The organism is Xanthomarina spongicola (assembly GCF_003148645.1).
Classification (GTDB): Bacteria; Bacteroidota; Bacteroidia; order Flavobacteriales; family Flavobacteriaceae; genus Xanthomarina; species Xanthomarina spongicola.
Map to the genome: position 1 here is coordinate 57,672 of NZ_QGGP01000005.1, position 115,343 is coordinate 173,014.

109 protein-coding genes, 2 tRNA genes and 1 other RNA gene (2 of these 112 cut by a window edge) are annotated in these 115,343 nt (G+C 31.2%); 55 read left to right on the forward strand and 57 right to left on the reverse strand.

Annotation, left to right across the window (positions count from 1 at the left end; genetic code table 11):
- The 6 genes from LX78_RS10510 to LX78_RS10535 form a co-directional block, all read right to left on the reverse strand.
- Window positions 1–663, reverse strand: the 5' portion of a protein-coding gene (locus LX78_RS10510; RefSeq protein WP_109682622.1) for an O-antigen translocase. Its footprint begins 654 nt before the window's first position; the window shows 663 of its 1,317 coding nt (coding positions 1–663); the start codon lies at window positions 661–663; its stop codon lies off the left edge, out of view.
- Window positions 664–1,764 (reverse strand): DegT/DnrJ/EryC1/StrS family aminotransferase, encoded by a 1,101-nt coding sequence (locus tag LX78_RS10515; protein ID WP_109682623.1) that lies wholly within the window; start codon window positions 1,762–1,764, stop codon window positions 664–666.
- Window positions 1,761–2,741: a GNAT family N-acetyltransferase gene (locus tag LX78_RS10520; protein WP_109682624.1), complete on the reverse strand. Its 981-nt coding sequence runs from the start codon at window positions 2,739–2,741 to the stop codon at window positions 1,761–1,763. Before LX78_RS10520 ends, LX78_RS10515 begins: the two co-directional genes overlap by 4 nt.
- A gap of 30 nt (window positions 2,742–2,771) precedes the next feature.
- A complete protein-coding gene (locus tag LX78_RS10525; RefSeq protein ID WP_109682625.1) occupies window positions 2,772–4,067 on the reverse strand; it encodes a hypothetical protein in 1,296 nt (431 codons plus the stop codon).
- Between the two features lie 184 nt (window positions 4,068–4,251).
- Window positions 4,252–5,646, reverse strand: a complete 1,395-nt coding sequence (locus tag LX78_RS10530) for a nodulation protein NoeA (RefSeq protein WP_109682626.1) — start codon at window positions 5,644–5,646, stop codon at window positions 4,252–4,254.
- Window positions 5,636–5,845, reverse strand: a complete 210-nt coding sequence (locus tag LX78_RS10535) for a hypothetical protein (RefSeq protein WP_109682627.1) — start codon at window positions 5,843–5,845, stop codon at window positions 5,636–5,638. The genes LX78_RS10530 and LX78_RS10535 overlap by 11 nt, the downstream gene beginning before the upstream one ends.
- Before the next feature lie 190 nt (window positions 5,846–6,035).
- Between LX78_RS10535 and LX78_RS10540 the strand changes: the two genes are divergently transcribed.
- Window positions 6,036–7,313: a hypothetical protein gene (locus tag LX78_RS10540; protein ID WP_109682628.1), complete on the forward strand. Its 1,278-nt coding sequence runs from the start codon at window positions 6,036–6,038 to the stop codon at window positions 7,311–7,313.
- Window positions 7,297–8,454 carry a glycosyltransferase family 2 protein gene (locus LX78_RS10545; protein ID WP_109682629.1) on the forward strand — a complete coding sequence of 386 codons (1,158 nt, stop codon included), beginning with the start codon at window positions 7,297–7,299 and terminating at the stop codon, window positions 8,452–8,454. The genes LX78_RS10540 and LX78_RS10545 overlap by 17 nt, the downstream gene beginning before the upstream one ends.
- On the opposite strand, the gene LX78_RS10550 is transcribed toward LX78_RS10545, so the two are convergent.
- Together LX78_RS10550 and typA are read right to left on the reverse strand one after the other, a co-directional pair.
- Entirely contained in the window at window positions 8,451–8,696 is a 246-nt protein-coding gene (locus LX78_RS10550; RefSeq protein WP_109682630.1) for a uroporphyrinogen decarboxylase, read from the reverse strand. The two genes, LX78_RS10545 and LX78_RS10550, sit on opposite strands and share 4 nt — an antisense overlap.
- 81 nt (window positions 8,697–8,777) lie before the next feature.
- Complete coding sequence (gene typA / locus LX78_RS10555; RefSeq protein ID WP_109682631.1) at window positions 8,778–10,577, reverse strand: translational GTPase TypA; 1,800 nt, start codon at window positions 10,575–10,577, stop codon at window positions 8,778–8,780.
- A 345-nt stretch (window positions 10,578–10,922) separates the two neighbouring features.
- On the opposite strand from typA, the gene LX78_RS10560 reads away from it, so the two are divergent.
- Both LX78_RS10560 and kdsA read left to right on the forward strand, forming a co-directional pair.
- Complete coding sequence (locus LX78_RS10560) at window positions 10,923–11,282, forward strand: hypothetical protein (protein ID WP_109682632.1); 360 nt, start codon at window positions 10,923–10,925, stop codon at window positions 11,280–11,282.
- A 34-nt stretch (window positions 11,283–11,316) separates the two neighbouring features.
- Window positions 11,317–12,135: a 3-deoxy-8-phosphooctulonate synthase gene (kdsA, locus tag LX78_RS10565; protein ID WP_109682633.1), complete on the forward strand. Its 819-nt coding sequence runs from the start codon at window positions 11,317–11,319 to the stop codon at window positions 12,133–12,135.
- A 6-nt stretch (window positions 12,136–12,141) separates the two neighbouring features.
- On the opposite strand, the gene LX78_RS10570 is transcribed toward kdsA, so the two are convergent.
- A complete protein-coding gene (locus LX78_RS10570) occupies window positions 12,142–12,504 on the reverse strand; it encodes a DUF1801 domain-containing protein (protein WP_109682634.1) in 363 nt (120 codons plus the stop codon).
- A gap of 90 nt (window positions 12,505–12,594) precedes the next feature.
- Here LX78_RS10570 and LX78_RS10575 point away from each other — a divergent pair, with 90 nt between their 5' ends.
- The 8 genes from LX78_RS10575 to LX78_RS10610 all read left to right on the forward strand — a co-directional run bounded on the left by LX78_RS10575 (window position 12,595) and on the right by LX78_RS10610 (window position 18,209).
- Window positions 12,595–13,203: a hypothetical protein gene (locus LX78_RS10575; protein ID WP_109682635.1), complete on the forward strand. Its 609-nt coding sequence runs from the start codon at window positions 12,595–12,597 to the stop codon at window positions 13,201–13,203.
- 8 nt (window positions 13,204–13,211) lie between these two features.
- A complete protein-coding gene (locus LX78_RS10580; protein ID WP_109682636.1) occupies window positions 13,212–13,502 on the forward strand; it encodes a hypothetical protein in 291 nt (96 codons plus the stop codon).
- 34 nt (window positions 13,503–13,536) lie between these two features.
- A complete protein-coding gene (locus tag LX78_RS10585; protein WP_109682637.1) occupies window positions 13,537–13,830 on the forward strand; it encodes a winged helix-turn-helix domain-containing protein in 294 nt (97 codons plus the stop codon).
- Between the two features lie 77 nt (window positions 13,831–13,907).
- Window positions 13,908–15,284, forward strand: coding sequence for a cell envelope integrity protein CreD (gene creD, locus LX78_RS10590; protein WP_109682638.1), 1,377 nt, complete (start codon window positions 13,908–13,910; stop codon window positions 15,282–15,284).
- Window positions 15,285–15,356: 72 nt separating this feature from the next.
- Window positions 15,357–15,731 carry a ribosomal maturation YjgA family protein gene (locus LX78_RS10595; protein ID WP_109682639.1) on the forward strand — a complete coding sequence of 125 codons (375 nt, stop codon included), beginning with the start codon at window positions 15,357–15,359 and terminating at the stop codon, window positions 15,729–15,731.
- 133 nt (window positions 15,732–15,864) lie between these two features.
- The gene (locus LX78_RS10600; RefSeq protein WP_109682640.1) at window positions 15,865–16,653 is read left to right on the forward strand and encodes a DUF6090 family protein; all 789 of its coding nucleotides are present in this window, start codon (window positions 15,865–15,867) and stop codon (window positions 16,651–16,653) included.
- A 48-nt stretch (window positions 16,654–16,701) separates the two neighbouring features.
- Window positions 16,702–17,439 (forward strand): DUF6090 family protein, encoded by a 738-nt coding sequence (locus LX78_RS10605; RefSeq protein ID WP_170109843.1) that lies wholly within the window; start codon window positions 16,702–16,704, stop codon window positions 17,437–17,439.
- Window positions 17,436–18,209, forward strand: a complete 774-nt coding sequence (locus LX78_RS10610; RefSeq protein WP_146192574.1) for a DUF6090 family protein — start codon at window positions 17,436–17,438, stop codon at window positions 18,207–18,209. The genes LX78_RS10605 and LX78_RS10610 overlap by 4 nt, the downstream gene beginning before the upstream one ends.
- Before the next feature lie 6 nt (window positions 18,210–18,215).
- Here LX78_RS10610 and LX78_RS10615 read toward each other — a convergent pair whose 3' ends face one another.
- Together LX78_RS10615 and LX78_RS10620 are read right to left on the reverse strand one after the other, a co-directional pair.
- Window positions 18,216–18,998, reverse strand: a complete 783-nt coding sequence (locus LX78_RS10615; RefSeq protein ID WP_109682643.1) for an SDR family NAD(P)-dependent oxidoreductase — start codon at window positions 18,996–18,998, stop codon at window positions 18,216–18,218.
- 16 nt (window positions 18,999–19,014) lie between these two features.
- Window positions 19,015–20,217, reverse strand: a complete 1,203-nt coding sequence (locus LX78_RS10620; protein WP_109682644.1) for an NAD(P)-dependent oxidoreductase — start codon at window positions 20,215–20,217, stop codon at window positions 19,015–19,017.
- Between the two features lie 94 nt (window positions 20,218–20,311).
- Between LX78_RS10620 and ssrA the strand changes: the two genes are divergently transcribed.
- Window positions 20,312–20,706: a transfer-messenger RNA gene (ssrA, locus tag LX78_RS10625) on the forward strand.
- 60 nt (window positions 20,707–20,766) lie between these two features.
- Here the strand turns inward: ssrA and LX78_RS10630 are convergent.
- The 4 genes from LX78_RS10630 to LX78_RS10645 all read right to left on the reverse strand — a co-directional run bounded on the left by LX78_RS10630 (window position 20,767) and on the right by LX78_RS10645 (window position 22,226).
- Complete coding sequence (locus LX78_RS10630; RefSeq protein ID WP_109682645.1) at window positions 20,767–21,033, reverse strand: hypothetical protein; 267 nt, start codon at window positions 21,031–21,033, stop codon at window positions 20,767–20,769.
- Window positions 21,034–21,193: 160 nt separating this feature from the next.
- Window positions 21,194–21,721, reverse strand: coding sequence for a hypothetical protein (locus tag LX78_RS10635; RefSeq protein WP_109682646.1), 528 nt, complete (start codon window positions 21,719–21,721; stop codon window positions 21,194–21,196).
- A 9-nt stretch (window positions 21,722–21,730) separates the two neighbouring features.
- A complete protein-coding gene (locus LX78_RS10640; RefSeq protein ID WP_109682647.1) occupies window positions 21,731–21,967 on the reverse strand; it encodes a hypothetical protein in 237 nt (78 codons plus the stop codon).
- Window positions 21,968–21,980: 13 nt separating this feature from the next.
- The gene (locus LX78_RS10645) at window positions 21,981–22,226 is read right to left on the reverse strand and encodes a hypothetical protein (RefSeq protein WP_109682648.1); all 246 of its coding nucleotides are present in this window, start codon (window positions 22,224–22,226) and stop codon (window positions 21,981–21,983) included.
- 104 nt (window positions 22,227–22,330) lie between these two features.
- On the opposite strand from LX78_RS10645, the gene LX78_RS10650 reads away from it, so the two are divergent.
- Complete coding sequence (locus LX78_RS10650) at window positions 22,331–23,215, forward strand: helix-turn-helix transcriptional regulator (RefSeq protein WP_146192575.1); 885 nt, start codon at window positions 22,331–22,333, stop codon at window positions 23,213–23,215.
- Here the strand turns inward: LX78_RS10650 and LX78_RS10655 are convergent.
- The 4 genes from LX78_RS10655 to LX78_RS10670 are packed head-to-tail and all read right to left on the reverse strand — an operon-like array spanning window position 23,207 to window position 25,130.
- Entirely contained in the window at window positions 23,207–23,605 is a 399-nt protein-coding gene (locus tag LX78_RS10655; protein ID WP_109682650.1) for a rhodanese-like domain-containing protein, read from the reverse strand. The genes LX78_RS10650 and LX78_RS10655 overlap by 9 nt on opposite strands.
- A 13-nt stretch (window positions 23,606–23,618) precedes the next feature.
- Window positions 23,619–23,930: a rhodanese-like domain-containing protein gene (locus LX78_RS10660; protein WP_109682651.1), complete on the reverse strand. Its 312-nt coding sequence runs from the start codon at window positions 23,928–23,930 to the stop codon at window positions 23,619–23,621.
- A 55-nt stretch (window positions 23,931–23,985) separates the two neighbouring features.
- A complete protein-coding gene (locus LX78_RS10665; protein WP_109682652.1) occupies window positions 23,986–24,594 on the reverse strand; it encodes a thioredoxin family protein in 609 nt (202 codons plus the stop codon).
- Window positions 24,595–24,599: 5 nt separating this feature from the next.
- The gene (locus LX78_RS10670; protein ID WP_109682653.1) at window positions 24,600–25,130 is read right to left on the reverse strand and encodes a TlpA disulfide reductase family protein; all 531 of its coding nucleotides are present in this window, start codon (window positions 25,128–25,130) and stop codon (window positions 24,600–24,602) included.
- Window positions 25,131–25,534: 404 nt separating this feature from the next.
- On the opposite strand from LX78_RS10670, the gene LX78_RS10675 reads away from it, so the two are divergent.
- The 11 genes from LX78_RS10675 (at window position 25,535) to LX78_RS10725 (ending at window position 33,885) form a co-directional block, all read left to right on the forward strand.
- Window positions 25,535–26,938, forward strand: a complete 1,404-nt coding sequence (locus tag LX78_RS10675) for an anthranilate synthase component I family protein (RefSeq protein WP_109682654.1) — start codon at window positions 25,535–25,537, stop codon at window positions 26,936–26,938.
- Between the two features lie 2 nt (window positions 26,939–26,940).
- A complete protein-coding gene (locus LX78_RS10680) occupies window positions 26,941–27,507 on the forward strand; it encodes an anthranilate synthase component II (RefSeq protein ID WP_109682655.1) in 567 nt (188 codons plus the stop codon).
- Between the two features lies 1 nt (window position 27,508).
- Window positions 27,509–28,504: an anthranilate phosphoribosyltransferase gene (trpD, locus tag LX78_RS10685; RefSeq protein ID WP_109682656.1), complete on the forward strand. Its 996-nt coding sequence runs from the start codon at window positions 27,509–27,511 to the stop codon at window positions 28,502–28,504.
- Window positions 28,504–29,289 carry an indole-3-glycerol phosphate synthase TrpC gene (gene trpC / locus LX78_RS10690; protein WP_109682657.1) on the forward strand — a complete coding sequence of 262 codons (786 nt, stop codon included), beginning with the start codon at window positions 28,504–28,506 and terminating at the stop codon, window positions 29,287–29,289. Before trpD ends, trpC begins: the two co-directional genes overlap by 1 nt.
- On the forward strand, window positions 29,286–29,906 hold the full coding sequence (locus tag LX78_RS10695) for a phosphoribosylanthranilate isomerase (RefSeq protein WP_109682658.1): 621 nt from the start codon (window positions 29,286–29,288) through the stop codon (window positions 29,904–29,906). Before trpC ends, LX78_RS10695 begins: the two co-directional genes overlap by 4 nt.
- 60 nt (window positions 29,907–29,966) lie before the next feature.
- Window positions 29,967–31,148 (forward strand): tryptophan synthase subunit beta, encoded by a 1,182-nt coding sequence (trpB, locus tag LX78_RS10700; RefSeq protein ID WP_109682659.1) that lies wholly within the window; start codon window positions 29,967–29,969, stop codon window positions 31,146–31,148.
- Entirely contained in the window at window positions 31,149–31,709 is a 561-nt protein-coding gene (locus LX78_RS10705; protein ID WP_109682660.1) for a hypothetical protein, read from the forward strand.
- Window positions 31,702–32,466 (forward strand): tryptophan synthase subunit alpha, encoded by a 765-nt coding sequence (gene trpA / locus LX78_RS10710; protein WP_109682661.1) that lies wholly within the window; start codon window positions 31,702–31,704, stop codon window positions 32,464–32,466. The genes LX78_RS10705 and trpA overlap by 8 nt, the downstream gene beginning before the upstream one ends.
- Before the next feature lie 3 nt (window positions 32,467–32,469).
- Window positions 32,470–32,694 (forward strand): hypothetical protein, encoded by a 225-nt coding sequence (locus LX78_RS10715; RefSeq protein ID WP_109682662.1) that lies wholly within the window; start codon window positions 32,470–32,472, stop codon window positions 32,692–32,694.
- The gene (locus LX78_RS10720) at window positions 32,684–33,139 is read left to right on the forward strand and encodes a tRNA (cytidine(34)-2'-O)-methyltransferase (protein ID WP_109682663.1); all 456 of its coding nucleotides are present in this window, start codon (window positions 32,684–32,686) and stop codon (window positions 33,137–33,139) included. Before LX78_RS10715 ends, LX78_RS10720 begins: the two co-directional genes overlap by 11 nt.
- 80 nt (window positions 33,140–33,219) lie before the next feature.
- On the forward strand, window positions 33,220–33,885 hold the full coding sequence (locus tag LX78_RS10725) for a hypothetical protein (protein ID WP_109682664.1): 666 nt from the start codon (window positions 33,220–33,222) through the stop codon (window positions 33,883–33,885).
- A gap of 30 nt (window positions 33,886–33,915) precedes the next feature.
- Here the strand turns inward: LX78_RS10725 and argS are convergent, their stop codons facing one another.
- Window positions 33,916–35,700 carry an arginine--tRNA ligase gene (gene argS, locus LX78_RS10730; protein WP_109682665.1) on the reverse strand — a complete coding sequence of 595 codons (1,785 nt, stop codon included), beginning with the start codon at window positions 35,698–35,700 and terminating at the stop codon, window positions 33,916–33,918.
- Between the two features lie 454 nt (window positions 35,701–36,154).
- Here argS and LX78_RS10735 point away from each other — a divergent pair, with 454 nt between their 5' ends.
- A complete protein-coding gene (locus LX78_RS10735; protein ID WP_109682666.1) occupies window positions 36,155–38,218 on the forward strand; it encodes an ATP-binding protein in 2,064 nt (687 codons plus the stop codon).
- Here LX78_RS10735 and ctlX read toward each other — a convergent pair whose 3' ends face one another.
- Window positions 38,219–39,151, reverse strand: coding sequence for a citrulline utilization hydrolase CtlX (gene ctlX / locus LX78_RS10740; RefSeq protein WP_109682667.1), 933 nt, complete (start codon window positions 39,149–39,151; stop codon window positions 38,219–38,221).
- Between the two features lie 112 nt (window positions 39,152–39,263).
- Between ctlX and LX78_RS10745 the strand changes: the two genes are divergently transcribed.
- The gene (locus tag LX78_RS10745; protein ID WP_109682668.1) at window positions 39,264–39,770 is read left to right on the forward strand and encodes a DUF3124 domain-containing protein; all 507 of its coding nucleotides are present in this window, start codon (window positions 39,264–39,266) and stop codon (window positions 39,768–39,770) included.
- Window positions 39,771–39,781: 11 nt separating this feature from the next.
- Here the strand turns inward: LX78_RS10745 and LX78_RS10750 are convergent, their stop codons facing one another.
- Both LX78_RS10750 and LX78_RS10755 read right to left on the reverse strand, forming a co-directional pair.
- Entirely contained in the window at window positions 39,782–40,468 is a 687-nt protein-coding gene (locus LX78_RS10750; protein ID WP_109682669.1) for an SDR family NAD(P)-dependent oxidoreductase, read from the reverse strand.
- Entirely contained in the window at window positions 40,458–41,489 is a 1,032-nt protein-coding gene (locus tag LX78_RS10755) for a M28 family peptidase (protein ID WP_245881517.1), read from the reverse strand. Before LX78_RS10755 ends, LX78_RS10750 begins: the two co-directional genes overlap by 11 nt.
- A gap of 148 nt (window positions 41,490–41,637) precedes the next feature.
- Between LX78_RS10755 and LX78_RS10760 the strand changes: the two genes are divergently transcribed.
- The gene (locus tag LX78_RS10760) at window positions 41,638–42,411 is read left to right on the forward strand and encodes a helix-turn-helix domain-containing protein (protein ID WP_109682670.1); all 774 of its coding nucleotides are present in this window, start codon (window positions 41,638–41,640) and stop codon (window positions 42,409–42,411) included.
- A 70-nt stretch (window positions 42,412–42,481) separates the two neighbouring features.
- On the opposite strand, the gene LX78_RS10765 is transcribed toward LX78_RS10760, so the two are convergent.
- From LX78_RS10765 to porU, 5 genes are all read right to left on the reverse strand, one after another.
- Window positions 42,482–44,116, reverse strand: coding sequence for a pyruvate dehydrogenase complex dihydrolipoamide acetyltransferase (locus LX78_RS10765; RefSeq protein ID WP_109682671.1), 1,635 nt, complete (start codon window positions 44,114–44,116; stop codon window positions 42,482–42,484).
- A 3-nt stretch (window positions 44,117–44,119) separates the two neighbouring features.
- The gene (pdhA, locus tag LX78_RS10770) at window positions 44,120–45,118 is read right to left on the reverse strand and encodes a pyruvate dehydrogenase (acetyl-transferring) E1 component subunit alpha (RefSeq protein ID WP_109682672.1); all 999 of its coding nucleotides are present in this window, start codon (window positions 45,116–45,118) and stop codon (window positions 44,120–44,122) included.
- Between the two features lie 169 nt (window positions 45,119–45,287).
- Complete coding sequence (cdd, locus tag LX78_RS10775; protein ID WP_109682673.1) at window positions 45,288–45,770, reverse strand: cytidine deaminase; 483 nt, start codon at window positions 45,768–45,770, stop codon at window positions 45,288–45,290.
- Between the two features lie 95 nt (window positions 45,771–45,865).
- Complete coding sequence (gene porV, locus LX78_RS10780; RefSeq protein WP_109682674.1) at window positions 45,866–47,113, reverse strand: type IX secretion system outer membrane channel protein PorV; 1,248 nt, start codon at window positions 47,111–47,113, stop codon at window positions 45,866–45,868.
- 33 nt (window positions 47,114–47,146) lie between these two features.
- Complete coding sequence (gene porU, locus LX78_RS10785) at window positions 47,147–51,025, reverse strand: type IX secretion system sortase PorU (RefSeq protein ID WP_109682675.1); 3,879 nt, start codon at window positions 51,023–51,025, stop codon at window positions 47,147–47,149.
- Between the two features lie 264 nt (window positions 51,026–51,289).
- On the opposite strand from porU, the gene gldJ reads away from it, so the two are divergent.
- The 6 genes from gldJ (at window position 51,290) to LX78_RS10815 (ending at window position 59,931) form a co-directional block, all read left to right on the forward strand.
- A complete protein-coding gene (gene gldJ, locus LX78_RS10790) occupies window positions 51,290–52,978 on the forward strand; it encodes a gliding motility lipoprotein GldJ (RefSeq protein WP_185117711.1) in 1,689 nt (562 codons plus the stop codon).
- Between the two features lie 64 nt (window positions 52,979–53,042).
- Window positions 53,043–54,317, forward strand: a complete 1,275-nt coding sequence (locus LX78_RS10795) for a UDP-N-acetylmuramoyl-tripeptide--D-alanyl-D-alanine ligase (RefSeq protein ID WP_109682676.1) — start codon at window positions 53,043–53,045, stop codon at window positions 54,315–54,317.
- 67 nt (window positions 54,318–54,384) lie between these two features.
- The gene (locus LX78_RS10800) at window positions 54,385–56,409 is read left to right on the forward strand and encodes an MGH1-like glycoside hydrolase domain-containing protein (protein ID WP_245881518.1); all 2,025 of its coding nucleotides are present in this window, start codon (window positions 54,385–54,387) and stop codon (window positions 56,407–56,409) included.
- Window positions 56,410–56,498: 89 nt separating this feature from the next.
- Window positions 56,499–57,812, forward strand: coding sequence for a S28 family serine protease (locus LX78_RS10805; RefSeq protein WP_109682677.1), 1,314 nt, complete (start codon window positions 56,499–56,501; stop codon window positions 57,810–57,812).
- Window positions 57,813–57,911: 99 nt separating this feature from the next.
- Entirely contained in the window at window positions 57,912–58,871 is a 960-nt protein-coding gene (gene lhpI, locus LX78_RS10810; protein ID WP_109682678.1) for a bifunctional Delta(1)-pyrroline-2-carboxylate/Delta(1)-piperideine-2-carboxylate reductase, read from the forward strand.
- The gene (locus LX78_RS10815) at window positions 58,864–59,931 is read left to right on the forward strand and encodes a proline racemase family protein (RefSeq protein WP_109682679.1); all 1,068 of its coding nucleotides are present in this window, start codon (window positions 58,864–58,866) and stop codon (window positions 59,929–59,931) included. Before lhpI ends, LX78_RS10815 begins: the two co-directional genes overlap by 8 nt.
- Here LX78_RS10815 and LX78_RS10820 read toward each other — a convergent pair.
- From LX78_RS10820 to LX78_RS10855, 8 genes are all read right to left on the reverse strand, one after another.
- Complete coding sequence (locus LX78_RS10820) at window positions 59,923–61,221, reverse strand: aminopeptidase P family protein (RefSeq protein WP_109682680.1); 1,299 nt, start codon at window positions 61,219–61,221, stop codon at window positions 59,923–59,925. The genes LX78_RS10815 and LX78_RS10820 overlap by 9 nt on opposite strands.
- Before the next feature lie 3 nt (window positions 61,222–61,224).
- Complete coding sequence (locus LX78_RS10825; protein WP_109682681.1) at window positions 61,225–62,472, reverse strand: NAD(P)/FAD-dependent oxidoreductase; 1,248 nt, start codon at window positions 62,470–62,472, stop codon at window positions 61,225–61,227.
- 68 nt (window positions 62,473–62,540) lie between these two features.
- Window positions 62,541–62,906, reverse strand: a complete 366-nt coding sequence (locus tag LX78_RS10830; RefSeq protein WP_109307710.1) for a four helix bundle protein — start codon at window positions 62,904–62,906, stop codon at window positions 62,541–62,543.
- Window positions 62,907–62,956: 50 nt separating this feature from the next.
- Complete coding sequence (locus LX78_RS10835; RefSeq protein WP_109682682.1) at window positions 62,957–63,967, reverse strand: 4-hydroxyproline epimerase; 1,011 nt, start codon at window positions 63,965–63,967, stop codon at window positions 62,957–62,959.
- The gene (locus LX78_RS10840; protein ID WP_109682683.1) at window positions 63,960–65,699 is read right to left on the reverse strand and encodes a DUF885 domain-containing protein; all 1,740 of its coding nucleotides are present in this window, start codon (window positions 65,697–65,699) and stop codon (window positions 63,960–63,962) included. Before LX78_RS10840 ends, LX78_RS10835 begins: the two co-directional genes overlap by 8 nt.
- A gap of 4 nt (window positions 65,700–65,703) precedes the next feature.
- On the reverse strand, window positions 65,704–67,287 hold the full coding sequence (locus LX78_RS10845) for an aldehyde dehydrogenase (NADP(+)) (RefSeq protein ID WP_109682684.1): 1,584 nt from the start codon (window positions 67,285–67,287) through the stop codon (window positions 65,704–65,706).
- Window positions 67,284–67,550 carry a DUF1272 domain-containing protein gene (locus LX78_RS10850; RefSeq protein WP_109682685.1) on the reverse strand — a complete coding sequence of 89 codons (267 nt, stop codon included), beginning with the start codon at window positions 67,548–67,550 and terminating at the stop codon, window positions 67,284–67,286. Before LX78_RS10850 ends, LX78_RS10845 begins: the two co-directional genes overlap by 4 nt.
- A 1-nt stretch (window position 67,551) precedes the next feature.
- Entirely contained in the window at window positions 67,552–68,466 is a 915-nt protein-coding gene (locus tag LX78_RS10855; protein ID WP_109682686.1) for a dihydrodipicolinate synthase family protein, read from the reverse strand.
- Between the two features lie 134 nt (window positions 68,467–68,600).
- On the opposite strand from LX78_RS10855, the gene LX78_RS10860 reads away from it, so the two are divergent.
- A complete protein-coding gene (locus LX78_RS10860) occupies window positions 68,601–69,455 on the forward strand; it encodes an AraC family transcriptional regulator (protein WP_109682687.1) in 855 nt (284 codons plus the stop codon).
- Window positions 69,456–69,500: 45 nt separating this feature from the next.
- Here the strand turns inward: LX78_RS10860 and LX78_RS10865 are convergent.
- The 8 genes from LX78_RS10865 to LX78_RS10900 form a co-directional block, all read right to left on the reverse strand.
- Window positions 69,501–69,575, reverse strand: a tRNA-Val gene (locus LX78_RS10865).
- Between the two features lie 63 nt (window positions 69,576–69,638).
- Complete coding sequence (locus LX78_RS10870) at window positions 69,639–70,856, reverse strand: bifunctional folylpolyglutamate synthase/dihydrofolate synthase (RefSeq protein WP_109682688.1); 1,218 nt, start codon at window positions 70,854–70,856, stop codon at window positions 69,639–69,641.
- A gap of 3 nt (window positions 70,857–70,859) precedes the next feature.
- Window positions 70,860–71,753, reverse strand: a complete 894-nt coding sequence (locus LX78_RS10875; RefSeq protein WP_109682689.1) for an energy transducer TonB — start codon at window positions 71,751–71,753, stop codon at window positions 70,860–70,862.
- Window positions 71,754–71,755: 2 nt separating this feature from the next.
- Window positions 71,756–72,148: an ExbD/TolR family protein gene (locus tag LX78_RS10880; RefSeq protein WP_109682690.1), complete on the reverse strand. Its 393-nt coding sequence runs from the start codon at window positions 72,146–72,148 to the stop codon at window positions 71,756–71,758.
- Window positions 72,148–72,849 carry a MotA/TolQ/ExbB proton channel family protein gene (locus tag LX78_RS10885; RefSeq protein WP_109682691.1) on the reverse strand — a complete coding sequence of 234 codons (702 nt, stop codon included), beginning with the start codon at window positions 72,847–72,849 and terminating at the stop codon, window positions 72,148–72,150. Before LX78_RS10885 ends, LX78_RS10880 begins: the two co-directional genes overlap by 1 nt.
- A gap of 52 nt (window positions 72,850–72,901) precedes the next feature.
- Window positions 72,902–74,299 (reverse strand): sodium:proton antiporter NhaD, encoded by a 1,398-nt coding sequence (gene nhaD / locus LX78_RS10890; protein WP_109682692.1) that lies wholly within the window; start codon window positions 74,297–74,299, stop codon window positions 72,902–72,904.
- Between the two features lie 9 nt (window positions 74,300–74,308).
- Window positions 74,309–75,535, reverse strand: a complete 1,227-nt coding sequence (locus tag LX78_RS10895; RefSeq protein WP_109682693.1) for a Glu/Leu/Phe/Val dehydrogenase dimerization domain-containing protein — start codon at window positions 75,533–75,535, stop codon at window positions 74,309–74,311.
- 72 nt (window positions 75,536–75,607) lie between these two features.
- Window positions 75,608–76,735, reverse strand: coding sequence for an anhydro-N-acetylmuramic acid kinase (locus LX78_RS10900; protein ID WP_342766617.1), 1,128 nt, complete (start codon window positions 76,733–76,735; stop codon window positions 75,608–75,610).
- Window positions 76,736–76,765: 30 nt separating this feature from the next.
- Here LX78_RS10900 and LX78_RS10905 point away from each other — a divergent pair, with 30 nt between their 5' ends.
- Window positions 76,766–77,908, forward strand: coding sequence for an acyl-CoA dehydrogenase (locus tag LX78_RS10905; RefSeq protein ID WP_109682695.1), 1,143 nt, complete (start codon window positions 76,766–76,768; stop codon window positions 77,906–77,908).
- Between the two features lie 183 nt (window positions 77,909–78,091).
- On the opposite strand, the gene LX78_RS10910 is transcribed toward LX78_RS10905, so the two are convergent.
- Window positions 78,092–81,508 (reverse strand): methylmalonyl-CoA mutase family protein, encoded by a 3,417-nt coding sequence (locus LX78_RS10910; RefSeq protein ID WP_109682696.1) that lies wholly within the window; start codon window positions 81,506–81,508, stop codon window positions 78,092–78,094.
- 233 nt (window positions 81,509–81,741) lie between these two features.
- Here LX78_RS10910 and LX78_RS10915 point away from each other — a divergent pair, with 233 nt between their 5' ends.
- Both LX78_RS10915 and LX78_RS10920 read left to right on the forward strand, forming a co-directional pair.
- Entirely contained in the window at window positions 81,742–82,449 is a 708-nt protein-coding gene (locus tag LX78_RS10915; RefSeq protein WP_109682697.1) for a DUF4197 domain-containing protein, read from the forward strand.
- A gap of 191 nt (window positions 82,450–82,640) precedes the next feature.
- Window positions 82,641–82,841 carry a Lacal_2735 family protein gene (locus tag LX78_RS10920; RefSeq protein ID WP_109682698.1) on the forward strand — a complete coding sequence of 67 codons (201 nt, stop codon included), beginning with the start codon at window positions 82,641–82,643 and terminating at the stop codon, window positions 82,839–82,841.
- 2 nt (window positions 82,842–82,843) lie between these two features.
- Here the strand turns inward: LX78_RS10920 and LX78_RS10925 are convergent, their stop codons facing one another.
- From LX78_RS10925 to LX78_RS10970, 10 genes are all read right to left on the reverse strand, one after another.
- Window positions 82,844–83,635 carry an ABC transporter substrate-binding protein gene (locus LX78_RS10925; RefSeq protein ID WP_109682699.1) on the reverse strand — a complete coding sequence of 264 codons (792 nt, stop codon included), beginning with the start codon at window positions 83,633–83,635 and terminating at the stop codon, window positions 82,844–82,846.
- 86 nt (window positions 83,636–83,721) lie between these two features.
- The gene (gene pyrF, locus LX78_RS10930; protein ID WP_109682700.1) at window positions 83,722–84,537 is read right to left on the reverse strand and encodes an orotidine-5'-phosphate decarboxylase; all 816 of its coding nucleotides are present in this window, start codon (window positions 84,535–84,537) and stop codon (window positions 83,722–83,724) included.
- A 95-nt stretch (window positions 84,538–84,632) separates the two neighbouring features.
- Window positions 84,633–85,709: a peptide chain release factor 1 gene (gene prfA / locus LX78_RS10935; protein ID WP_109682701.1), complete on the reverse strand. Its 1,077-nt coding sequence runs from the start codon at window positions 85,707–85,709 to the stop codon at window positions 84,633–84,635.
- Window positions 85,710–86,175: 466 nt separating this feature from the next.
- Window positions 86,176–88,734, reverse strand: a complete 2,559-nt coding sequence (locus LX78_RS10945; protein WP_109682703.1) for an adenosylcobalamin-dependent ribonucleoside-diphosphate reductase — start codon at window positions 88,732–88,734, stop codon at window positions 86,176–86,178.
- Between the two features lie 180 nt (window positions 88,735–88,914).
- Window positions 88,915–89,868, reverse strand: a complete 954-nt coding sequence (locus LX78_RS10950; RefSeq protein WP_109682704.1) for a DUF3078 domain-containing protein — start codon at window positions 89,866–89,868, stop codon at window positions 88,915–88,917.
- A gap of 22 nt (window positions 89,869–89,890) precedes the next feature.
- Window positions 89,891–91,069 carry an AIR synthase related protein gene (locus LX78_RS10955; RefSeq protein ID WP_109682705.1) on the reverse strand — a complete coding sequence of 393 codons (1,179 nt, stop codon included), beginning with the start codon at window positions 91,067–91,069 and terminating at the stop codon, window positions 89,891–89,893.
- Between the two features lie 40 nt (window positions 91,070–91,109).
- A complete protein-coding gene (locus tag LX78_RS10960; RefSeq protein ID WP_245881519.1) occupies window positions 91,110–91,763 on the reverse strand; it encodes a Curli production assembly/transport component CsgG in 654 nt (217 codons plus the stop codon).
- Between the two features lie 214 nt (window positions 91,764–91,977).
- Complete coding sequence (locus LX78_RS15000) at window positions 91,978–92,112, reverse strand: hypothetical protein (protein ID WP_281267910.1); 135 nt, start codon at window positions 92,110–92,112, stop codon at window positions 91,978–91,980.
- Between the two features lie 181 nt (window positions 92,113–92,293).
- Window positions 92,294–94,480 (reverse strand): glutamine synthetase III family protein, encoded by a 2,187-nt coding sequence (locus LX78_RS10965; RefSeq protein WP_109682706.1) that lies wholly within the window; start codon window positions 94,478–94,480, stop codon window positions 92,294–92,296.
- A 122-nt stretch (window positions 94,481–94,602) separates the two neighbouring features.
- The gene (locus tag LX78_RS10970) at window positions 94,603–95,556 is read right to left on the reverse strand and encodes a calcium/sodium antiporter (protein WP_109682707.1); all 954 of its coding nucleotides are present in this window, start codon (window positions 95,554–95,556) and stop codon (window positions 94,603–94,605) included.
- Between the two features lie 132 nt (window positions 95,557–95,688).
- On the opposite strand from LX78_RS10970, the gene LX78_RS10975 reads away from it, so the two are divergent.
- Window positions 95,689–96,048: a BlaI/MecI/CopY family transcriptional regulator gene (locus LX78_RS10975; RefSeq protein ID WP_109682708.1), complete on the forward strand. Its 360-nt coding sequence runs from the start codon at window positions 95,689–95,691 to the stop codon at window positions 96,046–96,048.
- Between the two features lie 2 nt (window positions 96,049–96,050).
- Window positions 96,051–97,862, forward strand: coding sequence for a M56 family metallopeptidase (locus tag LX78_RS10980; protein ID WP_109682709.1), 1,812 nt, complete (start codon window positions 96,051–96,053; stop codon window positions 97,860–97,862).
- Between the two features lie 167 nt (window positions 97,863–98,029).
- On the opposite strand, the gene LX78_RS10985 is transcribed toward LX78_RS10980, so the two are convergent.
- Window positions 98,030–99,979 carry an endonuclease gene (locus LX78_RS10985; protein WP_109682710.1) on the reverse strand — a complete coding sequence of 650 codons (1,950 nt, stop codon included), beginning with the start codon at window positions 99,977–99,979 and terminating at the stop codon, window positions 98,030–98,032.
- A gap of 102 nt (window positions 99,980–100,081) precedes the next feature.
- On the opposite strand from LX78_RS10985, the gene LX78_RS10990 reads away from it, so the two are divergent.
- Window positions 100,082–100,234, forward strand: a complete 153-nt coding sequence (locus LX78_RS10990; protein ID WP_109682711.1) for an SsrA-binding protein — start codon at window positions 100,082–100,084, stop codon at window positions 100,232–100,234.
- Between the two features lie 56 nt (window positions 100,235–100,290).
- Window positions 100,291–100,364, forward strand: a tRNA-Arg gene (locus tag LX78_RS10995).
- A 151-nt stretch (window positions 100,365–100,515) separates the two neighbouring features.
- Here the strand turns inward: LX78_RS10995 and LX78_RS11000 are convergent.
- The gene (locus LX78_RS11000; protein WP_245881520.1) at window positions 100,516–102,636 is read right to left on the reverse strand and encodes an FUSC family protein; all 2,121 of its coding nucleotides are present in this window, start codon (window positions 102,634–102,636) and stop codon (window positions 100,516–100,518) included.
- Between the two features lie 597 nt (window positions 102,637–103,233).
- Between LX78_RS11000 and LX78_RS11005 the strand changes: the two genes are divergently transcribed.
- From LX78_RS11005 to LX78_RS11065, 13 genes are all read left to right on the forward strand, one after another.
- Window positions 103,234–104,046, forward strand: a complete 813-nt coding sequence (locus tag LX78_RS11005) for an SDR family oxidoreductase (RefSeq protein WP_109682713.1) — start codon at window positions 103,234–103,236, stop codon at window positions 104,044–104,046.
- Window positions 104,047–104,108: 62 nt separating this feature from the next.
- The gene (locus LX78_RS11010) at window positions 104,109–105,170 is read left to right on the forward strand and encodes a 2,3-butanediol dehydrogenase (RefSeq protein WP_109682714.1); all 1,062 of its coding nucleotides are present in this window, start codon (window positions 104,109–104,111) and stop codon (window positions 105,168–105,170) included.
- A gap of 32 nt (window positions 105,171–105,202) precedes the next feature.
- Window positions 105,203–105,676, forward strand: a complete 474-nt coding sequence (locus LX78_RS11015) for a Dps family protein (protein ID WP_109682715.1) — start codon at window positions 105,203–105,205, stop codon at window positions 105,674–105,676.
- 23 nt (window positions 105,677–105,699) lie between these two features.
- A complete protein-coding gene (locus LX78_RS11020; RefSeq protein ID WP_109682716.1) occupies window positions 105,700–106,005 on the forward strand; it encodes an HPF/RaiA family ribosome-associated protein in 306 nt (101 codons plus the stop codon).
- Window positions 106,006–106,135: 130 nt separating this feature from the next.
- Window positions 106,136–106,954: a universal stress protein gene (locus LX78_RS11025; protein WP_109682717.1), complete on the forward strand. Its 819-nt coding sequence runs from the start codon at window positions 106,136–106,138 to the stop codon at window positions 106,952–106,954.
- Window positions 106,955–107,000: 46 nt separating this feature from the next.
- Complete coding sequence (locus LX78_RS11030; RefSeq protein ID WP_109682718.1) at window positions 107,001–107,642, forward strand: HdeD family acid-resistance protein; 642 nt, start codon at window positions 107,001–107,003, stop codon at window positions 107,640–107,642.
- A 141-nt stretch (window positions 107,643–107,783) separates the two neighbouring features.
- Window positions 107,784–109,295: a catalase gene (locus tag LX78_RS11035; RefSeq protein ID WP_109682719.1), complete on the forward strand. Its 1,512-nt coding sequence runs from the start codon at window positions 107,784–107,786 to the stop codon at window positions 109,293–109,295.
- 63 nt (window positions 109,296–109,358) lie between these two features.
- On the forward strand, window positions 109,359–109,742 hold the full coding sequence (locus LX78_RS11040; RefSeq protein WP_109682720.1) for a nuclear transport factor 2 family protein: 384 nt from the start codon (window positions 109,359–109,361) through the stop codon (window positions 109,740–109,742).
- A gap of 11 nt (window positions 109,743–109,753) precedes the next feature.
- Window positions 109,754–110,680 (forward strand): DsbA family protein, encoded by a 927-nt coding sequence (locus LX78_RS11045; RefSeq protein WP_109682721.1) that lies wholly within the window; start codon window positions 109,754–109,756, stop codon window positions 110,678–110,680.
- A 20-nt stretch (window positions 110,681–110,700) separates the two neighbouring features.
- Window positions 110,701–111,009, forward strand: coding sequence for a phosphoribosylpyrophosphate synthetase (locus LX78_RS11050; protein WP_109682722.1), 309 nt, complete (start codon window positions 110,701–110,703; stop codon window positions 111,007–111,009).
- Between the two features lie 7 nt (window positions 111,010–111,016).
- Complete coding sequence (locus LX78_RS11055; RefSeq protein ID WP_109682723.1) at window positions 111,017–111,901, forward strand: pirin family protein; 885 nt, start codon at window positions 111,017–111,019, stop codon at window positions 111,899–111,901.
- 211 nt (window positions 111,902–112,112) lie between these two features.
- Window positions 112,113–113,426 (forward strand): Na+/H+ antiporter NhaA, encoded by a 1,314-nt coding sequence (gene nhaA / locus LX78_RS11060; protein WP_109682724.1) that lies wholly within the window; start codon window positions 112,113–112,115, stop codon window positions 113,424–113,426.
- Between the two features lie 1,021 nt (window positions 113,427–114,447).
- A protein-coding gene (locus tag LX78_RS11065) for a mechanosensitive ion channel family protein (protein WP_109682725.1) crosses the window boundary here: on the forward strand, window positions 114,448–115,343 show its 5' portion. The gene runs 193 nt beyond the window's last position; only the first 896 of its 1,089 coding nucleotides appear in the window; its start codon is at window positions 114,448–114,450; the stop codon falls past the right edge of the window.

Below are 115,343 nucleotides of genomic sequence, written 5' to 3' on the forward strand. Positions count from 1 at the left end.
ACTAAAACTACTAACCTTTATTAAAGGCATTAAACTTCTTTGATTGACTATTCCAACAAGTGTAATTAAAAATATTAACGATTCTGAAATAACAACAGAAATCAAGGCTCCATCAATTCTGTTTTTATAAATTAAAATTAAAGTTACTCCTACTCCCAATATCTGGCCAATAATATTTATGATAATAAGAATTTTAAACTTCGAAAAACCATTCAATATTGAAAACGTAAATAAATTCAACGTGTAAAATGGTAGAGCAATTGCTAAAATTTCAATAACGTATGCATAGTCATTGTACTTTGGAAATATAATAGTATTAATGGATTCAGCATTAAAATAACACACAAAGGAAACTAAAACGGTAGAAATAAAACCAAGGTAAAAAGTGGTGGATATGGTTTTGCTTAGTTCAATTGTATTGGTTTTAAACTCAGCTATATATTTAACAACACCGTTATATAAACCAAGTGTTGCTAAAGATTGTATAGAACTAACAAAATTCCTTAAATTTCCAACAAGTGCCATCCCTTCTGCTCCAATAAAATGAGCAATAGCATTCGATGTTAAAAGCCCTCCAACAATTCTGGTAACCAGTGATGCTGAATTTAAAGAAGCTACTTTAATTAAAACATTATTATTAATATAGTTGATTAATCTTTTCAATTAGTAGGCGTTTATTGTATCTATTATCTGGGAAATCTCATTGCTAGTAATAACAGGACTAATTGGTATACTTACTACTGTATTATGGATTTCTTCTGTTATTGGTAAACTTAAGCCTTTAAAATTAATTAAAGCCTCTTGCTTATGTGGAGGGATTGGATAATGGATTAACGTTTCAATATTATGCTTTTTTAAATAAGACACAAAATTATTTCTATTTTTTACTCTAACTACAAACACATGAAATACATGATTTTTTGAATTATCATAAAAAGGCATTTGTATTTTAATATTTTTTACTTCAGAAACATACCTTTTGGCTATTTCCTGTCTTTTTAAATTATCTGTATCTAATAGTCTTAGTTTGATATTTAAAAACATGGCTTGAATTTCGTCTAAGCGATTATTACTACCAATCAGGCTATGCTCATATTTTTTTTCAGAACCATAATTATGTAATTTATTAATGGTTTCGGCTAAAACAGAATCGTTTGTAGTTACTGCTCCTCCATCACCTAAAGCACCTAAGTTTTTGCTTGGATAAAAACTAAAAGCAGCTGCATGGCTTAAATTGCCAGCTTTTTTACCAATATCATTTTCAGCTCCATGAGCTTGGGCAGCATCTTCAATAACCAATAAACTTTGTTTTTCTGCAAACCCATTTATAGCTTCCATGTTTGCTAATTGCCCATATAAATGAACTGCCATGATTGCTTTAACTTTTGGCGTATAATGCTTTTCAATTTCTTTTATAGAAATATTAAACGTATCTCTATCAGGCTCAACAAAAACAGGAGTTAATCCTGAATTTATAACAGATAATGCGCTTGCAAAAAAAGTGTTTGCTGGTATGATAACTTCGTCGCCTTCTTTTAATTTTCCTAGATGAATAAATGCTTTAAAAATTAGCGTTAATGCATCTAAACCATTACTAGTTCCAACACAATATTTTGTTCCACAATACGAAGCAAAATCTCTTTCGAAAGCAGTAACTTCTTGACCTAAAATATAATGTCCAGAATCTAAAAACTCCTGAAACTTCTTTTGAAATTCAGATTCAAATCTTTTATTAATTTTATGTAAGTCAAGAAACTTAATCATATTAAAACATCGTTTAAATAGATATGATTTTTGGTAAATATGCTATAAAAATCATGCGAAATACTTCTAGCTCCAAAAGATTCTTTCCAAGATTGTAACCCGGAATTTATATGCTTACCTTGATTTTCGTTACAAATACCAAAATCGAAATACGCTTTATCATTATAAACCTCATGTATTAAATGATGGAACACCAAATCTAAACTTCCTAATTCCTGTTTATCATTATTAGCTGAAATATATTGTGCATGAGCTACATTATCCGTCTCAAAAATTGTTGTTCCTGCAACAATTATATTTTCTTTATAAACGTTAAACTGTCTAATGTTATTAGGAAATTTCGATTTTAAATATGTTATTTCTTCTAAAGTATGAACAGGTTTAACACCATGTTGTTCATCTAAATTTGGAATTAATATCTGGTTCCAAAACAAATCAAAATTAGCTTCTTCTTTAACAACCAGATTGTTTTTTTGAGCTTTTTTTAAACCTCTCTTTCTGTTAGACGAACTTATTTCAATTGATTGCTTTGTATCTATTGCTAAGGTTAAGTCTCTTCTAATTAATTCGGCTTGTAGCTTAAATAATATATAATCTATTTCATCACTTGGATGTATATGATAAATTCTAGGAGTTGGTTTAAGTATCACTTCATGAATCCCAAGATTTTGACAGGTCTCAAGTAGGCATTTAACAGCTTTCAGAATAACTTTAAACGACGCTTCTTTACCAACTATCAAACCTCCATAAGTGAGGCCTTGATGCGAATAAATTAATTCGTTTTTTCTATTAGCTGGAAATATGGCTACCAGTTTTTCATCTTTAAAAATCAAGAATGATTCATCTTCAAATCTATCTTGATGGTATTCCATAAAATCACGATGACATAAAAACGTGCCATTTTTAGACTCTTTAAGAAAATTATTCCAAAGCGATTTGTGTTCTGGATGGTATTTTTTAACTGAGTAAACCTTCATTTAAATTTAATTCGTGCTGAAAATACTAATTTAATGTTTATTAAAAACAACTTCACCATTTTCATTTATAACTTCGTAGATTCCAGAAGGAGCGCCTTCTTTTATTACTATATAACTTTTATCTTCCTCTAAAGCATCTAAATAGCTTATATCTTTTGCTAAGTAAGAAAAAAGGGTTCTAAACAAATTTACATTTGTTTTTAACTTAACGTCAAAGTCTGGAGCTTTATTTTCTGGCCATTTAATAGCCAAAGCTGTTGAGAAAACAGATGTCACTAAGCCATCTTCAGTTTGTTTAATAGTACTTTCCTGTGTTGATTCCATTCCAACAAAACCACCATGATCTGCAGCAATTATTATAATACCATCTCTATCTTTCTCAGAAATAATTTGAATGGTTTTGGTTAACCATTCATTGGCTCTCTTAAGTTGTGCTAAATATATTTGTCTTTCGCCTTCAATTCCCTTAGAATCACTAAAATCGTTTGTTATATGCATAGGAAGCATACGCTCAATAAAGAAAAAATTGTTAGTTTCTTTATTACTCTCTAAAACGTGTTCCAAATCAATTAAAGGGTCTTTATTTATACTAAAACCTCTGTCTAAATAAGGGACTTCGCTGTAATCTATATTACAATAATCGTATAAAATTGGCGACCTATTAACTAGTAAATAAGATATGTCTAATAATAAAAATGTTTTATAGTTATTGTTCTTAAAAATGGAAACCACTGGATTATCTCCTAAAATAGTTTTCCTAGTATTATACAGTTCATTCGATTTACTTTTTTTGCTATTATAATAGTGATGTTTCATAGCAAACATAGAACTATTAGAGCTTAACGTCGTGGTATAATTACTTCTGAAATCGTTGTATAATTTAAACCCACTATCTACTAAAAACTGCTCGAAATTAGAATTATCAAAATTATACGAATTCTTTTTTAATTCTGAAAAACTAGCGTAACCATCTGGTTGAATAACATACACATTAGGCTTCTTTTTAAATTCTACATTTTCAATAGTATCACTTATAGCCATCCATTTTGATGAGTAAGTAACATGACTGTATAAATCTGGCACTAATTTAGAAGCCACAATCAATGTCATTAGTAACTGAAAAACAATCACTTTTTTAAAATGCTTTTGAAGTAGGATTGCTAAAAAAATGGCTATAATTATAGAAACTGCTAATACCTTCCATTTAAAGCCATACGTACTAATTATAATCAAAAAGACAAAAGCTATGAAGTTTAATACAGGAAGTACATATTTACTAAATTTATTTAATCCTGAAACTCGTTTAAAAATTACAGTAAGTAACAAAAAAACACTAGTTGGAATAAGCAAATAGGTGACAATAAAAAATAAGAGTTGACTCCATGAATTAACTAATGTAAAATTAGAATTATAATAATATAAGAGTGGATACAATCCAGCCGAAATAGCTGCTATAATTGGATACTCTTTATCATTACTAATAAATGAAAGGATATTTGCCCTAATCTTATTAATAGTTTTTATAATGTTTCGTTTTTAATAAATACATGACTCTTTCTGAGTTTTCAATAGGTTTTTTTTCAATAATTTCGAAGTAATTTGTATAGGCTTTTTCAAAATTTTCTATATTATAAAACCCGAAATAATCTTTAAAATCAGCTTTATTATTTAACAGTCTTTGTACCCAAGAGTCCTCTCTTTTAGGAAACTCAATAATAAGATGTTTAGAAAATTTAGCAAAAAATTGTGCAGACATCTCAAAGGTAACATTTTCAGATAATGACATATGATGTATTACTGCCAATGCCAAAGTAATATCTGGTTGATATTTTGTAATGCGTTCTATAAAGGAAGTTCTTTCCTCATTATTAAAACCAATGGATGCTGAAGGATTTAAAACATCTAAAACAAAAGGCAACATAAAACGCTCCTTATTTTCCTTAATAGTTTTATAATTATAATCGACTGCGTTATTATCAATATCGCAAACCAACGCTTGTTCTAAATTAGACGTTATTCTTCTAACAAAAGTACCATCGTTACCACCAACGTCAATAACTGTTTTGACATTTAATTTAGAGATCCAATTGTTAATGATATCAGATTTTAAATTAAATGCAGCATCAGAATAATTTGTCTTATTATAATAATTTCCCCATTCAGAATGTTCCTTTAAGGATAGTTTTTTAATAAAATCATACAGACTTTGGATGATATTTAATTGCGCTTTTTTAGATAAAGACTTGACTTTCGATTCGCCTTTATAATCTTCATGATACTTATCCTCAAATTTTGCTAACAGATGAATGTTTGAATATAAAAAAGGATTCAATTTAGATTTAAATGGCAACATAGATGCAATCATATTTAACGGAATACCATCTATATAATTACTCATTAACTTTAAAGATTGTGCACCATGATAATGAGCCATAAGCAATGGTCCTAAAAAATGAGACACAAACTGTTTATATGCTCTCCAAGGCGAATTTTCTATATAAAAATCGAAAGATAGTGTATCTATAAAAATTGCTTTTCCTTTATGAAATGTAACATTAAAAGCTGATGCATCTTTTAAGGAAAATCCTTTTTCTAAACTATACTTTTGCAGTTTAAGGGTTAATAAAGCAGCTTCTTTATATTGATTGAAACACCATTCGTATGGATAGGTTATAAACGGAATTTGTTCTGGCTGAATTATAATTTGTTCTGAAGAATGAGATAATTCTTCATGAGGAATAAGCAGATTACTCTTAAACAGTGTGTTAAAAAATTCTGAGTCTTTAAGTGCTTGATACTGTTTAAAATAAATAGGGTTTATTTGTCGTTTAACTATCCCTTCTTCAACAAACATAAAACCAGAAGGATCTCTAAACGAAGCTGGATGTGCTTTTTTATGAGTCACTAGAATCTTTCTTTTCTATTTCAGACTTTTCAATTTCTATATCGTCAAATAAGTCCTCTTCCTTAGACTTCGCTAATCCAAAAAACACCTTTACTTTTAAAAGTAAGTTTTTAGAAAACAACAAAACGCCTGCTATTGCAGCTACTATAGCTTGAACAATCATGGCTCCAATTGCAGGATCGAAATAAAGAAAAGTCATATTGAAATTTTTGTAAATATAGTAAACTTAATTTCTTTTTATAAGTAAAAAAAATAATAGGATTCTTACAATCAAACCTTAATTGAAATAAAACACAAAAGTCTACTTATCTGCTATTTTTTAAGAAATTTTAATAAATACCTTTTATTAATAATTATTCATTTATTTTGTGAAATAAATCTAACCAAAATTGAAAAACATTAAACTTAAGGACATTGTTATCTATGGAATGTATTTCTTTAGTTTCATTTTTTTAATTTTTCAAGATGCTATCTACACTCCAGACACAGCTAGTTATTTAAATGCTGCTATTTATAGATATCCTGTTTATCCTATTTTTACTAAATTCTTAAAATTTGTATTCCAAAATTATTTCGATTTGGTTACTGTTGGAATTCAATTATTATTTGGGCTAGTTGCTGTTCATTTTACTGCTAAAAAGCTGACAGAAGTCCTTCAACTAAATTATCTTACAAAATTCATATTGGTAGCAATTTTGCTATTTCCTTTTTTTGGACCATTATATGTTGCAAATAATATTTGCTCTGAAGGCTTAAGCTATCCATTATATCTGTTTTTTCTAACATTTTCTTTCGATTTCTTAAATAGATTCAATAGAAAAACTTTTATACTTCTACTTATAAGTTATATCCTATTAACATTAACTCGAGGGCAATTTATAATACTTCCTATTATTGTTTTAGTCATCTACATTTTAAAGGTTAAAGGTTCAGCATTAAAGGGAATACATCTTAAGAAAATATTTTTACTATTACTCATTCCATTTATAGCAACTGTAATGGATAAAAGCTATCATATATTAAAAGATGGCAGATTTGTATCAACGCCTTTTTCTTTTATTAGTGCCTCTGGTGCTTCTTTATACGTTAGTCAAGCTTCAGATATTCAATTTATTGAAACCGATGATGACAAAGAAATATTTAAAGATTGTCATGCATTTTTAACTGAAAACAATTGGTTATTATCTAGTAAAAATAGAGCAACACCAAAAGATGATTATAAACATTTTCATAATAATGTTTCAAAATTATGCAATTTTACATTGCATGATAGAGGCACTCAATATTATTTAGACAAAGGCTACAATATTGTAGATGCTAGGATTGCAATAGAAAAAACAAGTAAAAGCATGTATCCTATACTTGTAAAAAACAATTTTAATAACTGGTTAAGGCTGTATTACAATAATCTTGTCCATAGTTTTAAATCGGTATTCTTGTTGTTATTTATTGTTTTTGTTTTAATATTCAGTTTCATAAAAAGCATCATATCAGATAACAAAATATATCTTTTTATGTTCTTCATGGCTAGTTTAATCCTATCTAATGCATTAATTGTTGCTTTTGCCAGTCACTCTATAATAAGGTATCTTTTTTATAATTATTCCTTATTTTTCTTAATATTTGTTCTCTTAATTAAAATAATAAAACATGGAAAAAAAACTTGAATTATCTATTGTAATGCCATGTTTAAATGAGGCTGAAACCCTAGCGATATGTATTACAAAAGCGAAGCGTTTTTTAGATAATAATCAAGTTGAAGGCGAAATTATTATTGCAGATAATGGTAGTACAGATGGCTCGCAAGACATTGCAACAAGCTTAAATGCTAAAGTTATACCTGTAGAAGAGAAAGGTTATGGAAGCGCATTAAAAGGTGGTATTGAAGCTGCCTCAGGAACATATATTATCATGGCAGATGCTGATGATAGTTACGATTTTGAAGCGCTCTTACCTTTTTTAAAAGAACTAAGAGCTGGCAATGATTTAGTTATGGGTAACCGATTTAAAGGAGGTGTAGAAAAAGGTGCTATGCCATTTTTACACAAATATTTAGGAAATCCTGTACTATCCTTTTTAGGACGCTTATTTTATAAAATTAATATTGGCGATTTTCATTGTGGTTTAAGAGGGTTTAGCAAAGAAGCCTTCTATAAGATGGATTTAAAAACCACAGGAATGGAGTTTGCTTCAGAAATGATTGTAAAATCTAAACTTAATAATCTTTCTATAACAGAAGTTCCTACAACTCTAAAACCAGATGGAAGAACTAGAAAACCTCACTTAAACACATGGCGAGATGGCTGGAGACATTTAAGATTTTTACTTTTATACAGCCCACAATGGCTATTTTTAATTCCAGGAATTCTTTCAATATTAATTGGGTTTATAGCTTCAGCAATAATTATTAGCCAACCAATTGTTATTAATAATATTCAATTAGACATTCACACGTTGCTTTACACATCCAGTTTAGTGCTTGTAGGTTTTCAGTTTATTGTGTTTTATGCACTAACTAAAGTTTATGCCGTTGAAAACAAATTGCTTCCTAAAAGTAACCGTTATAATAAATTATTTAAATATTTAAATCTTGAAACGGGATTGATTATTGGAGTGTTATTTGTTTTAGTAGGAATCGCTTTGAGTTATTATGGGCTCAATATTTGGAAGCATTCAAATTTTGGAGAACTAAATCCTTCAGAAACTTTAAGAATTGTAATTCCAGCAGTATTTACTATCCTCTTAGGGATGCAAATAATTTTCTTTAGTTTATTTTTTAGTATACTAGGATTAAAAAATAAAGCTTAAACTGCTTTTTTTATTTTAAATAGATAGAATGCATTAACTAAAAATATAGCAGCATTAGCTATAATTATTGGTAACCCAATTCGTATTGTAGGCATTAAAAACCCGTAAATTATAAATAAGACACATCCTGTCATATTTATTAAGCGTAATCTTTTTACATCTTTCATAGTGAAAGATAAAAGCACCATTAAAGAAGCCATATAACCTACGTACTCTGTTCCTGTAATTCCAAATAATTCCATAATATAGTTCTTATTAAAGCTGAAAAAAGAGGAATCCTTTAGTAGAATTCCTCTTTTAATATTTTTATTTAAGTATAATAATTAGATACTTTTATTTCTTTTACGCTCTACTTCTGTTAAGTAAATTTTACGCAAACGTAAGAAATTTGGTGTTACCTCAACATACTCATCTTTTTGAATATATTCTAAAGCTTCTTCTAATGAAAACTTAATTGCAGGTACAATCTTCGCTTTATCATCTGCTCCAGAACTACGAACGTTACTTAATTTTTTAGTTTTAGTTACGTTAACAGCCATATCGTCTCCACGAGAGTTTTCACCAATTACTTGACCTTCGTAAATATCTTCACCTGGATCAACAAAAAACTTACCTCTATCTTGTAATTTATCAATAGAATAAGGAATTGCTTGACCTTTTTCCATAGACACTAAAGACCCATTCTGACGTTCTGGAATACCTCCTTTTAAAGGTTGATATTCTTTAAATCTATGTGCCATAATTGCTTCTCCAGCAGTAGCTGTTAATAATTGATTACGTAAACCTATGATACCTCTAGAAGGCACCATAAATTGACACACCATTCTATCTCCTTTTGCTTCCATGCTTAGCATTTCACCTTTACGCATCGTAACCATTTCAATAGCTTTACCAGAAACAGTTTCAGGTAAATCGATTGTCATTTCTTCAACAGGCTCACATTTAACACCATCAATTTCTTTAATGATTACTTGTGGTTGCCCAATTTGAAGCTCATAACCTTCGCGACGCATGGTTTCAATTAAAACCGATAAGTGTAAAACACCACGTCCAAAAACAATAAACTTATCTGCACTATCAGTCTCTTCAACTCTTAATGCTAAGTTTTTTTCTAATTCTTTAGTTAAACGATCTTTAATATGTCTAGATGTTACAAACTTTCCATCTTTTCCAAAGAAAGGAGAATCGTTAATTGTAAACAACATACTCATTGTTGGTTCATCAATAGCAATTGTTTTTAAACCTTCAGGTGTTTCAAAATCGGCAACAGTATCACCAATTTCAAATCCTTCTAGTCCAACAATAGCACAAATATCTCCAGTTTGAACTTCATCTACTTTTAAACGTCCTAAACCTTCAAAAACATGTAGTTCTTTAATTTTATTCTTTACAATTTTACCATCTCTTTTTACTAAAGAAATGTTTTGTCCAATTTTTAATTGACCACGAGTTAAACGTCCAATAGCTATACGACCTGTAAAAGATGAGAAGTCTAAAGACGTAATTAACATTTGCGTATTTCCTTCTGGAATTTTTGGAGCAGGAATATGTTCGATAACCATATCTAATAATGGCTCGATATTTTTAGTTTCGTTTTTCCAATCGTCACTCATCCAGTTGTTCTTAGCAGAACCATAAACTGTTGGAAAATCTAGTTGCCATTCTTCAGCACCTAATTCAAACATAAGATCGAAAACTTTTTCATGTACTTCATCAGGAGTACAGTTTTCTTTATCCACTTTATTTATAACCACACAAGGTTTTAAACCTAAATCAATTGCTTTTTGTAATACAAAACGCGTTTGAGGCATGGGACCTTCAAAAGCATCAACTAATAGTAAAACACCATCAGCCATATTAAGTACACGTTCTACTTCTCCACCAAAATCGGCGTGACCAGGAGTATCAATGATATTTATTTTTGTGTCTTTATAAACAACAGAAACGTTCTTAGAGGTAATTGTAATTCCTCTTTCACGTTCTAAATCGTTGTTATCTAGAATTAAATCACCAGTATTTTGGTTTTCTCTAAATAGTTGACAGTGATACATAATTTTATCTACCAAGGTTGTTTTACCATGATCGACGTGTGCAATAATTGCAATATTTTTAATATTAGCCATAATAGTGCCTTATTTTAAGCGTGCAAAGGTACATTAAATTCCAATGTAAAATGATATCTATACAATTTATTATTGATTGACAAAAAAATAAATAATTTAAGACTTTAAATCTAACACTCTTACTATAACCATCTGATAATTAATAGTTTTAATTTATTTTCTAAACTCACAAATGAAACATTGGTTTAGTTAATAAATTGTTATAGTTTAAAAAAAACATACTATCTATTAGTATCTTTCGTTTAATAATTGATTAATAGTAAATAGCCATACTAACCAGTAATTAACCACAAATAGGCAATTTACATCTTAATAAAAACAGGTATTAACCTTAAATTTTTAAAGATGAAACTGATTAGTAAATACTCGAAATTTGTACCCTACCTTTATTTTATTGCTGTAATTATTTACTTATTTACAAGTCTAAATAAGAGTGAAGGTCTAACTGCATACCCAATTTTATTACTTGGTATTCCATTTATATGGCAATTAGTAAAACCTAATAAGAATTTAAATTTTTCATTAGGAATTATTTTTGTTTGCATTTCGTCTTATCTCATACTAGCATACCTATCTGATATTCTTAATATTATTTCAATATCAGAAACTTTTAAAGGTTTTATTGTTTTAGGTGGTTTGTTTGTTTTAACCAACTTTACCATGTCTCTTTGGATGATAAGAAATAGTATGAAAAAAGCATTCTAAATTGATTATCTTTGTGGCTTAAAATTTTAAGCAGATGAATCTTAACGAGATCCCTAAAATAAAGCACTCCAATTCTAATAACTTTTTCCTTTTAGCTGGACCTTGTGCTATTGAAGGTGAAGACATGGCTTTGCGTATCGCTGAAAAAGTAATTACCATAACCAATAAGCTAGAAATTCCTTATATTTTTAAAGGAAGCTTTAAAAAAGCAAACAGAAGTCGCATTGATAGTTTTACAGGTATTGGAGATGAAAAAGCGCTTAAGATTCTACAGAAAGTATCAAACACCTTTGATGTTCCTACTGTTACAGATATTCATGAAATTTCTGATGCTGCTATGGCTGCCGAATATGTAGATGTATTACAAATTCCAGCTTTCTTGGTACGTCAAACAGATTTAGTAGTAGCTGCTGCTCAAACAGGAAAAGTAGTGAATCTTAAAAAAGGACAATTTATGAGTCCTGAAGCTATGAAACATGCGGTACAAAAAGTAAAAGATGCTGGAAACCAAAAGGTATGGATTACAGATAGAGGTACCATGTTTGGCTACCAAGATATGATTGTCGATTTTCGTGGCATTCCAACCATGCGTGAATATGCTCCTACTATTCTAGATGTTACGCATTCTTTACAGCAACCAAACCAAAGTATTGGTGTTACAGGTGGCAGACCAGATATGATTGAAACTATAGCTAGAGCAGGTATAGTGAACAATGTAGATGGTTTATTTATAGAAACTCATTTCGATCCAGCAAATGCAAAAAGTGATGGAGCCAACATGCTACATTTAGATAATTTGGAAGAATTATTAACCAATCTGGTTGCCATTAGAAAGGTTGTAAACACTTTATAAAACAACCTATTTCCAAAAAGATTTGTCTTTGTGCAATTCGACTTCTTTAAGAATTGCGATAAGGACATCATCATCAACTTCCTCTAAAGTTTTATAGCGAAGCGATTTAACTATTTTCCGGTTTTCACTTACCAAATAACTATCAAACTTTTTGGATAAATGGGCTGAATGCCAAAAGCCCACATCCACATAATCTTTACTTTGGTTGATATAGCAAATAGGTCTCTTTCCTATATAATAACATGGCAATTTCCATTTATATTCTAATTCGGCAACTGGTAAAGTATATTCAATTACAGCTTGTAAATGCATCATGATAGCTCGAAAAGGTTCCGATTGTTTTAATATGTACGCTTCTGCTGGTTTCAAATAATAAAAATTAATAATTTGAAAAATTACAAAAATATAAGCTGATAATTAAAAATAATTTTTTTACTTTGTAATTCAAAGTACTTTAATATGGAATCAAAAAATTATTTAAATGATATAAGCGAGATTAAACAGATAATGAATAAGTCGTCTCGTTTTATTTCCCTTAGTGGTTTATCAGGTGTTCTTGCAGGAATATATGCTATAATTGGTGCAGCAATTGCATATTGGTTAGTAATGACATATAGTAATGGAACATTAATGTTAGATGGATATATATATAGACTAATTTTGTTAGACTTAGCTTTAATAGCCATTTTTAGTATTATTACTGCTGTTATTTTAACCACAAGAAAAGCTAAAAAACAAGATGAAAAAATATGGGATGGAACTTCTAAACGCTTAGTCGCTAATTTTTTAATTCCCTTAATAGTTGGTGGTCTTTATATTTTAATAATATTAAATCAACAAAAATATGGACAAACAGGAGCCTTAATGCTTATTTTTTACGGATTGGCATTAATAAATGCATCTAAATATAGTATTGGAAATATTCGTTATCTAGGATTTATTGAAATAATATTAGGTTTAATATGTGCCTTATTTCCAGGTTATGGCTTTTGGCTGTGGATTTTAGGCTTTGGAATTATGCATATAGTTTATGGAACCTGGATGCATTTTAAATACGACAAGAACTAATAATTTAAATGATGACACAAAACAAAAGATTAAAAAGCATTTTGCTTTTTGCTACACTAATACTCTTGATTCCATTAATTGCTATGCAGTTCTCTACAGAAGTTAATTGGAGTGTATTCGATTTTATTATAGCTGGAGTACTTTTATTTGGAACTGGTTTCCTCTTAGAACTTGTTATAAGAAAAGTAAAAACAAGACAAAATAGAATCGTATTCTTCTTAATTATTATAGCTTTACTTGTATTAACATGGATAGAACTTGCTGTTGGACTGTTTGGAACGCCATTGGCTGGAAGTTAAATTTTAGATTAAATTCCTTCACAAGGAAATTATTATGAGCATTATAAATAATATTAATAAAGTTTTTGACCACAGAATTAGATTAGGCATTATGTCTGTTTTAATGGTTAATGAGTATGCCGATTTTAACACGCTTAAAGATTTGCTTGGTGCTACAGATGGTAATTTAGCAAGCCATACTAAGGCACTAGAAAAGGCTGATTATATTACAGTAGAAAAACAGTTTATAGGCAGAAAACCAAATACGCGTTATGCCACTACAAAACTTGGTAAAACTGCATTTAATAAACATATTGAAGCTCTCGAGAAACTAATAAATAAACAATAATATATCAATTAACAAACACTTGCTATTTTTTTATCAATTTACTTTGCATTTCAAAGTACTTTAAAAACAAAAACAACATGGAAAAATTAGAAAAACAAAACACAAACAAATTTGGACAATGGATTAAAACTTCAATTACTGCTAGGATGATTATAGTAGGTTTTTTAATAATTGTATTACTTATACCTCTCTCTTATATAAATAGTTTAATTACAGAAAGATCAATAAGACAGAAAGATGTTGTTACTGAAATAAATAATAAATGGGGAAACCATGTCATGGTTTATGGTCCAATTTTAAAGTTGCCATATAAAACCTATTTAGAAACTAAGACTTATAACGAAACCACAAAAACATATTTAACAGAAACTAAAACTCAAATAAAATACGCATACATTTTTCCTGAAAACCTTACTTCTATTGTAGATGCAAATTCTAAAACACTAAAAAGAGGTAATTTTGAGTCTGCTGTATTTACAACCAACATGAATTTTAGTGGTCAATTTATTAATCCAAATTTAGAAAAAAAAGGCATTAAAAATGAAGATGTTGTTTGGGACAGAGCAAAAATTATTATTAAAACAACTAATTTAAAAGGCATTAAAAATGAAATGCTCATCAAAGTAAATAACAAAAGTTATCCTTTTGAAACCACATTCAACGAGAACACTAATAATTATCTAAATTATTTAGATGAATTGGAGTCAGATTTTTTGGATGAATTAGACTTCACAAATTTAAAAAAAGCTGAATTTAATTTTAGTATGATTTTTAATGGTAGTGAAGACATTCAAATAATTCCAATTGGTAAAACCACCACTTTACAAATGACCTCCAATTGGGCAGACCCAAGCTTTATTGGGAATTTTTTACCTAACGACGAAACCAAGGAAATAACAAAAAATGGGTTTAAAGCAGATTGGAAAATAATTCATATAAACAGAGCCTTTTCTCAACAATATATCGATAGAATTCCAAATTTAAATGAGTTTGCATTTGGCACAAAATTTATGGTTATGGTAGATGAATATCAAAAAAGTGAACGATCAGCAAAATATGGTTTTCTAGTAATTGGGCTTACATTTTTAGTGTTTTTTTTAATCCAAACCATGAGCAAAATTAATATTCATTCGTTTCAATATTTAATGATTGGACTGGCACTTATCATGTTCTACACTTTATTAGTTTCAATATCTGAACATAGTAATTTTTTAAAAGCCTATTTAGTTGCTAGTATATCAGTTATTATACTAATTACATTATATGCTAAATCCATATTAAAAACATTTAAATTTCCATTATTTATTGGTATATCTTTAACGTCATTATATACTTTTATTTATGTAATAATTCAATTAGAAAATTATGCACTCTTAGTTGGAAGTATTGGTATATTTCTAATATTAGCAATCGTTATGTTTGTTTCAAGAAAAATTGACTGGAATAATGGATAAATAAAAAAGTAACTTCAATCTTCATAACATTGTATAGAATATTGAAGTTACTTTTAAATTAAATAACATTAAATGGAATCGAAATTTAATAAGACATACTTTCTAGTCTTTATAACACTTTTATTTACAGAGATACTCATTGTAAAATATTTTAAGACAGGCTTTATAAGGCACACTTTAGGAGATTTTCTAGTGGTCATTCTTTTATATTCTTTTATTAAAAGTTTTCTTATTATAAAACCAATTCAAGTAGCAATTTGTGTCTTATTAATTGCTTTTCTAGTCGAGTTTTTACAACTTTTAAACTTACTGGAAGCACTAAATCTTCAAAACAATACTATGGCTAAACTTGTTTTAGGCAACACATTTCAAATTACAGATCTTTTAGCTTATACTTTAGGAATTATTTCTATTCTAACTATAGAATACAAACTGAAACGATTCTAATTAAAAGTAACTATCTTCATCTTTACAATTTATAATACTTCAAATTTAAATTTAATTAGTAAATTACTATTCTTTTAGAATTATCAGCCTCAAATTACCATTAACAACCTAAATAATAAACCAACCATTATTTATGCTGAAATTCTTTCGTCGTATTAGACAAAATCTTCTTATACAGAATAAAACATCCAAATATTTTAAATACGCCATTGGCGAAATTATACTTGTCATGGTTGGTATTCTTCTTGCCCTCCAAGTAAATAACTGGAACGAACAACGAAAAGAACAAAAAAAAGAAGCCGTATATTTAGAACGGTTGCAAGAAAATATTGCGACAGACTTAATACAACTGGACCTAAATATTGAATTTTACACACAAGTTTTTGAATATGGAAGTTTGGCTCTTTCCTATGCAGAAGGAGATAATGTAAAACCTAAGAACAACTGGGAAGTCCTAGTTTCCTTTTTTCATGCCAGTCAAATTTGGCCTTTTATACCTATAACATCAACCTATGAAGAATTAAAAAGCTCCGGCGAACTCTCGCTTATTCAAAGCGTAAAATTAAGAAATAGTCTCTCCTATTATCATGGAGGTGGACTTCAAAGATACAGCCACACGGTTGGGATTCAACCTCCTTATCGTAAAATGGTACGCGGACTCATTCCTGCAAAAATTCAAAACTATATGTGGGATAATTGTCATGTTACTGATAAAGTTGTGCAAATTCTTAAAGATTGCGAGCCCTATATTGATGAATTAGAAAGTAAACTCATTCTAGACAATTTAACAAGCAACACTGTATTATTAGAAGAGCTTCGGTTTTATATGTCTGGAATTAAAGTGGGATTAAACACCATAGTAGAGCAACGTAAGTTGTGCCAGCTTATGCTTGATGAAATTAATAAAATTCAAAATAACTAATTCCTTTACATGATTAAATTCTTCAGAAAAATCCGTCAAAACCTTATTATGGAAAATAAAACATCCAAATACATTAAATATGCCATAGGTGAAATTGTTTTAGTAATGATTGGTATTTTACTAGCATTACAAGTAAATAACTGGAACGAGCAACGTAAATTAAATAACGAAGAACAACATCTTTTAGAGGATCTGCATTCTGAATTTAATGTAAACCTTGAAAACTTAAAAACTAATATGCTGATAAACCAAAATAATCAAAAAGCAACGATTGATTTACTGGATATGATTCAGCAAAAAGAGATGAAAGAAAACACAAATAAATTAGATAGTCTTTTTATGGTTATTTTTTCTTACGGTTCCTTTAACACAACATCTGGAGTTTTAAATGAAATTATTAACTCTGGAAAATTACGCGTTATTAAAGATGCTACACTTAGAAATAACCTTACGCAATGGGCTGGAAAAATCGATAACATAGAAGAAGATATCATAATAAGAAGAGATCAAATGAATTTTCAATTACAACCCTTTTTTTCAAAATATGCACCAATAAGAAATGGTAATAAATACATGTCGTTTGCTAGTTGGTCTGATAAGTATGAAGCTAAAAAAATGGAGGATTCAAATTTCGGATATGATATTGAAGCATTAGAAAGTCGTGAATTTGAAGGCCATCTTTATAAGTATTTATTAGATCAAGATTTTGTAATCATGAACGATATTGAATTACATGGTTTTATTGAACTCATACTTAAACAGATTAATCAAAATCTAGCAAAATGATAAAATTCTTCCGAAAAATTAGATACGATCTCATGAATCAAAATAAAACAACCAAGTACTTTAAATACGCCATTGGCGAAATTGTGCTTGTGGTTATTGGTATTTTAATTGCATTACAAATTAACAACTGGAATGAAAACCGGAAAGATATTGCAAAAGAGCAACAAATTTTATTAAGTCTTCAAGAAGAATTTAAACAAAACATTAAAGAACTAGAATTCGACCATCAAATAAATCTAGGCTCTATAAATGCCATAAAAACACTTTTAAATTTTGATGAAAATACAGACTTTGAAACGCGAACCATAGATAGCTTGATCGGTCAAGCTTATAATTTCGCTACGTTTGATGCTAGATTAGGTGTTATTAATGACCTTAGTTCTTCTGGAAATCTTGAGCTTATTAGGGATTCCAAATTACGATATGTATTGAATCAATGGACAGGTGAATTAAATGATTACAAAGAGGATATTATTATTAGAAGAGACTATTGGATTCATAATATGCCACATTTAGTAAATAAATTGTTACCTGCAAGAAATCAAGATGCTTTTATGAATCGGGAAGACTATGTAAGGGATATTCTAATTAAACCTATTCAGGTGCCAAAATCTAATTATATAAAGTTTTTGTCGAGTCTTGAAATCGATAGCTTTTTATTTGATTATTATATGAATCAATCTTACGTTACAACAAATGAAGAAACTATCATGAAATTTTTAAAAAGCACTTTAGAGTTAATTGAAAGTAATATTAATCAGAATAAATAAACCCTCTTATTCTTCCCTATTCTTTTCCTGAATTTTTCTAACAATATTTGCTGCAGAATTTCTAGGAATAAATCTTGGTAGTGTTGCTAAAATCTTATTAAAGCCTCCAGGAATAGCATAAACTTTTCCTTTATTCATAGCTTTATACCCATAAGCTGCCACATCTTTAGCACTTGCCATATTAAAGGAGATTTTATTTTCAGAAGAATCGTTAGCTACAACCTTTTGAAACGATGTTTTTGTAGGTCCTGGACACAATGCAGTAACTGTAACTCCTGTTCCTTTAAGTTCATTAGCAATGGCTTCAGAGAAAGACAAGATATAACCTTTTGTTGCATAATAAAGTGACATCATTGGTCCAGGTTGAAAAGCAGCTAAAGAAGATAAATTTAAAATTCTACCAGAACCTCTTTTTACCATTTCTTCAACAATTAGCTTTGTTAAATGTGTTGTGGTTATAATATGAAGGTTTAGCATTTGTGCTTGTCTGTTCCAATCAACCTCATGGAAAGCACCAAAAACACCAAAGCCAGCATTATTGACTAATACATCAATCTGTGTATTTCCTATTTCAGCCATAATATCTTCAGAAATATTAATCTGACTTAAATCTTTAGCTGAAATTTGAACATTCACTGAATAATTGGTTTCAATTTCTTGTTTTGCTTCCTTGAGTTTTTCGGCATCAATATCTATTAAAACCAGATTATATTCATCTTTAGCCAACAAAAGTGCTAACTCAAATCCCAATCCCGAAGCACCTCCTGTAACTAAAGCAGTTTTATTCATATTAATTTATTTGAAATTAATTTCCATCCACATAATCCTGTAAATACGAAAATCTTTCTGTAAGCTTTCCGTTTTCAGTAATTCTTGCTCGTTTTAGAATGCCACGTTCATCGTTATTGAAAAAAGCTGGAATCACGTTTTCTAAAAACATGACGCCAAAACCTTCACTTGCATCTTTAGGTAATTCGCAAGGTAAATTATCTACTGCCATTACTGCAATAGCTCCTTTTTGATTATAAGCAACTTCTTTTTCGGTTTTAGCATCATAGCCATAAAACGGATCTGCAATGGTTGAAGCTCTTATAGTTGAAGCCACAGGACCATCGACATCGCAAGAAATATCTGCTACCATATTGATGTTAAAATCTGGATGTTTGGCATCTTCTCTAGTAAATAAATAAGGTGCATTATTTCCATAAAAATGTCCTGCTATAAAAAAGTCGGTTTCTTTGGCATAAGGCATGAAATTACTTTCGTAACCTGTTGGATCTTTATAGAATTCCCATTTTTCTCCAACTTTACCATCTTTGCGCTTATTATATTCCATAACATCTGTCATACAATAAACAGGTTCAGTAAATTTTGAAGTAAGATATAATGCATCACTAACTTCTTTAATTTTAAGATGGTCTAATATTTCTTTGGCACCTTTTGCTACTTTACCAGTTCCTGACAATAATATTTTAATATTAGGAAGAGTAATTTTATCTAATTCTGCCTTAACTGCATCTAGATCTACTAACGTCTCTACTTTAGGTAGGTTAAATAATCCATCTCTTAATCCTAAAGCTCTAAATCCATTATAAGCTCCAACCAAACCAGCATATCGACCAAAGCCAATTAGTCTAGCTCCACTTTTTTTAACAATGGTTTCATGATCGTACATCTCGATGTTTTTTTCAAGCATGGCTTGAAGCAGTTTCCTATTGTAAGGCTGTTTTTTTATCGTGTGAGAAAAATAAAAATATTTTTTATTTGGTATTAAATGCTCCACAGGAACTTCTTTTACTCCCAACATGACATCGCAATCTGACACATCATCAGTAACTTTAAATCCTAATGCTTTATATGCTTCATCTGGAAACACACGTACATTACTAGACTCAACAATAAACTCTGCTTCTGGGAACATTGTTCTCGCTTCTGCAAGTTTTTCTGGTGAAAAAACCACTCGTCTGTCTGGTGGACTTTTTCGTTCTTTTATAATGGCAAATTTCATATTTAAGAAATTGGAATAATTTTTGCACGAAAATAAGTGGAATTGCAAGGTTTACCAAACTTTTTGATAACTTTGCATTCGTTAATTAAAACTTGGGGTCGACTGGTTTTGACAGCGAGATTAATTAAACAGTAAGCACGTCGTGTAATGACTTTGAAACACGTAAAAGGCTAGGTCAAACTTTTAAACGGCGAGAATAACTACGCTTTAGCTGCTTAATCCGAATTATAGTAGGATTGGCCAAGGTACACAAGGTGTACAAGCTAAATGTCTCCTGAAAGCCTTGATTAACGGCGTTCTATAAGAGGCATCGTAAATGTTAATATAGAAAGTAATACGCTTCGGGTTACTTTTGAAACTAAAGAAGATAAGTTGTAAGTAGGTTGTCTTTAACCAGCTTGCAAACGAAAAACCAAGAAAAGAATACACGTGTAGAAAGCTCTTTGGTTACTTGTTTGGACGAGAGTTCGATTCTCTCCGACTCCACAAAAAAGCCTCTAAAACATTAATGTTTTAGAGGCTTTTTCAAAGTAAGCTAACCACAACAAATTAATTATGTTGTATTCTTTTAGATTTTTGTAATCTCATAAGTTCTTGTTGAATCTCTTTACTACGATTCATGAATTTTTCGAATTTTTGACGCCTCATTTCAGCTCTTTCTTTCATTCTTTTATTAAATGCTTCTTCAAGTTGATGTCTTTTTTTCCATATTTCTGCACGTTTTTTATCTTCTGAAGCTACAGTAGAATAAGAATACCAATAAAAAAAGAGAAACATTAATGCAAGAATCGATATAATAACAAATCCGTCTATCATAATAATATATTTTAATTAATAAAAAATAATACTAGGTTATTGATTTCAAGATTTGGGGAAAACTCAAATAAATGAGCTGTTAATTAAATTTATATAAAATGTTTTAATTCTTTATAAAAGAACGGATTAAGACCCAATATATTAGTTTAACGTGTAGTTTTTACTCTTTTAGATACATATTGTATGCTTCTTCCATTGCATTTAGGTCTTTTTCAGATAAATCGAAAATAGCAGAAGCTGAAATATTCACTTCTTTTCTAATAAATATTCCTCTTTCAAAAGAGAGACTTTTTCTCATAGAAGTAGATTTTAAATCGTCTACATCTATAAAAACATCTTTTTCTCTACTTTCTATAATAAACCTAGCATTTTTTAAAAACAAATTAAAATCTTCAATAATAAATAAAGCAAAATCCTCTGCTCCTGTTTCTTTAACTACAACTATAACATAGTCTTCTCCTTTGGGTTGCTTAATTTCTATAAGACCATTATGAACAGTTGGAAGTTTTCTATAAAATATTCTATCTATTGATAAAATCTTATTCGTTTTAGATTCAAAGATGGTTTCTGTTTCATTAATATAACCACCAGGTTTAAACTTCTTTTGATTAGAATTACAATTTACAATTACCAGACTTGCCAGTAAAAATAATGTTATGTTTATAAATACAATTATTCTTTTTTTCATTGGTTTAGTTTAAAATTTAACGAGCTCTTTTACTATTAAAACTTCTTGTTTGGTTAATGAATCTTCTTTTAAAGACTCTAATAGATTTCGTACTTTTTTTACATTTTCTAATGGAACAACTTCGGCATTAAGATCTATTTGTTTTATTAAAGACTTAATGCTATTTACTGCTTCTAATTTCTCCCAATTATCCTTGGAATTATTAACAATTTCTTGTTCTATAAATAAGATTTTGGCTTGAATCATTTTTATAAATACTTTATATTTTAATATTCTTATTTTGCTCCATATATCGTCTCTTCCAGATAGAATTTCTAAGCAATAAATTATTTAACTCATGCAGGCATTCCATAACGGCATCTATAGTTTCAATACTATTATCGCAATCTTCTATTGTCTTACTAATTACTATTTGAGCTATTTTTTTTTGATTAATAGAAGTAACCGAGCCATTTCCTGATTCAATTGCTTCAATTTGAGGGCTCTTATGCTCCTGATTATTCATTTTCACAATGCAAAAGTAGATTCTGCCTTCGAGGTATTGTATGACGTTGTATGTCCTTAAAAAAAAATTCCTATTTTTACTTACAACCAACCATATTGCAAAACATGAAAAAATATACCTCTATAGGTGCTTTACTAATAGATTTTAGGAATTTCAATAATATGTCTCAAGCAGAATTAGCTGCAAAATTTGATGTAGATATTAGAACTATTATTAGATGGGAAAAAAATGAAACTTTATTAAAGTCTGATAAAGAAGAGGAAATGGTAGATATTACTTTTATACCATATCAAGTAATTAGAAATTTAAATGCGCCTGTATCCATACCTACGTACTACAATTTTAATGTAAGGAAATACTCATTAAGCAATATTTCTAAAGAATTGCCTGATCCAAATTGGATTATAGATTTACATGCAGAAACAAATAGAATGCGAATTATTAAATATGATTCAGATATTAACGAAATAATTAGATATTCAAAAACTCAACATCATGTTGTTAAGCCTATCTCTAAAGAAGTTATTTTAAGAGCCACAGACTTGCTTCCAGAATTAAACCAAATTATTTTTGATACGTCTGGTTATTATTCAGGACATATAGTGTTTTTACCAATTTCGAAAAGATTTTACAATAAAATTAGAAAAAGAACCTTAACAGAAAATGATATTACTGTAAACGATTTAATCGATTACAAAAAACAAAAAAATCCAGTTTTCTATTCATATAATATGAGCAGTGATTGTAATGAAAACTTCTTTTATTTAGCTGCTTGTGTAATCAATTTTCTAAAAAAAATTAATAGAGACTATATCTATGCTTCTTATGCTTCAAGAAACGATAGTTACCATATAAATGCACTAATGGGAGTTTATATTGTTTGGGAAGATAAAGAGTTGCAAAAAGAAATTAAAAGTTTAGCTCCTCCAAGGTTATATGAGAGTAATTATGTGATTTTTAAAAAGTTTCTAGATAAACATTTAATTTAAAATTTCCACACCCAAACCATTATGCATCCATTGGGTAATGCCTCCTTCTAAATCGTATACTTTAACAAAACCAGCTTCTATTAGTTTTTTTGCACAAGATGCACTCCTTCCTCCAGATTTGCAATATAAAACAACAGGCTTAGTTTTATCTAGGCGTAAAATATCTTCATCAAAAGTATCAGAATAAAAATCAATATTTTGAGCTCCTTCAATATAACCTTCGGCATATTCTTCAGGTGTTCTCACATCAATAAATTGTACATTTTCTGTTAATAAAATAGTTTGCATTTCTTCGGCTGTTACAATTTTTATATTATCGCTTTCTGTTTTTTTACAACCAAGAAAAGTTACTAATAATAGCAAACTAAAGACTAATATTTTATGTTTCATATTACTATAATATTTAATAGTTAACGTCTCCTTGCCATTCGCTAAAACCACCTAAGAGATTAAAGGTATTGGTATAACCAAGTTGATTCATAATAGCACAAGCTTGTGCGCTTCTACCTCCAGAACGACAATAAACATAGTAATTCTTGCTTTTATCTAGCGCTTCAATCTTATCTAAAAATTCTTGACCAAGGTAAATATCAATATGTATTGCATTTGGTATTAAACCTTCTTCTACTTCATCTTCGGTTCTAACATCCAACACACACGCATCTGTGTCTTTTGTTAATTGTTCCAGCCATTGCTCTTGAGTTAAATCTGCCATTAAAATGTTTCTTTTAAAATTTTCAGTACAAAATTAAAATTTCTAAATGAATAATTTAAACTTTTATTGTACAACCTATAGCTCTTGTATGCGTTTCTTTAATTGATTTACCTTCTAATAAAGCATCTACAGCATTTTCAACATATTTCTGATTTACAGAATCTGGATGTTGGTAATTATCATCTATAGCACCAATATATTTTACTTGGTTTCCTTTCTTAACTTTTTGTAACACATATACGTGTGGTGTTTTTGAAGCTCCATACTCTGGATAAACTTTTTGGCCTTTATCTATTAAGTAAGGAAATGTAAACCCCTTTGCTTTTGCTCTTGCTTTCATTGCTTCCATACTATCTCCAGGACTAGCAGTTGGACTATTTGGCATAATGGCAATTACTGGATAGCCTTGAGATGCGTATTTATTATTTAATGCAATAATTCTATCTTCATAAGCTACTGAAAATGGACAGGTATTACACGTAAACACAACTATAAATCCTTTTGCTTCCGGATAATTAGCTAAAGACACCATTTTTCCATCTACATTTTCTAAAGTAAAATCTGTAGCTATATCGCCAACTTTATAGCCTGTATTTTCTATACTTGTAAATGCCGAAAATGCTATTATAGCAATTAATATCATTCCTACTTTTAATAATTTCATAGTTTTTATTTTAAAAATTGTTGAACTTCTGTTTCTAATTCGCTGTAATTAAATGATTTTTCATAAAACTTCCTATTCTCTTTAGTATAAATAAGTGTAGATGGTATAGCTCCAGACCACTCTTCACTTACTTTTGGTATCCATGTATTAGAGTCTGTATCATTCAATACTAAGATTTGAGATTGCAGGTTATTACTTTTTATAAATGGAATTAATTTACTTTCATATTGCTTCGGAAAATCTAAACTTACTAAAATTACCTTTACTTTCTTTTCCTTATAATTGCTATGCAGTTTTTCAAAAACTGGTAATTCTTTTACACAAGGTGCACACCAAGTTGCCCAAAAATTTATAACATATACTTGGTTATCTTCCTTCGTTAAATAAGGCTCTAACATATTGAAATCCAAAACTTCTAATTCAACTTTTTCTTGAATATCGTTTTGTTCAACTTTTGTTAATTCATTTTCATTTTTAGTTTTATCACAATTAAACAACAAAACACAAACAAAAAGAGTACCTAATACGTATTTCATAACACTAAATTTATATAATACTTATTGTTTTAAAACAATCTTTAACAAATAATTACACATATTTATCTATTATTAATTGATTTTTTATACTTTTATAACATGTTTTTTTTGAAACTAATTACATTATTTTAGGATTACTAGAAAAAGATTCGATTAATAGCTAACTAATTTTGTTTTTACTACTAGTAATCTGTAAAACTACCATTTAAAATGGTAGTTTTTTTTTAAAAGTTTTGCATAATTAACAAATCATTCTATATTTGACTCACAAAATGAAATTAAATTTAAATCATACTTGGTGGTGGTGCTTTCGAAACTCAAATTCGTGAAGTAAATCCTCTGTATATTTTAAACTCAAAATATTTAGGCTTGTCATTCACGACAAGCCTTTTTTTATTTAATCTATGAAAACATTCAGTTTATACACTCATTATAAAAAGATACTAGCAGATACTATTACTCCTGTTAGTGTTTATTTGAAAATTAGAGATAAATTTCCTAATAGTATTCTATTAGAAAGTAGTGATTATCATGCCAACGACAACAGTTTTTCGTATATCTGCTGTAACCCAATTGCTTCTATAAAAATAAAAGATGAAGTTATTATTCAAACTTTTCCTGATGGAACAGTCTTTAAAAAGAAGATAAATGGAAAAACCAATGTAACTCAAGTCATTCATAAATTTACAAAACGCTTTAAAGTACAATCTGATGAAAATTTTAAGTTTATAAACAATGGGATTTTTGGCTATACAGCTTATGATGCTGTTCGTTATTTTGAAGAAATTGAAATCATAAAAAAAGACAATCATTTAAATATTCCTGACATTTATTATGCAGTGTATCAAAACATTATTGCTATCAATCATTTTAAAAATGAAGCCTATGTTTTTGCACACTGTTTTGACACTGAAAATAACATCGATGATATTCTTCAACTAATAAAGTCTAAAAATTATGCAGCTTTCAATTTCTCGGCACAAGGAGAAACTGTTTCTAATCTCACTGACAATGAATATAAAGAGCATGTTGAGTTAGCAAAAGAACATTGTGCTCGAGGAGATGTCTTTCAATTAGTTCTTTCAAAAAAATTCTCACAACAATTTAAAGGCGATGAGTTTAATGTGTATCGTGCCTTAAGAAGCATTAATCCTTCTCCTTATCTGTTCTATTTTGATTATGGCGATTTTAAAATATTTGGTAGTTCGCCTGAAGCTCAACTTATTGTAAATAAAGGCAAGGCCGAAATTCATCCAATTGCTGGAACCTTTAAAAGAACAGGAAATGACGAACAGGATGCCGAACTAGCTAAAAAATTAGCCATAGACGACAAAGAAAATGCCGAGCATGTTATGCTAGTAGATTTGGCCAGAAACGATTTAAGCAGACATGGGAGTCAGGTTACAGTGGACACCTATCGTGAGGTTCAATTTTTCTCACATGTTATTCATTTGGTTAGTAAAGTAACTTGCAAAAAACATAAAGATACTACAACCATGCAAGTGGTTGCAGATACTTTTCCAGCAGGAACACTTAGTGGAGCACCAAAACATAAAGCCATGCAACTAATAGAAAAATACGAAAAAACAAGTCGCGATTTTTATGGTGGAGCTATTGGTTTTATGGACTTTGATGGCAACTTTAACCATGCCATAATGATTAGAACCTTTTTAAGTAAAAACCATCAATTACATTGGCAAGCAGGAGCAGGATTAGTCTCAAAATCTAATCCAGAACACGAATTACAAGAAGTTTACAACAAACTAGGTGCATTAACAAAAGCTATTGAATTAGCAGAAAAACTTTAACTATGAAAAACGTATTAGTTATTGATAATTATGACAGTTTCACATACAATCTTGTTCATTATTTAGAAGATTTAAACTGTCATGTTACTGTAAAACGAAATGACCAATTACATTTAGATGATGTTGAGGCATTCGATAAAATAGTATTATCTCCAGGTCCAGGAATTCCTGACGAAGCAGGCTTATTAAAACCTATTATCGCTAGATATGCAGCTACTAAAAGTATTTTGGGTGTCTGTTTAGGTCAGCAAGCTATTGGTGAAGTTTTTGGAGGAACTCTCATAAATTTAAAAAATGTTTTTCATGGTGTAGCCACTAAGGTAACTAGTTGTGTTGATGATGAACTATTATATAAAAATCTAGACAAAACATTTGAAGTTGGCAGATACCATTCTTGGGTTGTAGATGCCAATTTACCAGATGTTTTAGAAGCTACTTCTTTTGATGAAAACGGTCAAGTCATGTCTTTACGACATAAAGTTTATGATGTCAAAGGCGTGCAATATCATCCTGAATCTGTTTTAACACCTAATGGAAAACAAATATTAAAAAACTGGATAAATAGTTAAAATGAAAGATATACTTAATAGATTAATTAACCATGAAAGCATCACTAGTGAAGAAGCTAAACAGGTTTTGGTAAATATTTCAAAAGGAGATTATAATCAAAGCCAAATTGCGTCTTTCTTAACTGTTTTTATGATGCGTAGTATAACTATTGAAGAATTATTCGGTTTTAGAGATGCGCTTTTAGAATTATGCGTTCATATAGATTTAGAAGCATACAATGCAGTAGATTTATGTGGTACAGGTGGAGATGGAAAAGACACATTTAACATTTCTACTTTAGCATCATTTGTTACTGCAGGAGCTGGAGTTCATGTAGCAAAACATGGAAATTATGGCGTATCTTCAGCTTGTGGATCATCGAATGTCATGGAACATTTAGGTGTAAAATTTACTTCAGATAAAGATTTTTTAAAACGAAGTTTAGATGAAGCTGGTATTTGTGTGTTGCATGCGCCTTTATTTCATCCTGCAATGAAAAATGTGGCTCCAATACGAAGAGAACTAGGTGTTAAAACATTTTTTAATATGTTGGGTCCAATGGTAAATCCATCTTTTCCAAAACATCAAATGGTTGGTGTATTTAATTTAGAGCTACTTCGTATGTATGGTTATTTGTATCAAAACACAGATAAAAACTATACCATTCTTCATGCTTTAGATGGTTATGATGAAATATCTCTAACTGGACCAACAAAAGTAATTAGAAACACGTCTGAATATATTATAAATCCTGAAGACTTTGGCCTTGAAACTTTAAATCAAAACGAAATACATGGTGGGAATACTGTAGCAACTTCAGCTAAAATATTCACACACATATTAAAAGGTCAAGGTACAGACTCCCAAAATAATGTTGTTTGTGCTAATGCAGCTATGGCAATTGCAACGGTTACTAATAAAACTATAGATGATTGTTTTGAGTTAGCAAAAGAATCTTTATTAGCTGGAAAAGCAAAACAGAGTTTTGACAAACTAGTAAAACTAAGCAAGAATTAATGAATATTTTAGATAAAATAGTAGCAGACAAACGCATTGAAGTAACCCTTAGAAAACAACTCATTCCTGTTTCACAATTGGAGCAATCTGTATTGTTTGAAAAACCTACAATTTCGCTTGCTTCAAAGCTAAAAAATAGTACTACAGGTATTATTGCAGAACACAAACGTCGTTCTCCTTCAAAATCTGTAATCAATCAAAATTTAAATGTTTTTGATGTTGCAAAAGGATATGAAAATGCAGGTGTTTGTGGTATGTCTGTACTTACAGATTCAAAATATTTTGGTGGCTCTTTAGACGATTTACTTATAGCCAGAGCAAGTTGCAATCTACCATTATTACGTAAAGAATTTATTATTGACGAATATCAGATATTAGAAGCTAAAGCTTATGGTGCAGATGTTATTTTACTAATTGCAGCAATATTAACCAAAGAAGAAATAAAGCAGTTTTCTGAATTCGCAAAAAGCCTGAATTTAGATGTGCTCTTAGAGGTTCATAACGAAGAAGAATTGCATAAATCAATTATGCCAAGTTTAGATATGTTTGGTGTAAACAATAGAAATTTAAAAACATTCGATGTTAGTTTAGATACGAGTAAAACTCTAAGCCAAATGATACCAAATGAATTTGTAAAAGTATCTGAAAGTGGTATTAGCAGTATTGATGCTATTAAAGAATTACAACCATTTGGATATAAAGGTTTCTTAATTGGGGAGAATTTTATGAAAACAGATGATGCTGGGAAAAGTGCAGCAAAATTTATTAAAGATTTAGAATTATGAAACTAAAAATCTGTGGCATGAAGTATCCAGATAACATGACTGATGTTGCCATGTTGCAACCAGATTATCTTGGATTTATTTTTCATGAAGCATCATCAAGAAATTTTACAGATAGCATTCCTAAATTGCCTGAATCTATTAAAAAAGTTGGTGTGTTCGTTGATGAAAAGGTTGAATTTATTTCTGGTCAAATAGAAAAACACAAATTATCTGCTATCCAATTACATGGTCATGAATCGCCTGAAATATGTCGTCTTTTAAAATCATCAGGTGTCAAAGTATTCAAAGTCTTTTCCATAAAAAATGAATTTGACTTTTCGGTATTAACATCTTATGAAGAAGTTTGCGATTACTTTTTATTCGATACCAAAGGAAAATTACCAGGAGGAAATGGTTATACATTCGATTGGTCGGTTTTGAAACAGTATCCATCAACTAAACCATTTTTTTTAAGTGGTGGCATTGGGTTAGATCAAGTTGAAAATTTAAAACATTTTCTAGCAAGCGATGCATCAAAATATTGTTTCGCCATAGATGTAAACAGTCGGTTTGAAATAGAACCAGGATTAAAGGATTTAGAAAAATTAAAAGAATTAAAAACCCAATTGTTATTCTGAATTGGTGATGAATCTCGACAGAGATGCTTCGACAAACTCAGCATAACATGCAAAGATATTATGTTATACAACATCAACGAAAAAGGTTATTATGGAGAATTTGGAGGCGCTTTCATTCCAGAAATGCTCTATCCAAATGTAGAAGAGTTACGTCAAAATTATTTAAAAGTAATGGCAGAACCTGAATTCCAAAAAGAGTTTAATCAGCTTTTAAAAAATTATGTTGGTCGTCCTTCTCCACTCTATTTTGCCAAAAGACTTTCAGCAAAATACAATACCAATATTTACTTAAAACGTGAAGACCTAAACCATACAGGAGCACATAAAATTAATAACACTATTGGACAAATATTAATGGCGCAACGTTTAGGTAAAAAAAGAATTATTGCTGAAACTGGAGCTGGACAACATGGTGTGGCTACTGCAACGGTTTGTGCTTTAATGGGTTTAGAATGTATTGTTTATATGGGAGAAATAGACATTGCCAGACAAGCTCCTAATGTGGCTAGAATGAAAATGCTAGGTGCAACTGTTGTTCCTGCATTGTCTGGAAGTAGAACTCTAAAAGATGCTACAAACGAAGCCATTAGAGATTGGATTAATAATCCTGTAGATACACATTATATTATTGGATCTGTGGTTGGACCTCATCCATATCCAGATATGGTAGCTCGTTTTCAATCTGTTGTTTCAGAAGAAATACAATGGCAATTAAAGGAGCAAGAAGGAAAAACAAAACCTGATTATGTGGTTGCATGTGTTGGTGGAGGTAGTAATGCTGCTGGAGCCTATTATCATTTTTTAGATGACACAAATGTGAAACTAATTGCTGTTGAAGCTGCTGGTTTAGGTGTTGATTCGGGTGAAAGTGCAGCAACTTCTGCATTAGGAAAAGAAGGGATTATTCATGGCAGTAAAACTCTTTTAATGCAAACCAACGATGGACAAATTACAGAACCCTATTCTATTTCTGCTGGATTAGATTATCCTGGAGTTGGACCAATGCATGCACATTTGTACAAAACTGGTCGCGCTGAATTTATCTCTATAACAGATGATGAAGCTATGAAAGCTGGATTAGAACTATGTAAACTAGAAGGTATTATTCCTGCTATTGAAAGTTCTCATGCATTAGCAATTTTCGAACAGAAAAAATTTAAACCAAATGATGTGGTAGTATTGAGTTTATCTGGTCGTGGCGATAAAGATTTAGGCACTTATATTAATTATTTTAAACTATAAATGGAATATATCGAAAAATTAAAGAAGTATTTAACAAATATTGAAGGACATTTAATTCATGAACATTCTGAAGATAACAATTCAGAAAACGTATTATTTGCAACAGCTATGCAATTATCTTATAGTAATGAAATTGGAAATAAAATTGCTTCAGTAATTTTATTCCATCAAACTACAATTGCGTTAATGAAGAAATTAATAATACGCTGTAACTTTTTAACTCAACTTTTAATCTTTCCGAATCAATTGAATTTTAAGAAGATGAAAGATGATGAGTCTTATTCGGCTGTGTTTAGAACATTAGAAAATCATATTTCATTTTTAAAAAAAGGTAAACTTATAAGTAAAATTAGGGATCTAAACTCACTTAGAACGGAAATTGCTCACAAAATGCATAACACTGATGTTGATGTTTATTTGAATGAAAATACAAATAATCTGCAAAAAAGATTTGATGAAATATGGAGTATTTATATTGAATCCACTAGAGACTTAAATAAAAAAATAAATGAAGCTGCAAAAAGAGATGAGGTTTTAAAATTAATTAAAAATGATGAATAGAATAAACCAGAAATTACAAGAAGACAAAAAGCTTTTATCCATTTATTTTACAGCTGGTTATCCTGAGCTTGATAACACAGTTACCATCATTCAAAATTTAGAAGAAAGTGGTGTTGATATGATTGAAATTGGATTACCATTTAGTGATCCAATTGCCGATGGCCCAACAATTCAGGCAAGTTCAACACAAGCGCTTAAAAACGGCATGACTACTGATGTTTTATTCAAGCAATTAAAAGACATTAGAAAGTCTGTTAACATTCCATTAATCATCATGGGATATTTTAATCCAATATTGCAATATGGCGTTGAAGCTTTCTGTAAAAAATGTGCAGAAATTGGTGTCGATGGACTTATTATTCCTGATTTGCCTGTTGATGTTTATTATGAAGCATATAAAACTACGTTCGAGAAATATGGTCTAATCAATGTGTTTTTAATTACACCTCAAACAAGTGATAAACGAATCAACTTTATAGATTCCATTTCTAATGGATTTATTTATATGGTAAGTAGTGCCAGTGTTACAGGAAGTAGTTCTGGTTTTGGAGATGAGCAAACACAATATTTTAAGCGTATTGCAGATATGAACCTTACAAATCCACAAATTGTTGGCTTTGGAATTTCAGATAATAAAACGTTTTTACAAGCAACTCAGTTTTCAAAAGGAGCCATCATTGGTTCTGCTTTTATTAAACATCTTACTAATAAAGCAGTAAATAAAATAAGAAGTTTTGTAAAATCTATTAGAGATTAGGTTATGAAAATAATTAATAATTGGAAGTTTGTAGTTTTACTTTGTTTAACATTGGGTTTAGCGCCTTTTTTTCCAGAGCCACATATTTTAGGAAAACTTAAATGGCTTTATGGTGGAGCTGTTGCAATGAAATTCATGGATTGGTTTGATGTTGTTTTACATGGCTTTCCTTTTGTGTTACTTTTACGATTAATTATTTTAAAATTAACAAAGAAAAATGGCGTTTAACATTGTTCTTATAGAACCTGAAATACCTAATAACACAGGAAATATTGGCAGATTAGCTCTAGCTTCTGGATCTAATTTACATTTAGTAAAACCTTTTGGCTTCGAAATAGATGATACACGCTTAAAACGAGCAGGCTTGGATTATTGGCAGCATTTAAATGTTCATTATTATGAAAACATAGAAGAATTCCTCCAAAAAAATAAAAATGCCAACATGGTATTTTTATCCAGTCATGGTGAAACAAATCATTGGGATATTCCTTTTGAAGATAATATGTTCCTTGTTTTTGGAAAGGAATCTGTAGGTCTTACAAAGAGCATAATTGATAACCATAAAGACAAGCTTTTTAAAATTCCCTTATATAGCGACCATGTAAGAAGTTTAAATTTAGCAAATGCCGTTGGAATTGTTATTTATGAAGGCCTAAGAACGTTACATAAATAAGCCGTATTCACTTCATTTTGTTATTTAAATATTGTATATTTTACATATCAGAATCATTCTCTGATCTAAATTAAAAACGTATGAAATATCATGTCATTATTAATAGTGTAAAAGCAGTTGAAGAATTAAAAGATGCTTGGTCAAATACCGATTTCATTCAATTACTTGATAAATTTGGATTTGAAGATGCTGATAGTTCTAAACCTGAAGAATTACTTGAATTGCTTTTTATGGCAATTTCTGATTTTGAACCAGAAGAAGCCGCTACCATCATACTAGAATATAAATTATCAAACTACTTAAACGAAAATCAGATTGAACAAATTTCTCATGAAATGTTGCTTGACAAAATTTCTGAAGAATATGCTGATATTTCTTTGCATCATGAGCTCTTTAACATCAATCAATTACTTTATAAAGCCTTCAACGGAACCTTTCCAAATGCTAAGGCTACTATTGTTGAATTTGAAATAACTCCAAATAAAGAAGTTACCAAAGAACATGTTTTGAAAGCTTTAAATGTAACGTTAACTAATAATAATGTTATTAAAAGATTGTTCTCAAGTCAATTGGCAGGAAAAGAAAATTTTGATGAAGCAGAAAGTATTATCTGGGATTTAACCCATAAAGGCGAAAACGCGTATGTTCTAACAACATCTGAATATTGGATAAGTAAAGACGAATTTACAGAAGCTGAATTTGACGCTACAATTGTTGAGTTTGAAGAAGAAGAGGATGATGATTAAGTTATCAAACAAAATCTAATTTTCAATATCTTACATGCGCTCTGGCACTTGTATTCCTAATAATCCAAATGCGTTTTTAATGATATTTGCAACTACTTTGGATAATTGTACTCTAAAAAGTTTTTCGTTCTCTGTATCTGCACCTAAAATAGAAACGTTTTGATAAAAAGAATTAAATTCCTTTACCAAATCGTAAGTATAATTGGCTATTAATGCTGGACTATAATTTTCTGCTGCATTTTGAATCACTTCTTCAAAAAGTTGTATTTGCTTAATCAGCTCTTTTTCTTTTTCATGCATTGATACGTCTTCTGTACTAAGCAAAACAATTGAATCAACATTTGCCTTTCTTAAAATTGATTGAATTCTAGCATAGGTATATTGTATAAAAGGTCCTGTATTTCCTTGAAAATCTATAGATTCTTTTGGATCAAACAGAATGCGCTTTTTAGGATCGACTTTTAATATGTAATATTTTAAAGCTCCAAGACCAATTACTTTATAAAGTTCTTGTTTTTCTTCTTCAGTATAGCCATCAAGTTTTCCTAACTCTTGAGAAATTTCTCCTGCAGTTGAAGCCATTTCATCTATTAAATCGTCTGCATCTACAACAGTTCCTTCTCTACTTTTCATCTTACCAGAAGGTAAATCTACCATCCCATAACTTAAATGATATAAGTTTTTAGCCCATTCGAAGCCTAGTTTTTTTATAATTAAAAAAAGAACTTTAAAATGATATTCCTGTTCGTTACCAACAGTATATACCATACCTCCAACATCTGGATAATCTTTTACACGTTGAATAGCTGTACCAATATCCTGAGTCATATAAACAGCAGTTCCATCACTACGTAGTACAATTTTTTCGTCTAAACCTTCATCTGTTAAGTCACACCAAACAGAACCATCTTCTTTTTTAAAGAAAACACCAGTTTTTAGTCCTTCTGCAACAAATTCCTTTCCTAATAAATAGGTTTCACTTTCATAATATAATTTATCGAAATCAACTCCTAAATTTTTGTAAGTAACATCGAAACCATCATAAACCCAAGTATTCATTTTCTCCCAAAGTGCTACTGTTTCTTTGTCTCCTGCTTCCCATTTTAAAAGCATGTCTTGAGCTGCTTGCAATAATGGCGCATTCTTTTTAGCGTCATCTTCATTTTGTCCTTCAGCAATCAAGTTCTTAATTTCTTTTTTATATTCTTGGTCGAATTTTACATAATAGTTTCCTACTAGCTTATCTCCTTTTAAACCTGAAGTTTCTGGCGTTTCTCCTTGACCAAATAGTTTCCAGGCAATCATACTTTTACAAATATGAATCCCTCTATCGTTTATAATTTGTGTTTTATAAACTTTCTTTCCTGAGGCTTTAAGTATTTCGGCAACACTATATCCTAACAAGTTATTTCTAACATGTCCAAGATGTAATGGCTTATTTGTGTTTGGTGAAGAATATTCAACCATAATGGCTTTATCTCCATGGGTTGGATTAACAAAACCATAGGTATTATTTGAAACTACTTTATTAAAAAAGTTTAAGTAATATTCATTACCAATTTCTACATTTAAAAACCCTTTAATTACATTAAATCCAACAACATCTTCAACGTGTTCCACCAAATATTGACCTATAGTTTCGCCTATTTGTACAGGATTGCCTTTTACTACTCTAAGCATTGGGAATATTACCACAGTAATATCTCCTGCAAATTCTTTTCTTGTTGCTTGAAACTCGACAGTTGATAATTCTTGATTATAATTTACTTTAATAGCTGCAATTATATGTTTTGATAAGACGTCTTGAAGACTCATAATCTTAGGTTTTTAAGGTTGCAAAGATAAAACTTTTATTAAAGGTTTACGGGTTAAATTATTGTATATATTTCTATGAGTGTTTCAATAATATGTACAATTCAAAAAAACTTATTATTAAATGTGGTTTTATAATAAAATTGAGATTCTAAAGTGAGAATACAAACGTGCATTTCATCGACAAAAGTGTCGTTTTTCCTAGTTTTTTACCATTCGTCGATAACCAGTTTTTATAGCAAATTTTCAACAGACATTTCAACTAATTTATTGGTATTAAAACGCAGAAATTAGCTAATAATATATCTTTTTACAACTTTTGTTAAGTAATGCTATTAATTGTCCCAGGCTATGGGCATTCTTAAACTAACTAACGTATTGTAGTTCAATATTTTAGATAAACACAGCAAATCTCAACAGAATGCATGTGCTCCTAATTTAACTACAATTAAAATGTATGAAGAATCTATTTTCTTTAATCGTTTTTTTATTTGTACTCATTGGTTATTCCCAAACCAAAGAAGTAGATAGTCTTACCATACAATTAGCTTTTCAAAATTCTGATACAACCAAAATTAAAACTTCTTTATTGCTAGTTAAATCTCTTTACAACGAAAAAGAATTTGACAAGGCTCTAAAATATATTTCACAAACTGAGAAGCTATCTAATAAATTAAATTATCAAGATGGAATTGCTGAGATAACATATTACAAAGCTTTAATTTATGCTTATAAAGACGATTATATAAATGCTAGAGATCATTATTTAAAAGCGAAGGAATTGTTTATTCAATTAAACGATACACTCAATATTGCAAAAGTTAACAATAGCATTGGTTTAAACGAAATTAAAAGAGGTAATTATAGTAAAGGTCTTCAATATTCTCTACTTGCTTTAAAAGAGTTTGAAAAAAGGAATTTAAAGAATGAATTACGTTTGGCTTACCAGTGTCTGGCAAAAGCATATTATAGTATTAATAACATTGATAAAGCTATAGAATACTATTCTAAAACATTAGAAATTGAAAGACAAATTAATAATAGTGATGGCTCAATTGAAGCTTTAAAAACTTTAGCAGAATTGTTCTCTATTAAAAAAGAACACAGAAAAGCTATTGATTACTACGAAAAAGTCTTAAGATATATTCCTATTGATAACGATTCTTTAAGAGGTGAAATACTACCGAAATTAGGTGGAGAATATTTACAATTTAATGATTTTGATAAATCTCTTGATTATTTAATTGAAGGTTTAAGGCTCAATAGAAGTTTAGACAATCAGCATGGTATTTTAGTATCATTAAATAATTTAGGCAGCCTTAATTTGCAAAGAAATTTCTTAAAGTATGCTGAAATTCAATTATTAGAAGCTAAAGATCTTGCAGAGATTACAAATGATAAAGAAGAGCAATTAAAGAATTTTGGTTTAATGAAAGCCTTAGATTCCACCAATAGAAGGTTTGATAGAGCTTTTGTATGGCAACGAGAATATTACCAATTACAAGATCAAATAAACAATGCGTCTAAAAAAACATATGTAGAGCAACCTGATGAAACTAATTTAATAGATAATGTAATATCTGAAGATTATATTGATAATTCTTTAAAATCTGAACAATTAGCAGAATCTACAAATAGTCAAAAAGAATTCGATAGGTTAAGAATTATTTTTTATGCTTTATTAGGTGCTATTGCCATTCTTTCAACATTTTTGATACTTATCTATTTAAAAAGGAATAGTCGATTACAATACACCAGAGAACTAGAGGAAAAAAACAAACGAATTGAGATTCAAAATGAAGCTATTCTAGAGCAAACAAAACATCTAGAAGATATAAATAAGGTTAAGGATAAACTATTCTCAATAGTTTCGCACGATTTAAAAGATTCTTTAACTTCCATTAAAGGTTTTATAGATTTATTAAAAGATGGTTCTTTAACTCAAGAGGAGTTTAAAACTTTAATTCCAGAATTGAGTGAAAATGCAAATAACGCATCCTTATTATTATTTAATTTATTGAATTGGTCCAAGTCACAAATGCAGTCTTTAGAACCAAGTCCTAGCCTATTTGATTTACAAGAAGTTTTTGAAGATAAAATTAACTTACTAGAACAAAAGCTTGAAAAGAAAGGAATTATTTTAAGAGATAAGACGCTAAGAGATTTTGTTTATGCAGATAAAAGCATGGTAGAAATTATTATTCAAAATCTATTAACCAATGCCATTAAATTTAGTAAAGAAGGAGACACTATTACCATAGCTAACCATATTAGTAATGGCAAATCTATTATTAGCATCTCAGATACTGGAGTTGGAATCTCTAAAGAGAATCAACAAAAATTGTTTAAGAATACCTCATTCACAACTATTGGAACACAAAATGAAAAAGGTACTGGTTTAGGATTAACTATTTGTAAAGAATTAGTTGAATTAAACCTTGGGAAAATCTGGGTTGAAAGCGATTTGAATGTTGGAACTACTTTTTATGTTGAGTTACCAAAATCTAATCCACAGAACTAATTATTTCTTTGGAAGAAATATTTCTGCCATCATACAACGTGCACTTCCACCACCACAAGTCTCAATGGTTTCTAAAGAGCTTGACAAGATCTCGCAATGTTTTTCTATTGTATTAATTTGTGCTTTAGTTAACGAATTATAAGCAGCTTGACTCATAACTAAGTATCGCTTATCGTTCTTCCCTCTAACTTGAAGCATATTTCCTGCAAAATTATTTACTTGTTCTTCAGTAATTGCTATTACCTCTTTCCCATCTTCTTTTAAATGTTTCAGCACATTTTTACGTTCTTTCTTATCGTCTATACAATCTAAGCAAATAACTGCAAAATTTTCAGCTAATGTCATCATTACATTGGTATGATAAATTGCTTTCCGTTTTCCATCAACGGTTTGATAAGCAGTAAAAATAACTGGTGTATATTCAAAATCTTCACAGAACTCAATAAATAAATCTTCATCTGCTCTAGCAGACAAAGCGCAATAGGCTTTTCCATTTACTCGATCTAATAATAAGCTACCTGTACCTTCAAGAAACAAACCTTCGTTTTCTGCACTTGTATAATCTATTATATTTTCTATTTTAAAACCAAATTTTTCAATTTGTATTAAAACTTCTTCTCTTCGCTCTTTCCTACGGTTTTCAGCGAACATTGGATACAATGCAACATCACCATTTTCATGAAAACTCACCCAATTGTTAGGGAAAATAGAATCTGGAGTATCTAATTTTTTATCATCACTAATTACAATAACAAAAACACCAACAGCTTTTAATTTTTCTACAAAGTCATCAAATTCTTCTTGAGCTTTTAGATTAATTTCTGCATTCTTAAGATCTAAATCTTCCTGAAAATAATTATTTACAGCCGTTTGCTCGTTCATCCTAAAATTGATAGGTCGAATCATCAAGATTGTATTTGTTGTCTGTTGCATGAATTTGAATTTAAATTGCAAAATTACTTTATTAAAATGAAATGTAATTATGTAAAGTAAAAAAATTGTAACTTTAAACTACCTTGTCAATAATTTATAAAATCTTATAATTATGAAATATGCTTTCCTCCTTTTTGCTTCTTTAATATTATGTGTTTCCTGTCAAAATAACACTCAAACTGAAGATATAAATCCAATAAATTGGAAAAAAAGAAGTGTTGACTTACCAATGAATGATACTTTAACGAAGGGAAAAAGCTATTTGTCTGTTTATTCTGAAATCTATAGTATTACAGAACATAGAACCATTAACTTAACAGTAACAGTTAGTTTAAGAAATGTAAGTATAAATGAGCCTGTTTATCTTTTAGATGCTTCTTACTACAATACCAAAGGCGATTTAATTAGATCTTACTTTAAAGATCCCGTATTATTAAACCCTTTAGAAACCATTGAAATAATTATTGACGAAAAAGATACTCATGGTGGTTCTGGTGCCAATTTTATTTTCGATTGGGCTTTAAATCATTCTGGTCATGAACCCTTATTTGAAGCAGTTATGATATCTACATCAGGCCAGCAAGGTATTTCGTTCACAACGCAAGGAGTAACATTATAAAAATTTAATTATCAAGGAGTTGAATTAGACACTTGAAGTGATTTCCCATTGTAATATTTTTGTCCATTTAAAGAAAAATCAAGAATATATTCTGCCATCTCTATAGCTGTAGTTGGTGCCACATATCCAGGAAATGCCTCTTCAAGCATTTCTGTTTGTACAGCTCCTAAAGCAAGTACATTAAAACTAGGTCCTGTTTCTTTAAACTCTTCAGCTAGTAATTCTGTAAGTATAATAAGAGCTCCTTTACTAGAGCTGTATGCCGAAAGTCCCGGGAATTTAACACTGCCTTGTATGCCTCCAATAGAACTAATAGTAACTACATGACTGTTTTTTTTCATAAATGGAAGAACAGTTCTTATCATTTCTGAAACACCAAACACATTTGTTTTATAAACCTGCTCAAAATCTGCCATAGTTGTTTCTACAAATGGTTTATTTATTAAGGTTCCTGCATTATTTATTAAAACATCTACCTGCTTCCAGTTTGTATTAATAAATTCTTCGACTTTTTTGTAATCTGATATTTCACAAACATCACAAGAAATAGTGAAAACATTTTTTATCTGAAGCTCACTTATTGGATTTAAATTTCTAGACAATGCTAAAACTTGGTGCCCTTGACTTGCAAATAACTTAACAAGTTCAAACCCTATACCTCTACTTGTCCCTGTAATAATGATGTTTCTAGTCTTCATACAATACTATTTCTTTAGTTGGAGTATTACTCATGACTTCGATTGCTGGAATAATTTTATTGATTAAAGATGCCATATGATTGTAATCTAATTTATCAGCTTCATCATGAACATGATGATAAAAATTATAATTTGATAAATCGCAAGATGAAATGGTTTGACTTGGTAATTTGAATGCCTCATAAAATGGATGATTATCTGAAGCTCTAAACAGTTGATATTGTTTAGCAATTTCAGAAAAACCCACTAAATTACTTCCTACATATTCATTAATTTTTGATGCCATATTAGATAAATCATATCCTGTAATAAAAACTTCATAATCTCTATCTGTAAAAGGAACACCAATCATTTCAAAATTTAACATGGTATATAAATTTACCTCTTCAGCTTTTAATTTACCAGCTAAATGTTTTGAACCTAATAAGCCCATTTCTTCTGCAGAAAATAAAACAAACATCAAACTTCTACCATTCGATTTATTCTCTGAAAAATATTTAGCCATAGCCAAAACAGCACTTGTACCAGCTGCATTATCGTTAGCTCCATTGGCAATTGAATCGTTCTCAACGGCTTTTCCATAACCTATATGGTCGTAATGTGCTCCTATAATAATTAATTCTTCTTTTAGATTTGCATTTTGTCCTTCAAGAAAGCCAACTACATTATATGCATTCTTGTCTCCTACCTTAAAAGAATCTAGATAGGTTTCAAAATATGGTTGTATACCATGTTTGTTAAATTTTTTCTCAATATACATAGCTGCTTTTGCTATCCCTTCTGTTCCTGTATTTCTACCTAGCAACTCATCTGATGATAAATAAGAAACCGTTTCATTTAATTCTAAAGATGTTATTAAACTATTCTTTTTTGAATTAGAAGATGATGCCATAATAACATCATTTTTTGAAGGATTTGGAATAATGTTTTGATTTGGATCATCATTATTCATAACAACTGTCGTTGATTTACATGCTACTAAAAGAAATCCAACTGAAATTAGTATTAAAAAGTGCTTCATGTATTTATATATTTTGGTTTAAAGATAAAAAAAATTGATAGGTATGAAGATGCTTTCTTAACGTTTGTTTATTAGGATAGTTAAGGGGTAATAAGATTTAGCTTAATTCACTAAAAATGATTAAATTGTAGAAAACAAATTTTAATAAATGTCTTCAAGTAAATCTCCAATATATATCATGGTTATTGAGACTAGTAATTTTTTACACAGACTTGAGGCAAATCAGTTTAATTTATTTACTCAAAAGCTTCATAATGGTATTTCTAATTTACTAAAAAAATTTGATGGACGTATTTTAAATCACAACGACAACACCTATGAAGTGACGTTCAATACAGTAACAAACGCTGTTCTATGTGGCTTAAAATTGCGATCTAATTTTAAATACATCACTCCTAAATTTGACAAATCCATTCGAGATTTAAAACTTGGAATAGCAGAAGGTAAATCTAATAACTCCAAATTATTGGCCTCCAGAATGTGTGAAGTGGTTGTGGAGGATAAATTTGTGGTTTCTGAAGCTGTCAAAATTGCATATGAAAAAGAAAACAGAAACAACTTTATTAATAGAGATGATATAAAAATTTTAACGGTTTCTGAAGAGCAGTTTCTAACGCAACTAATGAACTATTTGGAAACCATTTGGAATGATGCAGGTTTTAAAGTTTATAGTTTTAGTGAATCTCTTGGCTTAAGCACCTCACAGTTTTATAGAAAGCTTAAAACATTAACAGGTAAATCCCCAAGTGAATTTTTAAGAAATTATAGACTGAAACAAGCCATGAACATGTTGCATACTAAAAAAGGTAACATTACTGAAATTGCCGAAAAAGCTGGATTTAACAGCCTGACTTATTTCTCAAAATGTTTTAAGGACACGTTTCATATTTTACCTTCAAAGTATCTTCAGCAGCATGCATAAAAAAACCCTATTTCAACTTAATGAAACAGGGTTTATAAATATGTTTTATAAACTACACTCTAAATAGTAATTACACCAACATAGTAACAGGATTTTCTATATATTCTTTTAAAGTTAATAGAAACTCTGAACCAGTTGCTCCATCTACTGTTCTATGGTCGCAAGCCATAGTTAATTTCATAGTATTACCTACAACTATTTGTCCGTTTTTAACTACTGGTTTTTCAACAATAGCTCCAACAGATAAAATAGCTGAATTAGGCTGATTGATTATTGAAGTAAAACTCTCAATTCCAAACATCCCTAAATTAGAAATAGTAAAGGTGCTACCTTCCATTTCTTGAGGTGTTAATTTTTTATTTCTAGCTCTTACTGCATAATCTTTTACTGAAGCTCCAATTTGAGTTAAACTCTGCTCATTGGCAAATTTTACTACTGGAACAACCAAACCATCTGGAACAGCAACAGCTACTCCAATATGAACGTGGTTATTAATTTGCATTCTATCATCAAACCACTGAGAATTAACTTGAGGATGCCTTTTTAATGCTAAAGCACATGCTTTAACAATAATATCGTTGAATGAGATTTTAGTTTCTGGTAACGAATTGTATTGTTGACGGAATGCTATAGCATTCTCCATATCAAACTCCACATTTAAATAATAATGAGGTGCTGTAAATTTAGATTCAGCTAAACGTTTGGCTATTACCTTACGCATTTGCGAATGTTTCACCTCATCAAAATCTTCTTGTCCACTAGGTATAAATTTACCAACTGAAGCAGATGATGTACCTGGAGTGAAATTCTCGATGTCACGTTTTACTATTCTTCCGTTTTCACCAGTTCCTTGTACTTGAGATAGGTTTATTCCTTTTTCTTCGGCCATTTTTTTAGCTAATGGCGAAACAAATATTCTACTTGAATTTGACGTTGAGACTGAAGTTTGAGACTTCTCAGCAGAACTTATACTGAGCGCAGTAGAAGTGCTTGAAGTAACAGTTGTGTCTTTTTTAGTTTCAGCTTTAGGAGTTGTTTCCTCTTTTTTAGCTGAATCACCTTCTGCTTTAAAGTTTTTTGCTACTACAGAAACATCTGTCCCTTTTGGACCAATGATAGCTAAAAGTGAATCTACTTTGGCAGATTCTCCTTCTTGCAATCCAATATGCAATAAGGTTCCTGATTGAAATGACTCAAACTCCATAGTAGCTTTATCTGTTTCAATTTCAGCAAGAATTTCACCTTCCTCAACCGTGTCTCCAACTTTTTTCAACCAAGTTGCAACGGTTCCTTCTTCCATTGTGTCACTTAATCTTGGCATAGTAACTACAGTAACTCCTTCAGGAAGACTCACTTCTTCTTTTGCTTCTGAATTAGATTCTTCGCTATCGCTTTGAACAATATTTACTTTAGATGCATTCTCTGAAACTTTTGGATTGGAGACTAATAACTCAGAAATATCTTCTCCTTTTTCTCCAATAATTGCTAAAAGCTCATCTACTTTAGTAGTTTCTCCTTCTTGTACTCCAATATGTAATAAGATTCCTTCATGAAAAGATTCAAATTCCATTGTAGCTTTATCTGTTTCTATTTCTGCTAAAATATCTCCTTCGCTTACTTTATCTCCAACTTTTTTCAACCAAGTAGCAACAGTACCTTCTTCCATGGTATCGCTTAAACGAGGCATATTTATTATTTCTGCCATAGCTTATATTTTATGTTGAATAAATGGATAATCTTTTTGCTCGTAAACAGCATCGTACATGACGTTTATATCTGGATATGGAGACTCTTCAGCAAATTTTTCACATTCACTTACTAATTCTTTAACGCGTTTATCAATTTTTTTGATCTCTGCTTCAGTAGCATATTTCTTTTCAAGAATAACCTCTTTTACTTGAGTAATAGGATCTATTTTCTTGTATTCTTCTACTTCATCTTTTGTTCTATAATGTTGTGCATCACTCATAGAATGACCTCTATAACGATAAGTCTTTAACTCTAAAAATGTTGGACCATCTCCACGTCTTGCTCTTTTAATAGCTTCATCGAAAGCTTCAGCAACCTTAACAGGATTCATCCCATCCACAGGTCCACAAGGCATTTCGTAACCTTTACCTAATTTCCAAATATCTGTATGGTTTGCAGTACGAGCTACTGAAGTTCCCATAGCATAACCATTGTTTTCACAAACAAAAACTACTGGCAATTTCCAAAGCATGGCCATATTAAAAGTTTCATGAAGCGATCCTTGCCTTGCAGCTCCATCTCCAAAACAACATAAAGTAACTGCGTCTATATTATGATATTTATCTCCAAATGCAATACCAGCTCCTAATGGTATTTGACCTCCTACTATACCATGGCCACCATAAAAACGATGTTCTTTAGAAAAAATATGCATAGAGCCTCCTAAACCTTGAGATGTTCCTGTAGCCTTACCATATAATTCTGCCATAACACGTCTTGGATCAACTCCCATTCCAATTGGTTGGACATGATTTCTATAAGCAGTAATCATTTTATCTTTAGTTAAGTCCATAGCGTGTAAAGCGCCAGCAAGAATAGCTTCTTGTCCATTATATAAATGAAGAAATCCTCTAACTTTTTGTTGAATGTAAACGGCAGCTAGTTTGTCTTCAAACTTTCTCCAGAACAACATATCTTCATACCACTTAAGGTAAACTTCTTTTGTTATTTTTTGCATCTAAATTGTTATTAAGATAATGCTTAAGATTAACCTTATTAAAAACCAACGCGTAATTCCAATATTAATTTGGAATAAGCGAATAGCAAAAATACTACTTTAGTTACTAATGAAAAAACTGTATTTCGTAAATTTTGTTGAGAAACTAATAATTTGTCTGTTAAATATCTTAAAGAACAGATTTATCGAATACCAATGGTAGTAGGTTTGCTAAAGAATGAGACTTCACTACTTTACCAGTTTCACCCATAAAATATATTTCTATTGGAGAATCTTGCTTGACTTCATATTCTGCAATAGCTTGTCTACAAGCTCCACAAGGTGGAATTGGTGTAATGGTTTGATGAATTCTAGAACCAGCAATAATAGCCATTTTTAATATTTTAGCGTCTGGAAATTGAGAACCAGCATAGTATATTGCTGTTCGTTCTGCGCATAAACCTGATGGATATGATGCATTTTCTTGATTACTTCCTAAAACAATTTGATTATTGTCTAATAATATGGCTGCACCTACACTAAACTTTGAATAAGGTGAATATGAATTTTTTCTAGCTTTAACTGCTTGATTCATTAATTCTGAAATATCTGATGGCAACTCTTCTATATTATCGAATACAGTTAATGTTGATTCAATTTTTATTTCTTTCATTCTTTATTATATATACTTAAAGTTAGCAATACTATTTTAGACAAAAAAACTATTGCGTTTGCAATAGTTTTTTTATATCTAATTAATCATAAAAATTAATATTCAGAATAAGCTTCTCTATCTATATTGAAAACTAGTGAGAAACGTAAAGTATTTTCTAATGGGCTTGGTACTTGAGATGCTGAGAATAAGTAAGACAAGTCTAGGCCAATTACATTATATTTAAATCCAGCTCCTATTGAGAAAAATTGTCTTGCACCTTTTTCTGGACTCTCATGAAAATATCCTGCTCTAAATGCAAAAGAGTCTTGATAAGAATATTCTGCGCCAATTGCCCAAGTTACTTCTTGCATTTCTTCGCTAAAGCCTCCTGGAGCATCTCCAAAAGATTGGAACATACCTTTAACAAAGCCAACATCTGGATCTTTTCCTTCAATTATGTAATTGTTGTCTTCACTTATTAATATATCTCCATCAGCTGGTTCGTAAACCCCATCATCATTAACGTCGTCGTATACTAATTGTGTTCCAGTAATTGGAGGAGTTGGTACTAATAATTTTGTGAATTCTGCTGTTAAAGAAACTCTATTATAATCGTCAAGTAAAAAATCGAATCCAGCCCCTAAACGTAGATTTGTAGGCTGAAAGTTTTCTTGTCCTCCTTCATCATACTTAAATTTTGGACCAATATTTTGAATAGCAAATCCAAATCGATATTTTCCATTAAAGCTATTAAATGCTTGTTCTTCGCTTTGATAGAATCCAGAAATATCTACACCAAAAGTACTTGCTGCAGATGTGTCTCCATTTCCATCTGGAATTTTTAAATCGGAATTTAAATAACGCATTGCAACAGACATACCGAACTGATCGCTTAATCTTAATGCATAAGACACATCAAAAGTAAACTCGTTAGGACTCTGTATTAATGGTGTTTGGTTTTCATCTTCAACAAATTCTATATCACCTAAAGAAAAGTATCTAAAACTCGCAGCAAATGAGCTTCTTTCATTTATTCTATTAAAATAAGTAAGGCTTCCTAAAAATATATCGTTTACTAATTTACTTAAATATGGTGTATAACTAATAGCAACTCCTTGTTTGGTTTCTGAAAACACATATTTTGAAGAATTCCATTGCTGAGAAAATCCATCTACAGATGTTGCAACTCCCATATCTCCCATGGATGCTGCACGAGCATCTGAAGCGATTAATAAAAAAGGTACTCCTGTTGTTATAACTCGTGAATCGTAAGGATCTGGAGTGATTTCTTCAACTATGTTTTGTGATTGTATTTGAGTTGCAAAAAATAATGCTGATAACATTAATATTGATTTCTTCATAAATTCTATTTATTTAACAAATATATATTTTTATTATAGTATAACAAGTTTCTCTATTTTTTCGACGGTTTTATTTAACGTAGCAGATCTTACTGTAAGTTTATAAATATAAACTCCTTTACCTATTTTGTCTCCAAAATCGTCTCTTCCATCCCATATAATTTCTCTAGATAAGGATGAAGCTCCATTATTACAACATTCACCACTGTTTGTTTGCCCACTTAAGGTTCTAACTATTTTACCTGTAACAGTGAATATTTGAACTAAAACGTCTAAAGGTTCCGAACTATTGTGGTTAAACCAAAATTCTGTGTAATTAACAAAAGGATTTGGATAATTTAAAACATTATCGATAACCAACTCTTGATTCTCGTCAAACACCACAAATTGTATTTCAGTTGTGGATGAATTATTATAAACATCCCAAGCTTTTATTGTTAATGTGTGCATTCCTGCTTCTAAATCTCTTAAGGGATAAGTAACAACTCCTCTTTGGTAATCGTCTAGTTCTGTTTGATAATAATCATTTAACACATAAGGATTGGCTTCATCTCCATCAAGAATTCCAACAATATCATGACCAATGCCACTAGCTGTATTAATACCATTATCATCTTGCAGTTTTAATATAAGACTTGGTGAGCTATTTGTTATACCTCCAGAAACAAAACTTTCATCATTCATATATGCATTAATTACAGGGCCAATATTATCCTCTTCTGCATTTTCATTCAATCCACCTATTTGAACTTGACCTACACTTGCTCCAGTGTGGTCAATAAGTTGATTTTGTTTTTTTGCGTAAAAACTAACCTTACCAAACCCAACTGGAATACCAATATCTCGGGGAACTACAAATTCTATATCGAATTGGCCATTAGTTATAGATGATTGCCCTCTAAAAATAATAGCTCCAAGAGTTTCAAAATCCATGATAATTACCTGCCCACTATCTCTGGTTCCGTCATTTCCTAGGGTTTGTCTATCAATTTTTTTATCATAAATAGTTGACGAAAGTATACCGTTAAAATCACTCATAACATTTCCTGATGCATCAAGTACTTCTCCAGACAACTTAACGCGTCCTAATGCTTGAAGCACATCAGTTGTTCCTGTAATTGGAGTATCATTTATTTTTGTTAAAACAATATTAGGCTTAGGGAAGGCTAATTTCATAGCAGGATCTCCTATAAAAAACACCAGTCTTCTTTGACCTCCATTTGAAATTGCTGGATTATTTTTTGTAAGTCGCAATGCTTCAGCCATGCTTGGGTATTCGTTATCAGGAATATTATCATTTTCACTATATGAGAATAGATATTCCTCCAAAATCGTATTAAAAGTAACTCCTACATTTACATAAATTTGCCTAGTAGTTGTTATTAAACCAATAGCTCCACCCTCTTTATTCCAATACGTATATTCTCCAGCTGTTGGACGAATTGGATTATCGAATTTGGTAAACTCACAAGTTACAGTTACAAAACAATTAAGTTTACAAACATTATTTAATTCCTGTGCATCTGGTTTTTCGAAAATTCGCTCGTGGGCTAAACCATCTTCACCTCCATGTCCAAAATAATTAACAACTAGCGCTCCTGTTTCTAAAGCATTTTTTATGGCAGTATTTACTGTTGGGTATCTATCTCCTCCAGCTGAAGACTCCTGTTGAAAGGCATCTGAATGTATTTTAGTAACATTTATAAATGGTTTTTTGGCAGTCACCACATTCCCAATAGAATCTGTGGTTACCTGAAGTATTTTCTCCCAAGATTCATCTACATCGTCTGATATAACAACAAAATTATTTCTCCAACTACCAAAAGAAGATTCAATATAATATCTTTCAACTTTATCTACCATGTCTTTAGCTCTTTGGTAAGAATCTGCTAAAATTCTACCAACTGCTAAATCTAATTTATCTGAAATATCCATGGATCCTTCATTAAAATCCATCATGCCATAAAAATCGTCTGAAACAAACGAACTGGTTAAATTAAAACTATTGTAAGCATGCCAAGAAGGAACAATATTCGTGTTATTTGGAATTCTATCTTTATAATCGAATGATCCATCACCAAATAAACATACATACTTAATTCTTTTATCTGGTGTACTAGCATTATCATAAATATATTTTACAAAATTTCTAATGGCCCCAATATCTTGATTCCCTGTACTAAACTCTGAATATATTTTATACAATGGAACAACCTTCACATTTAATTGATTAACATTTCTATTAATTTGAGCCAACCTTTCAGCTTGATTCATGTAACTATTTGGAGTAATAATTAAATAATCTATATCTTTAAATTGCCCTTGTGAATCTTGAAAAATAGTCCCTTTTAAATCCTGATTATTAACTGTTTTATAAGCACCAATAGTTGGTTCATAATAATTTAAAGGTGTAACAATGGCATAGTATTTTAATGACCCTAATGAAGATGCAAAACTGATGTTAGAACTATTATCTGAGTTTACAAGATTGGTGACATTATAAATATCTGTTACATTCCATATTTCAGATACTTGAGACGTATTTGTTAGATTATATTGACCAATCCCAGACATTTGTGAAACAGCATTATTTCTAAATGTATATTGATTACCAGAAAAATTTAACATTCTTGTAGCCTCAATTGATATATAATCTATATAAGCTAAAGCTGAAGGAATCCCTCCATCATTATGTGTTAAACTAACTGATAAATTTGAAGAATTAACAAGAATATTGTCATCAAAACTATTCTCTTGAGCAAGATTAGAATCTGTAATTGCTGGCAATGATAAAGAAACTATATTATTTCCATTAATTGCAATCTGCATGCTAGTTGCTATTTCAGAAGTAGAACCAAGAAAAACTTTGAAATTTATTGGTTCTGTAGTAACTAAATCTGGAAAAGAAAAATCGAAGGTTTTAGTGTCTTCAATATCGAATTTATCACCAAACCATCTTCTTCCAACACTTACTAAGTTATATTCGTCCTTTTCATGAAATTTATAATCTTGAAAGGTATCAATGGTTATGTCAATAGGTCCAGAAGGTTGAACAAAAGGTTGTATTCTTTTCCCATGACCAGAACTTATATTAATATAGTAATAAGTTTTATCTGTATAACAGTTTAAATTAGTATTACTTCCTTGGTTATATCCTTTTGGTCCTTGTCCATAAAAAAGTATGTAATCAGTATCATTAAAAACACCATCGGTTTCACCAATAATCTTAATAGCATTTTCTTGCACATCTATAGGGTAAGGCTCAGAATTAGCATAAGGAATCATTCTTCCGCCATTTCCATATAATTTTATAGTTCTTGGATCTATGTTATCTATATTGATTCCTAAATCTGCCAGAAAATCTTTTGTAATTTTAAAAACTCCAGTTTTATCTATTTGAAATTTATACCATTGACCACTACTCAAAACAGAATTTGTAATTACTCGATTATTATAAGTATTATTAGTTTGTAATCTTCCATTTGTATAAGAAATAGAAAATGATGTAACTTTCTTATACAAACCTTGACTTGATTTAACTATAGGTGATAAAACAAAATAAGCATAATATGTATTCCTTGCTATTGAAGTTTTTAAACTATAAGTCAATTCACTTGGAATTGTTTCAATATTTAAATCCTTTAAATCAGCTTTAGAAATAGTTGTATACTGAACATTAGATACTAAAACTGAGTTTTCATCCACAGCCTGTGAAATAGGCCACTGAGATACAAATTGTAGACCTTCGTTTAAATTATAATTAAAATTCTCTTCATTAAATGAAGGTAGTATTAACTTAAAACTTTCTGTAGATAACACTTTATTTCCTTCCCATCTAATTTCAAATTGCTTTTGTTGGGAATAGGTTAAAAATGTGACAAAAAGTAATAGGGATAATAATTTCTTTTTCATTGAATAAATAACGTGAATAATTGCTTGATATTATTAAAGAGTAAACAATTTTAAATAAACGTTTCAAAATTACAATAATAATTTATAAAAATGTGCGTTATTTAAACACAAAATAGAAGTTAAAAACGCAAAAATCATCGTTGTAACGTATAATAAATAGGATGAAATGCGTATTTTTTTAATCAATTTTTGCTTTTTAACTTGTAATATTCGCTATATTTCTTATATTGCGTCACCAAAAACATGATAAGCTTACTTAAAAGTATGGATATGAAAAAAGTAATAGCATTTAAGATATTGTTAGTATTAACAATTTCTATAACAACAGTTGGTTGTAAAAGATCATCAAGTTCAAATAGCTCTAGAGCTACTGGTTGGGATATAAACTCCAGAGATGGAGGTTTCCAATACAATACTCAATTTAAAGAACAAGAAACTGCTCCAGGTTTAGTTTTTGTAGAAGGTGGAACTTTTACAATGGGTAAAGTTCAAGACGATGTTATGCACGACTGGAACAATACACCAAATCAACAACACATTCAGTCATTCTATATGGATGAAACTGAAGTAACCAACAAAATGTATATGGAATACCTTGATTGGTTAAAAAGAATTTATCCTCCAACAGAAGATAACTACAAAGCTATATACAATGGTGCACTTCCAGACACATTAGTTTGGAGAAATAGATTAGGTTATAACGAAGTTATGACTGAAAACTATTTGCGTCATCCTGGTTATGGTGAGTATCCTGTAGTTGGTGTAAGCTGGATTCAAGCTGTAGAATTTGCTAGCTGGAGAACAGATCGTGTAAACGAAATGTACTTAGAAGATGCTGGTTACATTACTAGAGATGCTAAAATTGCTGCAACAACAGGAGAAACATTTAATACCAATACCTACATAATGGCTCCAACCCAAGTATATGGAGGTAACGATAGTCTTACTAACCCAGAAAACACTCGAAGAAGAGTTAACACAACTGCTTCTGGAGATACAACTGGTGTTTACGCTGGTAGAGAAACAGGAATTATTTCTCCTAGCTATAGATTACCAACTGAAGCTGAATGGGAATATGCTGCTTTAGGCTTAACAGAATTACGTAATTACAATATTTACAGAGGTAGAAAAAAATACCCTTGGGATGGACAATACACGCGTTCAGGAAAACGTCAAGTTAGAGGTGATCAATTGGCTAACTTCAAACAAGGTAATGGAGATTATGGTGGAATAGCTGGATGGTCTGATGATGGTGCAGATATTACTAACGAAGTAAAAAAATATGAACCAAATGATTTTGGTTTATATGACATGGCTGGAAACGTTGCCGAATGGGTAGCTGATGTTTACAGACCTATTGTTGACGACGAGTTTAACGACTTTAACTATTATCGTGGAAATGTTTACACTAAAAATGCTATTAATGAAGATGGAACAGTTAAAATTGTAACTACAGACGAAATTGTTTTCGATACTTTACCTAATGGAAAAGTTATTGCTAGAGATTTACCTGGTGAAATTTCGCAAGTTGCAGTAGACGAAGACGAAACATATTTAAGACAAAACTTCGATAGAAGTGATAATAGAAACTTTAGAGATGGAGACAGACAATCATCTCGTCAATACAGAGAAAGTTTTAGTGAAGAAGATGGTGTTGCAACTGAATCTTCAATGACTGGTAAAATGTATAATTCTCCTAAACACAATGTTGATGTAGATGATTCTACAGGTGCATTAATAAGAGAATACGATAAATCTAATAAGAGAACATCTTTAATTAACGACGAAGTTCGTGTGTACAAAGGTGGTTCTTGGAAAGATAGAGAATACTGGTTAGATCCTGCTCAAAGACGTTACTTCCCACAAACTATGGCTACAGATTATATTGGCTTTAGATGTGCAATGTCAAGAGTTGGCTCTAAATCTAAAAGCAAGAACAAAACAAAAAATTAAGAATATTTATATCTTTTAAAAAAGTCCTAACAATTAGTTAGGACTTTTTTTATACTTTTATTTTATGAATATAGAACAACTGCACACACTCTTTTTAAAACATCCATCTGTTTCTACAGACACGAGAAAAATTTCTAAAAACGATTTGTATTTTGCCCTTAAAGGTGACAACTTTAATGGTAACGCATTTACTAAACAAGCTTTAGAAAATGGTGCTTCCTATTGTATTATAGACGAAGAGGAATTTGCTACAAACAAGCAATGTATTGTGGTTGAAGATGTATTAACAACATTACAGGAATTAGCAACTTTTCATAGAAAATATTTAAAGTTACCTATTATTGCTTTAACTGGAAGTAATGGTAAAACAACTACCAAAGAGTTAATTCATGCAGTACTTTCAAAAAAATTCAAAACCTCTGCAACTATTGGCAATCTTAACAACCATATTGGCGTGCCTTTAACTCTTTTAAAAATGACTAATACCACTGAAATTGGTATTGTTGAAATGGGAGCCAATCATAAAAAAGAAATTGAGTTTTTATGCAACATTGCCTTACCAGATTATGGTCTAATTACCAATTTCGGGAAAGCACATTTAGAAGGTTTTGGAAGCGTTGAAGGCGTTATTGAAGGAAAATCGGAGCTCTATAAACATCTTATTACTCATAAGAAAACCATTTTTGTCAATTCTAACGATCCTATTCAGTTAGAAAAAAGCAAAGCAGCTAAAACCATTACTTTTGGTACTAGCAAAATGGATGATTTTATTATTCATTTTAAAAGTGCCCAACCAAATGTAAGCGTTACTTTTAATAATATTGAAATAAACAGCCAGCTAATTGGCGAATATAATTTCAATAATATTTCTGTAGCTATTGCCATTGGCGCATATTTCAAAGTAGAAGAAAATCTAATTAAAGACGCCATTGAAAAATATGTTCCACAAAACAATAGATCTCAAATAGTTGAAAAAGGTGCTATCAAAATTATTTTGGATGCCTACAATGCTAATCCTTCAAGTATGACAGTTGCCTTGCAAAATTTCGAAAAATTACAAGCTAAAAATAAAATAGCCATTCTTGGTGATATGTTCGAATTAGGTCAAGATGCCAAAAAAGAACACATAGCTATTGCAGAACTGGCTAATTCATTAAAATTATCAAAAGTTATTTTTATAGGTGAAAATTTTCATGATGCCATTCCAAAAAGCAATGAAACATATAAAACGTTCAACAATTTTAAAGAGCATTTCAAATTAGACACTTTAAAAAATACCACTTTATTAATAAAAGGTTCTCGTGGCATGGCTTTGGAGCGTATTCTTGAGTTGTTATAAACAGATTGGAATTATTATATTAACTTCACTTTCTATTATTAGTATATATAATCTAAGACTTATTCCATTGAAAATTATTGTGTACTTATTCTTTTTGGCATTCATTTTAAGTTGTAATCAAACAACAAAAACGGTTCCTTTTGAACCCCAAGAAACAGCACTTGCTCTTAGTCAAGATATTCTAGATTATCGAATAACACCAAAGGATTCCTCGGATAGATCTGGATTCATGTTTTCCGATCAAGGCTCATGGTTTGCCTACAGCCTCCCTAAAACAACTAAAAATAATATTGGTTTTTCTGGACCTTTTTTAATGACACAAGAAAATGGAGTTTGGAGTAGTCCTATTTTATCAAATTTATCTTTATCGACCCAACAATCTAAAGATCAATTAATTCATTTTAATAATGATTTGGTTGAGCAACATAGTTATTCAAGTCACCTTTCACAGCTCTTTAGAAACTCAGAAATAGAATTAAAGCAAGAACTTGTTTATATTTCTGGACATACAGCTTTACAAAGAACAACCATTACAAATAATAGCAAAAGAGAAATTCCAATTCAAGCCAAAATTCATGGGCAAGTTTTTGATATAGGAATGAAACTTTACAACGAAAACGGTCTTATTAAATTAGTTTCCAAAAATTCTGAAGCCATAGGTTACATTCAATTAGCAGAAGACATTGAAAAAATAGATATATCTAATGAAAACACGTATTACTCACTTCAACTTAAAGAATTTAATTTACAGCCTGGTGAATCTAAAGAAATCATCATTTCACAGACCTTTATTTTTCCAGAATATTCTTGGGACTTAGAAAAAAAGTTCATTGCCAAAACTAACTTCGATTCTATTCTAAAAGTTCGTCAACTTGAAAAAGAGATACAATTAAAAGGCATTCTTGATAATCGGGATTCAACCTTTAATGACACAATTTATGCTGAAGTATTAATAAAAGCACATCTAACGCTTCAAAATAATTGGCGAATAGCTGCAGGAGCTCTAAAACACGAAGGTCTTTTCCCAAGTTATCATTACCAATGGTTTAATGGCTTTTGGGCTTGGGACTCATGGAAACATGCTGTTGGCTTATCATATTTCAATATTCCTTTAGCAAAAAACCAAATGCGCGCCATGTTTGATTTTCAACTTGAAAATGGCTTTATTCTAGATTGTATTTTTAGAGATACTACAATTGAAGCGCATAATTATAGAGATACGAAGCCTCCACTTGCTGCATGGGCAGTTTCTGAAATACACAAAAAGGACAAAGATTTAAGCTTTTTAAAAGAGTTTTATCCGAAGCTTAAAAAATATCATTATTGGTGGTATAAAGAAAGAGATCATGACCAAGATGGTCTATGCGAATTTGGTTCTACCGATGGAAGTTTAATTGCCGCTAAATGGGAAAGTGGTATGGATAATGCTATTCGTTTCGATGATTCTAAAATTCTAAAAAATGCTGAAAACGCATATTCTCTTGATCAAGAAAGTGTTGACTTAAATGCTTATCTCTATGCTGAAAAAATATATTTAAGCGAAATAGCTTTGATATTAGATCGTCCTTTAGATAGCAAGAAATTTACCTCAGAAGCGATTCAATTAAAACAAAAAATTCAGTCCCAATTTTATGATCCTAATGATAAATGGTTTTACGACACCAATTTAGAAGGCACAGTATTTATTAAAGGTGAAGGTAGTGAAGGTTGGACAGCACTTTGGGCAAACGCAGCAACCCAAGAACAAGCAGAAGAAGTAAAAAATATAATGATGCAACCTGAAAAGTTTTTCACTAAAGTTCCCTTTCAGACAATGAGCGCAGATCACCCAAAGTTTAATCCGTTAAATGGATATTGGAGAGGTCCAAACTGGTTAGATCAAGCCTATTTTGGTGTTAAAGGATTACGGAATTACGGTTTTAATATAGAAGCCGATAAAGCCACCATTCAAATAATAAATAGTGCAGATGGACTTTTAGAAAAAGGGAAATCTATTAGAGAAAATTACCACCCTATTACAGGAGAAGGTTTAAATGCTGAAAATTTTAGTTGGAGTGCAGCTCACATCATCATGCTATTATTAAAAGATTAACTTCTAACAAATAATAATTTAAGATTTTAAAATAGATGTTTTATGCATATATTTAACTTTCATTGAATACAAATAACAAACTTCATATTATGAAACTCATAAATTCCTTATACCTTTCGCTTTTTGTTTTCTTAATTATTGGCTGTAAAACATCACAAACTGCTGTTACAACAGATTATAATCCTTCAACTTTTGAAAAATTGGCCAGCATGGAACATGTTGTAAGTATAGAAAAAAAAGATTTAGTAAGTCATTTCGATGAGAATTATGAGATCTGGTTCGAACAACCTATCGACTATAACAACTTGTCCAAAGGCACTTTTAGACAACGTGTTTTACTTGGTTTCGAAAATCCAACACAGCCTGTTATTGTTGAACTTCATGGTTATGGTATTGGCTCTGGAAAGGCTGGAGAATTGGCCAATCATTATAAAGCAAATCAAATAAACATCGAGCATCGTTACTTTAATAATTCTCGCCCAGAGAACATAGATTGGAATACATTAACAGTAGAGAATGCAGCTAAAGATCAAGCAAGAATTATAGATGCTATTAGAAAAGCGTTATATCCTAATACTAAGTTTATTTCTACTGGTATTTCTAAAGGTTGTCAAACAACCATGTTGCATCGTAGATATTTTCCAGAAAATGTAGATGCTTGTGTTTGCTATGTTGGCCCTCTTAATTTTGAACGTGAAGACCCAAGGGTTTACGAGTTTTTAAATAATGTAAGCACTCAAGAAAACAGAGATAAAGTAAAAGCTTTCCAAGAGTTATGTTTTGAAAATAGAGCATCTCTTTTAGAAATGATGAAAGCAGCAGGAAAAGAAAAAGACATGTCTTGGGAATTTGGTGTTGATAAAGCCATAGATTATACCATTCTGGAATATTCTTTTGCATTCTGGCAATGGGGAACACCAATTGAAAGTATTCCTGCTGAAAATGCAACAGCCGAAGAGATATACAATCATCTTATTAGTGTTGTTGGTTATGGCTTTTTTGAAGAAAAAGCTGTTGAAGGTTTACAACCTTACTTCTGGGCTGCATTAACACAACAAGGCATTTATGGCTATGAAACAGCACCTTTTAAAGAATATTTAAATACCGAAGAAATATATAAATTCGAATGGGCTTTCCCTGAAGGCATTACCAAAGAATTCGACCCAGTTCCAATGCAGGAAATACAAACATTTCTTGACAATTCGGCTGAAGACATGCTTTTTATTTATGGAGAATATGATGCTTGGAGTGCTACTGCAGTTGAGCTAGAAGATGATGCATCAAAAAGAGAGGTTTATAAATTTGTGCAACCTAAAGGAAGTCATACTACAAGAATAAAAAGTTTTAGTCCTGAAACACAAAAAGAAATCTACGACATAATTGATGGTTGGTTAAAAGAATAACATATCTATTTAGGTACTAAATTATCCAATATCAATACCAATTTCACCGATTTGTTACCATTATGTAATTAGAATTCAAATTTTGGTTACCTTTAAATTATGGATAATATTTTACAAATTGGAGACTCTTTTATTGAGCAAAACACTATTTTTTCTGAATTAATTCAAGAATTAAATCAGAGTTTTTCTAACAGCAATGTTATTGTTCCCCTACGTCATCATCACGATTTTCCAAATCCTAAAGTAGACTCAGACTCGACACTTTTATTAATGCCTGCTTGGAATCCCAGTAAAATTGCAGGTGTAAAAATAGTTACTGTTAGCCCAGAAAACAGTCAATTCGATTTGCCTTCAATTCAAGGTACCTATATTTATTTTGACGCACTAAAAGGAAGTGTTAAAGCCATAATAGAAGCTAAAAGTTTGACCGTTAAACGTACGGCTGCAGCTTCGGCTTTAGCTTCATCTTATCTATCAAGGAAAGATTCAAAATCCATGCTAATGATTGGCACAGGTGCTTTATCCATAAACCTAATTAAAGCACACGTTTCAGTTAGACCTATAGAAAATGTGTATCTCTGGGGAAGAAACATCAATAAAGCTGAAGCAATTGCAGCTGAACTAAAAAACGAAAAATTCAATGTTTACCCTATTCAATCTATTGAAGAGAAGATTTCTGAAGTTGATATTGTTTCTTGTGCCACCTTATCTAAAACACCTTTAGTATTAGGCGCTTATTTAAAACCTGGACAGCATATCGATTTAGTTGGAGCCTACAGACCTACTATGAGAGAAGCAGATGATGATACCATTAAAAAAACATCTGTATTTATCGATACCTATCAAGGTGGATTAAAAGAAAGTGGTGATATTTTTATTCCATTACAAAGTGGTGTTCTAAAAGAAAAAGACATTAAAGCAGATTTGTTTGAGCTTTGCTCAAATCAGAAATCGGGAAGAAAGAATAATGAAGAAATAACTTTATTTAAGTCTGTGGGTCATTCACTTGAAGATTTAACAGCTGCTACTTATTATTATAACAAATTTAAAAATGAATAACACGTACCAAAATATTCTTAATAAAACCAATTTTAAACCTAATAGCAATTGGCTTCAAATAAAAACCATTGACATGCATACAGGTGGAGAGCCACTTCGTGTCATTCTTGATGGTTTTCCAGAATTAAAAGGAAATTCTGTTTTAGAATATCGTAGATATTGTCAACAAAATTTCGACCATTTACGGACTGCTTTAATGTTTGAACCTCGTGGTCATGCAGACATGTATGGTTGTATTTTAACACCTCCAAACGATAATGAAGGCGATTTTGGGATTATTTTTTTACACAACGAAGGCTACTCCACCATGTGTGGTCATGCCATTATTGCTATCTCAACTTTGGCTGTAGAAATGAATTGGATAGACGTAAAAGAAGGTAATAATATCTTAAAGATTGATGCACCTTGTGGTAGAATCACTTCTTTTACTCATGTTGAAAATGAAAAAGTTACTGGTGTCAAATTTCATTGTGTGCCAAGTTTTGTAGTTAGTTTAGATAATAAAGTGAATGTAGATGGCATTGGAGAAGTAACTTATGACCTAGCTTATGGAGGTGCTTTTTACGCCTATGTGGATATGGCTAAAAATAATTTTGATTTTGATTTAAAACCTGAATCCTATCGCTCATTAATTTCAAAAGGCATGGATATTAAACATGCTGTCATGAAAAATGACAAAGAGATTACTCATCCATTTGAAGAAGATTTAAGCTTCCTTTATGGCACCATTTTTATAGATAATAAACAACAAGAGTCTGGAATAGATAGTCGTAATGTCTGCATTTTTGCGGAAGGCGAAGTCGACAGATGCCCAACAGGTTCTGGTGTTTCGGGAAGAATGGCTATTCATAAAGCTAGAAATGAAATCACTTACGGAGAAGAAATGACTATAGAAAGTATTACCGACTCTGTGTTTAAAGGCTCCATTATATCTGAAGAAAATTATGGGCCTTTTAAAGCTGTTATTCCACAAGTTGAAGGAACAGCTCATATAGCAGGAATGCATACTTTTGTTATCGATCCTAATGATCCTATGAAAAATGGATTTATATTAAGATAAAGAATTCATTAAGGCTTCAATCTCATTGATTTCTATTGGCATAGCTTCTGTTAAGTTGATGTTCCCGTCTTTGGTTATTAGATAATCGTTTTCCAAACGGCAACCAATTCCTTCTTCAGGAATATAGATTCCTGGTTCGCAAGTTAAAACCATTCCAGGTTCGAGAGCTCGAGAATATAAACCAACATCATGCACATCCAACCCAATATGATGCGCTGTGCCATGCATAAAATATTTTTTATACATAGGTTTCTCTGGATTTTGATTGGCAACATCTTCGGCCTTAAGTAAACCTAATTTTATGAGTTCGGTTTCAACCAATTTAGCCATTTGTGTTTCATAATCTGAAGATAAAACACCAGGTTTCAACAATTTGCTTCCTTCTTTCAAACAATGTAAAACAGCACTGTAAACCTCTTTTTGTCTTTCAGTAAACCTACCGTTTACTGGAAAACATCTGGTTGTATCACTATTGTAATTGGCATAACAAACGCCAAAATCCAATAAAATCATATCTCCAGATTTACAAACAGCATCATTGGTGTTATAATGAAGTGCGCAGGCATTCTTCCCAGAAGCCACAATAGGCTTAAAGGCATGACGTGTGGCACCAGATTTTATTAAATTATAAGATAATTCGGCTTCTAGCTCGTATTCCTTCATGTTTGGTTTACATGCTTTCAAGACACGCTTAAAAGATTCCACGCTAATATTAGCTGCTTGTTGTATTAAAGCAATTTCTTCTTCTGATTTAATAAGCCTTAAATCTCGAGTGATTTTTGCTGCTCGATGATACTCATGCAAAGGATATTTTTCCTTGCACCAAAGAATCATTCGGTCTTGTTGCGTTTGTTGATTATGGGTCACACGTTTAATGTGTTCATTATGTCCCAAATAAATTCCATCGGCTTCAAAAGCCATTAATTGCAAGACTTTTTCAAAATCTTGAATCCATTCTACACGTTTTATACCTGAAATTTTGGTCGCTTGTTCTTTGGTTAATTTGTCACCATCCCAAATTTTAATTTGTTCATTGGTTTCTTTAACAAACAAGATTTCACGATTCTCCTTTTTAATAGCATCAGGATAAAGTACCAAAAGAGTTTCCTCTTGATCAATCCCACACAGATAAAACAAATCGTTGTTTTGGGTGAAGCCCATGATATCGTCTGCATTGTTATGCTTCACATCATTTGAAGTTAGAATAGCTAACGTATTAGCCTTCATTCTAGCAGTAAAATTGTTTCGGTTTTTTATGAATAGGCTATTTGGAATCTGGTTGTAACGCATATTTTAAAAGGTTCTATCTGGATGAAACGGATTTAAATTTAATATAGTTTTTTTATCTGAAATAACTTCTGAAACTAATTTCCCAGTAGCTGGACCCATACTCCAACCCATCATGGCGTGACCAGTTGCTATGGTTAGATTGTCGCATTTTGAAGATTTCCCAATATAAGGCAAACCATCTGGAGATACAGGACGTAAACCTGAAGCCACATCGTTTTTCTCTTCTTCTGTTAAGGTGATATCTGGATAATAATTGTGTGCGGCTTTTGCAATAGCTTCTACACGAACTTTATTGATATTATCGTTAATTCCAGCAATTTCCATAGTTCCTGCAAAACGTGTAAATCCGTTCATAGGTGTAACTGCCACCTTGGCTTCTGCTAAAATGGAAGGAATTGTAATTCCTGTTGCTTGTGTGGTATTAATCCGATAGCCTTTTCCTGCTTGAAGCAATAATTTTAAACCTAATTTTTTACTTAATAAAGAACTCCACGAACCAGCTGCAAGCACAAATTCATCGGCTTTTAAAATTTGGTTTTGTGTTTTAACAGCTTCAATTTTTCCATTTTTGACTACCAAATCCTCTACCTTTTCATTTGAAAAAAAAGTGACACCAACAGCTTTTAAATGCGCTTTCATTTCTGTCATAAACTCATGAGGTGTAGAATGTGAATCGCATTTATAATAAGTTGCGCCTTTAATATTCAAAGTTGTGTTTGGTTCTAGAATTTTTAATTCTTCGATGCTAATTTCACTTGCATCCAAACCTTCACGTTTTGCTATATGTGCAGTTTCAATTTCTTCTTCTAACATTTTTTCAGTTTGACATAACATGAGCAAGCCTTTCTTCTCATATTGGAAACTGAAATTCTCATCACGCTTTATATCATCGAATAAGTCTTGAGTTAATAAAGTAATTTCTTTAATGACAGGAATAGCTTTTTCAACGTGATTGGCATTGCAGGATTTATTAAAAGCTAGTGTCCACTTAATAAAATCAGCATCTAAACGAGGTTTTATATATAAAGGACTTGCTGGATTTAGCATCCATTTCAAGCCTTTTTTCATAACGCCTGGAGCCGATAATGGTACCAAATGACTTGGCGATAAATAACCAGCATTGACATAAGATGCACCAGCGTCCATGTTGGATTGGTCAATTATTGTTACTTGATGGCCCTCCTTTTGAAGGTAATATGCAGAACACAAACCGATGATTCCGCCACCTATGATGATTATTTTTTTTGACATTGAGTCAGTTTATTTATGTGTTAATGAGTTAATGAGTTAATGAGTAAATGAGTTAATGAGTTAATGAGTTAATTGTTTGGATATATATTCTTCCTAGCTTTTGAAACAATCTTAAGGATTTCTAAAGCTTCGCTTATTAAAGGTTTTAAATCTTTTTCTGAAGCTAATTTTGTGTCTTTTAATATTTCTAACCAAAATAAGGTTTCGTCTGCTTCTTCAACAACTATGGAAATTTTGGCAAAAAACTCTTTTTGTGAACGAGCTATACAAGCGGCTCTATAATTTGCTGCAGTTGAAGTTACAGATTTAATAATTTGATAGCCAATTACTTTTGTAGCTTCCGTTTTTTTTATATCATCATAAAACAAAATAACATTTACGGCTAATTTCTTTGTTCTATCCTTTAATTGCTCAACAAATTCTGATTTATCCATGATTTTATTTATTAGTTCATTAAATCATTGTTTCATTATTTCATTGAAAATTAAATTACCTGAAAACCAAACGCATACGGATCGTCTTCAGAATCTATGGTAATGGTATTATGTCCATAAATTTTCGCCCAACCTTGTATGCTTGGAATAATAGCTAATTTACCATCTAAAGTAGTTTCTTTTTCAACACGACCAATAAATTTGCTTCCAATAAAACTCTCATGAATAAAATCTTCCCCTACTTTCAATTTTCCTTTAGCATATAATTGTGCTAATCTTGCTGAAGTTCCTGTACCACAAGGACTTCTGTCGATGGCTTTATCGCCATAAAAAACAGCATTTCTACCAGAAGATGTTGGATCGATAGGAGTTCCTGTCCATAGCATATGCGTGACATCCTTTATGGTTTCGTTTTCTGGATGAATGAATAGATTAGGATATTTCTGGTTAATTCGTTCTCTAACCACCTGTGAATACTGAATAATTTTTGATGCTGAAAAATCTTGAACTCCAGAGAAATTTTCTTGAGGATCTACAATGGCGTAATAATTCCCACCATAAGACACATCGAATCTAATTTTTCCTAATTCTGGACAATCAACCTTCAATCCTTCAGCAGCTAAATAACTTTTTACATTGGTAAGTTTTACCCAATCGACTTTTGTTCCAGTTTGTTGGTATTCAATTTCAACCAAACCAGCTGGAGCTTCCATTCTAATTTTTCCAGGAACTTTTGGAGTTACTAAGCCTTCCTCAATAGCAATAGTTATAGTTCCTATAGTGCCATGCCCACACATTGGTAAACAACCGGAAGTTTCAATAAACAGAATGGCAAAATCGTTTTCAGGATTGTGTGGTGGGTATAAAATACTGCCACTCATCATGTCGTGTCCACGAGGCTCGAACATGAGACCTTTCCGAATCCAATCGTATTCTTTCAAAAAATGCTGACGCTTTTCACTCATGGTTTTTCCAACCAGTTCTGGACCACCTTGCTTTATCACTCTTACAGGATTTCCACAAGTATGTGCATCGATGCAAACAAAAGTGCTTTTACTCATTATTAACAGCTTGAATATAACTATTTACTCTCTCTTCCATAATAGATAAAGTCACTGTACCTTCGCCTAAAATGACTTCATGAAACTCGCGAATATCGAATTTATCTTGTAATTCGGTTTCTGCTTTTTCACGTAATTCCCTAATTTTTATCTCTCCAATTTTATAGGAAATGGCTTGTGCTGGCCAGGAAATATATCTATCTGTTTCTGTAGTTACCTCATGAATAGATAAAGCTGTGTTTGAAGCTAAATAATCTAAAACTTCCTGTCTTGTCCAACCTAAAGCATGCACTCCAGTATCTACAACCAATCTGCAGGCTCGCCACATTTCGTAAGTTAGCTGACCAAATTTTTCGTAAGGTGTTGTGTAAATCCCCATTTCGTCTGCTAAATATTCGGAGTATAATCCCCAACCTTCACCATAAGCTGAAAGATATAAGTCTCTTCTATATTGTGGAATAGAATCGCCAAGCTCATTGTTTAAGGAAATTTGCAAGTGATGTCCTGGAACAGCTTCGTGAGCAGTCAAAGCTGGTATAGTATATAAGGTTCTACTTGGCAAATTATACGTATTCACCCAATAAAATCCAGCTGTTTTATCATCGTAAGATCCTGAATATCTTCCTCCAGTATATTTTGGTGCAATTGCAGCAGGAACTGGAACGACACCATAAGGTTTTCTAGGCAAGGTTTTAAAATATTTTGGAAGTTCGCCATCAATCCGTTTGGAAATATCTCTAGCAAACATCATTAATTCTTTAGGTGTTTTGGCATAAAACTGCGAATCGGTTCTTAAGAATGCAAGAAAATCTGCAAAGCTTCCTTCAAAGCCTAACTCGTCAATAATTACTTGCATTTTGGCTTTAATCCTAACAACTTCCTTTAATCCTATTTGATGAATGTCTTCTGCAGTATATTGATTGCTTGTTGTAAAATAATTAATTCGGTTTTGATAGAATGCTTCCCCATTTGGTATGGATGTAATTCCTAATGCTTCACGGGAATTTGGGAAATATTCAATTTCAAAAAAGTCTTTAATCTTTTGATATTGTGCAACCACATTGTTTTCAATACTGATTTTAGCTACAGATAAAACACTGTCCTTTTGCTTACTAGTCAAACTTTGTGGTAAGGTATTAATGGGTTGGTAAAAGTCACTTTGCGTGTAATCTTCAACAAGATGTTTGTTGTAAGTAAAACTATAGTCGCCAAAAACAACTTTTGGTTGCACCATGCCTTCTTTGATACTCTCTCTTAAAAGTGCCAAGTTATAATCGACCGTTTTCGGCAATTCGTTCAACTTTTCTAAATAGGTCTTAACATCATTATAGTCTTCAAATTCTGTTTCAGCCATCTTGCTTAAATTCAAATGAAAAGCCCATTCTGACGTAATGGTATTTAGATAGGTTTTAAAAGTGTTCGCATCTATTTTTTCCTGAAGTACGAAACGCAATAATTCCAAAGAAATTTGTTCTGATTCTGTGAGATTTTCTTCATTTACTTTTGAAAGTTCCTGCTGAAGTTCCTCAGCAAAACCTGCTTCTTTTTGATAAAATTCAATGGTATTATCTAAAGATTCTTTTGGTTCAAAATCGTATTCTCTTTCAGTTTCATAGGCTTTAATGACATCTTCTAATAAAACTTCTGAAGCAATTGTATTGCTAGCTTCGTCATTTTTACAAGTCATTAAACTAACCAATAAAAAGAATAATACACCTTTTGAAACCTTCATAGAATTAAATAGTATCTGTAGTTTGCTTGTTATTTACTAAACGTGAAATTTTTAATGGATTTTCATTTTTCAATGCATCTGGCAACAAATTATTTGGCCAATCTTGATAGCTAAAAGGTCTCACCCAACGTTTAATTGAATGAATTCCTACAGCTGTAAAACGACTATCTGTTGAAGCAGGATAAGGACCACCATGAACCATAGAAGGGCAAACCTCAACTCCAGTAGGCACACCATTAAAGATGATACGTCCTACGCGATTTTGTAGTGCATCGATAACTTGAGAATATTGCGAAGCTTCGTCATTATCTGCTATTAAAGTGCCTGTTAATTGACCTTCTAGTTTTGAAATAATCTGTTCTAATTGTTCGGCATTTTCACACTGAACAACCATAGAATAGGGTCCAAAAACTTCTTGATGTAAGGTTGTGTTTTTTATAAAAGTAGCTCCTTCAACTGTAGTTACCGTTTGTCTGGCATAATTAGGTTTCACGTCAGAATTAAAATCTGCAACAACCGTTAATTCAGGTTGAGACAGTGCTTTTTGCTTGTTGTTTTCATAAGCTCCAATAATATTTGGATGCAACATGCTTGATGGTTCAATTTTCACGATTTCATTTGATAACTTTTTAATGAAATTAGATAATTCTTCACCTTTAATTCCTAACAATAAACCTGGATTGGTACAAAACTGACCTGTTCCTAAAGTAATGGAACCAGCATAGGTTTTAGCTAAAGCCTCTCCTCTATTTTTTAAGGCATTAGGCAATATAACCACAGGATTAATACTTCCCATTTCAGCAAAAACTGGAATTGGTTCTTCGCGTTTAGCAGCTAAATCGTACAAAGTACGACCACCACGAATACTACCTGTAAAACCAACAGCTTTCACACCAGGATGAGACACCAATTGTGTTCCTACTTCTATGCCACTACTATTTAAATTTGAAAATACACCATTTGGCATACCTGTTTTTTCAGCTGCTTTGATAATTGCCGAAGCAACTAATTCACCAGTTCCAGCATGCATAGGATGCGATTTTACGATTACTGGACAACCAGCTGCTAAAGCTGCTGCAGTATCTCCACCTGCTGTAGAATATGCTAACGGAAAATTGCTTGCTCCAAAAACAACTACTGGTCCTAAAGGCACCAACATTTTTCTAATATCGGATTTCGGCATAGGTTGTCTGTCTGGTTGAGGAGTATCAATGGCTGCTTCAACCCAAGAGCCTTCTTGGAGTAATTCAGCAAAGGTACGTAATTGTCCAACAGTTCTACCTCTTTCTCCCATAGCTCTTCCTTCTGGTAAACCAGTTTCTGAGCAATAGGTTTCTATCAATTCTGAATCTAAAGCTAAAATTTCGTCTGCAATGGTATTTAAAAATTCGGCTTTTCGCTTTCCTGATGTTTGTCTAAAAGATTTAAATGCTTTAGAAGCTAAAGTAACTGCTTCATCTATTTCTTCTTTTGTAGCTTCAGTATAAATAGGATTATTTTCTAGATTTAACTGTGGATTAAACGTTTTATACGTTTTAGTTCCTTTTGCTGAAAGTTGATTACCAATATAATTTTTTCCTGTTATCATTTTTTATTTATTCTTTCTAAATGTTTTTCAATATCAACTGGTTTATAAACCACTTTTGTAGATACTGGGTATTTTTCTAATAATACTTTTGGTCTAATTGGACGCTTTTCAAAACCACCATTACAATTAGGACAAACATGCTGTAGCACTGTTTGAACGCAATCTTTACAAAAGGTGCATTCAAAGGTGCAAATCATCGCTTCTTGAGAATCAAAAGGCAATGATTTGTTACAATGCTCACATGTAGGCCTTATTTCTAACATCTTATAAGTTCTTATAATTTGGAAGTGTTGGTCTGTTTTTTAATCCTTCTTCTATCACTTTTAATACGTGTTTACGCTCATCTCCTATAAGTGGTAATCGTGGTGCTCTAACATTATCAGTACCAATTCCTGTAGCAACTTCTGCTAATTTAATATTCTGTACTAATTTAGCGTTAATATCTAACTCTAGCAAAGGCATAAACCATCTGTAAATTTCTAGAGCTTCTTTTATTCTTCCTGCTTTTTGTAATTCGTAAATAGCAACTGTTTCTGCAGGGAAAGCACAAACTAATCCAGCAACCCAACCATCGGCACCTAATAACAAACTTTCAAGAGCAATGGTATCAACACCTGTCATAATCTTTAAACGGTCTCCAAAACGATTTTTTATACGTGTAATATTTGTTGTATCTCTTGTAGATTCTTTAACAGCTTCAATATTGTTACATTTTAATAACTCTTCGAACATGTCTAATGAAACTTCAATTTTATAATCCACAGGATTATTGTAAATCATAATTGGTAACGACGTATTATTTGCTACAGCTTTAAAATATTCTACAGTTTCTCTGTCTCCAGATTTATATCTCATTGGAGGTAACATCATTAAGCCTTGAGCTCCATCTTCTTCAGCCTTGTGAGCTGCTTGAATAGCCGCTTTAGTTGTTTGCTCTGCAACATTAATTAGCACAGGAACTTTTCCTTTAACAATGTCAACAGTAGTTGTAGTCAACATTCTTTTTTCTTCATCTAATAACGTACTGGCTTCACCTAAAGTACCACCTAGTACAATACCATGAACTCCTGCCTCTAATTGCGCTTTGATATTAACTTCGAACATTTTTAAATCTAGTTCATCTGCATCTGTGAACTTTGTTGTAACTGCTGGCATAACGCCTTTCCATTGAATACTCATAATATATATGTTTTTAATGACACAAAATTAGTTCAGACATCTATATAATAATAATCCATTTTTATCCATGTATTATACTATATTATCTTATTTTAATCGTTTTTTAATCGTTTTTGCTTAATTTTGTATTCAATATGAAAGTCCTTCCCTTTAAAATACCAAAACCAGAATCGGCTGCATTAATATTCCAAGAAGACTTAGAGCCTTTTTTTTATGATAAACTCCATCAACATGAAGAAATTCAATTAAGTTATATTGTAAAAGGAGAAGGCACTTTAATTGTAGGAGACACTATTAATTATTATAAATCAGGAGATGTAATTGTAATAGGAAGTCAGTTACCACATGTGTTTAAAAGCGATCAAGAATTACATAAACAATCGCATATGATTTCTTTGTTTTTTACTGAAACTAGTTTTGGTAAAGACTTTTTCAGTTTGGACGAATTAGCAGAATCTCAAGCATTTTTTAAACGAGCGAAACACGGATTTAAAATCACATCTCATGAAACTAAGATTATATCTCTTTTCAAAAGGATTAAAACTGCAACAAAATCTGAAAGATTTATAATACTTCTACAATTACTAAACCTTTTTTCAATCAGTGATTATAAAAGTTTATCTTCTTTTATATATGAAAAAACATTTTCTGTTATTGAAGGCGAACGTATGCGTGATGTCTTTGAATACACTATGAACAATTATAATAAAGACATTTCCTTAGAATCTATAGCAAATGTTGCCAACATGACTAAAAATGCCTTCTGTAAGTATTTTAAAAAATACACCAATAAAACTTATGGGCAATTTTTAAACGAACTACGTATCGAACATGCTTGTAAACTACTGTTGTCTAAAAAAAATCTCACTATCTCTGATATAGCATATAAAGTAGGTTTTAATAATATTTCAAATTTTAATCGACAGTTTAAAAAAGTGAAACACTTAACTCCTTTAATTTATAAGAACGAATACTCTCATAACATGTAGAAATAAAAAAATCCACACTTAAAAGTGTGGATTGTTTATTTAATGTGGGCGCGAAGGGATTCGAACCCCTGACCCCCTGGGTGTAAACCAGGTGCTCTGAACCAACTGAGCTACGCGCCCTTTGTAATTGGACTGCAAATATAAATTAGTTTTCCATACTGCAAAAACTTTTTCATAAAAAAATTAAATTATTTCTGCAACAACAAAAGTACTGCCACCAACATAAATTAAATCCGAATCAGATGCTAGGTTTCTAGCATTTTTTAAAGCCTCATTTACACTCACATAGCTAGCACCTTTAAACCCTGCAGAGAGAAATTTCTTTTGCAACATATGTACTTCCATACCACGAGGAACATCTGGCTTACAGAAATAATATGTTGCTTTTTTTGGCATGATGTCTAAAATTGAGCTGAGATCTTTATCATTTACCACTCCAAAAACTATGTGCAAGTGGCTATATACTTCTTCTTCTAACTGTTTAACTATGTAATTTAGTCCTTCTCTATTATGTGCTGTATCGCAAATTACCTTAGGCTGCTCTTGTAGTATTTGCCATCTACCTTGTAATCCAGTGTTTTTAACTACGTGAAGTAGTCCAGATTTGATTTGCTCATCTGAAATTTTATATGAACTTGGTTTTAAAACTTTAATAGTTTGCAAAACGGTTTTTATATTTTTTTGCTGATACAAACCTCTTAAATCGCTAGGTAGAATTTCATTTATCAAGGTGTCTGCAAAATAGATATCTGAATGATTCTTATTGGCAACATTTAAAAACACCTCTTTAGTCTCCTTTTGTGTTTCTCCTATAACCACAGGAACTTGTGGTTTTATAATACCTGCTTTTTCAAAAGCAATGGCTTCTAAGGTATTTCCAAGAAACTGAGTATGATCGAATCCTATATTTGTAATAACTGAAATTTCAGGAGTAATGATATTTGTAGAATCCAATCTACCTCCTAAACCTACTTCAATAATAGCAATATCGACTTTTTGTTTTGAAAAATAATCGAAAGCCATACCTGAGGTCATTTCGAAAAACGACAAACTTTGTTCCTCTAAAAAGGCTTTGTTCCGTTTTATAAAACCATTTACAAAAACTTTACTTACAACTGTTCCATTGATTTTTATCCGTTCCCTAAAATCTTTTAAATGTGGCGAAGTAAATAATCCGACTTTATATCCAGCTTCTTGTAAAATAGAAGATAGCATATGACTTGTAGAACCTTTTCCATTAGTTCCAGCCACATGAATAGTTTTTATTTTGTTTTGTGGGTTCTTTATGTGTTCAGCTAATAAAAGTGTGTTGTTTAAATCTGCTTTATAAGCAGATTTTCCTTGTCTTTGATACATTGGAAGCTGAGAGAACATCCAATTAATAGTATCTTGATATGTCATGTTTTACTGACCTAAATTGAAGTTTACTTTAACAAAACCCATCTGCTTAATTGGTGCGTTGTTATCTGCTCGCCATTTATGCGATAAGGCAATTTTTTTTGCAGGTTCCATTAAACACTCGGCTGTATTGGTAGTCCCTTTTACGCCTGGTTCTGCCTCAATAACATCCCCATTTCTATTCACAACTATTTTCACGATAACCATTCCAGATTCGTTACAATCTTGTTTAAACACCTTTTTTGTTGGAGCACCTCTGCCTTTTAAACCATAACCTACGCCTCCATTTCCAGAACCTGGCTCTCCAAAATAACTTGCTGCATAAGGATCACCATCTAATTGTCCTTTATCTCCTGCTTTATTATCGTCTCCTTCTCCACCAGTTTCTTGTCCTTCAGATTTACTAACACCACCAATTAATGCATCTAATTTTTTCTTTTTAGCCTCTTTTTCAGCTTGTTCTTTTGCTAATTTGTCTGCTTCGGCTTTTGCTTTAGCATCTGCTTCAGCTTGGGCTTTTGCTTTGGCATCTGCAAGTTTTTTAGCTTTAGCTTCTGCTTCTTTTTGTTTTTTTATGGCAATAGCTTCTTCGTTGTTCTCTGTTAAAACATCTTCGGCTTTTGTTTTAGAAGCAGCAGCTTCTGGTTGTTTTTGTTCAGGTTTTACAACATCTTCTTTTGGTTGCTCTTTAACTTCTCTTGGTTCAGATTTAATAGGTTTTGTAGGTTGTACATCTCCACTACCAAAGTCTGTAGTACCAAAATTTACTGCAACTCCATATTCTTCAGGTGGATCCATATATTGAGTTCCAACAACAAACAGTAACAAAATAATCAACACAGAAATAAGCGCTGTTATTCTTGCTGAATTTCGTTCATGTATGGTCTCAAAATATTTCATTACTAATTAGGTTTCACAGCTAAAATAACCTTAAACTTGTTTCTATTGGCAATATCCATGACTTTCACCACATGCTCAACAGGAACAGATTTCTCTGCTCTTAAAACTAAAGTGGGTTTTTCTTCGGTAGATAAGGCTGTAATCAATTCAGATTCTAACATACTTTCTCCAACTCGTTTCTGATCTATATAATAAGTCAAGTCTTTTTTAATACTTACTGCAACCGATTTCTTGTTTTCAGTTTTACCACTGGCTTTAGGTAATAAAATATCTATCGCGTTAGTAGTAACTAAAGTAGATGCGAGCATAAAAAAGATTAACAACAGAAAGACAATATCTGTCATGGACGACATATTGAATTCTGGTGTTACTTTATTTCTTCCTCTTAAATTCATTAAATAGGTTCGTTTAAGTGGTCTAAAAATTCTAATGAATTAGCCTCCATTTGGTACACTACTTTATCGGTTTTAACAACTAAATGATTGTAAGCTATATATCCAATAATACCAACTATTAAACCAGCAACTGTAGTTGTCATGGCTGTATATAATCCATCGGCTAATAATTTAATATCTATTTGACCACCTGAGTTTGCAATTTCAAATATGGAAAGAATCATTCCAATAACCGTTCCAAGAAATCCAATCATTGGAGCTGCTCCAGATATGGTTGCCAAAACACTCACGTTCTTTTCAAGGCCATAAACCTCTAAACGTCCTGCATTTTCTATAGCAGTATTTATATCTTCTAAAGGTTTTCCTATTCGAGAAATACCTTTACTTATAAGTCTAGATACAGGCGAATTTACTTGAGCACATAAAACTTGAGCAGAATCTATTTTACCATTTGTAACATGATCTTTTATTTGATTCATAAAATTAGCATCCATTTTTGAGGCAGCTTTAATTGCAAACAAGCGCTCAAAATAGATGTACGTTGCAACAATTAATAGAACAAATAATAGCGTAATAATTACCATTCCAGCAGTTCCACCACTAGTTATTAACTCTATAATAGATAATGTTTTTTCTACAGATTCACCATCATTTAGCAACTCTGTACTTTCTTGTGCATCTTGTATTAAAGTATTTAGCATAAATAAATTTTATTATTACGTTTATAACGTGTGTTTAATAATTAAATTATAATTAAAATATAGTTCTGGTAAACATAAAGGCAACTGCTCCAACCAAAAATCCAACTAACGCAAGCCATGCTATTTTTTTCAAATACCAGAAAAAATCTATTTTTTCCATTCCCATAGCAACAACTCCTGCAGCTGAACCAATTATTAACATGCTTCCTCCTGTTCCTGCAGAATATGCAATAAAATGCCATAATTCATTATCAATAGGTTCAGAGAACATTCCTAAACTCGCAGCTACTAATGGCACGTTATCAATTACTGCAGATCCAACACCTAAAAGTAATACCACTAAATCCGACACACCTCCATGATGCAATTCTGTACCTAGCATTGGCATATTATCTTGTAAACTTGTAGCAAAACCGAATAAAATACCTAAAGATTCTAGTGCTGCTACTGCCATTAAAATTCCTAAGAAAAATAAAATACTTGGCATTTCAATTTTAGAAAGTGAACTATGTACTGGACTATGATGTCCTTGAGAATCTCCTCCTTGATGTTCGGAATGAGATAATGTGAATTTTGAACTACTATAGAGTTCTGCAAAAATAGCTACAACACCTAGCGCTAACATCATACCAACATAAGGTGGTAAATGGGTTATTGTTTTAAAAATAGGTACAGATACAATACCTCCTAGTCCTAAGTACAGCATGATTGAACTAAATCTACTTTTAGGTTTATCTTCTTCATCTACATTCTCATTTTCAAATTCACCTTTAAAAATAGGTAAAAATGAAGCGATAAAAGTAGGTACTAACATACATAGTAGAGATGGAATAAATAAATAGACAAATAAATGTCCTGTAGTAACCTTTTTACCAATCCATAACATAGTAGTTGTTACATCTCCAATTGGAGACCAAGCTCCTCCAGCGTTAGCTGCAATTACAATTAAACCAACATACCAAATTCTTATATTTCTATCACTAATCAGTTTTTGCAAAATTGAAATTAATACAATAGTTGCTGTTAAATTATCTATGATAGCTGAAAGAAAAAACGCTAAAAACCCAAAAATCCATAAGATGCGTTTCTTACTTTTAGTCTTAACAAAGCTTTTTATAGTTGCAAACCCATCGAAATAATCAATAATTTCTACGATGGTCATGGCTCCTAAAAGGAATACTAAAATTTCGGATGTTTTTCCTAGATGATGCAATAGAGTCTCCTCCATAATATGCATCTTTTCTTCATGTCCTAGCATTCCAAAATTTTCTAATAAGGTATGTTTAGCAGAATCAAACCAAATTGGAAAATGTTCTAAACCCAAAGCTATTAATGCCCAACAAACAGCCATCATTACTAAGGCAGGTATTAGCTTATCAATTTTTAAATTATGCTCTAATGTTATGGCTAAATAACCTATAACAAATACTAATATTATTATTGTTTCCATAAAATTTAATTAAATAAGTTGAGTTAAAGCTATTTCAAAAGCTGTTTCACTTATACCTGTTTTTGATTGATTTTTATTATATACGTTTTGAATAGCTTTTCGAATTGTTTCTGAAGTGTCATTAAAAATAGCTTCATCAGTAACTTGAACTTTTCGTTCCATAAAATAAGCAAATACTCTTGCCATTCCACAATTAGAAATAAAGTCTGGAATTAAACTCACTCTATAATCTGTATGCTCCATAATAGAACCAAAGAAAATTTCTTTATCTGCAAAAGGCACATTGGCACCACATGAAATAACCTCTAATCCAGTATCAATCATTTCATCTATTTGATGAAGTGTAACAAGCCTAGATGCTGCACATGGAGCAAATATTTCTGTTTCTAAAGACCATATGCGACGATTCATTTCTTCAAAAGGAATCAAATTGTCAGCAACTAGTGTATTACCATCTTTATTTAGAAATAATTCTGTAATTTCTTCAAAAGTAAATCCATCTTCATTGATTAATCCTCCAGCACGATCAATTATTCCAACAATTTTAGCTCCCATTTGAGACAGATAAAATGCTGCTGCTGAACCTACATTCCCAAAACCTTGAACAATGGCTTTCTTTCCTTTTACAGAACCTCCATATATGGCGTAATATTGTTTTACAGCTTCAGCTACACCAAATCCTGTAATCATATCTGCAACCGTATATTTTCTGTCGACACTTGGAGAGAAATTCGGGTTTTCTATAACCTTAATAACACCTTGACGCAATTGGCCAATTCTATTAATTTTATCTGCTTGAGTAGGTTTAAAATGTCCTTCAAAAACACCTTCTTGAGGATGCCAAACACCAGATTCTTCTGTAATAGGAATCACTTCATGAATTTCATCTACATTTAAATCGCCACCTGTTCCATAATAACTTTTAAGCAATGGAGATACTGCTTTATACCAACGTTCTAAAACACCTTTTTTTCTAGGATCTTTTGGATCGAAATTAATTCCAGATTTGGCTCCACCTATTGGTGGTCCAGATACTGTAAACTTAACTTCCATAGTTTTAGCTAGAGACAAAACCTCGTTCATATCAAGTCCTTCTCTCATTCTGGTTCCTCCACCAGCTGCTCCACCTCTGAGCGAATTAATAACTGTCCAGCCTTCAGCATCTGTTTCTGGATCTTTCCAATTAAATATAATTTCCGGCTCTTTGGCTTCGTACTTTTGAAGTAATTCTTTCATTCAGTTGGTTGATTAAAAATGTGAAACAAATATAAAAAACTAAAACCCTTTCGTATTAAAATTATAATAATTTTAATGATTATAAATTATTCCTGAACTATGATTTTGTTTTGCTCCAGTAACACTGCTTAAACAGTTAACTTCTTCTCTTAATTTTAAAACTCCTAAAAACGCAAATACGATGGCTTCTTTAAAATTAATTAAATCTTTATCTGGAATGATTAATTGATTTATGTTTTTCTTTTTTAACTGATTTATTAAAAAAACATTGTATGCTCCACCTCCAGTAATTAAAACACTTGCTGAAGATTTTTTATTTATTTCATCTGATATTTGAATAGCTACATGTTCTACAAAAGTTCTTAGAATAGTTTTAATTGATAATTTAAAACTATCAATTAAAGGAATAACTTCTTGATTAACCCATTCTAGACCTAAGGATTTTGGGTAACTTAATTTATAATAATCTAAATTGTTTAATTGGTCTAAAAGCTCTTGGTGAATCTCTCCTGTAGATGCTATATTGCCTTCATTATCAAAATCGAATCCTAAAGAAGACACGTAATAGTTTAACACAATGTTTACTGGGCAAATATCAAATGCAATTCTTTGACCCTTAATATCTGTTGAAATATTTGCAAATCCTCCCAAATTCAAGCAAAACTCATAATCAGAAAACAACAACTTATCTCCAATTGGCACCAATGGAGCTCCTTGACCTCCAAAAGCTACATCTTGAATTCTAAAATTACAAACAATGGTTGTTTTAAGTATTTGATACAAACTAGGCAAATTACCTATTTGATAAGTCAAACTATTTTCAGGTTGATGCAAAGCTGTATGTCCATGTGAAGAGATGGCATCTAAATTTTTTATTTGATGTTTATCTATAAACTGCTTTATAATATTTGCTAGATACAACGTATATTCTTCATCAATATTCTGTAAATCTTCATACGTTTTAGTAACAAGATCTTTAAGTATTGAATGCCATTTTTCGGAATAATCTATCGTTTCAGAAGCATGAATTTTAAAAGACCAATCATCATCTTGTTTGTAAAAAGTTACAAACACCACATCTACGCCATCTAACGAGGTTCCAGACATCACTCCAACTATGCGATATTCACTTTTATTCATATCCTGTAAAAATAGCAATCCGTTTTGAAAAAATGCTAATAAAAAAGTATCTTTGATCACTTTTTAATAATTCTACAATTACAAGAAACTATGGATTTTAATCTAACAGAAGAACACATAATGATTCGCGATGCTGCTCGCGATTTTGCACAAACCGAATTACTTCCTGGTGTTATTGAACGAGATAACGCTCAAACATTTCCAAACGAGATAGTTCGTAAAATGGGTGAGCTTGGTTTTATGGGCATCATGGTAGATCCTAAATATGGTGGATCTGGAATGGATGCTATTTCTTATGTGCTAATAATGGAAGAGTTATCTAAAATAGATGCTTCTGCTTCAGTTATGGTTTCTGTAAACAACTCTTTGGTTTGTTATGGTTTAGAAGCTTATGGAAATGAAGAACAAAAACAAAAATATCTAACAAAATTAGCCACAGGTGAAGTTATTGGTGCTTTTTGTTTAAGCGAACCAGAAGCAGGTAGTGATGCGACTTCGCAAAAAACTACTGCTATAGACATGGGAGACCACTATGTTTTAAACGGAACCAAAAACTGGATAACCAATGGTGGACGTGCAGAAGTATACTTAGTAATTGCACAAACTGATAAAGATAAAGGGCATAAAGGAATCAACGCTTTTATAGTTGAAAAAGGGATGCCTGGATTTGATGTTGGACCAAAAGAAGATAAATTAGGAATTAGAGGTAGCGATACACACACCTTACAATTTAACGATGTAAAAGTGCCTAAAGAAAATAGAATTGGTGAAGATGGTTTTGGATTTAAATTCGCTATGAAAACACTTTCTGGTGGGCGTATTGGAATTGCAGCTCAAGCCTTAGGAATTGCTTCTGGAGCTTACGAACTGGCTTTAAAATATTCTAAAGAACGTAAAGCCTTTGGAACAGAAATTTGCAACCATCAAGCCATTGCTTTTAAAATAGCAGATATGGCAACTGAAATTGAAGCTGCTAGAATGTTAGTTATGAAAGCTGCTTGGGATAAAGATCAAGGAAATAATTACGATATGTCTAGTGCAATGGCGAAACTTTATGCCTCTCAAGTAGCAATGACACATACTGTTGAAGCTGTACAAATTCATGGTGGTAATGGATTTGTAAAAGAATACCATGTAGAGCGTTTAATGCGTGATGCAAAAATTACTCAGATTTACGAAGGCACTAGTGAAATTCAAAAAATTGTAATCTCGAGAGGTGTCTTGAGAGATTAACATTCTTATTTGTGAATCTCGAGGAGTTTTGAGAGATTAGAATCCCTTTTTCAAGAATATCGAAAGATATTTTAAGAATAATACTTTTAGATAAAAAAATCCTGAGCGTATACTCAGGATTTTTTTTATTAATAAGTAGTTCTCTAAGATCCCAAAACAAGTATAGGATAAGTGATTCACTGCTTACATATTTCGTCTGTACTGACCTCCAACTTCAAACAGAGCTGAAGTAATTTCACCTAAAGAACATACTTTACAAACATCCATTAAAGCTTCAAAAATATTTTCATTATGAATAGCTTTTTGCTGAAGTGCTTTTAATAAAGCTTTTGTATCATTTGCTTTATGAAGATTTTCTAACGTTTTTATTTGAAATTGTTTTTCTTCTTCAGTAGCTCTAATCACTTCTGCTGGTAAAACCGTTGGAGATCCTTTTGAGCTTAAAAATGTATTAACTCCAATAATAGGAAACTTACCATTATGCTTTAAAGTTTCATAATACAAACTTTCTTCTTGTATTTTACTACGTTGATACATGGTTTCCATGGCTCCAAGAACACCACCTCTTTCAGTTATTCTGTCGAATTCTAAAAGCACTGCTTCCTCAACTAAATCTGTTAACTCTTCAATAATGAATGACCCTTGAATTGGATTTTCATTTTTAGCTAATCCTAACTCTTTATTGATAATTAATTGAATGGCCATAGCACGACGTACTGATTCTTCAGTTGGTGTTGTAATGGCTTCATCGTAGGCGTTTGTGTGTAATGAGTTACAGTTGTCGTAAATAGCGTAAAGTGCTTGAAGCGTAGTACGAATATCGTTAAAATCTATTTCCTGAGCATGTAAGCTTCGTCCAGATGTTTGAATATGATATTTCAACATTTGAGCTCTGGAATTAGCCCCATATTTATGCTTCATAGCTTTTGCCCAAATCTTTCTAGCTACACGACCAATAACAGCATATTCTGGATCGATTCCATTCGAGAAGAAGAACGATAAGTTTGGTCCAAACTTATTGATATCCATTCCGCGACTTAAATAGTATTCCACGTAAGTGAATCCGTTTGATAACGTTAATGCTAGTTGCGTAATTGGATTAGCTCCAGCTTCGGCAATATGGTATCCTGAAATTGAAACCGAATAGAAATTACGTACATTATTCTCAATAAAATATTCCTGAACATCTCCCATTAAACGCAATGCAAATTCTGTAGAGAAAATACACGTGTTTTGTGCTTGGTCTTCTTTTAAAATATCAGCTTGAACAGTTCCTCTAACTTGAGCAATGGTATTCTTTTTAATTTCAGCGTAAACGTCTGCTGGCAACACTTGATCTCCTGTAACACCTAAAAGCATTAAACCTAAACCATTGTTTCCTTCTGGTAAATCGCCATTGTATTTTGGTCTTTCAATTCCTTTTTCTTTATAAATTTTAGCAATTTTTGCTTCAACGTCTTTCTCTAGACCATTTTCTTTGATGTAAAATTCACATTGTTGGTCTATAGCTGCATTCATAAAAAAGCCTAACAACATTGGCGCAGGACCATTAATAGTCATACTTACCGAAGTCATGACGTTTGCTAAATCGAAACCTGAATATAGTTTCTTGGCATCATCCAAACAACAAATAGAAACTCCAGCATTTCCAATTTTTCCATAAATATCTGGTCGTAAATCTGGATCGTTTCCGTAAAGTGTCACACTATCAAAAGCAGTAGATAAACGTTTTGCTGGTAATCCTGCACTTACATAATGAAAACGTCTGTTAGTACGTTCTGGACCACCTTCACCTGCAAACATACGTGCTGGATCTTCACCAGTTCTTTTAAATGGATATAATCCTGAAGCATAAGGAAATTCACCTGGCACATTTTCTTGTAAACACCATTTTAAAATATCTCCCCAAGCTTGATACTTTGGTAAAGCGACTCTTGGTATCTGTAAATGTGAAAGCGATTCTGTATGTGTTTCTATTTTTATTTCTTTATCTCTTACCTTGAAAGAATAAATTGGGTTTTTATATGTATTTACTTTTTCACTCCAACCAGTAATAACTTCCCAATTGTAAGGATCTAAATTTAGTTTTACTCGATCGAATTCTCCAACAAGCATTTTAATAAAATCTTTGTTCTCTTTAGATTCTATAGATTTTGAATCAATTCCTGCTTTGTCTAATTCTGGTGTTTTCCCAACAACAGATTCAATCGTTTTATAAATTCCAAATAGTTTTTGAGCAACTTCAACTTGCTCATTAGCCTTATTATCGTAAGCACGATTGTTTTCAGCAATTTCAGATAAATAACGAGTTCTTGAAGGTGGAATAACAAAAATCTTCTCACTCATTTCATCTGTAATTTGAAAAGTAGATTTTAAGTCAGTATCTGTTTTTTCAACAAGTTTATCCATCACAGCTTTATAAAGCGTGTTCATTCCTGGATCGTTAAATTGAGATGCTATTGTTCCAAATACAGGCAAATCGTCTTGATGTACATCCCAAAGGTTATTGTTACGCATGTATTGTTTCTTTACATCACGCAATGCATCAAGAGAACCTCGTTTATCAAATTTGTTTATTGCTACTAAATCGGCAAAATCGAGCATATCAATTTTCTCCAACTGTGTAGCTGCACCAAATTCTGGTGTCATAACATATAATGATACGTCTGAATGTTCTATAATTTCGGTATCAGATTGTCCTATTCCAGACGTTTCAAGAATAATTAAATCGTATTCAGCAGCTTTTAAAACCTCAACAGCTTCATGAACATATTTAGACAAGGCTAAATTAGACTGACGAGTTGCCAAGCTACGCATATAAACTCTAGAATTGTTAATCGAATTCATTCGAATACGATCTCCTAGTAAAGCGCCTCCTGTTTTTCGTTTTGAAGGATCTACAGAAACTAAACCAACTGTCTTTTTTGGAAAATCGATTAAAAAGCGTCTAACCAATTCATCTACCAAAGAAGATTTTCCTGCTCCACCAGTACCTGTAATTCCTAAAACTGGCGTTTTAGAGTTCTTGTTTTTTTTATGAATTTTATCTAAAGTGTCTTTTGCTACTTCTGGAAAGTTTTCTGCAGAAGAAATGATACGTGCAATAGATTTTGAGTTTTTCTTAGGAAGTAAATCTATTTCTCCATTTAAAGAATCTCCAATAGCAAAGTCCGATTGCTCTACCAAATCGTTTATCATACCTTGAAGGCCAAGCTCTCTACCATCGTCTGGAGAATAGATTCTAGATATTCCATAATCCATCAATTCCTTAATTTCTGAAGGTAAGATAACACCTCCACCTCCACCAAAAATCTTGATGTGTTCTGCTCCTTTTTCCTTTAACAAGTCGTACATATACTTAAAGTACTCGTTATGACCTCCTTGATAAGACGTTAAACAAATAGCATTTGCATCTTCCTGAATGGCTGTATTTACAACCTCTTCAACACTTCTATCGTGACCTAAATGGATTACCTCAACACCTGTTGCTTGAATAATTCGGCGCATGATATTTATAGACGCATCATGACCATCAAATAAAGATGCAGCTGTAACTATACGAACTTTGTGTTTTGGTTTATATGGAGTAACTTGTTTCATAGTATATTTCGCTTTAACGAAAATAATATTAATTAAACTTCAATTTTTCGTGAGGCAAATTTAAGGAATATTGAAAGATTTTTTGGCATTTTAAGCACATTATAAGAATCTACAAATCAAAACAGCACTTACATTTGATTAGAGCTAAAGAATCCAAAACAAAATAATAGGCATAATAATTGAAATGTTCTTATTTGTAAAATTATCTTTGCTGAAAATTTTAAACCCAAAACATGTTACGACAATTTATAGGATTCATTTTAATACTTAATATAACTGCTTGTGCAGAATTACAGGAGGTAGTTAATCAATTACCAGAAGGAACCACAAGCATAAGTAATACAGAAATTGCTGCAGGTTTGCGTGAAGCCCTTGATTATGGTATTGATAAGCAAGTTACTAAACTAACTCAAACAGATGGATTTTATAAAAATGATTTAGTTAAAATATTGCTTCCAGAAGAACTACAAAAAGTTGATAAAGCACTTCGTGATATTGGATTAGGAAGTCTTGCAGATGAAGGTTTAAAAGTGCTTAATAGAGCTGCAGAAGATGCTGTTGGCACTGCCACACCAATATTTGTAAACGCTGTAAAAGATATTACATTTAGTGATGCAAAAGGCATTTTACTTGGAGCTGATGATGCAGCTACTCGCTATTTAGCTGGTAAAACGGAAAGTTCTTTATACTCTGAATTTCATCCGATAATAAATAGTTCTTTTCAGAAAGTTGGAGCAGACCAAATTTGGTCTAATTTAATTAACAAATACAACTCCATTCCTTTTACTACAAATGTGAATCCAAATTTAACAGATTATGTTACTGAAGAGGCTCTTAAAGGTGTTTATAAAATGATTGCTGTTGAAGAAAAAGATATTAGAACCAAATATTCGTCCAGAACAACCAATTTGTTAAAACAAGTATTTGCTTTGCAAGATTAAAGAGCATTATGTTTTATACTCATTAAAAAACAAAACACTTTTGTATCTCCAAAAAAGTATAAAATAAGTAAATTAATTCTTAATATTAAATCGATTATAGCTTAATCGATTTTTTTTTATTAACAAACTAATGATTTAACTTGCTGAATTCTATTAATTTAGATATATTTATTATTCAAAAGGTATGAGTAATGGAAAATTTATCTGAATTAAAAGCAAACCAAATCAGGTTACAACAACGCTACAAACAACTTATAGAACAGGCATATAACTTGCGACAAACAGATTGTGCTATGAGTGATATTTCAGAGTTTAGAGCTATTAAGCTTTTAAACAAACTGAACAGATTAAAATACTTAAGTAGAGAACCTGCAAAGCCATCTACTATTTAATTTTAGACTAATGTCTCTCGTAGTAATTTAAAATATTGAAAAGATTTGGTTAGTCTAGAACCATACCAAGAAAACAATTCTCCATCAACCAACAATATTTTTGCTTGTTGAAATTTTAATTTAAGAGCTTTAACATGTTCTTCTTTAAATGGAAACGGTTCTGTTGAAAGCATGATAACTTCTACTTGATTATCCATATCATTTTCTAAATCAATTTCAGGATATCTCTCTAAATTTTCAAAGTAATTATCAAATTTCCCTATTGACATTAATGCATTTATAAACGTATTATTTCCAGCAATCATCCAGGGATTTTTCCAAATAAAATAAACAGTTTTTAATTGAGGTTGATCTTTAATAAAAACTTGAAATTCTTGCTGTTCCTTTTTAATTTTTGAAATTATATTTTCAGCCTTATCTTTTACTAAAAACAGACTTCCATACATTTTAATTAATTCTAAACAATCTTCAATATTGTAAATGTCACTTAAATGAACTGGAGCTATGTTCTCTAACTCCTCAATCATAGCTTTTGTATTTTCTTCTTTATTACACAAAATAATATCTGGATTAAGTGATATTATTTTATCTAAGTGAACTTGTTTTGTTCCACCAACTACTGTAACATTTGTGATAAGATGATGAGGATGCACACAGAATTTTGTAATTCCAACAAGTAATGATTCTAAACCTAAATCGTAAAGCAATTCTGTTTGTGAAGGTACTAAAGAGACAATACGTTTAGGAATATAATCTATCTGTATACTTCTATTTAGTTGGTCTACTATAGTCATTATGAAGAAAATTTATAATTAAAGAAAAAGATTGCCACATTTGGACTGCGCTCAATACTGGCTTGTTATTATTCCTCGAAATGAAATTACTTATCTAAAATAAATTCCATTTCCTGCTGAAGTTCTTTTGCTTCTCTTGCTGCTGCTTGCGCAAAATCTTCTTGATTAGACGCATAAATAATGCCTCTTGAAGAATTGATAAGTAAGCCCACATTTTTGTTCATTCCGTATTTACAGACATCTTGCAAATTTCCACCTTGTGCACCAACTCCTGGCACTAATAAAAAACTATCTGGCACAAACTTTCTAATGTCAGCAAAGTATTCTGCTTTGGTTGCTCCAACAACATACATTAAGTTCTCTGAATTTTTCCAAGTTTTAGATGTTTCTAAAACCTGTTTGTATAATTCTTTTCCATCCACTTTTTTTGTCTGAAAATCGAAAGCACCTTCATTTGACGTTAAAGCCAACATAATAGTATGTTTATTCTCGAAAGCCAAAAAAGGCTCTACAGAATCCTTTCCCATATAAGGTGCGACAGTCACACTATCAAAAGCCAAATCTTCGAAAAAAGCTTTTGCATACATGCTACTTGTGTTTCCAATATCTCCACGTTTGGCATCAGCTATGGTAAAGATTTCTGGATGGGTTTCATTAAGATAGTTAATAGTTTTTTCTAAAGATTTCCATCCATTTATACCATAGGCTTCATAAAAAGCCGTATTTGGTTTATAAGCGATACATAAGTGGTGTGTTGCATCTATTATGGCTTTATTAAATGAAAAAATTGGATCTTCTTCATTTAATAAGTGTTGTGGGATTTTATTTTTATCGACATCTAATCCAATACATAGAAAGGATTTCTTTTTTTTGATTTCTGAAATAAGTTGTAGTGTCGTCATACTCTATTTGCCACAAATTCACGAACGTTTAACTAATTCTTACTTAAACGAAATTCATTAAATAAAAATATTCGTGTATTAGTAGCTATTTTTTTTTAAATCACGTCAGTATTTGCTTTTAATTTCTCCGTATTTTCAGCTAACTGAAGTTCGTCAATAATTCGTTGTATATCGCCATTTACAATATTACTTAAATCGTATAAAGTAAGTCCAATTCTATGATCTGTTACACGACCTTGAGGATAGTTATACGTTCTAATTTTAGCACTTCTATCTCCAGAACTTACCATGGAACCACGTTTTTCGGCATCTTCAGCATTCTTCTTAGCCAATTCAATATCATACAAACGTGAACGTAATACTTTAAAAGCTTTCTCTTTATTTTTATGTTGCGATTTTTGATCTTGACATTGGGCTACTAAACCTGTAGGAACGTGAGTTAAACGCACTGCAGAATAGGTTGTGTTTACCGATTGACCACCAGGACCAGACGAACAGAAAAAATCGATACGAACATCTTTAGGGTTAATCTCTACATCAAATTCTTCAGCTTCTGGAAACACCATAACTGTTGCTGCACTTGTATGTACACGTCCTTGAGTCTCGGTTTGTGGTACACGTTGTACACGATGTACTCCTGCTTCAAATTTTAGAGTTCCATAAACATCTTCACCAGTGACTTCAAATTGAATTTCTTTAAAACCACCATTTGTTCCTTCACTATAATCTACAGTATCTACTTTCCATCCTCTGCTTTCGCAATATTTGGTGTACATTCTAAATAAATCTCCTGCAAAAATACTAGCTTCATCTCCACCAGTTCCTGCACGTAATTCTACCACAGCATTTTTAGAGTCTTCAGGATCTTTAGGGATTAATAAAAATTTAATCTCATCTTCTAATTTTGGAATACCTTCTTTAGCTTCATCGTATTGCATTTTAGCCATATCTACCATTTCGGCATCGCTTCCATCTGCAATAATTTCTTCGGCTTCTTTAAGGTTTTCTGTAAGTTCTATATATTGCTCACGTTTATCCATTAATAAACGTAAATCTTTATATTCTTTGTTTAATTCTACATAGCGTTTTTGATCTGTAATAATATCTGGTTGGATTATTAAATCGCTAACCTCATCAAAACGCTGCTTTACTATTTGTAATTTATCTAACATGTATCATTCTAAATTGTGTGTCAAAAATACGATAATTTATGGATTTTAGAATTTTTTAGATTCTTCTATTTAAACCTAAATCAATTAACTAGAAATATTTTGTTAAAAAAGTCGTTTTCATACTATGAAGCAGCATTTTGGAGCCATATTATTATTTTATAAGCCTTACGTTATTTGGTCGTTTATAATTAATATTGTGATTACTTTTGTGAATCCACAAATAATTCCTGCTATAATTACAAAACTTTTTTTAACCATTTTATTATGGTATTTTCTAAACGAGTCTCATGCAAAACGGAAGCTTAATTTTTATAGAAATTTGGGCATTTCTTCTTTAAGACTTTTCTCTTCAATTTTTATAATTGATGTTTTACTAATGATAATTTATCTTTCTTTCATAAAAGTGTTTATATAAAAAAAGGGAAGCTGTTACCAACTTCCCTATTAAAATTAATTCTACAAAATATTATCCACACTTAGAAGAACCACAATCTTTACAAGTTAAACATCCTTCTTGGTATATTAAGTTTTCTGAACTACAATTAGTGCAGGATTGTCCTTTAGCTTTAGTTCCATCTTCCACATAACGTTTAAGTGCGCGAACCACTCCATTTTTCCATGTGTTAATAGATTCGCTATCTAATTGTAAACTATTAATTAAATCAACAATTTTATCTATTGGCATACCATGACGTAACGTACTAGAAATTAATTTGGCATAGTTCCAGAATTCAGGATTAAATTTATGAGATAAGCCTTCTATTGTTGTTTTATAACCTCTTTTATTTTGATACTGAAAATCGTAACGCGAAGTTCCATCTTCATTTCTATTTTTAATAATCACTCCATTGTTTGCCCAACGTGGTATTAAGATACCATCTTCATCATCAGCTAAACCAGTAAATACTTCGTAAGGTTTTCCATCTATTAACCCAATAAATGCAATCCACTTTTCTTTATTATTCTGAAAACGAACCACATCTGCTTCTAAAACCTGAGGACGTTTTGTTGGAAAAGCTGTTAATAATTCTTGTGTATCGTCTTCAGTTTTTTCTTCGTTAGAGATTAAGACTCCAGAACGAGAACCGTCTCTATAAACTGTAACACCTTTACAACCTGCTTCCCAGGCTTCCAAGTATAGTTGCCCTACCAATTCTTCGGTAGCATCGTTTGGCAAATTGATTGTAACACTTATAGAATGATCCACCCATTTTTGAACAGCTCCTTGCATGCTTACTTTGCTCATCCAATCCACATCGTTAGAAGTGGCTTTGTAATAAGGCGATTTCTTAACCATAGCATCCAATTCTTTCTGGTCGTAATTATCTGAAACCTCAAAACCGTTTACTTCCATCCATTGTTTGAATCTATGGTGAAAAACCACATACTCTTCCCAAGAATCTCCAACTTCATCCACAAAATCTACACGTACGTTTTTATCGTTTGGATTAACTTTTCTTCTACGTTTGTAAACAGGCATAAAAACAGGTTCTATTCCAGAAGATGTTTGCGTCATTAAACTAGTTGTTCCTGTTGGAGCAATTGTTAATAAAGCTATATTTCTTCTACCATGTTCCAGCATTTCATAATACAACTTGTCGTCTGCTTCTTTTAAACGTTGGATAAATGGATTATTTTTTTCACGTTCTGAATCGAAAATTTCGAAAGCACCTCTATCTTTTGCAGCATAAACAGATGCTCTATAAGCTTCAATACCTAATGTTTTATGAACTTTGACAGAAAAAGCATTTCCTTTTTTGCTTCCATATTTAATACCTAAAGCTGCCAACATATCTCCTTCTGCAGTTATGCCAATTCCTGTTCTACGTCCTTCTCCTGCTTTCTTTTGAATATTTAACCACAGATTTCTTTCGGTTGCTTTTACTTCATCAACTTCTGGATCTGCATCAATTTTAGCAATAATTGCGTCTATTTTTTCAAGCTCTAAATCAATAATATCGTCCATGATGCGTTGTGCTACATGAATGTGTTTTTTAAATAACTCGAAATTAAATGAGGCTTTGTCTGTAAAGGGATTTTCTACATAAGAAAACAAGTTCATTGCTAATAAACGACAAGAATCGTAAGGACAAAGTGGTATTTCGCCACAAGGGTTTGTTGAAACTGTTTTATAACCTAAATCTGCATAGCAATCTGGAACAGATTCGTTTATAATGGTATCCCAAAACAAGATTCCTGGTTCTGCCGATTTCCATGCATTATGAACAATTTTTTTCCAAATTTTATTGGCTTCAATAGTTTTTGAAAACTTAGGGTTTTGACTGAATATTGGATATTTCTGAGTGTAAGTTGTATTTTCCTTTACAGCTTTCATGAACTGATCGTCAATTCTTACTGAGACATTTGCTCCAGTGACTTTACCTTGCTCTAATTTAGCATCAATAAAATCTTCTGAATCTGGATGATTGATAGAAACTGATAGCATCAATGCTCCACGACGACCATCTTGCGCTACTTCGCGAGTAGAATTAGAATAACGTTCCATAAATGGAACAATTCCTGTGGAAGTTAAAGCAGAATTCTTTACAGGAGATCCTTTAGGACGAATGTGAGACAAATCGTGACCAACACCTCCACGACGTTTCATAAGTTGCACCTGCTCTTGGTCTATTTTCATGATACCTCCATAGGAATCTGAATCACCATCGTTACCAATTACAAAACAGTTTGAAAGCGATGCAATTTGATATGGGTTACCAATTCCAGCCATCGGACTTCCTTGAGGTACGATATATTTAAAATCTTTGATTAGGTCGAAAATTTCTTTTTCAGATAATGGATTTGGATATCGCGATTCTACTCTTGCAATTTCTTTTGCAATACGTGAATGCATATCGTTTGGTGTTAACTCGTATAAATTGCCTTCAGAATCTTTTAAAGCATATTTATTTATCCATACGCGAGCAGCTAAATCGTCGCCTTTAAAATATTTTACAGAAGCTTCAAAGGCTTCATCTTGAGTGTAAGTAGGAGGAAGTACTTTTGGTTGGGTTTGTATTGACATGTCTTAGGATTAATTTAAAAAATTTTACATTCTATTTTACAATTGTAAATAACGTAAAAATTTTAAACTTGTAACATGATAAAAATCATAAAGTTTACAAGAAAAAATCGTAAATATCTGTTTTTTAGACTTTTAAAAATTTATTAACAATAAAAAGTTAACAAATATTTTATTTTTTTTTTAAAAGTCAACAACTACACCTAAACCTAGTATTTGCTTCCATTGTACCTTAGCTCCTTCATATTCATATGTATTTTCAACATCTGTTTCTGCAATTGTTTTTACATCATTATCATACTTAAGATGTGATCCAAAATTAGCTTTTATAAAACTATTTATTTTAAAATCGAAATTTATTTGCCAATCAACATCAATATTTCCAAAATCGTTTAAATAATCTGTATAAAAACTTACATAATTAAAAAGCATCACATTTTCGAAAATTTGAGCTTCAAAAGTACTTGTTAAAAGAATTCCCACTTCATTTCTAACTCGCTCACCTTTTTCCACAATATTCCCTTCTTCATCGTAAACAGCAGGAGTTACTCCAAATGAGCCAGCATTTGCTAATTCATCATCTAAAACAAACGTAGTTTTCAATGTTAATGGAGAAAAATAAATTGAGAACCGATCTATATTTTTTCCATATTCCATACCTCCTCCTATAAATAAATATCCAGGAGCCATGAATTTTGACAACACATTAGTTTCATCTGGATAATTATAACCTTCAGTAAATTGGGTTTTAAAATTAAACCTAGAAGAAAAATACCAATTAGTAAGTTCATCTTTTCTAAAACCTAAAGTAGAACTGATATCAATAATATCATCTGTTTTTCTTAAACCCTTACCCTCTTGTTTATTAACACCATAACGTGATATTAAAACATTATTCCAGATAAGATATTTATAACGATACTTTAAAATACTTTCGAAATTAAATAATGCCGAAATGGAATTACTTCCACCTGCATTCCAATTAACAAAGGCAACTTCGCTTAAAAGAAGACTTGCCGTGTTTTTCTGGGTCCACTTTGGAATATTAATATTTTCTGTCTTAAAATATAAAGAGTCTGGTTGTGCAATTACAAATTGAAAACTAATAAAAGATATAATGAATATAATTTTCTTCATTAAACCGAAATTTAAAAAATAACTAATAAATAAACTCTCCGAATTCGCTTGAGATGGTTAATTGTTTCTCTTTTGAAGCTTCAACTCTACCAATTATTTTAGCATCTACATGAAAAGATTTAGAGATAGTAATAATGTCTTGAGCGACTTCTGGAGACACATATAACTCCATTCTATGACCACAATTAAACACTTGATACATTTCCTTCCAGTCTGTCTTAGATTGCTCTTGAATAAGTTTAAACAATGGAGGCACTGAGAACATATTATCTTTTATAATATGAAGATTATCTATAAAATGAAGTATTTTGGTTTGAGCTCCACCACTACAATGGATCATTCCATGAATGGTATTGCTATTGTATTTTGATAATATCTTTTTAATAATTGGTGCATAAGTTCTGGTAGGAGATAACACCAATTTACCAGCATCTAAAGGAGCATTTTCAACCGAATCTGTAAGTTTCATTTGACCAGAATACACCAATTCTTCAGGAACTGAATCATCAAAACTTTCAGGATATTTATCAGCTAAGTATTTATGAAACACATCGTGTCTTGCAGAAGTTAACCCATTAGAACCCATTCCACCATTATACTCTTTTTCATAAGATGCTTGTCCAAATGATTCTAATCCAACAATAACATCTCCAGCTTGTATATTAGCATTATCAATAACTTCACTACGTTTTATTCTAGCTGTAACCGTAGAATCTACAATAATGGTACGAACTAAATCGCCAACGTCGGCAGTTTCACCACCTGTTGAGTGAATAGTTACACCATACGATTTAAGGTCTGAAATAAGCTCTTCTGTTCCATTAATAATAGCAGCAATAACCTCACCAGGAATTAGATTTTTATTTCTACCGATTGTTGAAGACAGCATAATATTATCTGTAGCACCAACGCAAAGTAAATCGTCAATATTCATAATTAGAGCATCTTGAGCTATGCCTTTCCAAACTGAAAGATCTCCTGTTTCTTTCCAGTACATATAAGCTAACGCACTTTTTGTACCTGCTCCATCTGCATGCATAACCAAACAATAATCTAAATTATTTGATAAATAATCTGGCACTATTTTACAAAAGGCTTTAGGAAAAAGCCCTTTATCGATATCTTTTATGGCATTATGAACATCTTCTTTTGAAGCTGAAACTCCTCTTTGGGAATACCTTTTGCTTATTTCTTCACTCATGAAATTGAATTGAAATGCAAAAGTAAGAATTGTAATTTACTTAATTGTTAATTATAGGATTGGAATTGATAATGGTTGGTTCGTTTTCGTTAGTTTTAACTTTTCTTTTAGAACCTCCAAAATAGAAATTAAAACCTATTGCCATTCTCCAGTACACATCATTAGCGTCGCCAAAAACTTTACCATCTAGATTGTCGCTAAAAATATAATTATAGTCTGAAAATAATGTTACTCCAATATTATCAGTAAATATATATTCAACCCCTACTCCTCCTTGAATTTTTGCATCTGACTGTTCAAAATAATTAGCAGCATTTAATCCTCCTCCCACATATGCAAAAGGCGAAAATCTTTTATGTGGAAAAATAAGCCCCTCAAAATTGACATCAAAAGACATGAAGCCATCGTTTGTTACATCTTTGTAGGCTAAATTAAACTTATTGTAACTTACATTTATATTCAAATGAGGAGTTATGTATCTTTTATAACCCAAATGCATGTAAAATTCGAACATTGGATCTGAATAATCTCCATTTGGCACTGCAGTTCCAAAAACTACATCTACAACATTATCACCTCTGTATAAATAGAAATCTGATTTGGAATATTTGTGTTTTTGAGCAAAACCATTAAGAGCTATAAGCCCCATTATAATTGAAACAAAAAATTTGATATAAGTATTTTTTTTTACCATTTTTAAATATAAACTCTATAAATATTCTTAATTATATTTTTTTTGAAATTTAACAATTAATCAATATCCTACACTTATCAATTCTATATTTATAGATAGATATATGTATAAAAAAACACTAAATATATAGAATATTAAATTCATATAAATAGTGTTTAAATTACTTCTTAAATATAAAGAATCAACTTAATTTAAATAATTTCTAACTTTAAAATTATTTCTGTAAAATTGTTTGTTCCAATACAACCAAGTCTTGTTGTGTTTCATCTTTAACATCCTCATTATTTTTCTGAGAAAATATTAAAGTTGCAGCCATAAGCATAAGAACACTTATTATGAGCCTTTTCATGATAAATAAAATAATTGATTAATAGCAATGCTAAAATACTAAAAAGCCACCTGATTAATTAATCAAAAATTACTTTTTCGTTGATTTACAAATTAAATCAGATAAACGACATTCTACTTTATTTAAGATAAAAAAGTCCTGTTTAAAACAGGACTTAAAAATTATTTAATTACAGATAAATTTATTTAGTAAAAAGTAGTTCTCTGTATTTTGTTAAAGGCCATAGCTCATCGTCAACCAATAACTCCAATTTATCACAATGGTATCTAATCTCGTCGAAAAATGGTTTTACTAAATTACAATACGCATGTGCTTTTAATTCAAGATCGCTTAAATTATTGGCTTTTTTTCTTTCGTTAGTCATTTTGGTTACATTCGAATTTATAGACTCAATATGACCTGAAATTTCTTCAATTAAAGCCATTTGTTCTTTTGCTAATTTCTTAAATCCAGTACCATAAATTTCTTTTAAACCTTTAACATTTTCTATTAATATATTTTGATATCTCACAGCTGTAGGAACTATGTGATTTCTAGCAATATCGCCCAATACACGACCTTCAATTTGAATGTGCAGCACATACTCTTCCACTTCAATTTCGTAACGTGAAACAGATTCTACTTTATTCATAACGTTCATATCTTCAAATAGCTTAATAGCCTTTTTAGATACTTTTGCCTTTAATGCTTCAGGCGTAGTTTTAAAGTTACTTAAACCACGTTTTTTGGCTTCAATTTCCCATGCTTGTCCATAACCATTCCCTTCAAATAAAATATTTTTGGATTTTTTAATATACTCTCTTAATATATTAAAAATCGCTTCGTCTTTCTTTAAACTTTTATTATCAATTAAAACATCAACTTCCTTCTTAAACTCAATTAACTGATTTGCAACTATGGTGTTTAAAACCGTCATAGGATTTGCACAGTTTGCTGTAGATCCAACTGCTCTAAATTCGAATTTATTACCTGTAAAGGCAAAAGGAGACGTTCTGTTTCTATCTGTATTATCTAATAAAATTTCAGGTATTTTACCAACAACGTTTAACTTAAGGTCTGTTTTTTCTTCTGGAGATAATTTTCCGTTTGTAACGTTTTGTAACTCGTCCAAAACACTTGTTAGTTGCTCACCAATAAATACCGAAATGATAGCTGGAGGCGCTTCGTTTGCTCCTAATCGATGATCGTTACTAGCAGAAGCAATAGATGCTCTTACCAATTCTTCATTATCGTGAACAGCTTTGATTGTATTTATGAAAAAAGTTAAAAACTGCAGATTACTCATTGGTGTTTTTCCAGGACCTAATAAATTAACTCCTGTATTAGTACTTAAACTCCAGTTGTTATGTTTTCCAGAACCATTTACCCCTTTAAAAGGCTTCTCATGAAATAATACTTTAAAATCATGACGTTCTGCTACTTTATCCATAACATCCATTAATAAGGAGTTGTGGTCTACTGCTAAATTAGCTTCATCATAAACTGGAGCCAACTCAAATTGATTTGGAGCTACTTCATTATGTCTAGTTTTTACTGGAATACCTAGCAACATACATTCTGTTTCTAAATCACGCATATATTGCATGGCTCTATTTGGAATAGTTCCAAAATAATGATCGTCTAATTGCTGTCCTTTAGCAGAAGAATGACCCAATAAAGTTCTTCCTGTTAATTGAATATCTGGCCTTGAAGCTGCCAAGCCTCTATCTATTAAAAAATATTCTTGCTCCCAACCTAAAGAAGCGTTTACTTTCTTAACATTTTTATCAAAATACTTACATACATCCACAGCAGCAGTATCTATGGCTTGCAATGCACGCAATAAAGGCGTTTTGTAATCTAAAGCCTCACCTGTATAAGACACAAAAACTGTTGGAATACATAAAGTCGTGCCATAAACAAAGGCAGGAGAAGTAGGATCCCAAGCTGTATAACCACGAGCTTCAAAAGTATTTCTAATACCACCATTTGGAAAACTAGAAGCATCAGGTTCTTGTTGCACTAATTGTCCACCACCAAATTTCTCTATTGCTCGACCATTACCTATTGGCTCAAAAAACGCATCATGCTTTTCGGCAGTAGAGCCAGTTAATGGCTGAAACCAATGTGTATAATGTGTAACTCCTTTAGAAATAGCCCATTCTTTCATTCCTGTTGAAATATGATCTGCTACTCCTCTATCTATTTTCGACCCATTTTGAATAGCATCCATAACACTATTAAATGCTTCTTTTGTTAAATACTGACGCATTTCATCTTCGTTAAAAACATTTCTTCCGAAAATAGCTGAACGACGTTCTTTTTCTTCTATTTTAATGGGCTTTCTATTAAGCGATTTCTTAATAGCGTAAAATCTTAAAGTTGACATAATTTGCTTGTTAGTTGTAAATATTTTAGGGCAAATTTATAAAAATTATTAATTAAGACATAAATAACCCCTATTTTTTTAGGGGTCAGCTATAAAAAAATAATATTTAATTATCTTATACCCTACTTTTCACTAAGAAATGCAAAAATAATAAACATTGAATAAGCTGTAAGAATCACAAATCCTTTAAGTCTACCTATTTCGAATTTTTTTGGCAACAACATAAATGGAATAAGAATAAAAGCAAAACCTAACATCCAGAAGATATCATTTGATAAAATTTGAGGATTATCTAGTTTTATAGGATGCACCATTGCAGTAAGCCCCAAAACAGAAGCAATATTGAAAATATTTGAACCTATTAAATTTCCTAAGGAAATTGCTTTTTCCTGTTTCAAAGCTGCAATAACTGAAGCAGCCAATTCTGGAACACTTGTACCAATAGCTACCATAGTTACAGAAATAACACGTTCGCTAACACCAAATGATGTAGCCATTTCTTTTGCTCCTTGAACTAACCATTCACTTCCAAAATAAAGCGAAAAACCTCCTATTAGCAACCAAAGAATTAGTTTAAAATTTGATGTTTTTTGTAAGGAATCATCTACTTCTTCAATAGACTCTACATTTTTGTTTTTCGATCTCTTTATTAAAACATATAAGAAAACTATAAGTGATAGAAATAAAAGTAATCCCTCTTTAAAATCTAGAATATTACCACTTTTTAGAAGAAAGTATAATGCTATAGACAAAAGCATCATCATTGGCCAATTAAGTTTATAAAAGTCTTCACTAATAGTTAAAGGCGTAATAATAGCTGTTAATCCTAATACCAAACCAATATTAGCAATATTAGACCCAATAACATTTCCTAAGGCTATATCTGGAGAGCCATCTAATGCAGCTTGTAAACTAACTAAAAGTTCTGGAGCAGAAGTTGCAAAAGACACAACTGTCATTCCTATAACTAGCTTTGAGATGTTAAATTTAAAAGACAAAGAAACTGAAGCTCGAACTAAAAACTCTCCTCCAACAACTAATAAGATTAATCCTAAAACAACCCAAATCAAACTCATAAACTAAATTTTTGGCGAAGATAACATTTCCTATGAAAAGTTAACGAAAACTAAAAATTTCGTTAAATAACTATATTGATAGTTGTATAACTACAAAAATAGTTATATGTTTGAATTATAAAAAAAATTATCATGCAAAAGCTAACAAATAAGGAAGAAGAAATTATGCATATTTTATGGAAGCTAGAAAAAGCATTTGTTAAAGATGTGCTTGCTGAAATAAGAGAAGACAAACCACACTATAATACACTTTCAACTATTATTAGAAATCTGGAAGAAAAGGGCTATGTTGGTTACCATGCATATGGTAAAACGCATCAATATTTTCCAATTATTACAAAAGAAGCTTATAAAGAACGCTTTATGAATAGAGCAATAGACAACTATTTTAATAGCTCTTATAAAAATGTTGTTTCCTTTTTTGCTAAAGAAGAAAAGATAAGTGTTGAAGATTTAAAAGAAATAATAGCTCTAATTGAAAACAAAAAATAATTATGGAATATTTTATTAAAGCTTCAGCTGTATTAGGTATATTTTATATTTGTTACAAGCTTTTTTTACAAAGAGAAACATTTTTTAATTCGAATAGATGGTTTTTATTAGCTGGTTTGACAATTGCTTCTGTACTTCCCTTATTGGTTATTCCTATATATGTTGAATATTCTGCTATTGCAATACCAAACACCTTATTAACGGATAGTACATTAACCCAGAGTACAAATAGCGAAATTTCATTTTTACAGATAGCAACATGGATATACACCATTGGTTTCATTTTCTTTTTAGGAAAGTTATCTATTGAATTTACTTCCTTATTTACATTATTAAAGAATAATAATTATAAGAAAGAAGATGGTTTTATATATATAGAAACTAACAACAATGTACCTCCGTTTTCTTTCTTTAATTGGATAGTATATAACCCAACACAATTTCATGAACAGGAATTAATTCATATTATCAATCATGAAAAAGTACACGCTAGACAATATCATTCTATAGATGTCATTTTCTCTCAAATTAGTTGTGTTGTGTTTTGGTTTAATCCGTTTTGCTGGTTGTATAAAAAAGAATTACAACAAAATCTAGAGTTTATTGCAGATTACAAAGCTCAAAATATCTCTAATTGTGAAAAAAGCTACCAACGCTTATTGCTTAAAGCAAGCATACCAAATCATCAATTGCTGATAACAAATAATTTTTATAATTCATTAATCAAAAAACGAATCGTTATGTTACACAAATCAAAATCGAACAAATTAAATGCATGGAAGTTTACTTTAGTCCTTCCATTATTAGGGCTGTTTTTAATGAGCTTTAACACTAAAGAAGTATATATCAATACTTCAAACCCTATAAATACTGATACTTCTGAAAATATTATCACTAACAATTTAACTGACATTGAAGTAGTAATTATTACAAAAGATTTTAGTGATGCAGAATTAGAGAAAGTAAAAAACAACCTTTTAAAAGATGGGTTAACTATTAAATTTAATGGTGTTAAACGAAATGCTTCTGGCGAAATAATTGCCATAAAAATAGATGTAGAATCTAAAGAATCTAGTGCTAATTATAACACAAATGGAGACGAGCCTATCTCACCAATAAAAATCAGCTTCAATAAAGATGGAAACAATATTTCCATTGGAAGTGCTTCAATTGCATCTAGCAAACATGCTATGACATTTATTTCGGAAGATGGTCATCCTCATAAAATAAAATCTCACGGAAATAATAAACATGTTTATGTTATTTCTTCTGATGACCATAACTCAGATGAAGATATTGAAATAGAATCTGATGGAGAAATGATTTTTATTAGTGAAGATGGTGAAGTACATACGATAACTGATGGAGATCAAAATATTGAAATTATTACTATTTCTGAAGGTGAAGATGGAGAAGAGTTAATTTATAAAACTAAGGGTAACGCTAAATCTAAAAATGTTTGGGTTACTAAAGAAGACATCTCAGATGGTCAAAAAGAAAAGACTTATGAAGTGAAAATTATTTCTTCAGATGGAAATGATGAAGACATTCATTTTACAACAAACGATTCAGATACGAAGCACAAAATAAATGTTTTTAAAATGAATAAAAATGGAGGAAGTTCTACTTTTTCTAGTGATGCTTCAGGAAACGCTTTAATTTATATAGATGGAAAAGAGGCTACAAAAGAGCAAATGGATAAATTAAATGCAGATTTAATTGCAGCAGTTGAAGTTTTTAAAGGCGAAAAAGCTGTAAAAAAATATGGCGAAAAAGCTAAAGATGGTGTAATAGTTATTACTACCAAAAAGTAAACATTATATTAAAAAAAAGAGGCTGTCTAAAAAGTAATATTTAAAATCGTCATTCTGAATTTATTTCAGAATCTCTAAAACTATTTATAGTTTATTATAAGAACCTGAAACAAGTTTAGGTTGACGAAAGTTTACTTTTTAGACAGCTTTTTATATTCTTTTAACTCTTAATTAATCAAAATCTTTTTAATTACTGACCTGTTCTCAGAGGTAATTTTTACAAGATATAATCCACTAGTATAATTTAAATCTATAAACGAATTACTGTCAATTACTTGAGACATCAACTGTCTACCATCAACTGAAAAAACTTCTATTTTGGTTTCTGTATTAATGCCTTTAATAAAAAGTCTACCACTTGTTGGATTTGGATACAGACTCACTCTTAATTCCTGAGCTTCTTCAACACTAAGATTCTGTTCCCAAGTTTCACCTACCATATCTCCCCAAATATATTCAATTAAATCTGGCTGATCGATAAACGGATTTCTATTAAACTGCCAATTGTAAATAATGTTATTTCTGTTCATTTCATAATCGTCTGGTGGATCATTTCTATGCCAATCAAGTAAGGTTTGTAAATCTCCAAACTGTCCAACCATCCCATCAGGAAAACCGTTTACAATTTCTAATCCATTATATCTTACAGCTAAATAAAATACACCTCTTGCTACATCTCCTTTAAAACCACCTAAAGTCCCTGAAGGCCCATTATACTCACCATAAAACTGATTACCACGACTACTGTTTTCTGGTCCATCTACAGCTCTTAACGCATGTGCATCGGAATTTCCATGGCGTAAAGAATCTGCTTTAGTTGTCCAAAACACATCTACACCATCTGCAATTTCGTCTTCTTCAATACTATAATATCCAGCACGTGATCTAGGAAAAGTATGTTCTCTATTCCAAGTTCCAGTATTTACAGAAGTTGTTTGGAAATCTAATTTAGCACGACCTTGTTCTAAATACACCAACCAGACTTGATTGCTATTTTCAGGATTCTGGTCTGCTTCTTTTAAAATTTCGATACAATCTGTATATGTTTGAGCTCTTACCACATTTGGATCTGCTATAATATTTTGCAAAGCTTGACGCAAAGCTACATCTGCAAAACCATCCAAGCTATTATAATATCCATCTGGTTGCGTGCTAGACACTATACCAAAAGTTGAATTTATTGGTGTACCGAAAGCAGCCATTGTAAAATCGTTATCAACCACTCGAAGTTTTAAGAAGTTATTATTTGGCACAAAAGGCCATTGTAAATTAGAAAACTTAATAAGTGGCTCCTCATCCCCTTCATCTAAAGTATCATCTATTAAAGTAATGGTTGTAGAAACGGTATTTTGACCTGATGGAATTGTAATAGTTGTATTTCCAGTAAAATCGTCTGTTGTAAAACCATAATTATCTAATGTAAAACTAAATTCGAAATCGGAAGTAACATTTTGTTGTGCTGTAAAAACGATATCAAAAATAGCATCTTCATTATATTGGGTTTGCGAAGTAGAAATAGTAATAGCATTAAAAATATCTCCACTACCATCATTCAATAATCTTGGTGTTGGCGTTCCAACAAAATAGCTACCATCGTTATTACGTTGAATAGAATTAATATTATTACTGGAGCCTTCATTAATTTGTTCAGTAACACCTAGAAGAGCCATAAGTTCAGTATCATCTGCATCACTCGTATCATAAACTAAAGCATCAATTAAATTTGTTTGAGTTGCTAATGTTCCTTCAGAAAAATCTGTTTCATCACCTAAATATATAGCTACTGCATCTGCTCCATTTTGAATCACGTTAGCTGCAATTAAATATTGTGGAAATGGCTCAACAGAATCGCTTCCAATTAAAAGTAACCCATTAGCATCTGTAGTAAAACCATCTAAATCTAAAGTAAAATAACTTGAATCTGCACCTGAGGTTGAACCATTAAAAAACACTAAAACATAGCCATTTAATGATGTGTTTGGCGTATCGGATTTTAACTCTACAAACTCTTTATCATCAATACCTGGTGAATCGCAGTCTAGCTCATTAATAACAATTTGACCAATACATTGCCAAGACAAAGCTATTAGCATGATGCTAAAAATATATTTTTTCATTTTTAGGAGAATTTATGCAAATGTAAACATCTGTTTGTCAAAAAATTATTTTATGGTTTATTAAATTATTAATTTTAACATTAATAAAACTACATTTGCAAAATGAAGAAAACAGTCTTTAAAACATTAGCAAAATTGAATAAAGCTCTATTACCAAGCTTTACCAAACAGCGTCTGGACCTAAGCAAAGCTAGTAAACTACAAATGGCAATTTTTGGTTGGAAATTGTATGTGACTAAAAATGCTTTAGATTAATTTGAATATTATTTTGATGATAAACTAAAAAAGGAATATATTTGCATCCTTAAAATGGCCTCGTGGCGCAACTGAATAGCGCACTTGATTACGGCTCAAGAGGTTACAGGTTTGAATCCTGTCGAGGTCACAATAAAACCAGTATGTTACAACGTTTTTGTAATTGCTGGTTTTTTTATTTTCAAACTATTTGCAGAAAAATAGAAAGTTTAGATTCTAAGAAATTACTTTATTAAAATTATATATTATTTTATATATTATTCACTTCAACTCTTTTATAATTAGCTCTTTTTAAATTTAGACATCATTTTCAGCATTTTTTCGCTTAATGAATATAACCAAAACAATTGCTCCCAAACTAAATGTGCTTCCTTATGAGCACGCACATTATCTGTTTGTGAAATGGCATCACTTGTTAGGCGATCTACTGAGAATTTAAGTGTTTCAGATCTATTTTCAAATTCTAAAGAATTAGAATTAGATTGGGAAACTTCAAAGTCAATAGTCTTTAATTGCATACAAACTGCATCGAGATTATCTTGAATTTTTTTTGATATTATTTTAAATTCATTAGAAGCCTCAGAGGTAGTGTGATTTTGAATATAAGCACTCAATGATGCTAAGGATGCTAAAAATCGATGATTAATTTCTACCAGTTCGTAAATATCGTTTATATGGTTTTGTTTCGACTTTGGTTCTTGAGCCATACGCTGAAAAGCAGAACTTAAGTTAGACGTTTGTAAAAAGGCTTCTTTTCTGTTTACTTTTAGACTAGTAGGCACTTTACCTTTTTGTTGGTAATAATTACTTAGAGATTTAAAAAAGGCAGTATTTGCTTTTAAGCTATCTTTTATATTATTTCCAATTTCCATAAACGACCAAGCTGGCCACAACCAACGCATTGCTAAATAAGATATTGTTGCACCAATTATTGTATCAATAACTCTATATTGAATGACCTTTAAGATATCTGGTTGTATAATGGCATAAATAAAAATAACACTCAGCGTAATAAATGTTGCAGATGCTCTATAATTTTTCTGTACCATTGAAAACGCAATAACCAAAGACAACACACCTAAAGCACCATAAACATAAGGATGATTTATTAAAAAGACCATTCCACTCGCCACAACTGCACCAATGAGTGTACCAACAATACGGTCTTTTGAGCGAGTTTTAGTAAGCCCATAACTAGGTCGCATAATAACAATTACTGTAAGAATTATCCAATATGGATTCTGCAAATCGAAAAATACACCAATCCCATAACCCAACATTACTGTAACCGCTAATCGTAAAGAATGTTTAAATATTGTGGACCTATAGCTGAGATTTCTAAGTATTAATTTTGGATTGTAATCTTGTTCGTCAATAAAACGTCTTAGGTTATCTTGGCTAACAAAATCGTCAGAAGTTAATTCAGGATTACCCAACAACCATTTAATTCTTTTAATTTTTCCGAATTGTTTTTTCTGGTAATCCAAGAAATTCTGAAGCATTAAATAGCGTTCATAATCTTCGGTATGAAATTCGCTTTTCAATTTTAAAATATCTGTTTCAAGCATTTTAAAAATATTAGAAAGCTCCTTGTTGGAAGAAAATTGATTCGCCCTATTTATATTGTTTGCAATAATTCGTAATTGACTAGACAATTCTGAAATTAATTTTTGAAAACCTGTCTTAAATTCAGGATGTGTTTCAAAAAGCGCATCCATTTTATCGTAATTTACAGGATTTGCAATGGCAGTTTCCAATAATTCTACCAACTGGACAAATACTAATAAACGCTTGCCTTGATAATTGGATTTACCTGAAGTTTTCCGGTAAGAAATTAACATCTCGCGAAAAGTCTCATGGAGTTCAGTTAATTCAGTTTGCAGAGACATTAATTGCTTTTGCAAATCAGCTCTATTAGGTTGTTCGCCTATAAGTTGACGTCTAACATCAATAAAATCTGCTGTTTGTAAAAAGATGTCGTATAAAGTTTCTTCTGTTTGTGCTTTAGGGTTGAGATAGAACCATAAAGTAGATAATAGTAAATACCACAAACCACCAACACCAATCAATAATGCGTATTGATAGACTTCCAAATCTTCTGAAGTTTGAGCAAAACTCAATACTAAGGCCAATAATCCCGAAAAGCTAATTAGTGATGCTCTAAATCCGTATATGGAAATAAATGCAATACTAAATGTTAACAAGCCTAAAAGAGGAAATAGAAATACATTTGAAATATGAAAATAACCACCAATAAAACTGATAATTACAACTAAAAATGCTGAAAAAAGAATCCCAATTTGTTTATGAATTAAACTGCCATTTACATCACTAGGTGAGCACCAAAATGCACCAAAACAAATGGCAAGCCCAATATCAAAATGATTGGTTACAATACCCAAAACAACTGGTACAGTAATAGCAATACCAATTAAAACAGCTTTTGAAAAACTTGTACTTTTTAAGAATTCTAAAAACTCCTTGGCGTGATTTGTTATGAAACTTAAAATGAGAGTTGCGTTTATTTTTACCTACCAAAGATACAACATGAATTATAATACTTGTTTTATTATCTAATATAAACTGAAAAATAAAAACTTCTTGTTTTCAACAAAAAAATTGGGTAATAATTACTCGATTGAGTAATAATTACCCAACTTGAAATTATTGACATATTTTAAATTACACACTAATAGATTGACTAACACGTGATTATCTTCCATACTAGTGTCTCCTTATGTTTTAGGCACGCCTTTGGCTATTAGTATAATAATTATATAAGTCAGTTATTAACTGCCATTAGTGATATAAAAAATATGAACTACTAGCTGATTAAAATAATTAAATATAAGTACAACATTAAAAAAATATAAGTTCTGTAAATTTTATTACCTTTAAAGTATTCCCACAGAACGAAACCTTATTAACTTAATACTAATTAGCAAATTTTATGGCTTTGAGCCATAATAAGCTATTAATAAATGTAAAATAGGAATAAAATGAAAGCACAAAAAAAATTTATAGTAATTACAGGAGGAGCAGGAGGAATTGGTCAAGCTTGTGCAAGAGTTTTTAAAAACCAACCAATAATTTTAACAGACTATTCGCAACAAAAAGTGGATGAAACTGTAGAAAAATTATCAAAACAAGGATTTGATGTTTCTGGATTCGCATGTGATATTACAGATAAAAAAGATATAGAAAAACTTACAAAATTTGTAGCAGAAAAGGGGTCGTTAAAAGCCTTTATCCATACAGCTGGAGTGAGTGGTACTGTAAAAGACTTGCATAAAGTGTATACCATAGATTTAGTGGCAACAGAACTTTTAGTAGATGCATTTTATAAACTAGCCGAAAAAGATACTGTTGCTATATTATTATCGTCTATGATGGCACATACAGTGCCTTCAAATAAAGATTATGATGACGCTCTCGTAAATCCGCAAGCTTTAGGTTCGTTTGAGACTGTGAGTAAATTTGTAAATAAAGATTCGGACCTTATGTACAACTTTGCAAAACGAGGTGTACAATTGCTAACCATTAAAAATGCCAATAAATGGGGAGAAAAAGGAGCAAGAATTGTATCTGTTTCACCAGGAGTTATTGAAACTCCTATGGCATTAAAAGCTATGGAAGAGCATCCAGAACGCATGGAGTTGATTAAAAACGCAACACCTTTAAAACGAAATGGACAACCAGAAGACGTAGCACAATTGATACACTTTTTAACAACAGATGCTGCACGTTTTATAAACAGTACAGATATTTTGGTTGATGGAGGCGTGATACACAATATCAAGAAAATGGGATAAATATTTTTTAACAATAAGAGACAAAAAAATTGTCTGTAACTAAAACTTTAAAATGTAATATTATGGAAACAATGAAGGCGGCTCGCTGGTATGCAGCCAAAGATATTAGAGTTGAGGAGACAAACATTCCTAAACCAAATGACAATCAAGTAAAAATAGAAGTAAAATTTGCAGGAATCTGTGGTTCAGATTTACACGAATATAATCATGGTCCACAATTAATTCCTGTTGATAAACCATATCCTTTAAATGGACATCAAGGTGTAACCACACTTGGTCACGAATTTTCTGGCGTAGTAGTAGAAACAGGTAAAAATGTCACTAAAATAAAAAAAGGAGATCGCGTTACCGTTGAGCCTATTTTTAGAAATCCAGAAAGCCCATTCGTACCTAAAGGCGAATATAACCTTTCAGAACCATTAGGCTTTGTAGGTCTTACTGCAAATGGTGCTTTTGCAAAATATGTGGTTGTAGAAGAATATATGGCACACAAAATGCCAGACAAAATGACTTTTGAGCAAGGTGCTATTGTTGAACCTGCTGCTGTAGCAGCATACGGAATACAACAAAGTGGAATGAAAATGGGAGATACAGTTTTAATTACTGGAGCTGGACCTATTGGTTTACTTACACTTCAAGTAGCTTTAGCTAGTGGTGCTTCGCAAGTTTATATTACAGATATCTCTGAAAGTAGATTAGCAAAAGCAAAAGAAATTGGAGCAACACAAACTTTTGATGCTAGAGATAAAAACATTCCTGAAAAAATTAAGGAATTAACAAATGTTGGTGTGGATGTATTTATCGATGCTGCAGGAGTGCAAGCCTCTTTTGATACTGGAATAGCAAGCCTTCGTAATGGAGGAACAGCAGTAATAGTAGCGCTTTTTTCAAAAGACATAACACATGATGCTCTAGACCATGCTTTAAGAGAATTAACCATAAAGGGTATTATTGGTTATCGTAATATTTTCCCAGAAGTGATTGCATTAATTAATAGTGGAAGATTACCAGTAGAAAAATTAATTACAAATATTATATCTTTAGAGGAAATTGTAGAAAACGGGTTTGATGCCTTGATAAAAGATCCATCTGAAGTAAAAATATTAGTAGATATTAGTAAATAACAGAATAATAAACATTTAAAATTTATATAAAAATGACACAATTAAATTCAATCGGACTTAATGTAAGAAAATCTGAAGTCTTAGCAGAAAAACTAAACGAACTTTTAGCAGACTATTCTATATTTTATCAAAATGTAAGAGGATACCATTGGAATATTAAAGGAGATAAATTCTTTGAATTACACGATAAATTCCAAGAACTTTATGAAAATCTATTTATAAAAATTGATGATGTAGCAGAGCGAATTAGAACGCTAGGTCACACACCAAACCACCAGTTTTCGGTATATCAAAAAGAAGCAAAAATTAAAGAAAGTAACGAAGTGTCAGACGGAGTAAAAGATGTTAAAGACATATTAGAATCGTTAAAAATTATAATTATTCTACAACGTGAAATCCTTGATTTATCAGCAGATGCAGATGACGAAGGTACAAACGCTTTAATGAGTGATTATATCAGCGAACAAGAAAAATTAGTTTGGATGTACACGGCTTATCTTAAATAAAAACTAACTTAAAATTATTAGTTATGGATTACACAGAAAACATTACAGGCATAAAAATTAACGTGCAAGCTGTTGATTTAACTTTGGGTGAAGATGTAAAAGATACAATACGCAAAGCTATTTCTCGTCTACACAGATATTATGATAGAATAGAATGGGCAGACGTATATTTTGAAGATAAAGCAGAAAAGAAAACCCAACAAAAACAAGTAAGTATTCGCCTTGGTGTACCTGGAAAAGACCCATTTGCTTCAGAATATGGAGATAACTTCCATGCGCTATTGGCAAATGTTGAAGAAAAACTTCGCAAGCAGTTAGAAAAACTTTAATATATTATAAAGTGATGCTTCATGGTCTACAAATAATTCAATGTTTAGTAGATCATGAAGTCATCTTAATCATTTAAAATATTATTAATTAAAAAACAGAACACAATTAAAAATTATTAAAAACAAAACCATGAAAAACATAATCATACCAGTTGATTTTTCACAACAATCAGAATTTGCTTTGCAAACAGGTGCTATATTAGCTAAAAAACACAATGCAACCCTACATGTATTGCATATGTTAGAGTTGTCTGATGCTTTAATTTCCATTTCAAGCAATGAGAGCAAAAATGAAATGTTTTTTATGCTTTCCCTAGCAAAAAAAAGATTCGAAACTTTTTTGGAAAAAGATTATCTGGATGGCGTTAATGTAATACCAGTTATAAAAAAGCATAAAGTTTATAAAGAAGTTGATACTGTAGCTAAAGAATTAAATGCAGATTTAATTATTATGGGTTCTCAAGGCATTACGCTTCAAGATGGCATTTTTGCAGGATCCAATGCAGAAAAAATGGTACGAAACAGTAGCACACCTGTTCTAATTGTTAAAACCGAACCTAAAGGTTTCGACCTCAACAATGTGGTACTGGCAACAGATATGAGTTTAGAAAGCGTTGAAGCTTATAAGAAAGCTAACCAGTTACTTTCAAAATTAGGAAGTAAAGTTCATCCTGTATATGTTAACAGACCAAATAATGGTTTCTTAAGTTCCAAAGAGTTCAAAAGAAAAGCAGAAGAATTTAAAATGGTTGGTGGATCGAACAAAGTAGATTTCATAGCTGGATATACTATTGAAGATGGTGTGATTCAATTTGCAGACGAAACAAACGCTGATGCTTTGGTTGTGTTAACAAATGCCAGAAAAGGTTTAAATCATTTAATCAAAGGCAGTATTTCAGAAAATCTCGCAAATCATTCAAAACGTCCAGTTTTGAGTTTTAAACTATAAACATTGACTGTTAACCTAGTAATATAAACCACTAAAACATATAACCATGGAAACATCATTTTTAAAAGCAATTAAAAATACCATAAAGCATTGGTACATTCCTTTATTTGTAGGTGTTTTCTTTGTTGTTATAAGTATTGTAGTGTTTAGTTCGCCAGAAGGTTCGTTGAGAGCCTTATCGTTGCTATTTGCTTTGTCATTTTTGATAAGTGGAGTTTCAGAAAGTGTTTTTTCATTTATAAATAAAGACAGGTTAGATAATTGGGGCTGGTCTTTAGCATTTGGTATAATAACTTCAATAGTAGGAGTATTATTATTACTAAAACCTAATTTATCCTTAACTGCTTTAGCGTTTTATATTGGCTTTGTAATTTTATTTCGTTCTATTTCAACAATTGGTTTTGCATTAGATGTTAAAAAATACGGAAGTAAACAATGGAGTGGTCTTTTAATACTTGGTATTATTGGTACAATCGTATCATTCATCCTTATTTGGAATCCGCTTTTTGCTGGATTAAGTATTGTAGTATTGGTAGCTTTAAACTTCTTGTTTGCTGGACTTTTTAGCATTTTTCTTTCGCTTCAATTCCGAAAATTACATAAGTCATCAAAAAAAATATCAGCAGATTTAGTAAAACGCTACGATGATCTTATGATAGAAATTCGTAAAGAATGGGATGATGAATAGAAGAAAAAAAATGACAATAAGTTAAGTATAAATTAAATCAGTACAAATGAAGAATTAAACCTATAGATTAATAACTATTTAATTCAATATATTTTTTTGCTCCAGTATTATTCATATAATTCACTTTAAAACCAATTAAAAATGAAAGACAAAAAATCAAAACTCACAAGACAAACTGGAGCACCAGTTGGAGATAATCAAAACGTACAAACTGCAGGGCCAAGAGGACCAATGTTAATGCAAGATGCTTGGTTTCTTGAAAAAATGGCAAACTTTGACAGAGAGGTTATTCCAGAAAGAAGAATGCATGCAAAAGGCTCAGGTGCTTTCGGAACTTTTACAGTTACTCACGACATTACTAAATACACAAAAGCCAAATTTTTTAACGAAGTTGGAAAAAAGACTGAAATGTTTAGCCGATTTTCTACTGTTGCTGGAGAAAGAGGTGCTGCTGATGCCGAAAGAGATATTAGAGGTTTCGCATTAAAATTTTATACCGAAGAAGGTATTTGGGATTTGGTAGGAAATAACACACCAGTATTTTTCTTTCGAGACCCAATGAAATTTCCAGACTTAAATCGTGCTGTAAAACGCGACCCTAAAACCAATTTAAGAAGTGCCAATAACAACTGGGATTTTTGGACCTTGCTTCCTGAATCACTACATCAGGTTACCATAACCATGAGTGATCGTGGTATACCAAAAGGATATAGACACATGCACGGTTTTGGAAGCCATACCTTTAGTTTTATCAATAAAGACAACGTTAGGCATTGGGTAAAGTTTCATTTTGTGTCGCAACAAGGTATTAAAAACTTGTCTGATGAAGAAGCTATGAAAATAGTTGGAATGGACAGAGAATCATCTCAAAGAGATCTTTTTGATGCCATTGAAGGAAAAGATTTCCCTAAATGGAAAATGTTTGTTCAGGTAATGACAGAAGATGAAGCAAAAACATATCGTTTTCATCCTTTCGATTTAACCAAAGTGTGGTCTAAAAAAGATTTTCCACTTATTCCTGTTGGCGAATTTGAACTGAACAGAAATCCAGAAAACTATTTTCAAGATGTAGAACAAGCTGCTTTTAATCCGTTAAATGTAGTGCCTGGTATTGGCTTTTCACCAGATAAAATGCTACAAGGACGTTTGTTTTCTTATGGTGATGCGCAACGCTATAGATTGGGCGTAAATCATTATCAAATTCCTGTAAACAAACCAACTTGTCCTTATCATTCAAATCATAGAGATGGAACCATGCGTGTCGACGGAAATCATGGAGGCACCTTACATTACGAGCCAAATAGTTATGGTGAATGGCAAGAACAACCAGATGCAAAAGAACCACCTTTAGAGTTAGATGGTAGTGCTTATGCTCACAATTTTAGGGATGATGATGAAGATTACTTCACACAACCAGGAGACTTGTTCCGCATTATTAAAGCCGATGGTAAAGCAGATGTATTATTTAAAAATACAGCAGCACAAGTAGGTGGAGCAGAGAAATTTATTCAGATCCGCCATATTAGAAACTGTTTTAAAGCAGATCCAGAATATGGACAAGGTGTGGCAAAAGCACTAGGTTTAACGATGGATGAAGTTAATAATTTCGATATGACACCTTTTGATAAATGGGCACCAAGACCAAGTAATTGATGGGATAAGAAATTTATATAGAATTTGTAATGGATTTTATCACAAAAATTAAATTTTATAAACATGAAAAATTCAGCAAAAAAGGTAGTAGAGAATATGTTCGCTGCATTTAGCAGTGGCGATGCAGATAAATTTGTAGCATCAGTTTCAGACGATACTGTTTGGATTTATCATGGCACACAAATTATCCCAAAAGGAAAGTTTGAAAAAAAAGAAGGTGTAAGAGCTTTTTATAATAATATTATGGAAAGAACTGAAATCATCAACTTTGAACCACTACAATATATCGTTGAAGGTAATATGGTTGTAGTCTTAGGACGTGAACATCAAAAAATAAAACGATCTGGAAGAGAATTGAAACAAGATTGGGTTCAAATCTATACAGTTGAAAATGATTTAATTAAAAAAATGGAGGAATTTGCAAGTTCAGAAGAAGTAACGCAATAAAATTAGGGAATATGAAGAATGAAACAACAAATAATAATCCGCTTTTATGCGATATAGAAACAGGAATGTGTGAAACTACAGATGAAGCAACAAATATTGCATCTCAAAGTTTAGAACAATCCACAGAGAAATCAGTAAAACTCATATATTATACAGACCCTATTTGCTCATCGTGTTGGGGAATTGAACCACAATTACGAAAATTGAAACTAGAATATGGCAATGTTGTTGAGATAGAATATAGAATGGGAGGTTTATTACCAGATTGGAGTTACAATAGTGGTGGGATTGGCAAACCTTCGGACGTGGCTTCTCATTGGGACGAAGTGAGTTTACATTACGATATGCCAATTGATGGAGATCTTTGGTTAGAAGATCCTTTAGACTCTTCGTATCCACCATCTATTGCGTTTAAAGCTGCTCAAATTCAAGATGAAGAAAAAGCTCTTTTGTTTATGCGAGAAATAAGAGAATTAGTGTTCTTAAAAAAGAAAAATATCGCAAAGTGGGAACATTTAGCAACTGCAGCAAAAACTGTTGGACTAAATGTCGAACAATTAAAAACCGATTTTGAAGATAAAGCAAAGGCATTGTTTCAAGACGATTTAAAATTAGGAAGAGAGCTTGGAGTAAGAGGGTTTCCAACGATTTTCTTTATTGACAATTCTGGAAATAAAGAAATAGTATATGGTACAAGGCCTTATGCATTTTATGAAATGGCAATTCTAAAACTGAATCCTAATGCTACAAAAAGTGAATACAGTAAAAATTGGGAAATACTCTTCTCAAAATATAATTCGCTCACAGCTAAAGAGTATTCTGAACTCTCTGGAACACCAAGAAATGAAAGTGAAACTATTTTGAATGAACTTTCAAAAAATGGTAAATTGCAAATACTAACCACAAAAAACGGTTCTATTTGGACGATTAAAAAATAATCAATTAAAACTTTTATACAATGGGAAAATATACAAGCTTATCTGAAGCCATAAACGACCTCACAAAAAAAGGTTACACCTATAATTTTAATATGAAAGAAGAGTTCATAGAATGTGCTGAACAAAATTGTCAATTACAACCAGACGAGTTTAATATAGATGAAAAACATCGTTTTCAAGAAATGTCAGATGTCGACAATGAAAGTGTTTTATACGCCATTTCATCAAAAGATGGAAAAATAAAAGGGTTATTAGTAAATGCTTACGGAATTTATGCAGATTATGCATCCTTTAAACTAGTTCAAAAATTAAACAGACCAGAACGATAATATTATTATGTCTAACATCAAACTTATCATAGAAGAAAGAGCTGCCAATATTGGAAAATTTATGGTAGGTAGATTATTACCGTTTCGTCAAAAGCGAATGGTTGGTCCTTTTATTTACATAGACCACATGGGACCTGTTAAATTAAATGAGCGTCAAAATTTTGATGTATTACCACATCCTCATATAGGCTTATCAACCCTTACATTTTTATTTGAAGGTAGCATTATGCATCGTGACACGTTGGGTAATGAAATAGAAATAAAACCTGGAGCTGTTAACTGGATGACAGCAGGAAAAGGCATTGTACATTCTGAACGAACACCAGAATATTTGCGAGACTCGCCCTTATATATGCATGGTTTACAAATTTGGGTAGCATTGCCAAAATATTTGGAACAAATGGATCCGCAATTTTCTCATATTGAAGAAAAAGATATTCCTAGTTGGGAAGAAGGAGACTTACAATTCAAATTAGTTGCTGGCGAAGCATTTGGTAAAAAATCACCAGTTCCTGTTTTTAGCAAACTATTTATGCTTGAAATAAAAAGCAAAACAAAACAAGTTGTAAATATTGGCAACGAACTTTATGGTGAAGCTGGTTTGTATATTCTTAATGGTGCCATTGAAAGCGAAGGCAATATTTATGAACCAAAACAATTATTAGTGGCAAAAGACAGCTCACTTTGTGAGTTTACCATTCAGGAAAATAGCACCATTTATATTTTTGGAGGCGAACCTTTTCCTGAAGAACGTTTTATCGATTGGAATTTTGTGTCTTCAGATAAAGAGTTAATTGGCCAAGCCAAACAAAAATGGAAAGACCAAGCATTCGATAAAATAAAAGGAGACGAAACTGAGTATATCCCTTATCCAACTTTCAACAGAAAGTAAAACAAGCATATTTGCGTATTGAATTAATAAATAGACCAGTAGCACATAATAAATATGCTATTCTTGAAGAGGTTACATTTAAACTTATCAAAGTTATTCGTTTATTAATAAAACAGGTTAGTTTATTATCATCATTTTTGTAATATTGATTTAAATTTGAGCTTTAGACCTTTTATTTAAAAACAAACTTATGCTAAACTAACTAACTTAGATGATAAAAAAAGTATTCCTCACACCTTTTCAGAAATTCGTAAAAATTCAAAGCCTTAGTGGTATCTTGTTGCTGCTAACTACAATTATTGCTTTAGTTTGGGCAAATTCATCATTTGGTAATATATATAGAGAACTTTGGCAGTATGATATTGGCATTGTAACCGATAGCTTCGAATTTAAAAAACCTTTAATTCTATGGATTAATGATGGATTAATGGCAGTTTTCTTTTTTCTTATAGGTTTAGAAATTAAAAGAGAGTTGATGATTGGCGAACTCAATTCCATGAAAAAAATTGCCTTTCCATTAGTTGGTGCATTAGGAGGCATGTTGGTTCCTGTGGTATTATTTTTAGTCTTGAATCAAAATCCTGAAACGACAAAAGGTTGGGGAATTCCTATGGCGACTGATATTGCCTTTTCCTTGGCCGTTTTAAATGTATTAGGAAAACGTGTACCATTGAGCCTCAAAATATTTTTAACAGCTTTTGCAATTGTAGATGATATTGGCGCAGTATTGGTAATCGCTTTATTTTATAGTGGAACTATTAATATTAGTATGTTATTTATTGCTATATGTATGCTTGCTGTATTATACTTATTTTCTTTTAAAGGCTTTTACTCAAAATATGTGTTTTTCTTTTTTGGGACAGTTATTTGGTTTTTATTCTTAAATTCTGGAATTCATCCAACTGTGGCTGGTATTCTAATGGCATTTTCTGTTCCAATTAGACAAAAAATTGATACAACAACATTTTTAGAACAACTAGAAAATGTCTATAAGGATATTAAGAATACTAGTATTCTTCAAAAACCAATTTTATCTAAAGAGCAAATTATACTTGTTGACGATTTAGAAGACTGGGCTTCCCAATTCCAGTCGCCTTTACAGAGGTTAGAACATGATCTACATGGCTGGGTTGCTTATTTTATTATTCCAATATTTGCACTCGCAAATGCTGGAGTACTGATTGATAGCTCAGCGTATTTAGACACTGCTTTAGTAACCAATATTATAATTTGTTTAGTATTGGGCAAAGGCATCGGAATTACATCAATTGTTTTGCTAGCAAAAAAAATAAAACTGATAGCTATTCCAAGCGATATAGGTGTCAAACAAATTATAGGTGTTTCTTTTTTAGCAGGAATTGGTTTTACTATGGCAATTTTTATTGCGAGTTTAGCTTTTGCATCTACACCAGAATTTATAGATTCAGCTAAAATAGGCATCCTTATTGGGTCTTTTATTTCTGCAATAATTGGTTATTTGATTTTGAGGATTAGTTCAAATAAAACTGAGAGTTTTAACGATTAAAAAATAAAAGCTGGTAAGATTACATTTTTCTTAAATTTAACAATACCAATTAAAACAGCTTTTGAAAAACTTGTACTTTTTAAGAATTCTAAAAACTCCTTGGCGTGATTTGTTATGAAATTTGAAATAAGATTTATTTTTTTAATAGTTGATTCAAAGATACAACATCATTAACGAAGCTTATTTATTATTTGGAGCACAATCAAAAAGTGTTTTTAAACAGTAAACATATTAAGAAAAAACCCTGTCTTCAATGGCACTTGAAACAGGGTTTTAACATTAAACATAACTAAATTAAACAATTACTTAAAGCACAAATATTTTATCTGCGTTTTCTAGTTTGTTTTGCTTCTAATTTCATTAAAATCTTTTCTTGTCTTTTTTCTTTCAAATCAACTTTAGGAGCTTTTAAATTTTTATTTCTTGCCATGATTTCTAAATTTTAATTGTGAATTATTAGTATTTATCATAACTACAATCCTAAGTAATTTGCTAAAACTTTTAATTACGAGATACCATCAACTGCAATACAATAGAAAAATTGAAATGGTGAATTTTAGCGGATTGTTTTAAGCACACTCGTCGTGCTTATAAAGTCGGGAAGATAATTTTCAACTTAAGAGTATTTATCCTTGTTTGTACTGGTACATAAACATGAAAATAAGTTGCTTTCAACAAAAAATTGATATGTGTAAACTTACTAAACATTACAAGTATATAAACTTTTAATAACTAGACAAATATAGGCCTTATTATTGATCTTTTCAAGTTAAATAATTCTTAAAATCAGGCTTTTATTTTTCTTTGAAGGTTATAAAAACTTAGAAGTGGTTATTCAATATATATTTGTCAAATTAGACCATTTTAATGTAGATATTGACACTTAATCTAACACCCAAAATATATCTGAAGTTTACAAACAGTCTCAATTATATATTGCCAAAATTTATTATTTATTAGGTGCCAAACTATTTACAATTCGGTATATTTATATAAAAAATATAGATAGAGAATTATTAATATGATTGAATTTTTAGAAATACACAAACAAGATATAGTATACAGTATAATTGTAATTGCTTTGATATTCGCATTACGAAGTTTAACTAATAGATTGCATAAATGGCTGGTAAAAGAAAAGAATAGAAAATTTCCAAACGAGCCACCAAGAGCATCTAATATGTTAAAACGAATTTTAAATACACTATGGTTTGTTTTAGGTATTATTGCTTTAAGTTATCTTTTTGTAGAAAAGCAAAACAAAGGTGTTATAATAGACAACTTTAAATCTGTTCTTTACATAGGCATAGTTTTAGCAATAACCATTATTGTTGCAACATCTGCTAATTTGTGGTTCAGGATCGATATCCAAAAAAAGATTGAAAACCAACATGATCCAACAAGCTTTAAGTTTTTAAGATATGTAGTATTGGTTAGTATTTATTTTATAGGAATTCTTTTATGTCTCTTAGCTTTTCCATCGTTAAAAGGTGTTGCACATACTGCTTTAGGTGGAGCTGGAGTAATTACACTTATAGTTGGTATTTCTTCGCAAGAAGCACTATCTAATATAGTAGGAGGTTTGTTTATTATATCCTTCAAACCTTTTAAAATTGGAGATCGTGTAAAAGTAACAGATACTATGGTAGGTACAGTAACAGATATTACGTTACGGCATACAGTTATTAGAAATTTTGAGAATAAGATGATTGTAATCCCTAACTCTATTATTAATAAAGAAAAGTTGATTAATTATGATTTAGGTGAGTTAAAATGTTGTGAGCGTATAGAGATAGGAATCTCATACGATAGTGATATTGATTTAGCAAAAAAAATCATGCAAGAAGAATGTGAAAATCACCCGCTAATTTTAGATAATCGTACAGAATTAGAAATACAGGAAGGGAAACCAATAGT

What these genes read in the sequence shown, in the direction of transcription:
- LX78_RS10920 (WP_109682698.1), top strand. Translation starts at nt 82,641, where the DNA reads ATGGAAAATTTATCTGAATTAAAAGCAAACCAAATCAGGTTACAACAA.
- LX78_RS10875 (WP_109682689.1), bottom strand. Translation starts at nt 71,753, where the DNA reads ATGAAATATTTTGAGACCATACATGAACGAAATTCAGCAAGAATAACA.
- pdhA (WP_109682672.1), bottom strand. Translation starts at nt 45,118, where the DNA reads ATGCAAAAAATAACAAAAGAAGTTTACCTTAAGTGGTATGAAGATATG.
- LX78_RS10515 (WP_109682623.1), bottom strand. Translation starts at nt 1,764, where the DNA reads ATGATTAAGTTTCTTGACTTACATAAAATTAATAAAAGATTTGAATCT.
- LX78_RS10825 (WP_109682681.1), bottom strand. Translation starts at nt 62,472, where the DNA reads ATGTCAAAAAAAATAATCATCATAGGTGGCGGAATCATCGGTTTGTGT.
- LX78_RS10980 (WP_109682709.1), top strand. Translation starts at nt 96,051, where the DNA reads ATGGAATATTTTATTAAAGCTTCAGCTGTATTAGGTATATTTTATATT.
- LX78_RS10795 (WP_109682676.1), top strand. Translation starts at nt 53,043, where the DNA reads ATGAATATAGAACAACTGCACACACTCTTTTTAAAACATCCATCTGTT.
- LX78_RS10970 (WP_109682707.1), bottom strand. Translation starts at nt 95,556, where the DNA reads ATGAGTTTGATTTGGGTTGTTTTAGGATTAATCTTATTAGTTGTTGGA.
- LX78_RS10750 (WP_109682669.1), bottom strand. Translation starts at nt 40,468, where the DNA reads ATGAAGACTAGAAACATCATTATTACAGGGACAAGTAGAGGTATAGGG.
- LX78_RS10575 (WP_109682635.1), top strand. Translation starts at nt 12,595, where the DNA reads ATGGAATCAAAAAATTATTTAAATGATATAAGCGAGATTAAACAGATA.
- LX78_RS10990 (WP_109682711.1), top strand. Translation starts at nt 100,082, where the DNA reads ATGAAGAAAACAGTCTTTAAAACATTAGCAAAATTGAATAAAGCTCTA.
- LX78_RS10765 (WP_109682671.1), bottom strand. Translation starts at nt 44,116, where the DNA reads ATGGCAGAAATAATAAATATGCCTCGTTTAAGCGATACCATGGAAGAA.
- LX78_RS10580 (WP_109682636.1), top strand. Translation starts at nt 13,212, where the DNA reads ATGATGACACAAAACAAAAGATTAAAAAGCATTTTGCTTTTTGCTACA.
- LX78_RS10850 (WP_109682685.1), bottom strand. Translation starts at nt 67,550, where the DNA reads ATGTTAGAAATAAGGCCTACATGTGAGCATTGTAACAAATCATTGCCT.
- LX78_RS10560 (WP_109682632.1), top strand. Translation starts at nt 10,923, where the DNA reads ATGAAACTGATTAGTAAATACTCGAAATTTGTACCCTACCTTTATTTT.
- nhaD (WP_109682692.1), bottom strand. Translation starts at nt 74,299, where the DNA reads ATGGAAACAATAATAATATTAGTATTTGTTATAGGTTATTTAGCCATA.
- kdsA (WP_109682633.1), top strand. Translation starts at nt 11,317, where the DNA reads ATGAATCTTAACGAGATCCCTAAAATAAAGCACTCCAATTCTAATAAC.
- LX78_RS10725 (WP_109682664.1), top strand. Translation starts at nt 33,220, where the DNA reads ATGAAATATCATGTCATTATTAATAGTGTAAAAGCAGTTGAAGAATTA.
- LX78_RS10705 (WP_109682660.1), top strand. Translation starts at nt 31,149, where the DNA reads ATGGAATATATCGAAAAATTAAAGAAGTATTTAACAAATATTGAAGGA.
- gldJ (WP_185117711.1), top strand. Translation starts at nt 51,290, where the DNA reads ATGGATATGAAAAAAGTAATAGCATTTAAGATATTGTTAGTATTAACA.
- LX78_RS11005 (WP_109682713.1), top strand. Translation starts at nt 103,234, where the DNA reads ATGAAAGCACAAAAAAAATTTATAGTAATTACAGGAGGAGCAGGAGGA.
- LX78_RS10840 (WP_109682683.1), bottom strand. Translation starts at nt 65,699, where the DNA reads ATGAAGGTTTCAAAAGGTGTATTATTCTTTTTATTGGTTAGTTTAATG.
- LX78_RS10695 (WP_109682658.1), top strand. Translation starts at nt 29,286, where the DNA reads ATGAAACTAAAAATCTGTGGCATGAAGTATCCAGATAACATGACTGAT.
- porU (WP_109682675.1), bottom strand. Translation starts at nt 51,025, where the DNA reads ATGAAAAAGAAATTATTATCCCTATTACTTTTTGTCACATTTTTAACC.
- LX78_RS10945 (WP_109682703.1), bottom strand. Translation starts at nt 88,734, where the DNA reads ATGTCAATACAAACCCAACCAAAAGTACTTCCTCCTACTTACACTCAA.
- LX78_RS10895 (WP_109682693.1), bottom strand. Translation starts at nt 75,535, where the DNA reads ATGAAAGAATTACTTCAAAAGTACGAAGCCAAAGAGCCGGAAATTATA.
- trpD (WP_109682656.1), top strand. Translation starts at nt 27,509, where the DNA reads ATGAAAGATATACTTAATAGATTAATTAACCATGAAAGCATCACTAGT.
- LX78_RS10585 (WP_109682637.1), top strand. Translation starts at nt 13,537, where the DNA reads ATGAGCATTATAAATAATATTAATAAAGTTTTTGACCACAGAATTAGA.
- LX78_RS11050 (WP_109682722.1), top strand. Translation starts at nt 110,701, where the DNA reads ATGGGAAAATATACAAGCTTATCTGAAGCCATAAACGACCTCACAAAA.
- LX78_RS10965 (WP_109682706.1), bottom strand. Translation starts at nt 94,480, where the DNA reads ATGTCAACTTTAAGATTTTACGCTATTAAGAAATCGCTTAATAGAAAG.
- LX78_RS10545 (WP_109682629.1), top strand. Translation starts at nt 7,297, where the DNA reads ATGGAAAAAAAACTTGAATTATCTATTGTAATGCCATGTTTAAATGAG.
- LX78_RS10610 (WP_146192574.1), top strand. Translation starts at nt 17,436, where the DNA reads ATGATAAAATTCTTCCGAAAAATTAGATACGATCTCATGAATCAAAAT.
- LX78_RS10655 (WP_109682650.1), bottom strand. Translation starts at nt 23,605, where the DNA reads ATGAAACATAAAATATTAGTCTTTAGTTTGCTATTATTAGTAACTTTT.
- LX78_RS10985 (WP_109682710.1), bottom strand. Translation starts at nt 99,979, where the DNA reads ATGAAAAAATATATTTTTAGCATCATGCTAATAGCTTTGTCTTGGCAA.
- nhaA (WP_109682724.1), top strand. Translation starts at nt 112,113, where the DNA reads ATGATAAAAAAAGTATTCCTCACACCTTTTCAGAAATTCGTAAAAATT.
- typA (WP_109682631.1), bottom strand. Translation starts at nt 10,577, where the DNA reads ATGGCTAATATTAAAAATATTGCAATTATTGCACACGTCGATCATGGT.
- lhpI (WP_109682678.1), top strand. Translation starts at nt 57,912, where the DNA reads ATGGATAATATTTTACAAATTGGAGACTCTTTTATTGAGCAAAACACT.
- LX78_RS10520 (WP_109682624.1), bottom strand. Translation starts at nt 2,741, where the DNA reads ATGAAGGTTTACTCAGTTAAAAAATACCATCCAGAACACAAATCGCTT.
- LX78_RS10910 (WP_109682696.1), bottom strand. Translation starts at nt 81,508, where the DNA reads ATGAAACAAGTTACTCCATATAAACCAAAACACAAAGTTCGTATAGTT.
- LX78_RS10550 (WP_109682630.1), bottom strand. Translation starts at nt 8,696, where the DNA reads ATGGAATTATTTGGAATTACAGGAACAGAGTACGTAGGTTATATGGCT.
- LX78_RS10960 (WP_245881519.1), bottom strand. Translation starts at nt 91,763, where the DNA reads ATGGTAAAAAAAAATACTTATATCAAATTTTTTGTTTCAATTATAATG.
- trpB (WP_109682659.1), top strand. Translation starts at nt 29,967, where the DNA reads ATGTTATACAACATCAACGAAAAAGGTTATTATGGAGAATTTGGAGGC.
- LX78_RS10600 (WP_109682640.1), top strand. Translation starts at nt 15,865, where the DNA reads ATGCTGAAATTCTTTCGTCGTATTAGACAAAATCTTCTTATACAGAAT.
- prfA (WP_109682701.1), bottom strand. Translation starts at nt 85,709, where the DNA reads ATGTTAGATAAATTACAAATAGTAAAGCAGCGTTTTGATGAGGTTAGC.
- LX78_RS11035 (WP_109682719.1), top strand. Translation starts at nt 107,784, where the DNA reads ATGAAAGACAAAAAATCAAAACTCACAAGACAAACTGGAGCACCAGTT.
- LX78_RS10925 (WP_109682699.1), bottom strand. Translation starts at nt 83,635, where the DNA reads ATGACTATAGTAGACCAACTAAATAGAAGTATACAGATAGATTATATT.
- LX78_RS10915 (WP_109682697.1), top strand. Translation starts at nt 81,742, where the DNA reads ATGTTACGACAATTTATAGGATTCATTTTAATACTTAATATAACTGCT.
- LX78_RS10815 (WP_109682679.1), top strand. Translation starts at nt 58,864, where the DNA reads ATGAATAACACGTACCAAAATATTCTTAATAAAACCAATTTTAAACCT.
- LX78_RS10845 (WP_109682684.1), bottom strand. Translation starts at nt 67,287, where the DNA reads ATGATAACAGGAAAAAATTATATTGGTAATCAACTTTCAGCAAAAGGA.
- LX78_RS10640 (WP_109682647.1), bottom strand. Translation starts at nt 21,967, where the DNA reads ATGATTCAAGCCAAAATCTTATTTATAGAACAAGAAATTGTTAATAAT.
- trpC (WP_109682657.1), top strand. Translation starts at nt 28,504, where the DNA reads ATGAATATTTTAGATAAAATAGTAGCAGACAAACGCATTGAAGTAACC.
- LX78_RS10745 (WP_109682668.1), top strand. Translation starts at nt 39,264, where the DNA reads ATGAAATATGCTTTCCTCCTTTTTGCTTCTTTAATATTATGTGTTTCC.
- LX78_RS10630 (WP_109682645.1), bottom strand. Translation starts at nt 21,033, where the DNA reads ATGATAGACGGATTTGTTATTATATCGATTCTTGCATTAATGTTTCTC.
- LX78_RS11045 (WP_109682721.1), top strand. Translation starts at nt 109,754, where the DNA reads ATGAAGAATGAAACAACAAATAATAATCCGCTTTTATGCGATATAGAA.
- LX78_RS10735 (WP_109682666.1), top strand. Translation starts at nt 36,155, where the DNA reads ATGAAGAATCTATTTTCTTTAATCGTTTTTTTATTTGTACTCATTGGT.
- LX78_RS10975 (WP_109682708.1), top strand. Translation starts at nt 95,689, where the DNA reads ATGCAAAAGCTAACAAATAAGGAAGAAGAAATTATGCATATTTTATGG.
- trpA (WP_109682661.1), top strand. Translation starts at nt 31,702, where the DNA reads ATGAATAGAATAAACCAGAAATTACAAGAAGACAAAAAGCTTTTATCC.
- LX78_RS10820 (WP_109682680.1), bottom strand. Translation starts at nt 61,221, where the DNA reads ATGCGTTACAACCAGATTCCAAATAGCCTATTCATAAAAAACCGAAAC.
- LX78_RS11025 (WP_109682717.1), top strand. Translation starts at nt 106,136, where the DNA reads ATGAAAAACATAATCATACCAGTTGATTTTTCACAACAATCAGAATTT.
- LX78_RS10605 (WP_170109843.1), top strand. Translation starts at nt 16,702, where the DNA reads ATGGAAAATAAAACATCCAAATACATTAAATATGCCATAGGTGAAATT.
- LX78_RS10680 (WP_109682655.1), top strand. Translation starts at nt 26,941, where the DNA reads ATGAAAAACGTATTAGTTATTGATAATTATGACAGTTTCACATACAAT.
- LX78_RS10955 (WP_109682705.1), bottom strand. Translation starts at nt 91,069, where the DNA reads ATGAGTGAAGAAATAAGCAAAAGGTATTCCCAAAGAGGAGTTTCAGCT.
- LX78_RS10755 (WP_245881517.1), bottom strand. Translation starts at nt 41,489, where the DNA reads ATGAAGCACTTTTTAATACTAATTTCAGTTGGATTTCTTTTAGTAGCA.
- LX78_RS10715 (WP_109682662.1), top strand. Translation starts at nt 32,470, where the DNA reads ATGAAAATAATTAATAATTGGAAGTTTGTAGTTTTACTTTGTTTAACA.
- ctlX (WP_109682667.1), bottom strand. Translation starts at nt 39,151, where the DNA reads ATGCAACAGACAACAAATACAATCTTGATGATTCGACCTATCAATTTT.
- LX78_RS10885 (WP_109682691.1), bottom strand. Translation starts at nt 72,849, where the DNA reads ATGCTAAATACTTTAATACAAGATGCACAAGAAAGTACAGAGTTGCTA.
- LX78_RS10835 (WP_109682682.1), bottom strand. Translation starts at nt 63,967, where the DNA reads ATGAGTAAAAGCACTTTTGTTTGCATCGATGCACATACTTGTGGAAAT.
- pyrF (WP_109682700.1), bottom strand. Translation starts at nt 84,537, where the DNA reads ATGACGACACTACAACTTATTTCAGAAATCAAAAAAAAGAAATCCTTT.
- LX78_RS10880 (WP_109682690.1), bottom strand. Translation starts at nt 72,148, where the DNA reads ATGAATTTAAGAGGAAGAAATAAAGTAACACCAGAATTCAATATGTCG.
- LX78_RS10830 (WP_109307710.1), bottom strand. Translation starts at nt 62,906, where the DNA reads ATGGATAAATCAGAATTTGTTGAGCAATTAAAGGATAGAACAAAGAAA.
- LX78_RS10650 (WP_146192575.1), top strand. Translation starts at nt 22,331, where the DNA reads ATGAAAAAATATACCTCTATAGGTGCTTTACTAATAGATTTTAGGAAT.
- LX78_RS15000 (WP_281267910.1), bottom strand. Translation starts at nt 92,112, where the DNA reads ATGAAAAGGCTCATAATAAGTGTTCTTATGCTTATGGCTGCAACTTTA.
- LX78_RS10805 (WP_109682677.1), top strand. Translation starts at nt 56,499, where the DNA reads ATGAAACTCATAAATTCCTTATACCTTTCGCTTTTTGTTTTCTTAATT.
- LX78_RS11055 (WP_109682723.1), top strand. Translation starts at nt 111,017, where the DNA reads ATGTCTAACATCAAACTTATCATAGAAGAAAGAGCTGCCAATATTGGA.
- LX78_RS10950 (WP_109682704.1), bottom strand. Translation starts at nt 89,868, where the DNA reads ATGAAGAAAATTATATTCATTATATCTTTTATTAGTTTTCAATTTGTA.
- LX78_RS10720 (WP_109682663.1), top strand. Translation starts at nt 32,684, where the DNA reads ATGGCGTTTAACATTGTTCTTATAGAACCTGAAATACCTAATAACACA.
- cdd (WP_109682673.1), bottom strand. Translation starts at nt 45,770, where the DNA reads ATGAAAGAAATAAAAATTGAATCAACATTAACTGTATTCGATAATATA.
- LX78_RS10645 (WP_109682648.1), bottom strand. Translation starts at nt 22,226, where the DNA reads ATGAATAATCAGGAGCATAAGAGCCCTCAAATTGAAGCAATTGAATCA.
- LX78_RS10615 (WP_109682643.1), bottom strand. Translation starts at nt 18,998, where the DNA reads ATGAATAAAACTGCTTTAGTTACAGGAGGTGCTTCGGGATTGGGATTT.
- LX78_RS11015 (WP_109682715.1), top strand. Translation starts at nt 105,203, where the DNA reads ATGACACAATTAAATTCAATCGGACTTAATGTAAGAAAATCTGAAGTC.
- LX78_RS10905 (WP_109682695.1), top strand. Translation starts at nt 76,766, where the DNA reads ATGGATTTTAATCTAACAGAAGAACACATAATGATTCGCGATGCTGCT.
- LX78_RS10660 (WP_109682651.1), bottom strand. Translation starts at nt 23,930, where the DNA reads ATGGCAGATTTAACTCAAGAGCAATGGCTGGAACAATTAACAAAAGAC.
- LX78_RS10620 (WP_109682644.1), bottom strand. Translation starts at nt 20,217, where the DNA reads ATGAAATTTGCCATTATAAAAGAACGAAAAAGTCCACCAGACAGACGA.
- creD (WP_109682638.1), top strand. Translation starts at nt 13,908, where the DNA reads ATGGAAAAATTAGAAAAACAAAACACAAACAAATTTGGACAATGGATT.
- LX78_RS11040 (WP_109682720.1), top strand. Translation starts at nt 109,359, where the DNA reads ATGAAAAATTCAGCAAAAAAGGTAGTAGAGAATATGTTCGCTGCATTT.
- LX78_RS10595 (WP_109682639.1), top strand. Translation starts at nt 15,357, where the DNA reads ATGGAATCGAAATTTAATAAGACATACTTTCTAGTCTTTATAACACTT.
- LX78_RS10760 (WP_109682670.1), top strand. Translation starts at nt 41,638, where the DNA reads ATGTCTTCAAGTAAATCTCCAATATATATCATGGTTATTGAGACTAGT.
- argS (WP_109682665.1), bottom strand. Translation starts at nt 35,700, where the DNA reads ATGAGTCTTCAAGACGTCTTATCAAAACATATAATTGCAGCTATTAAA.
- LX78_RS10535 (WP_109682627.1), bottom strand. Translation starts at nt 5,845, where the DNA reads ATGACTTTTCTTTATTTCGATCCTGCAATTGGAGCCATGATTGTTCAA.
- LX78_RS10860 (WP_109682687.1), top strand. Translation starts at nt 68,601, where the DNA reads ATGAAAGTCCTTCCCTTTAAAATACCAAAACCAGAATCGGCTGCATTA.
- LX78_RS11010 (WP_109682714.1), top strand. Translation starts at nt 104,109, where the DNA reads ATGGAAACAATGAAGGCGGCTCGCTGGTATGCAGCCAAAGATATTAGA.
- LX78_RS10855 (WP_109682686.1), bottom strand. Translation starts at nt 68,466, where the DNA reads ATGAGTATTCAATGGAAAGGCGTTATGCCAGCAGTTACAACAAAGTTC.
- LX78_RS10675 (WP_109682654.1), top strand. Translation starts at nt 25,535, where the DNA reads ATGAAAACATTCAGTTTATACACTCATTATAAAAAGATACTAGCAGAT.
- LX78_RS10870 (WP_109682688.1), bottom strand. Translation starts at nt 70,856, where the DNA reads ATGACATATCAAGATACTATTAATTGGATGTTCTCTCAGCTTCCAATG.
- porV (WP_109682674.1), bottom strand. Translation starts at nt 47,113, where the DNA reads ATGAAGAAATCAATATTAATGTTATCAGCATTATTTTTTGCAACTCAA.
- LX78_RS10665 (WP_109682652.1), bottom strand. Translation starts at nt 24,594, where the DNA reads ATGAAATTATTAAAAGTAGGAATGATATTAATTGCTATAATAGCATTT.
- LX78_RS10670 (WP_109682653.1), bottom strand. Translation starts at nt 25,130, where the DNA reads ATGAAATACGTATTAGGTACTCTTTTTGTTTGTGTTTTGTTGTTTAAT.
- LX78_RS11020 (WP_109682716.1), top strand. Translation starts at nt 105,700, where the DNA reads ATGGATTACACAGAAAACATTACAGGCATAAAAATTAACGTGCAAGCT.
- LX78_RS11030 (WP_109682718.1), top strand. Translation starts at nt 107,001, where the DNA reads ATGGAAACATCATTTTTAAAAGCAATTAAAAATACCATAAAGCATTGG.
- LX78_RS10635 (WP_109682646.1), bottom strand. Translation starts at nt 21,721, where the DNA reads ATGAAAAAAAGAATAATTGTATTTATAAACATAACATTATTTTTACTG.